This window comes from Methylacidiphilum infernorum V4 (genome assembly GCF_000019665.1).
Classification (GTDB): domain Bacteria; phylum Verrucomicrobiota; class Verrucomicrobiia; order Methylacidiphilales; family Methylacidiphilaceae; genus Methylacidiphilum; species Methylacidiphilum infernorum.
The window spans coordinates 1,492,337-1,607,679 of sequence record NC_010794.1; the positions used below are offsets into that span (position 1 = coordinate 1,492,337).

98 protein-coding genes, 2 tRNA genes and 1 other RNA gene (2 of these 101 running past the window's edge) are annotated in these 115,343 nt (G+C 45.5%); 52 read left to right on the top strand and 49 right to left on the bottom strand.

All coding sequences use genetic code 11. The annotated features are described in order from the left end of the window. The 5 genes from MINF_RS07070 to MINF_RS07090 form a co-directional block, all read left to right on the top strand. Nucleotides 1-444, top strand: the 3' portion of a protein-coding gene (locus tag MINF_RS07070; protein WP_012463930.1) for a hypothetical protein. The gene continues 138 nt to the left of window position 1, outside the view; only the last 444 of its 582 coding nucleotides appear in the window; its start codon lies off the left edge, out of view; its stop codon occupies nucleotides 442-444. A 30-nt stretch (nucleotides 445-474) separates the two neighbouring features. Next, nucleotides 475-2,052, top strand: coding sequence for a GMC family oxidoreductase (locus MINF_RS07075; RefSeq protein ID WP_012463931.1), 1,578 nt, complete (start codon nucleotides 475-477; stop codon nucleotides 2,050-2,052). Nucleotides 2,053-2,077: 25 nt separating this feature from the next. Next, nucleotides 2,078-3,469 carry an FAD-binding oxidoreductase gene (locus MINF_RS07080; protein WP_012463932.1) on the top strand — a complete coding sequence of 464 codons (1,392 nt, stop codon included), beginning with the start codon at nucleotides 2,078-2,080 and terminating at the stop codon, nucleotides 3,467-3,469. A 6-nt stretch (nucleotides 3,470-3,475) separates the two neighbouring features. Next, on the top strand, nucleotides 3,476-4,819 hold the full coding sequence (locus MINF_RS07085) for a (Fe-S)-binding protein (protein ID WP_048810248.1): 1,344 nt from the start codon (nucleotides 3,476-3,478) through the stop codon (nucleotides 4,817-4,819). Nucleotides 4,820-5,224: 405 nt separating this feature from the next. Beyond that, on the top strand, nucleotides 5,225-7,621 hold the full coding sequence (locus tag MINF_RS07090) for a cytochrome c3 family protein (protein WP_012463936.1): 2,397 nt from the start codon (nucleotides 5,225-5,227) through the stop codon (nucleotides 7,619-7,621). A 21-nt stretch (nucleotides 7,622-7,642) separates the two neighbouring features. Here MINF_RS07090 and MINF_RS07095 read toward each other — a convergent pair. From MINF_RS07095 to MINF_RS07180, 16 genes are all read right to left on the bottom strand, one after another. Then, nucleotides 7,643-7,715: transfer RNA gene (locus tag MINF_RS07095), tRNA-Gln, on the bottom strand. Nucleotides 7,716-8,111: 396 nt separating this feature from the next. Further along, nucleotides 8,112-8,411 carry a GYD domain-containing protein gene (locus MINF_RS07100; RefSeq protein WP_012463937.1) on the bottom strand — a complete coding sequence of 100 codons (300 nt, stop codon included), beginning with the start codon at nucleotides 8,409-8,411 and terminating at the stop codon, nucleotides 8,112-8,114. Between the two features lie 85 nt (nucleotides 8,412-8,496). Further along, on the bottom strand, nucleotides 8,497-9,138 hold the full coding sequence (locus tag MINF_RS07105) for an endonuclease V (RefSeq protein WP_048810504.1): 642 nt from the start codon (nucleotides 9,136-9,138) through the stop codon (nucleotides 8,497-8,499). Between the two features lie 198 nt (nucleotides 9,139-9,336). After that, nucleotides 9,337-9,627, bottom strand: coding sequence for a hypothetical protein (locus MINF_RS11465; RefSeq protein ID WP_187146927.1), 291 nt, complete (start codon nucleotides 9,625-9,627; stop codon nucleotides 9,337-9,339). A gap of 933 nt (nucleotides 9,628-10,560) precedes the next feature. Then, the gene (locus MINF_RS07125) at nucleotides 10,561-11,838 is read right to left on the bottom strand and encodes an NAD(P)/FAD-dependent oxidoreductase (RefSeq protein WP_012463944.1); all 1,278 of its coding nucleotides are present in this window, start codon (nucleotides 11,836-11,838) and stop codon (nucleotides 10,561-10,563) included. 95 nt (nucleotides 11,839-11,933) lie between these two features. After that, nucleotides 11,934-12,632 (bottom strand): endonuclease V, encoded by a 699-nt coding sequence (locus tag MINF_RS07130; protein WP_012463945.1) that lies wholly within the window; start codon nucleotides 12,630-12,632, stop codon nucleotides 11,934-11,936. Next, complete coding sequence (gene hypA, locus MINF_RS07135) at nucleotides 12,629-12,970, bottom strand: hydrogenase maturation nickel metallochaperone HypA (protein WP_012463946.1); 342 nt, start codon at nucleotides 12,968-12,970, stop codon at nucleotides 12,629-12,631. Before hypA ends, MINF_RS07130 begins: the two co-directional genes overlap by 4 nt. A gap of 3 nt (nucleotides 12,971-12,973) precedes the next feature. Continuing rightward, nucleotides 12,974-13,459 (bottom strand): hydrogenase maturation protease, encoded by a 486-nt coding sequence (locus tag MINF_RS07140; RefSeq protein WP_048810505.1) that lies wholly within the window; start codon nucleotides 13,457-13,459, stop codon nucleotides 12,974-12,976. Nucleotides 13,460-13,469: 10 nt separating this feature from the next. Beyond that, nucleotides 13,470-15,581 carry a glucans biosynthesis glucosyltransferase MdoH gene (mdoH, locus tag MINF_RS07145; RefSeq protein ID WP_048810251.1) on the bottom strand — a complete coding sequence of 704 codons (2,112 nt, stop codon included), beginning with the start codon at nucleotides 15,579-15,581 and terminating at the stop codon, nucleotides 13,470-13,472. Nucleotides 15,582-15,595: 14 nt separating this feature from the next. Continuing rightward, entirely contained in the window at nucleotides 15,596-16,003 is a 408-nt protein-coding gene (locus tag MINF_RS07150) for a hypothetical protein (RefSeq protein ID WP_012463950.1), read from the bottom strand. Nucleotide 16,004: 1 nt separating this feature from the next. Continuing rightward, nucleotides 16,005-17,513 (bottom strand): glucan biosynthesis protein D, encoded by a 1,509-nt coding sequence (locus MINF_RS07155; protein ID WP_148205189.1) that lies wholly within the window; start codon nucleotides 17,511-17,513, stop codon nucleotides 16,005-16,007. A 2-nt stretch (nucleotides 17,514-17,515) separates the two neighbouring features. Continuing rightward, nucleotides 17,516-19,054 carry a glucan biosynthesis protein D gene (locus MINF_RS07160; RefSeq protein WP_148205190.1) on the bottom strand — a complete coding sequence of 513 codons (1,539 nt, stop codon included), beginning with the start codon at nucleotides 19,052-19,054 and terminating at the stop codon, nucleotides 17,516-17,518. A gap of 167 nt (nucleotides 19,055-19,221) precedes the next feature. Further along, the gene (locus MINF_RS07165) at nucleotides 19,222-20,031 is read right to left on the bottom strand and encodes a hydrogenase expression/formation C-terminal domain-containing protein (RefSeq protein WP_012463953.1); all 810 of its coding nucleotides are present in this window, start codon (nucleotides 20,029-20,031) and stop codon (nucleotides 19,222-19,224) included. A gap of 227 nt (nucleotides 20,032-20,258) precedes the next feature. Beyond that, nucleotides 20,259-21,047 (bottom strand): Mut7-C RNAse domain-containing protein, encoded by a 789-nt coding sequence (locus tag MINF_RS07170; RefSeq protein ID WP_048810252.1) that lies wholly within the window; start codon nucleotides 21,045-21,047, stop codon nucleotides 20,259-20,261. Beyond that, nucleotides 21,044-22,189: a DsbA family protein gene (locus MINF_RS07175; protein WP_012463955.1), complete on the bottom strand. Its 1,146-nt coding sequence runs from the start codon at nucleotides 22,187-22,189 to the stop codon at nucleotides 21,044-21,046. The genes MINF_RS07170 and MINF_RS07175 overlap by 4 nt, the downstream gene beginning before the upstream one ends. Before the next feature lie 27 nt (nucleotides 22,190-22,216). Further along, the gene (locus MINF_RS07180; protein ID WP_187146928.1) at nucleotides 22,217-22,831 is read right to left on the bottom strand and encodes a hypothetical protein; all 615 of its coding nucleotides are present in this window, start codon (nucleotides 22,829-22,831) and stop codon (nucleotides 22,217-22,219) included. Between the two features lie 170 nt (nucleotides 22,832-23,001). On the opposite strand from MINF_RS07180, the gene MINF_RS07185 reads away from it, so the two are divergent. Then, nucleotides 23,002-24,291: a M48 family metallopeptidase gene (locus MINF_RS07185; protein ID WP_012463957.1), complete on the top strand. Its 1,290-nt coding sequence runs from the start codon at nucleotides 23,002-23,004 to the stop codon at nucleotides 24,289-24,291. Here MINF_RS07185 and MINF_RS07190 read toward each other — a convergent pair. After that, a complete protein-coding gene (locus MINF_RS07190) occupies nucleotides 24,288-26,123 on the bottom strand; it encodes a bifunctional homocysteine S-methyltransferase/methylenetetrahydrofolate reductase (protein ID WP_048810253.1) in 1,836 nt (611 codons plus the stop codon). The genes MINF_RS07185 and MINF_RS07190 overlap by 4 nt on opposite strands. A gap of 28 nt (nucleotides 26,124-26,151) precedes the next feature. Between MINF_RS07190 and MINF_RS07195 the strand changes: the two genes are divergently transcribed. Then, nucleotides 26,152-27,195 (top strand): LOG family protein, encoded by a 1,044-nt coding sequence (locus tag MINF_RS07195; protein ID WP_048810506.1) that lies wholly within the window; start codon nucleotides 26,152-26,154, stop codon nucleotides 27,193-27,195. 36 nt (nucleotides 27,196-27,231) lie between these two features. Beyond that, nucleotides 27,232-27,873 (top strand): HAD family hydrolase, encoded by a 642-nt coding sequence (locus MINF_RS07200; protein ID WP_012463960.1) that lies wholly within the window; start codon nucleotides 27,232-27,234, stop codon nucleotides 27,871-27,873. 13 nt (nucleotides 27,874-27,886) lie between these two features. Here MINF_RS07200 and MINF_RS07205 read toward each other — a convergent pair whose 3' ends face one another. The 8 genes from MINF_RS07205 to MINF_RS07235 all read right to left on the bottom strand — a co-directional run bounded on the left by MINF_RS07205 (nucleotide 27,887) and on the right by MINF_RS07235 (nucleotide 35,249). After that, a complete protein-coding gene (locus tag MINF_RS07205) occupies nucleotides 27,887-28,732 on the bottom strand; it encodes a metal ABC transporter permease (RefSeq protein ID WP_079200435.1) in 846 nt (281 codons plus the stop codon). 17 nt (nucleotides 28,733-28,749) lie between these two features. Continuing rightward, nucleotides 28,750-29,514, bottom strand: a complete 765-nt coding sequence (locus MINF_RS07210; RefSeq protein ID WP_012463962.1) for a metal ABC transporter ATP-binding protein — start codon at nucleotides 29,512-29,514, stop codon at nucleotides 28,750-28,752. Nucleotides 29,515-29,533: 19 nt separating this feature from the next. Next, nucleotides 29,534-30,487, bottom strand: coding sequence for a metal ABC transporter substrate-binding protein (locus tag MINF_RS07215; protein ID WP_012463963.1), 954 nt, complete (start codon nucleotides 30,485-30,487; stop codon nucleotides 29,534-29,536). Between the two features lie 105 nt (nucleotides 30,488-30,592). Beyond that, the gene (locus MINF_RS07220) at nucleotides 30,593-31,033 is read right to left on the bottom strand and encodes a hypothetical protein (RefSeq protein WP_012463964.1); all 441 of its coding nucleotides are present in this window, start codon (nucleotides 31,031-31,033) and stop codon (nucleotides 30,593-30,595) included. A gap of 96 nt (nucleotides 31,034-31,129) precedes the next feature. Beyond that, complete coding sequence (locus MINF_RS07225) at nucleotides 31,130-31,945, bottom strand: MBL fold metallo-hydrolase (protein ID WP_012463965.1); 816 nt, start codon at nucleotides 31,943-31,945, stop codon at nucleotides 31,130-31,132. Nucleotides 31,946-32,040: 95 nt separating this feature from the next. Continuing rightward, nucleotides 32,041-32,217 (bottom strand): hypothetical protein, encoded by a 177-nt coding sequence (locus tag MINF_RS11470; RefSeq protein ID WP_012463966.1) that lies wholly within the window; start codon nucleotides 32,215-32,217, stop codon nucleotides 32,041-32,043. 86 nt (nucleotides 32,218-32,303) lie between these two features. Beyond that, nucleotides 32,304-33,305 (bottom strand): biotin--[acetyl-CoA-carboxylase] ligase, encoded by a 1,002-nt coding sequence (locus MINF_RS07230; RefSeq protein ID WP_012463967.1) that lies wholly within the window; start codon nucleotides 33,303-33,305, stop codon nucleotides 32,304-32,306. Nucleotides 33,306-33,311: 6 nt separating this feature from the next. After that, on the bottom strand, nucleotides 33,312-35,249 hold the full coding sequence (locus tag MINF_RS07235) for an MGDG synthase family glycosyltransferase (protein WP_012463968.1): 1,938 nt from the start codon (nucleotides 35,247-35,249) through the stop codon (nucleotides 33,312-33,314). A 408-nt stretch (nucleotides 35,250-35,657) separates the two neighbouring features. Between MINF_RS07235 and MINF_RS07240 the strand changes: the two genes are divergently transcribed. From MINF_RS07240 to accB, 7 genes are all read left to right on the top strand, one after another. Further along, on the top strand, nucleotides 35,658-36,443 hold the full coding sequence (locus tag MINF_RS07240) for an enoyl-ACP reductase FabI (RefSeq protein WP_048810254.1): 786 nt from the start codon (nucleotides 35,658-35,660) through the stop codon (nucleotides 36,441-36,443). A gap of 38 nt (nucleotides 36,444-36,481) precedes the next feature. Further along, nucleotides 36,482-37,198 carry an HAD family hydrolase gene (locus tag MINF_RS07245; protein WP_148205191.1) on the top strand — a complete coding sequence of 239 codons (717 nt, stop codon included), beginning with the start codon at nucleotides 36,482-36,484 and terminating at the stop codon, nucleotides 37,196-37,198. Between the two features lie 42 nt (nucleotides 37,199-37,240). Next, on the top strand, nucleotides 37,241-38,668 hold the full coding sequence (locus MINF_RS07250; RefSeq protein ID WP_012463971.1) for a dihydrolipoyl dehydrogenase family protein: 1,428 nt from the start codon (nucleotides 37,241-37,243) through the stop codon (nucleotides 38,666-38,668). A 49-nt stretch (nucleotides 38,669-38,717) separates the two neighbouring features. After that, nucleotides 38,718-40,127, top strand: a complete 1,410-nt coding sequence (gene cysS / locus MINF_RS07255) for a cysteine--tRNA ligase (protein WP_012463972.1) — start codon at nucleotides 38,718-38,720, stop codon at nucleotides 40,125-40,127. Next, nucleotides 40,115-40,756 carry a dTMP kinase gene (gene tmk / locus MINF_RS07260; protein WP_148205192.1) on the top strand — a complete coding sequence of 214 codons (642 nt, stop codon included), beginning with the start codon at nucleotides 40,115-40,117 and terminating at the stop codon, nucleotides 40,754-40,756. Before cysS ends, tmk begins: the two co-directional genes overlap by 13 nt. Then, the gene (locus tag MINF_RS07265; RefSeq protein WP_012463974.1) at nucleotides 40,740-41,624 is read left to right on the top strand and encodes a DNA replication protein; all 885 of its coding nucleotides are present in this window, start codon (nucleotides 40,740-40,742) and stop codon (nucleotides 41,622-41,624) included. The genes tmk and MINF_RS07265 overlap by 17 nt, the downstream gene beginning before the upstream one ends. Nucleotides 41,625-41,955: 331 nt before the next feature. Continuing rightward, the gene (gene accB / locus MINF_RS07270; RefSeq protein WP_012463976.1) at nucleotides 41,956-42,408 is read left to right on the top strand and encodes an acetyl-CoA carboxylase biotin carboxyl carrier protein; all 453 of its coding nucleotides are present in this window, start codon (nucleotides 41,956-41,958) and stop codon (nucleotides 42,406-42,408) included. On the opposite strand, the gene MINF_RS07275 is transcribed toward accB, so the two are convergent. Then, entirely contained in the window at nucleotides 42,395-43,009 is a 615-nt protein-coding gene (locus tag MINF_RS07275; RefSeq protein ID WP_012463977.1) for a D-sedoheptulose-7-phosphate isomerase, read from the bottom strand. The genes accB and MINF_RS07275 overlap by 14 nt on opposite strands. Nucleotides 43,010-43,053: 44 nt before the next feature. Between MINF_RS07275 and MINF_RS07280 the strand changes: the two genes are divergently transcribed. Beyond that, a complete protein-coding gene (locus MINF_RS07280) occupies nucleotides 43,054-44,166 on the top strand; it encodes an LptF/LptG family permease (RefSeq protein ID WP_048810255.1) in 1,113 nt (370 codons plus the stop codon). Between the two features lie 4 nt (nucleotides 44,167-44,170). On the opposite strand, the gene MINF_RS07285 is transcribed toward MINF_RS07280, so the two are convergent. Continuing rightward, on the bottom strand, nucleotides 44,171-45,694 hold the full coding sequence (locus tag MINF_RS07285) for a peptidylprolyl isomerase (RefSeq protein ID WP_012463979.1): 1,524 nt from the start codon (nucleotides 45,692-45,694) through the stop codon (nucleotides 44,171-44,173). A gap of 123 nt (nucleotides 45,695-45,817) precedes the next feature. Here MINF_RS07285 and lnt point away from each other — a divergent pair, with 123 nt between their 5' ends. The 4 genes from lnt to MINF_RS07315 all read left to right on the top strand — a co-directional run bounded on the left by lnt (nucleotide 45,818) and on the right by MINF_RS07315 (nucleotide 53,587). Next, entirely contained in the window at nucleotides 45,818-47,449 is a 1,632-nt protein-coding gene (lnt, locus tag MINF_RS07290; protein WP_048810256.1) for an apolipoprotein N-acyltransferase, read from the top strand. 225 nt (nucleotides 47,450-47,674) lie between these two features. Further along, a complete protein-coding gene (locus tag MINF_RS07295; protein ID WP_012463981.1) occupies nucleotides 47,675-48,145 on the top strand; it encodes a phosphate-starvation-inducible PsiE family protein in 471 nt (156 codons plus the stop codon). A 351-nt stretch (nucleotides 48,146-48,496) separates the two neighbouring features. Next, complete coding sequence (locus tag MINF_RS07305; protein ID WP_012463983.1) at nucleotides 48,497-48,841, top strand: pyrimidine dimer DNA glycosylase/endonuclease V; 345 nt, start codon at nucleotides 48,497-48,499, stop codon at nucleotides 48,839-48,841. Between the two features lie 870 nt (nucleotides 48,842-49,711). Beyond that, a complete protein-coding gene (locus MINF_RS07315; RefSeq protein ID WP_012463985.1) occupies nucleotides 49,712-53,587 on the top strand; it encodes a hypothetical protein in 3,876 nt (1,291 codons plus the stop codon). A gap of 534 nt (nucleotides 53,588-54,121) precedes the next feature. On the opposite strand, the gene MINF_RS07320 is transcribed toward MINF_RS07315, so the two are convergent. The 10 genes from MINF_RS07320 to ribH all read right to left on the bottom strand — a co-directional run bounded on the left by MINF_RS07320 (nucleotide 54,122) and on the right by ribH (nucleotide 63,606). After that, a complete protein-coding gene (locus MINF_RS07320; RefSeq protein WP_048810259.1) occupies nucleotides 54,122-54,841 on the bottom strand; it encodes a hypothetical protein in 720 nt (239 codons plus the stop codon). Nucleotides 54,842-54,972: 131 nt separating this feature from the next. Beyond that, entirely contained in the window at nucleotides 54,973-55,548 is a 576-nt protein-coding gene (locus MINF_RS07325; RefSeq protein WP_012463989.1) for a hypothetical protein, read from the bottom strand. 641 nt (nucleotides 55,549-56,189) lie between these two features. Continuing rightward, a complete protein-coding gene (locus tag MINF_RS07330; protein ID WP_012463990.1) occupies nucleotides 56,190-56,528 on the bottom strand; it encodes a hypothetical protein in 339 nt (112 codons plus the stop codon). A gap of 494 nt (nucleotides 56,529-57,022) precedes the next feature. Then, nucleotides 57,023-58,603, bottom strand: coding sequence for an SEL1-like repeat protein (locus MINF_RS07340; RefSeq protein ID WP_012463992.1), 1,581 nt, complete (start codon nucleotides 58,601-58,603; stop codon nucleotides 57,023-57,025). 174 nt (nucleotides 58,604-58,777) lie between these two features. Continuing rightward, on the bottom strand, nucleotides 58,778-59,074 hold the full coding sequence (locus MINF_RS07345; protein ID WP_148205193.1) for a hypothetical protein: 297 nt from the start codon (nucleotides 59,072-59,074) through the stop codon (nucleotides 58,778-58,780). 877 nt (nucleotides 59,075-59,951) lie between these two features. After that, nucleotides 59,952-60,551: a hypoxanthine phosphoribosyltransferase gene (gene hpt, locus MINF_RS07360; protein ID WP_048810507.1), complete on the bottom strand. Its 600-nt coding sequence runs from the start codon at nucleotides 60,549-60,551 to the stop codon at nucleotides 59,952-59,954. 11 nt (nucleotides 60,552-60,562) lie between these two features. Beyond that, complete coding sequence (ribD, locus tag MINF_RS07365) at nucleotides 60,563-61,687, bottom strand: bifunctional diaminohydroxyphosphoribosylaminopyrimidine deaminase/5-amino-6-(5-phosphoribosylamino)uracil reductase RibD (protein WP_238523465.1); 1,125 nt, start codon at nucleotides 61,685-61,687, stop codon at nucleotides 60,563-60,565. Continuing rightward, on the bottom strand, nucleotides 61,620-62,465 hold the full coding sequence (gene ftsY / locus MINF_RS07370) for a signal recognition particle-docking protein FtsY (protein ID WP_012463997.1): 846 nt from the start codon (nucleotides 62,463-62,465) through the stop codon (nucleotides 61,620-61,622). Before ftsY ends, ribD begins: the two co-directional genes overlap by 68 nt. Nucleotides 62,466-62,478: 13 nt before the next feature. Next, nucleotides 62,479-62,910: a transcription antitermination factor NusB gene (gene nusB, locus MINF_RS07375; RefSeq protein WP_012463998.1), complete on the bottom strand. Its 432-nt coding sequence runs from the start codon at nucleotides 62,908-62,910 to the stop codon at nucleotides 62,479-62,481. A gap of 273 nt (nucleotides 62,911-63,183) precedes the next feature. Beyond that, a complete protein-coding gene (ribH, locus tag MINF_RS07380) occupies nucleotides 63,184-63,606 on the bottom strand; it encodes a 6,7-dimethyl-8-ribityllumazine synthase (protein ID WP_012464000.1) in 423 nt (140 codons plus the stop codon). A gap of 103 nt (nucleotides 63,607-63,709) precedes the next feature. On the opposite strand from ribH, the gene MINF_RS07385 reads away from it, so the two are divergent. The 10 genes from MINF_RS07385 to recR all read left to right on the top strand — a co-directional run bounded on the left by MINF_RS07385 (nucleotide 63,710) and on the right by recR (nucleotide 72,982). Next, on the top strand, nucleotides 63,710-64,672 hold the full coding sequence (locus MINF_RS07385; protein ID WP_012464001.1) for an acetyl-CoA carboxylase carboxyltransferase subunit alpha: 963 nt from the start codon (nucleotides 63,710-63,712) through the stop codon (nucleotides 64,670-64,672). 67 nt (nucleotides 64,673-64,739) lie between these two features. Further along, nucleotides 64,740-65,585 (top strand): CPBP family intramembrane glutamic endopeptidase, encoded by an 846-nt coding sequence (locus MINF_RS07390; protein WP_012464002.1) that lies wholly within the window; start codon nucleotides 64,740-64,742, stop codon nucleotides 65,583-65,585. Beyond that, complete coding sequence (locus MINF_RS07395; protein ID WP_012464003.1) at nucleotides 65,522-66,220, top strand: ComF family protein; 699 nt, start codon at nucleotides 65,522-65,524, stop codon at nucleotides 66,218-66,220. Before MINF_RS07390 ends, MINF_RS07395 begins: the two co-directional genes overlap by 64 nt. Before the next feature lie 31 nt (nucleotides 66,221-66,251). Beyond that, on the top strand, nucleotides 66,252-67,085 hold the full coding sequence (accD, locus tag MINF_RS07400) for an acetyl-CoA carboxylase, carboxyltransferase subunit beta (RefSeq protein ID WP_012464004.1): 834 nt from the start codon (nucleotides 66,252-66,254) through the stop codon (nucleotides 67,083-67,085). Nucleotides 67,086-67,317: 232 nt separating this feature from the next. Next, nucleotides 67,318-69,528, top strand: coding sequence for a serine hydroxymethyltransferase (locus MINF_RS11905; protein ID WP_012464005.1), 2,211 nt, complete (start codon nucleotides 67,318-67,320; stop codon nucleotides 69,526-69,528). A 94-nt stretch (nucleotides 69,529-69,622) separates the two neighbouring features. Beyond that, the gene (locus tag MINF_RS07410) at nucleotides 69,623-70,060 is read left to right on the top strand and encodes a hypothetical protein (protein WP_012464006.1); all 438 of its coding nucleotides are present in this window, start codon (nucleotides 69,623-69,625) and stop codon (nucleotides 70,058-70,060) included. Nucleotides 70,061-70,135: 75 nt separating this feature from the next. Then, an RNA gene (ffs, locus tag MINF_RS11000) (signal recognition particle sRNA small type) lies at nucleotides 70,136-70,230 on the top strand. A gap of 11 nt (nucleotides 70,231-70,241) precedes the next feature. Continuing rightward, nucleotides 70,242-72,056, top strand: coding sequence for a DNA polymerase III subunit gamma/tau (dnaX, locus tag MINF_RS07415; RefSeq protein ID WP_048810509.1), 1,815 nt, complete (start codon nucleotides 70,242-70,244; stop codon nucleotides 72,054-72,056). Further along, nucleotides 72,053-72,361: a YbaB/EbfC family nucleoid-associated protein gene (locus MINF_RS07420; RefSeq protein ID WP_012464008.1), complete on the top strand. Its 309-nt coding sequence runs from the start codon at nucleotides 72,053-72,055 to the stop codon at nucleotides 72,359-72,361. The genes dnaX and MINF_RS07420 overlap by 4 nt, the downstream gene beginning before the upstream one ends. Nucleotides 72,362-72,382: 21 nt before the next feature. Continuing rightward, entirely contained in the window at nucleotides 72,383-72,982 is a 600-nt protein-coding gene (gene recR / locus MINF_RS07425; RefSeq protein WP_012464009.1) for a recombination mediator RecR, read from the top strand. Nucleotides 72,983-73,432: 450 nt separating this feature from the next. Here recR and MINF_RS07435 read toward each other — a convergent pair whose 3' ends face one another. After that, complete coding sequence (locus MINF_RS07435) at nucleotides 73,433-74,014, bottom strand: thioredoxin family protein (RefSeq protein ID WP_012464011.1); 582 nt, start codon at nucleotides 74,012-74,014, stop codon at nucleotides 73,433-73,435. 72 nt (nucleotides 74,015-74,086) lie between these two features. Here MINF_RS07435 and MINF_RS07440 point away from each other — a divergent pair, with 72 nt between their 5' ends. Both MINF_RS07440 and MINF_RS07445 read left to right on the top strand, forming a co-directional pair. Next, a complete protein-coding gene (locus tag MINF_RS07440; RefSeq protein WP_012464012.1) occupies nucleotides 74,087-74,533 on the top strand; it encodes a universal stress protein in 447 nt (148 codons plus the stop codon). A 357-nt stretch (nucleotides 74,534-74,890) separates the two neighbouring features. Then, on the top strand, nucleotides 74,891-76,618 hold the full coding sequence (locus tag MINF_RS07445; protein WP_012464015.1) for an NADPH-dependent assimilatory sulfite reductase hemoprotein subunit: 1,728 nt from the start codon (nucleotides 74,891-74,893) through the stop codon (nucleotides 76,616-76,618). Nucleotides 76,619-76,666: 48 nt separating this feature from the next. On the opposite strand, the gene MINF_RS07450 is transcribed toward MINF_RS07445, so the two are convergent. After that, the gene (locus tag MINF_RS07450; RefSeq protein WP_012464016.1) at nucleotides 76,667-77,500 is read right to left on the bottom strand and encodes a GntR family transcriptional regulator; all 834 of its coding nucleotides are present in this window, start codon (nucleotides 77,498-77,500) and stop codon (nucleotides 76,667-76,669) included. Between the two features lie 157 nt (nucleotides 77,501-77,657). On the opposite strand from MINF_RS07450, the gene queA reads away from it, so the two are divergent. Together queA and MINF_RS07460 are read left to right on the top strand one after the other, a co-directional pair. Beyond that, nucleotides 77,658-78,671, top strand: coding sequence for a tRNA preQ1(34) S-adenosylmethionine ribosyltransferase-isomerase QueA (gene queA, locus MINF_RS07455; protein WP_012464018.1), 1,014 nt, complete (start codon nucleotides 77,658-77,660; stop codon nucleotides 78,669-78,671). Between the two features lie 141 nt (nucleotides 78,672-78,812). Continuing rightward, nucleotides 78,813-78,889, top strand: a tRNA-Arg gene (locus MINF_RS07460). Between the two features lie 66 nt (nucleotides 78,890-78,955). Here MINF_RS07460 and MINF_RS07465 read toward each other — a convergent pair. Further along, nucleotides 78,956-79,831, bottom strand: coding sequence for a phosphoribulokinase (locus MINF_RS07465; protein ID WP_012464019.1), 876 nt, complete (start codon nucleotides 79,829-79,831; stop codon nucleotides 78,956-78,958). 18 nt (nucleotides 79,832-79,849) lie between these two features. Then, entirely contained in the window at nucleotides 79,850-80,920 is a 1,071-nt protein-coding gene (locus MINF_RS07470) for a class 1 fructose-bisphosphatase (protein ID WP_012464020.1), read from the bottom strand. Nucleotides 80,921-81,246: 326 nt separating this feature from the next. On the opposite strand from MINF_RS07470, the gene MINF_RS07475 reads away from it, so the two are divergent. The 3 genes from MINF_RS07475 (at nucleotide 81,247) to MINF_RS07485 (ending at nucleotide 86,407) form a co-directional block, all read left to right on the top strand. After that, the gene (locus MINF_RS07475) at nucleotides 81,247-82,836 is read left to right on the top strand and encodes a TolC family protein (RefSeq protein WP_148205194.1); all 1,590 of its coding nucleotides are present in this window, start codon (nucleotides 81,247-81,249) and stop codon (nucleotides 82,834-82,836) included. Between the two features lie 2 nt (nucleotides 82,837-82,838). Then, nucleotides 82,839-86,090, top strand: a complete 3,252-nt coding sequence (locus MINF_RS07480) for an efflux RND transporter permease subunit (protein ID WP_012464024.1) — start codon at nucleotides 82,839-82,841, stop codon at nucleotides 86,088-86,090. 98 nt (nucleotides 86,091-86,188) lie between these two features. Then, entirely contained in the window at nucleotides 86,189-86,407 is a 219-nt protein-coding gene (locus MINF_RS07485; RefSeq protein ID WP_012464025.1) for a YgaP family membrane protein, read from the top strand. A gap of 82 nt (nucleotides 86,408-86,489) precedes the next feature. Here MINF_RS07485 and proS read toward each other — a convergent pair whose 3' ends face one another. After that, a complete protein-coding gene (gene proS / locus MINF_RS07490) occupies nucleotides 86,490-88,019 on the bottom strand; it encodes a proline--tRNA ligase (RefSeq protein WP_048810265.1) in 1,530 nt (509 codons plus the stop codon). A gap of 214 nt (nucleotides 88,020-88,233) precedes the next feature. Here proS and gatC point away from each other — a divergent pair, with 214 nt between their 5' ends. The 3 genes from gatC to gatB are packed head-to-tail and all read left to right on the top strand — an operon-like array spanning nucleotide 88,234 to nucleotide 91,473. Further along, nucleotides 88,234-88,506, top strand: coding sequence for an Asp-tRNA(Asn)/Glu-tRNA(Gln) amidotransferase subunit GatC (gatC, locus tag MINF_RS07495; protein WP_238523466.1), 273 nt, complete (start codon nucleotides 88,234-88,236; stop codon nucleotides 88,504-88,506). Continuing rightward, on the top strand, nucleotides 88,503-89,987 hold the full coding sequence (gatA, locus tag MINF_RS07500; protein WP_012464029.1) for an Asp-tRNA(Asn)/Glu-tRNA(Gln) amidotransferase subunit GatA: 1,485 nt from the start codon (nucleotides 88,503-88,505) through the stop codon (nucleotides 89,985-89,987). The genes gatC and gatA overlap by 4 nt, the downstream gene beginning before the upstream one ends. A 28-nt stretch (nucleotides 89,988-90,015) precedes the next feature. Next, nucleotides 90,016-91,473: an Asp-tRNA(Asn)/Glu-tRNA(Gln) amidotransferase subunit GatB gene (gene gatB, locus MINF_RS07505; protein WP_012464030.1), complete on the top strand. Its 1,458-nt coding sequence runs from the start codon at nucleotides 90,016-90,018 to the stop codon at nucleotides 91,471-91,473. 63 nt (nucleotides 91,474-91,536) lie between these two features. On the opposite strand, the gene MINF_RS10860 is transcribed toward gatB, so the two are convergent. The 3 genes from MINF_RS10860 to MINF_RS11865 all read right to left on the bottom strand — a co-directional run bounded on the left by MINF_RS10860 (nucleotide 91,537) and on the right by MINF_RS11865 (nucleotide 94,924). Continuing rightward, entirely contained in the window at nucleotides 91,537-93,312 is a 1,776-nt protein-coding gene (locus tag MINF_RS10860; RefSeq protein WP_012464031.1) for an N-acetylmuramic acid 6-phosphate etherase, read from the bottom strand. Nucleotides 93,313-93,891: 579 nt separating this feature from the next. Further along, entirely contained in the window at nucleotides 93,892-94,707 is an 816-nt protein-coding gene (locus tag MINF_RS07520; protein ID WP_012464033.1) for a tetratricopeptide repeat protein, read from the bottom strand. 91 nt (nucleotides 94,708-94,798) lie between these two features. Beyond that, nucleotides 94,799-94,924 (bottom strand): hypothetical protein, encoded by a 126-nt coding sequence (locus MINF_RS11865; protein WP_012464034.1) that lies wholly within the window; start codon nucleotides 94,922-94,924, stop codon nucleotides 94,799-94,801. 1,346 nt (nucleotides 94,925-96,270) lie between these two features. On the opposite strand from MINF_RS11865, the gene ligA reads away from it, so the two are divergent. Next, complete coding sequence (gene ligA, locus MINF_RS07530) at nucleotides 96,271-98,301, top strand: NAD-dependent DNA ligase LigA (RefSeq protein WP_238523467.1); 2,031 nt, start codon at nucleotides 96,271-96,273, stop codon at nucleotides 98,299-98,301. Nucleotides 98,302-98,306: 5 nt separating this feature from the next. Then, nucleotides 98,307-98,918, top strand: coding sequence for a LysM peptidoglycan-binding domain-containing protein (locus tag MINF_RS07535; RefSeq protein ID WP_012464038.1), 612 nt, complete (start codon nucleotides 98,307-98,309; stop codon nucleotides 98,916-98,918). A gap of 124 nt (nucleotides 98,919-99,042) precedes the next feature. On the opposite strand, the gene glpK is transcribed toward MINF_RS07535, so the two are convergent. The 3 genes from glpK to MINF_RS07550 form a co-directional block, all read right to left on the bottom strand. Further along, nucleotides 99,043-100,590: a glycerol kinase GlpK gene (gene glpK, locus MINF_RS07540; protein WP_012464039.1), complete on the bottom strand. Its 1,548-nt coding sequence runs from the start codon at nucleotides 100,588-100,590 to the stop codon at nucleotides 99,043-99,045. Further along, entirely contained in the window at nucleotides 100,550-101,365 is an 816-nt protein-coding gene (locus tag MINF_RS07545) for a type III pantothenate kinase (protein ID WP_012464040.1), read from the bottom strand. Before MINF_RS07545 ends, glpK begins: the two co-directional genes overlap by 41 nt. A gap of 122 nt (nucleotides 101,366-101,487) precedes the next feature. Beyond that, entirely contained in the window at nucleotides 101,488-102,948 is a 1,461-nt protein-coding gene (locus MINF_RS07550) for a DegQ family serine endoprotease (RefSeq protein WP_012464041.1), read from the bottom strand. Between the two features lie 483 nt (nucleotides 102,949-103,431). Between MINF_RS07550 and MINF_RS07560 the strand changes: the two genes are divergently transcribed. The 4 genes from MINF_RS07560 to MINF_RS07575 are packed head-to-tail and all read left to right on the top strand — an operon-like array spanning nucleotide 103,432 to nucleotide 107,308. Further along, the gene (locus MINF_RS07560) at nucleotides 103,432-103,896 is read left to right on the top strand and encodes an NYN domain-containing protein (protein WP_148205196.1); all 465 of its coding nucleotides are present in this window, start codon (nucleotides 103,432-103,434) and stop codon (nucleotides 103,894-103,896) included. Nucleotides 103,897-103,949: 53 nt separating this feature from the next. Next, on the top strand, nucleotides 103,950-104,921 hold the full coding sequence (gene trpS / locus MINF_RS07565) for a tryptophan--tRNA ligase (protein ID WP_012464046.1): 972 nt from the start codon (nucleotides 103,950-103,952) through the stop codon (nucleotides 104,919-104,921). Between the two features lie 13 nt (nucleotides 104,922-104,934). Further along, on the top strand, nucleotides 104,935-105,753 hold the full coding sequence (locus MINF_RS07570; RefSeq protein ID WP_012464047.1) for a chorismate mutase: 819 nt from the start codon (nucleotides 104,935-104,937) through the stop codon (nucleotides 105,751-105,753). A 25-nt stretch (nucleotides 105,754-105,778) separates the two neighbouring features. Next, the gene (locus MINF_RS07575) at nucleotides 105,779-107,308 is read left to right on the top strand and encodes a coiled-coil domain-containing protein (protein ID WP_012464048.1); all 1,530 of its coding nucleotides are present in this window, start codon (nucleotides 105,779-105,781) and stop codon (nucleotides 107,306-107,308) included. 15 nt (nucleotides 107,309-107,323) lie between these two features. Here MINF_RS07575 and MINF_RS07580 read toward each other — a convergent pair whose 3' ends face one another. Next, the gene (locus tag MINF_RS07580; protein ID WP_012464049.1) at nucleotides 107,324-108,037 is read right to left on the bottom strand and encodes a type I 3-dehydroquinate dehydratase; all 714 of its coding nucleotides are present in this window, start codon (nucleotides 108,035-108,037) and stop codon (nucleotides 107,324-107,326) included. Nucleotides 108,038-108,214: 177 nt separating this feature from the next. Between MINF_RS07580 and MINF_RS07585 the strand changes: the two genes are divergently transcribed. From MINF_RS07585 to MINF_RS07610, 6 genes are all read left to right on the top strand, one after another. Then, nucleotides 108,215-109,351: a rod shape-determining protein gene (locus tag MINF_RS07585; protein ID WP_012464051.1), complete on the top strand. Its 1,137-nt coding sequence runs from the start codon at nucleotides 108,215-108,217 to the stop codon at nucleotides 109,349-109,351. 34 nt (nucleotides 109,352-109,385) lie between these two features. Continuing rightward, nucleotides 109,386-110,297 (top strand): rod shape-determining protein MreC, encoded by a 912-nt coding sequence (gene mreC, locus MINF_RS07590; protein WP_048810268.1) that lies wholly within the window; start codon nucleotides 109,386-109,388, stop codon nucleotides 110,295-110,297. A gap of 12 nt (nucleotides 110,298-110,309) precedes the next feature. Continuing rightward, a complete protein-coding gene (locus tag MINF_RS07595; RefSeq protein ID WP_012464053.1) occupies nucleotides 110,310-110,858 on the top strand; it encodes a hypothetical protein in 549 nt (182 codons plus the stop codon). Between the two features lie 25 nt (nucleotides 110,859-110,883). Then, complete coding sequence (gene mrdA, locus MINF_RS07600) at nucleotides 110,884-112,911, top strand: penicillin-binding protein 2 (protein WP_012464054.1); 2,028 nt, start codon at nucleotides 110,884-110,886, stop codon at nucleotides 112,909-112,911. A 2-nt stretch (nucleotides 112,912-112,913) separates the two neighbouring features. Then, on the top strand, nucleotides 112,914-114,092 hold the full coding sequence (locus MINF_RS07605; RefSeq protein ID WP_012464055.1) for an FtsW/RodA/SpoVE family cell cycle protein: 1,179 nt from the start codon (nucleotides 112,914-112,916) through the stop codon (nucleotides 114,090-114,092). 120 nt (nucleotides 114,093-114,212) lie between these two features. Next, nucleotides 114,213-115,343, top strand: the 5' portion of a protein-coding gene (locus MINF_RS07610) for an Rne/Rng family ribonuclease (RefSeq protein ID WP_048810516.1). 441 nt of this gene lie beyond the right edge of the window; 1,131 of the gene's 1,572 nt are visible here — the first part of the coding sequence; its start codon is at nucleotides 114,213-114,215; its stop codon lies off the right edge, out of view.

Sequence of the window (115,343 nt, forward strand, 5' to 3'; positions counted from 1 at the left end):
TCAAATAATCAAAAGGCTGATTTCCTCAATCCTATTCAACAAAAAAATCTTGAAATGTTTATTCGTGTCGTTGTCCCCCATCAAGGAGAAGCCTTTGATCGAGCAAAAAAAATAACATTTGATCGAATCGTTCAATCCTTTTCACAGGGTCCTCCTCCATTTGAACAAAACAAGTTGAAATCCTATCTTGATCATCTTCAAAACTCAGCCCAGGACCTATTTAAAAGAGATTTTTACCAACTTTCTCTTTCAGAAAGCACCCTTTTAGTCAAGAAAACCGAACAGCAGCAAGTTTTCCAAGATCTTCTTAACCAAGTTCTTGCCTATTTTTATAATGACCGAGGCGTCTGGACCGCCCTTGGTTATCCTGGGCCATCAATGAACGAAAACGGCAAATACCTTGGGGGTTACGTTAACAAGGGGTTTGATGAACTTGGTTGGTAAATCAAAAAAGAAACGAAAAGCGATCTCTTTATGGCTACTATTTCAAATGATACTTTTGATGTATGTGTGATAGGAACGGGAGCGGGCGGAGGAAATTTAATCCGAGAACTGTGTCTTCAAGGGGTAAAGGTTGTCGCACTTGAAGCAGGCCCTCGACTCGATCCTGAAAAAGATTTTGAAAATGATGAATGGGCAATGTTCTTGAAAACAGCTTGGTTGGATCCTCGTGAAACCCGCGGAAAAGACATAACCGGTCTTCCCGCTTGGACGTGTAAAACGGTAGGAGGAACAACTCTACATTGGGCCGGAGCTTCATTGCGCATTCAACCCTGGGAATTTCAAGTCAAATCCATCTATGGAAAGCTTCCAAAAGCGAATCTTGCTGATTGGCCTATTAGCTATGAGGAACTTCTTCCCTATTATGAAAAAGCGGAAAAGCTTCTTGGTGTCTCAGGCCGTGTTATGCCATTGCAACCGGGGAATACCAATTTTTTAGTGATGAAAAAAGGGGCTGATAAACTTGGCATTAAGGCTAAAGCGGGTTTTATGGCCATTAATAGTATTCCCTATGATGGGAGACCCCCTTGTGATCAATGTGGTTTTTGCTTTCAAGGATGTACCATTAAAGCCAAATGGAATGTCTTATATGAAGCCATCCCCAAAGCAGAGCAAACAGGAAACTTGGATTTAAGACCCCAATGTCAAGCTCTTCGGATAGAAACAAATACGCAGAAAAAAGCCCACCGTGTTGTCTATGCTGATGCCACAGGTAATCTTCATTCCGTAAAGGCAAAAGTTATTTGTGTAGCTTGTAACAGTATTGAAACGGCAAGACTTTTGTTAAACTCCGAATCTTCACAATTTCCCCACGGTTTAGCTAATGGCAGTGGAATGGTAGGCAAAAATTACATGCGCCATCTCACCGCCTCCTCTTATGCTATTTTTCCTAATCCTGTTCATGCCTACAAAGGGATAACAATGATGGGGCTTATTGAAGATTTTGCCAATAATGAGCCCAAAAGAGGTTTTGTAGGAGGATTTCATCTTGAAACCATTATGCTTGGGCCAGCCTTTTTATCCGTTTTTATTAGACCAGGTCCAAAGACTTCCTCCCCTGATGCTCTTGCATTATGGGGAGATCCTCTTAAGAACCTTATGGAGAATTACACCCATGTTGCGGGCATGTGGATCGTGGGTGAAGATATCCCCCAAGAAACGAATGGGGTTAGTCTTCATAAAGAAAAAAAAGATCGCTTTGGGATGCCTATACCCGTCGTTACCTTTAACGATCATCCCAATGACATAAAAATGAGAGAGTTTGCATGGCAAAAAGCCAAAGAAATTTATGAGGCTGCCGGAGCCATAAAAGTATTCAATACACCTCCCTATCCAGCCACCCACAACTTAGGAACATGTCGGATGGGAACCAATCCCGATACTTCGGTCACCAACGGTTATGGGCAATGCCACGAGGTAAAAAATCTCTTTATTTCAGATGGAAGCTTATTTCCTACCGGAGCCTGCGAAAACCCGACTCTTACCATTTCCGCTTTGGCCATTCGTCAAGCTGAATACATTATTAAGGAGATGAAAGCCAACAGACTTTAGTCCTTATTGGGTTCTTTTTATCATTATGAATCGTCTTGTTCATCGAGATAGAGCTCTAAAGAGCTTGACGGAATATTTTCCTAAAGACTGTCTTTTGTTGCAAAAAGAAGATCTGATTCCTTATAGCTTTGATGCTACGGCCATTTTTCAGCGCTTGCCTTTAGCCGTCGTTTTCCCTCGCCATGTTGAAGACATTCTTTGGCTCCTTCAATGGTCTAAATCAAACCACGTTTCTATCATTCCCCGCGGATCAGGAACGAGTTTATGCGGTGGAGCGGTTCCTGCAGAAAACTCGATAGTGCTTTCCATGGCTAAATGGACAAAAATCCTTGAAATTGATCCGGCTAACCTTACCCTTTTGGTAGAACCGGGCGTTACGACCCAGGCTATCCAACAGGAAGCGGAAAAATACTCGCTTTTCTACCCTCCAGATCCAGGCTCTTACAAAATTTCCACCATAGGCGGCAATATCGGGCATAATTCTGGAGGCATTAGAGGATTAAAATACGGTGTCACTCGAAACTACGTGATGGGTATGGAGGTAGTCATCCCTAGGGGTCAAGTTTTATGGCTAGGGAATAAGTGCATGAAAGACTCTGCGGGATACTCTTTGAAAGATCTTTTTATCGGTTCTGAAGGAACCCTAGGTATTGTGACAAAAATATTGCTTCGACTCCTCCCAAAGCCCAAGGCCAGGCGGCTTATCGTTGCTTCCTTTCGTTCCCTAGAGAAAGCATCCGAAGCTTCCTCAGCGATTATCGCTTCAGCATTGATCCCAAGCGCAATGGAATTCCTCGATCAAAAAACCATCCATTGTATTGAAGAATACTCTGCTGCAGGCTTCCCCAAGGAAAGCGAAGCGGTTTTGCTTATTGAATCCGACGGACACCCCGAAGCAGTACAGGAAGAAATTATACAAATCTCCAACGTCATCAAAAAGCATGAGCCCTTAGAGATTAAGATCGCCGAAGATTCAACTCAGCAAGAAAAACTCTGGAGTGCAAGAAAAGTTGCCTTTTCTGCTCTTGCAAGAAAAGCCCCCACCGTCCTTTTAGAAGACATCACTGTTCCAAGAAATGTTTTAGCTCAAATGATTCGCCAAATTCAAAAAATTTCTCGAGAAAATGGAGTCGAAATAGCGGTTTATGCACACATGGGAGATGGGAATCTTCATCCGGTATTCTTAGCCAATGAAAAAGACAGCCAGTTAATGACAAAAATTAACAAGGCCATGAAAGAGGTTTTCCTTTATGCTATTGAACTCAATGGGACGATTACGGGTGAACATGGAGTAGGGTTAGCAAAGAAAGAGTTTCTTCCTTTCCAATATTCAAAAGAGAGCCTTGAACTCCTTAAAGAAATAAAAAACGTTCTCGATCCTGACCGTCTCTTAAATCCTGGAAAAATCTTCGATTAACTTTGAATGAACAACATCAGTTCCAACTCTTCTCTTTCAACCTTGGATCGGTCTATTCTGCAAAAATGCATCCACTGTGGAATGTGCCTGCCTAGCTGTCCCACCTACCAAGAAACAAAAATTGAACGCAACAGTCCACGGGGCAGAATTTCTTTAATGAAAGCTATCGCGGAAAACGCCATGGAACTCACACCCGAATTCGCCCATGAGCTTTATTTTTGTCTTGGTTGCCTTGCCTGCCAGTCAGCCTGTCCCGTGGGCGTGGATTATAAAACCCTTTTTGAAGCCTCAAGACAGGATATAGAAAAGTCTAAAGTATTGAATAACTTCTTTAGGCTGACGGCGAGAACTTTACTGATTAAATTTTTGTTCCTTTCTCCGACTAGGCTCAGAACCTTTGGTAAGCTGCTTCGGCTGTTCCAGAAAACGGGATTGGACAAATGGATAAACGGTTTTCCCTTCCTGCCCCAAAAACTCAGAGAAATGGCGCTTGAACTTCCTCCCATTGCTCCCCGCTTTTCTTTTGAACTTATTTCTTCCCATGAAATCCCCTCCGGCAATAAAAGCCTATATAAAGTCGGTTTGTTGACGGGTTGTGTGCAAGATTTAGTCTTTCCAAACATTAACAGGGACACTGCTGATGTCCTTCTCCATAATGGCTGCGAAGTCTTCTGTCCACCCAGGCAGGGATGTTGCGGTTCTCTTCATGCCCATAATGGAGAAATTGAAACGGCCCAACAGTTAGCCAAGGCATTGATCTCCGCCTTTCCCGTGGAACGACTCGACGGGATCATCACCAACTCCGCGGGTTGCGGCTCTCATCTCAAGCACTTTGCAGAGCTTTTCCCTAAAGGTTCGGAGTGGAGAAAAAAGGCGGAAAAGTGGGACCAAAAAGTCTACGACATTCATGAATGGTTGGTAAAGATTGGTTACAGCATTCCAAAGCCGACCTCTTTAACTATCCACTCCATCCGGGTCACCTACCATGATGCCTGCCATCTTTGTCATGGCCAAAAGATTAAAAATGAGCCTAGAAAAATACTCAAGTCTTTACCTAACGTGGAGTTTGTTGAACTCAAAGATGCAGACAACTGTTGCGGGAGTGCGGGGATATATAATATTCTACAGCCAGCAATGGCTAAAAAGCTCCTTTTAAAAAAAATAGAACGAATCAAGGAAACAACAGCTTCGGTCGTATGTACGGCAAATCCAGGTTGCCTTCTTTTCATACAAAAAGGATTAAGAGAACAAGCATTAAATCAACAACCCGTTCATCCCATATCCCTCTTGGCCCATTACTACCGGTTGACTAATCAAGATTCTCTTGAAGTTCCCCAATCTAAAGTTTAAAATGAATACCAAGAAGCTTTTCAACAACTTCAAGCTCCAGGTTGCCTACCTTTCTAGTCTTGGACCGAGATCAGCTGGCATTGATTTTTTTAAAGGATATCGGGGAACATGGAATCCCCTCTCAAATTGTTCATGGCTTCGATAATGGATTGTCCCTTCCCTAAGGCTTGTTAACCGGTTGAAAGGCTATTTCTACTCTTGGGGAAGCCCACAGAAAACGTATTTTTAAGCCAGGTTAATCTTAAGGGAAAATCCTAAATCTATTTCCCGATATTTGCCCTATTTTTCCGCATTTTTTTCTTTAAAAATCACTCAAAAATCATATCCTGACATGTACGTTATTATATGTGCTAACATTATTGACTCTCTTTAGAAGGATAGACCGCCTATAAAAGGAATAGGAAAATGAAAAAAACAACAAATAGTCTGCTTGCCCTGTTAATTTTTCCCTCTTTTATTGCCGCCGCCGCTTCAGTTACGGATTACAACCCCAGTCCCCCTTTTGAACTAAGCCAACTAAAACCGGTAGAACTTAAAGACGAAATCAACAAAAAGACCATACAAGCTTATCAGCCAAAAAATCCCTACAACATTTTCATCAACTATGAGCTTGGAATGCATTGCGTAGGTTTTGACATTTCCTATTGCTGTGTCATTCCCCCTTATAACTCTATCCAGGCTCAAGCGGTAGAATCGGGGATGGATGGGAAAAAACCCAAGCTTCTTACTCCAGAAGATAAAATCAAGCTCTACTACTATTTGAAAGACAACAGCTATTCGGAAGGGAACAAGATGAGGTATTGGTCTGTCCTTAAAGATGTCAACGGGAATGGGAGCATGTCCGATCCCGGTGATAACATGGCCAATTACGTATGGAAGCACCTTTTCATTTACAAGGACCTGGAGGGAACCCTTCCCAAGGACTGGTCGATAAAGAAAAGAATCTTTATCGGCAAAGATATCATGGTTCCCGTTGATGCCGGGCCTTCTGGTAAACCTTTAGCCGGCGGCTACCTTGATTACGCGGGGGACAATGGAGGAAACATCGTCTTTACCGATTCGATGATCCCGGAGGTCAAAAATATCGCCATTAAATTAACCGCGTCCAATATTTGGGATGCCTTGGGACTTCCTTTAACCGCTTTTTATGACTCGACGAGGAAAGGGACGATAAGGACAATTACCGATAGAGACTTTCAACCTTACCAATATTCCACCGTCCAACTCCACGACGCTTCGGGAAATCCAATCCTTGTCGAAGGGAAAAAAGTTGAATTTTTTGGTACCAACCCGGTAGATATTCCCAATTGTGTCATGTGCCATTCCGGCGAGGGTAAGGCAGCCAAGCTCTCAAGGGCCTCTGGCTTAACCCTCTTCGAAAAAGAATACGCGTATTGGAAAAAAAATTATCCCGATGAATCCGATTACATGGCCAGGCTTTCCTCTTCCTCGATCAATCTTCTTGAACTTCACGATAAGATGTTCAAAACGACTTTTCTCAAAGACTATAATCCGGATGCTTCCTCAAACAGGCTTGGCATAGTGGGATCCGTAAATTGTGCAGACTGTCATGGAGATAATGTTTCAGGGAACCTCCAAGAACCAAGGCCGGGAACAACAGGCTATAAAGCCATAAAAGGGAGGCCGCTAACCGAGGCCATACACGCCATTCATGCCAATTTCCTTTCCGACATGAATGATAAGGCGGGTAGGACGGTAAGTTGTCAAGCTTGCCATCCCACCCACTGGCAAAATCCATCCATGAATAATTTCGAAACCAACCCTTATCAAATTATAGATTCAAGCGGTAACAACAAGTATGCCAACTCCGACCAAAGAAAAGCCGGAGGGGGATGCTACCTCCGGAGAGATGCGCACACCAATCCGGCAGTCAAACCTCCCTTCTTTTTGAACGACCTAGGAAAGTGGTATTTATACAACGTGAGTATGAAGGATGAAAATGACCAACCCATTACGGAAATAAGGGGACTTACCTGCACAAATTGCCATAACCAGCTTTCCAACGAACTTTACAACTACGATGACTTGGACAACGTCGTTACCCAAGATGGAAAGACCTTGAGGAACAAACCCGTAGAAGAAATCGTCAAGACCCTTGCCGGCAACGATCTCCAAAGGTTCCAGGACATGGCCGATCCAAGAATCAAAAACGGGAACAATCCTCTCTATGAATTTTACAACAACCATAAGGGAGCAGTCCTCGTTAAAGCTACAAAAGCGGCCAATGGCAAACTCAAACTCCTTGCATGGAATGCCAAGGAAGGTAATCCTGTTCCTTACGATAGTGCTTCCGGAGGGAGCGATTGGTGGCTTGCCGCGGCTGAACCTAAATGTGCCAGCTGTCATGCCGCTCCCTTTGTTGAGAGTGAGGGAGGAAAGTATTTTCCCGTCGATCAACCCCGCAAATATGCCCTATACCGATTTTCAAAGGCTCATGGAAAGATCGCTTGCCAATCCTGCCACGAGTCGATTCATGGACTTTATCCCGTTAGAGCGGATGGCGAAGACAAATCCATAGACCTGACCACCTACCAGCAAGCCCTGCAATATTCCGCTGATGGCCGCTATGCAGGACCCGTTAGCTGTTCCGCTTGCCATACCGTTAATGGGAAAGGGGTACCTGTACAACTTTTAGGAACGGAATACGAAAACGATTACTGGGCTTCGGTCGTCCTCCTCCATTTCATGAGGGAAGGAGATGAAAAATTATCCATAAAAGACCTGGTTCAGAAATATCCCTATAGTAAGTCGAGGCAAATCGTTTCCGAAAGTTGGAAGTAAAGGAAGGCTATTATTCCCTTGCTGCCGCGCTAGGATTCGAACCTAGAACACTCAGATCCAGAGTCTGATGTGCTACCAATTGCACCACGCGGCATTATCTCTCCATTGTTTCAATACCCAGCTTTCCAAGAATTGCAAGATTTCCTTTTAATCTTTTTGTATTATGGCGGCTTAACCGGGCTTGCCCATTGCCGTTTAAACAGAAACAAAGCTGGCTTCCTCCTTCACCGAGGCTGGATGCAGCCGGCAGTTGCATCCCACAACTGGGCTCTTCTCTCTACAGGTTAACACCGAAGAACTAGGGGGCCCTATCCTTTAAATTGACCACGCAGGACTTGAAGGGCCAAATGGCTTCAATCTACCGCCGAACTTGACGCTCCCTCGTTTTCTTTGCTGCATCTAGGGCAATTGTACCGGGGTGGGCGCAATGGGCAACGAGAGGTCACTCATTCTTTAGCAGTTAAGCTTAAGAAAAAAATGACCGTCAATCCTATGTCTTATGCGCAATCGAAGAAACAAACTCATCCCAGGGGACGGCAGACATCGTTTCTGTGATTTCTTTCCCATAACCCCTAAGAATCATTGCCGCCTTTTCTACTTCTGCCATATCATTGGCTTCCACGATATCCACGATGTCATATTCTCCCAGCGTTGCATAGCTTTCTTTCCACTTAATGCCCGGACATTCTTCTTTAATTTTACTTGAAACAACTTGAGATAAGTTCTTGATTTCTGAAGGTTCTTTCATGCTTTCAGGGGTAAGCTTGCTTAAGATGATGAATGTGGCCATTGTCTTTCTCCTTTGTAATAAGGTTATTGTAATTTATTTTCTTACCTTTAACAATTCCCTCTCTTCTCATCACAGTCATTATCCTTCAAACCGAAGGCCGAATCATCCCCGCACGCAAAAGCCTAGACAGTTGCCGGGCAAGCCTGAGGGGCTGGGGCGTCCTATACTTTTCTGTATAAAAAAGGGCGATCTCTTTGGCCTTCTCGAAATCGATCCTGTAGCCGGGATGCACGACCAGCGGAGCCTTGTTGTCCTGGGTGCGCAGCCAAAAGCCGACCGCTTGATTCCCTATCCTCAGTTCGGATGTTTCTCCCCTCTTGTTCCCGGGTAAAGTCCCCTCGGCCAAAAGCGGTTTTCTTGTTATGCCAATGGAAGGAATGTCGAGCTTAAAACCAAGATGCAAGGCTAAACCCGCTCTATAAGGATGATCCCTTGCCGTAGCGTTAACAAAAAGCAGATCGGGCAGGCTGCCCAGGCCAAGCAGGGCTTCTTCAAGTAAAGGACCCTCCCGCAGGGCCAGGCATCCGGGAACGTAATCAAAAGGAGTCCTCCCTTCCACGCAAAAGCTTTGGGTTTTCCCATCAGGGAAAATCAGGACGGAAGCAGCCCATCCCCGGTCCCCCCTCTTTCCTGCTTCCCTTTTCCCCCTCTCATAACAGATAAATACCCCACCGCACCGGATCGAACCAAGAGAGCCTTCCCACGGAGGAAAAACAAGGGAAGCCATTCTCTTTTGTTCCAGGATTAACTGCTCTATGCTAGTGGGCCAGTCTATCACCGTTATTTTCTCTTTATGTTATAGCTTCAACTCTTTGTCCTCTCGATCAAGGACCATCACTTGCCCACGATGAGGACAACTCCCCTCTATCCCATCCGCTAAATTCTCTTTCTGAAAGCCCAAGCCATGCCCTTTAACGGCATCCCGTTAGACGGGCGGTTCGGTCCATTCAACAATCGTGCCTTCCAAGGTCTGTTCAAAACCAAGCCGTATTACTTTTTCTCCAGCCAAAGCCAAGGGCACTACCTGGAAGACCACTTTTTTAACCCCAATGCATCCTAGCTTTTGCACCCCCTCTTCAAGGAAAGAGATGAACAATCCAGAAAAAAAGTTCATGCATAGAGAGAAAAACACTTTGATTTTCTTTCCTTTTCCCTCTCCAGCTATCCTCCCTCCGAAGAGAATGATACTTGAGGATATGTTCCTCCTTTCTTTCAAAATCAATCCTATCTGTTATCACTGTCGAGATCCAAAAAGGTTCTACCCAAATTAAAAATACTCCTTACCCTGTTTAGAAAGTACATCCAAATTCGGGGTTAGGGACTTATTGTTTGCAAAAAAAAAGATGGCAAAAAAAAAGCAACCCCTTTTGGTCCTCCTTCCTCCAATCACTCTAGAACACACAAAAGAAAACGTATTTAACCACGGGGAAGGGGGCATAGCATCAAGGGAAACCATGGTAGGAATCTTGAACCCATACACAGAGGATCGGAGAAGGAGGAGCAAGGTTCTTGGTTGGCTAAAACCATGATCCCGGCCAAAGGAAAGGAAATTTCTCCACTCAAGGTGGCCTTTCCACAAGAAAAATTTTTATCCAAATCTCCTCGGAAATTTATTCCCCATGCAGGGAAGCTGCTGTACTTTTCGCTCAAGCAGATACTCTTTAGTCTTTTATCATTGCCTGCCAGAAAGGAGGATGAGCGGGGAGTGGAGTTACAAGGAAAAAAGAGAGGAGTTCCTCGAAGAGTTTCTTCTAATAGCTGATGATTTCGAGAAAAAAAACAATCGTTATTTTAGAACAGCAGAACGGGGGATGGAAGATTGCGCAAAAGAGAAGAAACTCACCCATTCTTTCTATTCACCGCTTGAGAATAATCTTGTGATAAGGGGATTTTGTAGTATTGCACCTCTATAAAAAAGGCGAGGGAATACCGGGACACGGGTCAAAACACGACCCCGCCAATTCAATGATCTCCGCCCGCTTAGGCGGCTTTTTTAAACCCTCAATCCCAAGCTAGATACCTATGCAAGCATGGGTGAAAATCTCCTGCATTGTTCTCTAAGCCTTAGGAACTGATCTAACCCAAGGTAATATCGACAAAGCAGGCGTCCTTGGACACTTTCTATAGAGGAGATCGTTTAGAGATTGCATCAAAGAGGGGTTTTGTGCTCCTCGGTTCGTAGGAGAATGCGGGCCCCCGGCCGGTAAGTAAGGTAAGCCCAAATCCACTGTAAGAGGACGCTTACCTTATTACGAAACCCGATCAAATAGAACAGGTGGATGAAAAGCCAAGCAAACCAGGCGATTGGACCGTTAAAGGCCACTCTTCTCATTCTCGCCACGGCGGCTGCACGTCCAATCGTTGCCAGCATACCCTTATCCTTGTAACGGAAGGGAGCTCGATTATCCAGCCGACCCTGACCGGAAACAATCTCCTGGATAATCAAGTTTGCCACATGACGGCCCATCTGCATCGCTGCCGGGGCCGTACCGGGCACACAAGCTACCGAAACCAGATCTCCAATGGCAAAAACGTTACGATAATCGGGCAGACTCAGGTCGGGGAGCACAAGCAGCCGACCCGACCGATCCTTGGGAACGGGAAGGGTTGCAGCCAAAGGATGCGGCCGGATTCCTGCCGCCCAAATAATGGTCGCGGCACGGATCGTCTCTTTGGGGAGAACCACCGAACGTCGGCAAAGGTCTTGTACAGGAGCAGAAAGTCGAACCTCCACTCCAAGACTCCGTAGTTTTTCTTCTGCGATGCGACCGAGCCTTTCGGGAAATTCACCCAGGAGTCGTGGACCGGCTTCAATAAGCAAAATGCGGGCTTTGGTAGGATCGATACGTCGGAAGTCTAGGCGCAGCACTCGGCGAGCCAGCTCGGCTATCGCCCCTGCCAACTCCACCCCGGTAGGTCCTCCTCCAACCACGACTACCGTAAGAAGCTCTTCTTGATCCTGGAAGTTTTCGGTGTTTTCCGCTTCCTCGAAAGCGCGAAGCAGCTGGCTACGGATGCGATGGGCGTCATAGAGAGTCTTGAGTCCGACGGCGTATTCGCTCCAGGAAGAATGCCCGAAGTAGCTGGTCACCGCGCCAAGGGCAAGGATGAGATAATCGTATTGCACCGTTCCGCCGGCAAGGAAAACAGCCTGTTTTTCAAGATCGACTCCTTGAATTTCATCCATCCGGACGTTGATTTGAGGAAAGCGGCGTAGGATCGATCGGATGGGTACGGCGATGTCCGGACCGGAAAGCCCCGCTGTAGCCACTTGATAAAGCAACGGTTGGAAAAGATGGTAGTTTTCCTTATCGATTAAGAGAAGGTTTCCACTCCGACCTGATCGAGAAAACCATTTACCCAAGGTTTTGGCTGCACTAAGGCCCCCAAAACCGGCTCCACAGATGACTATCCGAGGGGCAATCACTGTAAAGGATAACCTCTTTTCTTTCTCACCAAGTTACCATAGGCGATTTTCTTACCCTTAACAATTCCCTCTCTTCTCATCACAGTCATTATCCTTCAAACCGAAGGCCGAATCATCCCCGCACGCAAAAGCCTAGACAGTTGCCGGGCAAGCCTGAGGGGCTGGGGCGTCCTATATCTTTCTGTATAAAAAAGGGCAATCTCTTTGGCCTTCTCGAAATCGATCCTGTAGCCGGGATGCACGACCAGCGGAGCCTTGTTGTCCTGGGTGCGCAGCCAAAAGCCGACCGCTTGATTCCCTATCCTCAGTTCGGATGTCTCTCCCCTCTTGTTCCCAGGTAAAGTCCCCTCGGCCAAAAGCGGTTTTCTTGTTATGCCAATGGAAGGAATGTCGAGCTTAAAACCAAGATGCAAGGCTAAACCCGCTCTATAAGGATGATCCCTTGCCGTAGCGTTGACAAAAAGCAGATCGGGCAGGCTGCCCAGGCCAAGCAGGGCTTCTTCAAGTAAAGGACCCTCCCGCAGGGCCAGGCATCCGGGAACGTAATCAAAAGGAGTCCTCCCTTCCACGCAAAAGCTTTGGGTTTTCCCATCAGGGAAAATCAGGACGAAAGCAGCCCATCCCCGGTCCCCCCTCTTTCCTGCTTCCCTTTTCCCCCTCTCATAACAGATAAATACCCCACCGCAGCGGATCGAACCAAGAGAGCCTTCCCACGGAGGAAAAACAAGGGAAGCCATTCTCTTTTGTTCCAGGATTAACTGCTCTATGCCGGTAGGCCATCCCCCTGCCCTCATTCCACCTCTATGCTTGCAACCTTCAAATCCTTGCCCTCTTCCGAGAGAATCATGACTCCCCCACAACAAGGACAACTCTCCCCTATTTTATACACTAAAGCCTCTTTTTGACAGTCCAAGCAATATCCCCTAACGGCTATCCACTCGATGAATAATTCAGCCCCTTCCACTACCGTGCCTTTCGAAGCGACTTCAAATGCAAAACGCATCGCTCCCTCTTCAATTAATGCCAAGGGACCAACCTGCAATACGACCTTTTTAAGCGCACCACACCCCAATTTTTGCATCTCCTCTTCAAGGAGTGAAACAAGCGATTCACAAAGAGAAAGTTCATGCATAAATTAAAGGGCATCTCGAGGGCCCTTTTCAGAGAATTCCTTTTTAAATAGGGCCACTAACCTCTCAACGGCTTCTTTTACCGGCTCAGAAAGCCCTATTCCATAGCCGGTTTCCTTGACTTCGACCAAGTAAACTCTGACATTTCGGGGAAAGTTTCCCTTTAAAAACCACCTTCCCCATCTTAAGGCATCATTCCACCGAAATGTATGAAGGTTGGGATATTCTTCCCTCTCTTTTAAAACCAGTTCGAGCCGCTCTTTTTCTAGCACGAAAAGGCTGCCCGGAGCCGAACCGCTGCTTACCGCATCAATTATGATCAGCCTATTTTCGGTTTCAAGCTCGTTAAGGAAAGAAAAACCCGCCGTTCCATAATCTATGAGTTTTACGGGAAGAGGAGGATTTAAAGCCATGAGCCTTCGAATCAACTCAGGTCCTAATCCGTCATCCTTCCTCAGCATGTTACCGAAGCCGATAATCGTCGTTGACATCAAAAGCAATCTAGCACTGTTTTTTTATCCTTTCAGCTTCCTGTTCAAAATCTATTCCCCAGGGCTCGGTTAAACGGCGATCCGCCGTCCATATTTTTTTATGAAGGCATTCCATGGAATAAGGATCCCAAAGAACGGCTTTTTTTTCAAAAAGAGATAGACAGTCGGGGCCCTTCAAAATCGCTTCCTGGATGAGTTTTTCTTTCCACTCGGTCAATTCTCTTGATTGTTTTTTACACCTGGAAAGTCCTAGAATGGCCAAGTGCAGGGCATGAACAAAGGGATCGACAACGGCAGACCTAAACCCGAAAAGGGGCAGGGGCCTTTTGAGGTAGCTTTGAGACCCAGCGAGCGCTTTTTCAAACAAAACTGTTATAGGGAGCTGCGTGGTTTCGGGTGGAGTGAGAAAAAGCCGCATTTCTTTTGCTTTTTCTCCCCACAAAACCCGGCTTGATATCACGGAGAGGGGAATAGAAAGGGAGAGTGAAAATACTAGGGGGATAAGCCACCAAAAACTAGAGGGGCTTAAGAGATAAGAGCCGACTCCAAGTCCAACGCCTGTAACCGTTGCAGGGAAAAAATGATAAAATCCTTCCTTCCAAGATATCTCAGCCCCTTGACGCAGCTGCTTGCCCCAACTGACCTTTTTTCCAAGGAAGGCGGCTGTAATGAAAAGACCGTGAAAATGAGCTTTGATGGGGGCGGTGACCGTCGAAAAAAGAATCTCTAAAAAGACACTGCTCAAAAGGGCTTTGAGTCCGCCAAATTGGTTAAGCTCTTTTCTCAGGCAGATGAGGATTACTCCCAATAACTTAGGCAAAAATAAAATCAAAAGGGTGACAGAAAAAAGCAAAACCGCCCATTGGAAATGAAAAACCGGCCAACGGGGAAACAGGCTAAGACCATAGGGGAAATAGTTAGGGACAATCAAGCGGTTGATGAGCATTTCCAGCGTAGTCAACACAAGAAAACTTCCCCAGAGAAACGCCGACCCATAAGCCATGACCCCATTGAGAAAAAGAAACCGGTTAAAAACAAATAGGCCCTTAGAAAAAATAAGCCGCAAATGTTGCAGATTTCCTTGGCACCATCTTCGATCTCTTTTCAAGGAATCGATAAGGGTCGGAGGGATCTCTTCGTAACTTTCTTCTAGATCATAGGCAAGCCATACCGAATAGCCGGACTTTCTCAGGAGGGCGGATTCAACAAAATCATGACTGAGGATCTCCCCTCCCCACGGTAAAACCGTGGAAAGCTTGGGCAGCCCACAATACTTCATGAAGGGTTCAACCCGTATAATGGCATTATGCCCCCAATACTGCCCATCTCCAAGTTGCCAATAGTAGATTCCCGCCGCAAATAGAGATCCTAGAAGATGGCTGGAAAATTGTTCTATCCTTGCATAAAGGGAGCGGGAAGATATCGCCTTGGGTACTGTCTGGATAAGCCCCACTTCGGGATGGGATTCCATGATTTCCACAAGTCTAACCAGTGTTTTGCCACCCATGAGACTATCCGCATCGAGCACGATCATGTATTTGTAATAAGAACCCCAGCGTCGGCAAAACTCGGCAATGTTCCCGCTTTTTTTCTTTAACCTGACTTTTCTTATCCTGTAAAAAATCTTCCCTACCCCGCCCAATTTTCGACAAAGATTCGCCCAGCTTATTTCTTCTTCCACCTGGGAATCCGGGTTGTCAGAATCACTCAGGATGAAAAAATCGAAAAACTCTATTTTTCCCCTCTCCTCTATCGATCTGTACATAGCTTCGATACCCGAACAAAACCGCCTGGGCTCCTCACAATAAACGGGCATCACCACAGCCACCTTCATCCCGGCTGAAAAGGGACAAACTTTTGTATCCAACAAAGTTTCTGAAAAGCTGGGCCTAGTTCTGATAAGGACCATAAAACCAGCAATAGCCGTCCATAAACCCACAGAAATCCACCCAAAAAGAATGCCAAAAACAACAATAATGGCTTGCTCAAGCAATTGACTTCCCTTATAAGGCAAAATTTCGGCCATAAATTCGCTGGCTATAACCGTAGGAACGACCACAAGCAGAAAAAGCAAGAACCTTCTTCTCAAGGCGGTGCTTTCCCAAGATCCTAACTTTCTCATGAAAATCCACGCTTTTAGGAAAATTCCTCACGGTTATTTTTTTTCCTTCTTAAAAAACCCAGCCGTTTAAAGAATCTTTCATGCTCTAGCCGGAGAGAAGAAACCATCGATTTTCTTTTAATCGGCAGCAAGGCCTCTAAAAGAGGTTTCTCAAAAGAATAGTTGAAAAGGGAAACGGGAAGCTTTTGATCAAAGAAAAGAGCCAATTGCCTTCTTACCCAGTGGGAGAGAAAAGAGCGTTGGTCGGTTAACTTTAAATAGAAAAACCTAAATTGATCAAAAATCTCTTCGGCATTTTTTACAGGCGGGCTCGCAATAGCTTCTCCAAAAGACTTGATAGCCCTATTTTCCTCCATACAAGAGAGTCGAGCATACAAAAGGACTCTTTTGTAAAGTTCATTCCCATCACCGGGGTTTCCCATTTTAAAACTCCTGGTACCACCTTTCCGTCACCTTTTTACCCTTGCTTTCCAACCATCCTTCCAACCGTAGGGGCTCTTTTCCGTTCTCCCGGACGGCTATCTCCATCATAGCGATCTTTTCCTGCGCATTCCAACCCGATTGTGTATAAAGGAGTTCCCCTCCCGAAAGAACATGAACCACCGGGATAATATCCTTGGCTTTCTCCTCTATTTCTTCTCCCTTAAAGCTAAGGAGAAAAGTACTATCCGGTGAGCCTCCTTTTAAACGATCCATCCTTTCGGATACGACCTTTCCCAATCGACCTTCCGCCGGTAAATCTCCCTTAAGCCAACTGATCATATAATTGAATGCAAGGGTTTGTCCCGCATAAGGCGTTTTTTTAGGTGTCCAATAAAGAAGGATATTTTTGTTCAGATCATCCTTGAGGGGAATTTCAAGAAGTTCGATTTTTCCCTCCTCAATGCTACCCACCTCCAACTGCACCCACGCCGAGGGCATGTCCTGAAAATGCCTATGAAGATCAAGGTAATGATCGTATAGCCTATGGCGCTGGACAAGGCCAAAGCCAAGGACTTTTTCGGCAGAAATTTCCCTGATGATCAACCGTGAAGGGTTTTCCAAAGGACTCCACGTCCAATCGGAGGGGGAAGATTGAAAAAGGAGCCCATCGGCTTCATGGACCTGATTTCTAAAATCGGAAGGCCATCGAGGTCCGTTCTCCCCGTGTTCAAACATGGCCGAAAGGGGAGCCAAGGCGATTTTCCTTGGGGAAGAACGGAAAAAAAGCTGGGTGCTTACCTTACACAAAGTGGAGTCTGCTGTAGTCAGAATCTGAAACAAGCAAGCCTGGACCACGCTTGGAGAATCAACAATCGCATAAAGCTCAATTCGAGAATCTTCTTTCTTGGGTTTTAGTATCCAAAATTCCCTGAAAAAAGGGAACTCCTCACCCTCGGCCATAGCCGTGTTGATGGATAAAGTCCTGGCCGTAATTCCAGGGACCTGGCCACAACAAAGGCCTTGAAAAAAACAAGCCCCAAGGAATTTCGCGATCAAACAGTAGGTGTTTCGAAGCCGGTCTGAAAAATAAATCGAAAAACCGGCAAAATCGATGTCCTTGTCTATCGGTTTTTTGGGAACGGTGGGACCGTAAAAAAAGGATCTTTCCGAAAATTCCACTTTTTTTTCTTGGCCACGGTCGACTTCAAAAATGGACAGGGGAATTTTATACAGGGATCCCAAATGATAGAACTGGATCTCAAAAGGCAGATTTTCTCCCCTCCATAGACTTTCATTAGAATTAAAATGGATCTCTTCCCATTGAGTATAAGAGAGCTTCTCTAACCAACTGGGCAGGTGGTTGCGTGGCTCTCGAAAGGGGAGATTGGAAAGAGCCCTGGCCTTGGCTTTAATATCTTCCCAAAGGGAACCTTGGGAATAACAGCCCAAGGGAAAAATAAAATAAAAGGTTAAAAATAAAGTAAAAACACAAAAGAGAACTTTAAGCATAATCAAGGAAAATCGACATAATCCCAGGTTTCTGTAAGGGGAACATCCTTTGTCTGCAGGTAGGCCCTCAAGGGGATGAGGTTTAGCCCCTGCCTTTCTATCTTAAAAGAAAGGCGCAGGCCACTCACAAAAGGATTTCTTTCTACCCCACTCTCGACTAGCCGACCCCCCTCCCCCACATAGATCATGGGTTGAGGAAGAAGGTCCCCGGAATAACCGGGAATAGAAAAATCGATCACGTATAGACTTATCGTTTTATCGATTCGGGCGCAGCGCGTAGAAACGATAAAACCCAATTCGGATCGGGGTTGGGGATCCCTCCCCCAAAAAATAGTATAAGAATAGTGAAATTGTTTTTGCGAAAGAGCCGGAGCCTCCGCAACCCAATAGGCTACGATGTTATCCTTGGTTTCCGTGGTCGTGGGGAGTTCGACAAGTTCAAGATGGCCTCCTTCCCATCCTTCTAAAGGCTTAATCCAAGCGCTAGGCCTAGATTCATAGCGAAGAAGCAAGGACTTGTAATGGTCAAAACTCCTATCCCGTTGTAGCAAGCCAAAACCGAGGAGCTTTCCCTTCACCGGAAAGCGGAAAGAAGAAAAATAGGGGGGGTTCTGCAAGGGCCGCCATATCCATTCACCCGTGTCCATTTGCATTAAAAGGCCATCGGAGTCATGTTCTTCGGGATGTAAGAGGTTATAAAAAGTCGTGCTGTTTTCTCCCTGTAGAAACATGCTGGTTAAGGGAGCTATCCCTAAACTTTCAACCGTTTTCCTTAAAAAAATAAAATTTTCGATCTCTATTTTACTTTCTAACCCAGGGGTAAACAAAAAATGCAACGCTGCCGTTAAACTTTCCCCATCCAGGAGAGCGTAAAAGGAAAGGGAACTGTCTTCTTTTTTAGGCTCCTCTATCCAAAATTCGCGGTAAAAAGGAAATTCTTCCCTGCTGCTTCCGGTCGTATTAACGGTCAGGGCGCGAGCCGAAAGCCCCCAAGTTTCTCCTAACCCTAGGCTTCGAAAATAACTGGCTCCGATAATAGAAAGAACTTCAGCCCAACTCTTTTTCTCGGCCTCGTCAAAAAAAACCCGGAATCCTGCAAACCCTAAATCTTTGGGCCAATCGCGGCTGTCTAGATTCTTATAATCGAAAAGGGAAGGATCGAAGGGGTAGTTTTTTTCCTCTCCTTTCGAAGTTATCAAATGAATGGTCAGGGGTTGACTAAAAAGATATCCCAAGGGGAACGGTTTGATAATAAACCGACTCCCCGTAGAAAATATTCCCTTAGGATCTCTAAAGCTAATCCCAAACCATTGATCGTAGGAAAGCTGACCGAGAACATAGGGAAGCTTGGGAGGAGGTTGGTAGGGCAAAAAGGAAAGGTTTCTTGCTCTTTTCAGAAGTTTTGAATAAAAGAAAGCCAAGGGATTGGTTGGAGGAGCTTTTTCTTTTTTAGCCTGCGATTTAAAGCCGCAATAAAGAAAAAAGAGAAAATAAAGGCCGAGGTAAAAAAAATAAACATGGAAATTACTATTCCTTTTCATGGGATGGACCACAGCCATTTTCCTAGATAGTTTCCTTGCTTTCTTAGGAAAGAAAAATTGTCTTGGGGATAGACCCGGCACCCTCTTTAAATCCTTTTCCTGAAAGGGCTTCCATAGGATAGAAAAGAAAAAAACTAAGAACAAGATAAAAAAGAAGAGCTTTCTTCTTAAGCAACCATTTTCTCTAGCCTTCGTGCACTGATGCTGAGATCCAGCGTGCCTGGAAACAAAGAATAGGGAAAAGGACAAACCAGAAGACCTAGGCTCTTTTGGTTGATCTCCGGATCGGTGGCCTCTTCAATCCACCAGATGTTTTTCCAAGGGGTGCCAAAAACCCACGCTTTTTGTTTCTGGGAATAAAGGGTAAAATCCGTTTTGGGTAACAGCCAAAAAAGGGTTTTGATATCCTGTATGGACAAAGGAAGAAGACTTAAATAAATCTTTTTTTCCTCCCTATCTGCCCCCTCCCCACAAGCGTAGCTCACCAATGAGCTAACGAAAGCTTGTAAACTTATCCCTGAAGATCCCAAGGAACAAAGAAGAGCTTTCAAATCGGGCTTTTCAACCCGTTCTTCCCTCTCCGACAATACAAAGTGGGGGATCCTTCCCACTTCGATATGAAGAGAAGAACCCTCTTTTTTTCTTTCCTTTTTCTCTACCCACCAAACCCCGGGAAAAGAGGTTTGTTGGGCGGCATATACAGTCAAGACCTTAGGATGGAAGATACAGAGTTCACCTAGCCCTAGAACCCGGAAATAATGTTCAACTTGGATTTGCGCTACCTTGCTCAGATCAAACAGTAGGTTTTTTTCACCCCTAATGACCAAGCGCAGCGCACCGGCTATCTCCTTCAGTAAGTCTAGAAGAACTAGGGGCTCCTTGCCCCGGCGAAAAGAATAAAGAGAAGACAAAAACTTTTTTATCTGGGAAAAAATTCTCAGCTCCAAGGAATCGGAATCAGCATTGTTGTCTTTCACTTTCTCTTCTAAGTATTATAGTCTTAAAAAAGGAAATCTATTCCCAAACATTTTTCTCGGGTTCCCATCCCTTCTTTTTTTATATAAAAATTATCTCTTTTTTTTTCATTATAAATTGCTTAAACAAAAAAAAGATACCAGATAAAACCTAGAGTTATAAAAAAATAATCCCTTTTTGTTGATAGGAATTTACCCCTATATATTTGGATAGCTCCAAGTTCAAGCGCTCAATAGGCTTGTGCAATGATCCAATTAACCAAGATGGTCATTTTACGGTAGTGAGAACCCATCCAGTATATTTTGCCGCAGTTTTGACATTGGAAAAAAGCCGAATGCCGCTGCTTGAATTGAGGAGGAATCTCCGTATTCATTTTTTCCTTGGGAATAGGCTGAATGAGGCCGTTACAGCTTATACACCTTCCAAAAGGCATAATTTTTTCTTTTAGTTGAAACTCCCTGATAACCTCAACAGCTTGAAAGCGGGGTTCCGTAGCCCGGACAAAGTAGCCCCTGGTTACTTTTTTTCTTTTCAAAAGACCGGGATCTCTCGTCAACAAGACCCTCTGTTCTAAAAAGCTCATCTCGGCCAGTTTTTCATCAGTCCAATCGTTGCTGTAGAGCGCATCAAAACCAAGCATGCGCAGGTAGCGGGCCAGGGTTCCAAGATGAACATCAAGAACAAATTGAAAAAGGACAGTTCCTTTCCCGCTTTGAAGGGAAAGTTCGCCGATATCGATCGACTTAAAGGAAGGATAGACGCTCAGCCGAGCTCCCTCAACCACCTTATGTTCGAACCCTGCAGGAAAGCCGTTTAATAAAACAAGAGCGATCTCGGTATGGGGAATTCCTAAAGATTCGATGGCGTCTTTCAAGCTGGTATGGGAACCGAATTTCTTTCTTATTTCCTTTTGCCTTTGCCAAGGAGGAAGAAAATCATTCAGGGTAGAATAAAACCGGAAGGTGACTTCGACCCGCTCATCGCTCTGTCTTGTTGGAGAATCGCCCCTTTTCATCATTGGCAATCCGAACCGAGTTGACCTACGCATTCCTCGTCTGGAGGTTTTCCCCTTTGCGGGCACTTTAGCGAATAAATGCAAGCTTCATCACTTACGCTTGAGATTTCCTTAGCAATAAGTTTATCTACAAAAGGACCATAATAAATAAGAATTCTATCCAGGTCCCTGGGCTCATAGGCATCCAATGAAGGTTCCAACTTGCCGTTGACAAAAAGAAGAAGAACCTTCCCATTACGAACTTCAAACTTTTCTCCCGTATCCAGGACAAAACGGTCCTTGCTTAATTCCATTCCCAGGGTTTTGAAAAAATAACCCAAGGTTATCCCCCTTTTATGCTTATGGATCACCCTTCCATTGCCGTGATGCAAGTGAACGTAAGGATCGATTTCTTGGCCGAATCGCGATTGGTATTTGGGTGCACTAAAATCGATCGGTTTACCGTCTAGGACTACCCTGAAGTCGGCATGCTCATGCACAAGCTCTCTTTTTTTCGATTTTATGAGTGCGGCTTCGACCAATATCTTAAAATCCTCGTAGGACTGGGGATTGGGAATTCTTTCTCCGCCTAAAATAAAAGAAGGGACCCGGGTCATTCCCAGGATGAAGGAGCTTTGGAGGTCTTTAAAAATTTTGTCGCGAAGTTCCGGTTTTCTTAAATTTTGCATGAATTTTTCTTCCGGAATGTTTAAAGCCAGGGCGTATTCTTTAAAGAGTTTTATAGGATCAGCTACACCAGCCCACCTTTCCTGATTTTCAAAAAGCAGATCGACCATGGGCCAAAAACGACCTTCCAGTCCGGCCGCTTCTGCGCTCAAGGCAGCAATAAAAGCGTAGGGATGGGTTTGAGAGGGTTTGTGCCTGTAGATGACCGAAAGGTTGCCCTGGTAATCTTTTAACAGTTTATTGACCGTTTCGTTATATCTTTTACATACAGGACACTGAAAATCCACGTATTCGATTAAAAAAACGGGAGCTCGAACCTGTCCCTTGATCCAATCTCCTAACAGGGGAAAAAGATACTTTTGCGCTCCTCCATCGAAAGAACCATCCCTAGCAGATCGATTTTCAGCGGGATGCCCGTAGAGAAGGGCTAAAAAGGTTAAAAAACAAAAGAGAAAAAAAAAGGCTTTTTTAAACACCATCTTGTAAAAATATAAAAACCTAGAGATTTACTTTTTCCTTTGATGGAACTCTAAGGGGCTGCCCCCGCCCGCCCCGGGGCCAAAATTGCCGCCCCTGTTAAAGAGGCGCGAAGCACTCTCCAGGTCATCGTTTAGCCCTTCGTATTGAGGTGGCCACCAGCAACAAAAGAACTTCCAGAAACCCGACCCCAGCTGCTCTTGAAGATCCTTTGAAGGCGGATCCAAAACCGCCATTTTCATCAACGCTTCTCTCAGGCACCTCTCAATCAAATCAGCCATATCCCCGGAATCAAGGAAAAATACTTTTTCTGTAATCACGCCCAAGGGACTGACATAAAAACCCATGGCCACAAAACCGTGAAGGGGAGTAAAAGTAAAAGGCAAAAGGCTTATCTTTTTTTTTGCAGCCGATCTTTGGACGTAATACTCAAACAATTGGGAGACCCTTTCCATGTAGCGATCAACATTGTTTTGGAGATTTTCAGGGGGAAGTTTTGGCCCATATTCGGCAAGGACAAAAACCTTTTCGACGCGACCGGGCAGGACGTCCCCCCTCTTTTCTTGGTCCGCCAGTACGATGGGGGATAAAAAAAAGGGCCAAAACAAGAATAGGAAAAGGCCACAACCCCTACTTTTTATCATTTTCTTTTTCTTTCTTAAGGGCATAACCGATGCAGCAGCCCTTTTTAACAAATAAAATCTCTTTTTATAAATAAGGAATAATTCTCTTTTTTTTAAATTTTTAATCAATCTTCGATATATTTATCATAATAAGTGGTAAGGAAATTGCTTAATAGGCTTTAATAAAAGAAATGGTTATCACACAACAAGGTATCATCGGACTGATCATTCTCTTGGCAAGTGCAGAATTTCTCTGGGATTACTGGTTGAGCTCAAGGCAGCTCAAGTTCCTGCTTAAAAAAAACTTTCCTTCCTTGGCATCCCCTTCGGATCATGGCTCCTTTCCGGATTCCGCGGACTCCTATCTTTACTCCAGCCAGAAAATCAAGCTCGGCCAACTCCGCTCCTTATTTTCCTATCTCTTGTTCCTCTTTTGGGTTCCTTGGGGAGGATTAAAAATGTTCGAGGAATTTTGGAAAACTACCGCTCTTCCCGAAATTTGGTCTGGTTGCTGCTTTATCCTTTCCATCCTCTGGGTAGATGATCTCTTAAGGGTGATTTTCAGTGCATGGAGAACTTTTGGTATAGAGTCCCGCTTTGGGTTTAACCGGACAAGCCCCATGCTGTTTCTTTTCGATCAGCTCAGTCATTGGATTCTCTCTGTTGTCCTTCTCTTTCCTCTTCTTCTTTCGTTTTTATGGGTGAAAGAAAATTTCCTTTTCTGGTGGCTTTATTGCTGGGGAATTTGGATTGCAACATTATTCTTGGTGGAATGGATTCTGCCTGTTTGGATAATTCCTCTTTTTTACCGATTGAAGCCCTTGGAAGATAAAGAGTTACAGTCCCAGATCGATAATATCTTCAAGAAAAATGGGTTCCCCATTCACCAGATTTATATCATGGAAGGAAGCAAGCGTTCCCTTCACAGTAATGCCTTTTTGACGGGTTTCGGACGGCACAGGCGCATTATTCTTTATGATACCTTGATTTCCCAGCTCAAAAAAGAAGAGCTGATTGCCGTTCTTTTCCATGAACTGGCCCATTACCGGCTCGGTCACCTTTGGAAAAGCCGTCTTTTTGCCATCCTGGGCGGACTTTCACTGTTTTGTATCCTGGCTATAGTGGATAGCCATAAAAATTGGATCAGCGGCTTTCATCTTGACCCAAGAGAGCCGGCATCGACGCTGGCTGTGGCGATCGTTCTCTTTCCCCTCCTTGCCTATCCGTTTGAACCTTTAAAAAATTGGATGCTTAGAAAAGCTGAAAAAGAATCGGATGCCTTTGCCGCTATAAAATGGGCTGCAGAACCCCTGATCGAGGCTTTAAAAAAGATTGTGACCACCAACTACTTAACTTATGATTCCGATCCCCTCTATTCTCTCTTTTATGAAAGCCATCCTTCGGTTTTCGAACGCATCCGGTGGATCGAGCACATTTCCGTTCACGGAGGTGGATCCCAAACTCTCTCTTCCCAGCATTAAGCTGTCTTTTTACTTTGCAGGGATTCGAGCAGTCTTACCGAAATATCATATCTTAAAAACGGGGTGATGAGATAGATAGCTCTAAAATGGGATAGAATTTCTTCTCCGAGTTCCCTTGCAAATTCCACTCCTGCTTCCGTAGCCTTTTCTCCCTCCAGGTCCTTCATCCTACTCCGTATTTTTTCGGGTATAGATATTCCGGGAACTTCATTGTGAAGGAACTCCGCGTTCCTGTAATTCAAAATGGGCATTATACCTACGAAAACGGGAACTCCCAGGGGTTTGAGGTAATTAAAAATCTTTTTAATCAGTTCAAAATCAAAGACCGGTTGAGTCATCACAAACCGAGCTCCGGCAGCCAACTTCGCTTCGAGCTTTCTTACCTGGGCATCAAATTGAACCGTATTGGGATTAAAGGCACAACCGATAATAAAATCCGTTTTCCCTTTTAAATCCTTTCCGGCGGCATTAACCCCCCTGTTCAAACCGGCAAGCAACCTTATCAAACCAACGGAATTAAGGTCGTAGACCGATGTGGCTCCAGGGTGATCGCCGGACTTTGCCGGGTCTCCGGTAAGGGCTAAAATATGCCTGAATCCCAGGGTTCCCAACCCCATCAATTCGGACTGCAAACCCAAGAGATTCCTATCCCGACAGGCAACATGAAGGACAGGAATCAATTTTGAAACTCTCCGGACATGAATGGCGGCTGCAAAATTGCTTACCCTCAATATCGCAAGCGAGTTGTCGGCTAAAGTTAACGCATCGGCACCAGCCTTTTCTATAGCCTTGACACCTTCGAGGAACTTCCCCATCGAAAGCGTTTTTGGAGAATCGTATTCCACCATAAAAACCGGTTTTATGTTTAACCGATCGAGAAGGGAGGGCTCCACCTGCGGTAAAGTCTCTTTTTCTCCAACTTCATAACGCAGCCTTATCTTGGCCAATTTTCTCTTGATGGGCTTTACTCCCACCGCGGCTTGAGCCATTGCCGCTACATGCACCGGTTCAGTCCCATAATCGCCACCAAGCAAATTCAGTCCTTCTTCAACAAATTTCAAAACGTTCTGTCCGAAATAGGAAGGGCTTGCCGAGTAAGTCAGTTTGCCCTCGTAAAACTCCGGTTTGCCCGCATTGGGATAGGCCCCAAGAAGATCGGTTTCCTTTTTTTCAATTTCTTCGAGCAAGTGGAGGGAAGCTTGAACCCCACTGGCTCCATTAATCCCTACAAGCAATGCCCCAGCCTCCCTGAGTTTCGAAAAGGCTTCTTTAAGAGACTGCCCGCTTGACAATTTCCCTTCCTCAAAGGAAGCGACAAAAGCAAAAAGGAATTGTGCTCCTTTATTACGTGCCAGCTCCAAGCCAAGAAGCAAATCGGAAAGATCGGTAAAAGTTTCAAAAAAAAGGAGATCACACCCCTCTTCTAATAACAGGGAAATCTGCTCTTCATAGAGAGTGCGCCTCGTGGATAGATCGATCGGTGGATCGGCTGGCCTGACCCAAATCGGGTTAATCGTTCCGGCTATCCAGCCTTCTTTGAACCCCAAGGCTTTCTTTGCCAATCCAATCGATGAACTGACAATTTCCTTGAGTTTTTTTTCCAGTTTAAAAAAGGATAAATGATAGGCGTTGGCTTCAGCGGTATTGGCCCTTATAATCTTAGCTCCCGCCTCGATGTAATCTTTATGCACTTTTTCTATCAGATAGGGTTGGGAAAGGCTTAACTCCTCGATACAATAGTTTCGGGGCACGCCAAGAGAATAAAGATAAGTGCCTAAAGCTCCATCCCCGATAAGCAAAGATTCATTCAACCGATCTATTAAAGTTGCCATTCTTTTTTCCCAAGGCATTATAGATAAAGTGACAGAAAAAAAAAGTTTTACATACAGTACCGGTAAGCCTGAAATTGACAAGAAGATAGAAGAACTTCTGCAAACCGCCGGGATAGAAGAAAACCACCGGGAATATTTTGAAATGATCGCTACGGTTATCCGTTTCGCCTCCTTGAATACTCCTTATGCGGATGTAAGGCTCATCAACCAATCCCTGAAAGAAATCCGCTATGCCCAATCCATTTTTCAGCCTTATCGATCTTTCAAAAAAGTGACCATTTTTGGCTCTGCCCGTATCCGGCCCCAAAGTCCTGAATGGCTTATCGCTAAAGATTTTGCAAGACTCATGGTCGAAAGTGGGTTCATGGTCATCACCGGCGGAGGAGAAGGGATCATGGAGGCCGCTCAATTCGGAGCCGGAAAGGACAAGAGTTTCGGCCTGAACATCCGTTTGCCTTTTGAACAAAAACCCAATGAAGTGATCGACGGGGATCCCAAGTTGATTAATTTTCGGTATTTTTTTAACCGCAAGCTCCACTTTGTCAAAGAGTCCCATGCGATAGCTCTCTTCCCGGGAGGATTCGGCACAATGGATGAGTGTTTTGAAACTTTAACCCTTCTTCAGACAGGGAAAGCCAATCTTGTTCCTTTTGTTTTCATCGATGTGGCCGGGGGCAATTATTGGCGCAACTTTGTTGAATTTCTCTCCGATAACCTTTTAAAAAGAGGGCTCATTTCAGCGGAAGATTTTCATCTTTTTCTCGTTACCGAAAATCTTTACGAAGCTAAAAAAGAGATCCTTTCTTTTTATCACAACTTTCATTCCTACCGGTTCGTCGGTGAAAACCTGGTCATTCGGATCTATCGGGTCCCAGCAGAAGAAGAAATGAAATCTCTACGCGATGATTTTTCCGATATCCTGATAAAACCCGATTCTTTCTACATTTCTAGTGCACTGCCCCAGGAATCGAATGAACCTGAAATAGCCCATCTGCCCAGAATTGTATTGAGCTTTAATAAACGCTCCTATGGAAGATTAAGATTGTTGATCAACCGCATCAATCTCTTTTGAATAGCTTGATATTTTCTTAAAACAGCGTAGGTAAAAATGAAAAAAATCGAAACGATATTCCTGGATTGGTCGGGAACCCTTGCCGATGATCTTCCTTTTGTGCTTAAAGCCTCTAATTTTGTCTTTACTCTTTACGGCAAGCCCAGGCTTTCCCTGGAGGAATTTAAAGAAACTTTTTTTTTGCCTCTCAAGGAATTCTACAAAACCTATTTACCCGAAGTTTCTTTCCTGGAAATGGATGCCCATTACCATTCTCTTTTTCGCTTTTTGCAGGTCAACATTCCCTTGTTGCCTTATGCCCTAGATTTTCTCCTTTTTTGTAAACAAAACCACTATAAGGTGATCCTCTTAAGTACGATTCACAAGGGCCATTTCCTCAGCCAGGCCAGGCGTCTAGATATAGAAAGATATTTCGATCGCATTTATACAGAAATTGACGATAAAAGAGTGGCTATAAAACAGATCGTAGAAAAGGAAAAGATCGATCCCAAGAAAGCGATTTTTTTTGGCGACATGGTCCATGATATAGAGGCTGCCCATGCAGTGGGTATGTTTTCGGCCGGTGTTCTCACCGGCTACAATTCCAAAAAAAAACTTCTTTCCGCTCAACCTTCTTTTCTTTTCGAAAATCTCAAAGAAGCGATTGCAAAGTTAAAATCCCTAGAAAAAAGTCCCTAATCGGACCACTTTCTTATCTTTTTTTTACAAAAAGATTCTTTAATGAAAAAGAAAGCAACAGCAGGGCCATTTCAAATCCACCAATGGTAGGACCGGTCATGGCATCTATATAATAGGACAAAACCACCCCTCCTACGGCGCCTACACATCCATAGGCAAGAGACAAAGAAAGGAGGGAGCGAAAATTCCAAGCTAACAATTTGGCCGTTGCTGCTGGAATGACGATCATTGCGCTCACAAGGAGGGCTCCAAGCAGCTTAAGGCTCAGGGCGATAACTCCTCCAATGAGAATAACAGTCTGGTAATTGAGTTTTTTGACTTGCACTCCTTCGGAGACAGCCAAGTTTTCATCGATCATTACAAGCAAAAGTCCAGGCATGTTTTTAAAGAGAAAGAAAAATGAAACCAGGCTCACTATCCCAAGCATCCCGATATCGGTCCAAGAACTGGCATTGATATCTCCAAAGAGAAGAGATTCAAGCAAAGGATAATGGACCATCTTGGTCAAAATAAGAATCCCCCAAGAGACACTTCCCGTAAAAATAAGGGAAAGAAGAGTATCAGACTCTAACTTGGTTTTGTTTAAAAAAAAGAGAAAAACCAAGGAGATCCCAAGACAATAAAAAAACATAAAAGAGGAGATAAAGACGTTGGAGAAACTGGCTTCCCAAAAGCGACTAAAGAGAAGTTGAAGGAGAAGCCCAAATCCATAACCGGCAATTGTGGAATGGGCCAAGGAATCACTGAAAAATGCCTGTCCCCGGGATGTCGTTATTACTCCTAAAAGAGCACACGTAGGTCCTGCTAAAAGCGCGGCCAACAAGGAACGCCTGAAAAAATCAAATGAAAAGATATCCATGGCTTTTTTGTTATGGTTTATCCCTTTTTCCCTTGGGTGTGGATAAGGCTATAGACGGCAGCCAGTTTCTTTTCCTGGAGGACGTCTGCAGGTCTTCCTTGGGTAAGAATCCGGTGATTTAAAAAATAAACCCAATCGGCGATATGGGATACAAGCTGCAGATCATGACTGACTAATATGGTGCCAATCGCTTTTTTCTCTTTAAGTTCATGAAGCAACTGGTCAAATTCTATCCCTCCGACCGCGTCTATCCCCGAGAGAGGTTCATCCAGCAACAACAAAGCGGGATTTTTAGCGAGGGTGGATGCCACCATGACCTTTTGCAGCTCTCCTCCAGAAAGCTCATTGAGCCTTCTCTGTCTTAGTCCTTCCGCATGGAAGGATTTTAAAATTTCGACAACCTTTTCCTCGCTTTTCCTCTTTCCCAACAGGCCGTCAAAAAAACGAAAATAACCGAGTCTTAAAGCTACGAATTCTTCAACGGTTACGGGAAGGTAACGGGGAATGGACGGCCTTTGAGGCAAATAGCCTATAATCAGTCCCTCCCTGCGCCAGATTTCACCTTTATTAGGCTTGATTATACCTGCAAAGCATTTCAAAAGAGTCGTTTTTCCCGCTCCATTGGGACCAATAAGTGCAATGATTTTCCCTTGTTCAATCTCCATGGAAATGCCCTCTAGAGCAGATTCTTCGTTATAAGAAACGGATAGATTTTCCGCCTTCAAAAGCAGTTTTTGATCCCTCTGCAGCAATGGGATGGGTTTAATCGTTTTGATTTCCATCTTCTTTAGAGATCCGTTGTTAAAAACCTCTCTTCAAAGAAAGGATAATTCCTCCAAAGACGTCCAAAAAAACGGCGAGGTTTTTCTTTGAAATATTTTCATACATCAAGGGATGCAGTTCAGAACTTTCCATGCCATCTATTTCTCCAGAGCGGGTTTGACTCTCTCTCTGGATTTCCCTAACCAGGGCGATGTTAGAAAAAGGGGTGTAGAAAAAGGGGATTCTTTCCTTTTTCATCGCACTCAAAATTGAGGCAAGTCTCCTCGGAGAAGGACCACCCTTCTCCCCGCACTCTTCAACGATCCCGGCGACGACTATCCCGTAGCGTTTTGCCAGGTACATAAAAGCATCATTGTAAAAAAATGCCTTTTTGGAAGGGACGGCTCCCAACTTCTGTTGATACAACCGATCGATTTCCTTTAGTTTTGAAAGATAAAGCCGGGTATTCCTTTCAAATATCTCTTTATGAAGAGGATCTTTTTGGCCCAAGGCCTTGGAGATGTTCAAAAGCTGAACGCCGGCAAGATTGGGATCCAACCACACGTGAGGATTGAAAGCATATTCCCCTTTGGCTAGACCGACTCCCGGCTGATACCCGCTCGCAGGCAGAGGAGAAATACCCGCAGTCGAAACCACAAGCTTACTTGCTTTTTCTCCTGGACTTAAGACACGATCAACCCAGCTTTCCATTCCCAACCCATTGACAACAATAAGATCGCTATCTTGAATCTGCTGAAGCTGTTTAGCCGTCAGCGCATTTTCATGAGGGTCTGCACCCATGACAAATAGATTTTTTACGGACACATATTCTCCTCCAACATTGATACAAAAGCAATAAAGGGGAGCAATAGAAGTCAGCACCTTCAGTTGAGCCAAGCCGGAGCTAAGAGATAGAAATAAAACAAGAGAAAAGCATAGAGCGGCCTTTCCCCAAAAAGGAATTTTAAAGACTCCATTTCTATTCAAGGACATGGAAAGCTACTCAATTGATAATGAATTATTGGTATAAAGAATAAAACATAAAATAAAAAAGGCTAAGAGAAAAAATCTCTTAGCCTTCTCAAGCGGTCCTTCCGTTTACAAGGACTTCAACCACTTATAAAAACAGGTGTAGTCGTCTATGGCATTTAAACTCACCGCATCGGGCATAGACCCGTCGTCTTTCAAGCCCGCATCGGAGAGAATGGATTTCTTGGTTTCTTCGTCATGATGGTACTGTAAAACAGCCCTGTTGTGAGCTGCCACTTTGGCCCCATCTATTTTACCTCCGTTCTTCTGAACGATCCAGTTTTCAAACTCAGTATAACTGGGCAGATGGGTTCTAATGTAATTCCTGGTTTCTTCCTCGGTGAGATTCAATGCTGCCATAGTCATAGCATCGAACCCTTTTCCAAGGTCAGGATAACCATCGGCAAGCATACCCTTAGCTGCCAAAATGCATTTTAGCCACATCCTGGGCAAATGCAGGACACCTAGGGGACCCGCTACACCGGAACCAATCAAGGGAACAAGTTTCATTTTACCTCCTTTGTTTTTGTTTTAGTTATTTCTTTTCCTTATCTTGATTAAGGAAAAAACCCGAAGTACTGCATGCATCATTCCATAAGTTCATCCTCAACTAAAAGCAAAAAATGGATTATGGATCTTTTCTTCTCCCACCGTTGTGAGAGGCCCATGACCGGGACAAACTATGGTATCTTCAGGTAAAGCCAAAATTTTCTCCTTGTTGTTTTTTAAAGCTTCAGCATAGGAATAATTTCCTCCTCCCATGGATCCTGCAAAAAGCGAATCTCCCACGATGACAAACTTACGCTCCGCCCCCGTTATATAGTAAGAAACCCCTCCCGGTGAATGACCGTTGGTAAGAAAGGAACGAATGGAAAGGCCGGAGAGTTGGAATTCCCTCCCCGGATGAAAAGGTTCCGTTCCCGGAATCATCTCCAACTCACAACAATAAGCAGGCGCACCTGTCGCGCGCTTCAGTCTTCCCAGCTCAGCAATGTGATCAGCATGGGTATGGGTAAGAAAGATATATTTGATATTCAAGCCGTGGACTTTTATCGTATCGAGCATTTCGGTGCAATTGCCCCCTGTATCAAAAACAGCGGCTTCTTTTGTCTTCTTATCCCAGACAAGATAACTATTAACCGTCATGTCTTCCCATCTTGTATTAAAATGGAATAAACCGGGGATCACCCCTTGGTCCTTTGGATAATATATCCCCTTGGCCAGGTCCAGAAGAGCCCTTTTCCCCAGTCCAAGAACCGGAGCAATTCTTTCCAAGACTTCTTCAATCACTTCTCCTTCCTTGACCCTTCTGAGCTCTTCAACAGACACCCCCGCTTTTGCCGCAAGTACACTATCGGTGAGATTAAGCCCCCTTTGTGCTTTAGCTATGACATCGGTATAGTTGTCTTCCAGTGGAATCATACGTATTGTTCTCCTTAAGATTTTTAGTTTAGAAAAACCCTGGAAGGGTTTTAAGCAAAAGCTCTTTCCATCTCCAATTCGATTACCTTAGCTGTCTACCAACCGAATGCTCTCCATATTCGGTAAAACAAAGCCGCCATGTAAAGACCAAACAAAAATAAAAAAACAAAGATTATGGTTTTATTTTCCTTGTCCCACCTACCTCCAGGATCTCCACCGCCGGAACCCGGCCATCTCTTGGGATTGGCGACCATGATTTTATTGTAACTCATTCTTAAAATTAAAAAAGAGCATTTTTCCCTTTTTTAGCAATGTCTCTTTCACCCCGCTTTCTTAAGCTTCACCGGGATCCTATTGTTCAGCATCCCAACGAAAAAAATTTCTGGATCGATCCATTTTCTTTTTCAACAACAAGCCACCCCATTTCGTCAATTCCCCTTATTATTCCCTTGATCCTCTGGCCATCCTCCTCAAATTCCACTTCCCGGTCCCGGTTAACCATCTTTTTCATCCATTTCTCTTTAATTTCAAAAAAAGACAATCCATAATTGCGGTCGATCCTTTTTAAAACTTCCGCCATGAGCTCTACCCTCCTCATGGGCTGGCCTCTTTCCATGTAAATCGATGTCGCCTTATTTTGCAATGGGCCTGAAAAATGGATTTCCGCCTGATTCACGTTGATGCCAATGCCTATGGCGATAAACCTTTTAGAATTTATCCCCCGGTCTGTTTCAATGAGAATTCCTCCGAGCTTCCTTGAATCCACAACAATGTCGTTGGGCCATTTTATGCCTACGTTTTCTAACCCCAGGTTATTCAGAGCTTCCACCACGGCAACAGAACTCATCAGAGCAAACTGTTGAGGAAGGAGAGGCTGGAAGGAAGGCTCTAAAAGCAAGGTCATGTAAAGGCCAAGAGCTAAAGAAGATTCCCATGATCTTCCCTGTCTTCCTCTTCCCCGCAACTGCCTTTCTGCGATCACGACAAGTCCTTCTTTCTCTCCCCTTCTGCCCCTTCGCAGAACCTCATCACTCGTTGAATCGATAACTTGAAAGATTTTCACTCTCCAGGGGATGCGACAGTTCAATTTTTCAAGGATGAGCTCAACTTCAGCGGGATGAATCAAATCGGGCAAAGGAGGGCTCACTTCAAAACCCATGAGAGGAGAATAGCTGATTATAAATCCTTTCTCTTCCAACGCACAAAGAGCGCCCCAAATTTCTTTTTCATTCAAGCTCAAAGAACTCAAGAGATTGCGAAAAGAAAACTTGCCCTCCTTCCTAGAGAGCAAGAACCTTAGAAGCTGGAATTCTACAGGACTACAACAGAGCTCTCCAAAGATAATTTCAGGACCATTCATCCCGCTTCAGGCTATTTCCAGCTCAGCTATGTTCTTTTGGAGGATCACACCAAACTTGTGATCTCGGTAAAGGGTAATAGCCACGTTTCTATTGGAACGGATACATTCTTTGATCTCTTCGGGGTCCTTGCCGCAATACAATATCGTTTTCCAAGAATAGATATGCTTGGGCTTATGAAAATCGCTGTTGGCGATAAAAGGCAGTTTTTTAAGCCCTACGGGAGAAAAAAGATCGTTTCGATTGGCTACCTCCCAAGCGTCGAGAAGCGGAATATATTCTTGCTGGTTTTCCCATAGAAAAAGCGTGTTGGGTCCCCAAACACTCTGAAAAACATGAGGGTGAGAAGCGACAGCCAAAGCCTTTTGTTTATGGATTTCAGCTATGATCTCTTTTAACGATAAACAGGGATCTATCGGGTTCTTCAAATCAATACCCAAAAGATGGGCTGATGTTTTAGGACTATACCCATCCTTGTTAAACTCTATTCCACAAAAAAGAATCATCCCGTATTTTTTCCATGCCCTTTTCTTTTCCTTTTCGATGGTTTCAAAATATTCAGCCACTTTGGTCGGCGTAAGGACAAGCCCGGTAAGCTCGCAAAATTTGCCGATCAGCCTTTTCCTATCCACGAGATGATCTGTCAGGCAGATGCAATCAAATCCCCGTTGTCCATAAAAATCGACAATTTCACTAATGGTTAGCCTCCCATCAGAATAGGTCGAATGGATATGAAAATCACACAGCAGGGGTTGAGAGGAGGTGGATTTTACCAGGGAAAAATTCAGCTCGGTCAGCTTATTTGCAAAAGAAGGAAAGATTCTCGAAGGGGTAGTCTCTAAAAGCGACTGTTCCAAGACAAAACGAGCGATTCTGATCGAGCTATCCGGTTTGCTGATTTTTTTGAGGTTATTTTTTAACTGTTTCCACTTTTCCCCCTCGTTTTCGAAAAGATATTCAAGGGCTGATCCGATATCCGAAGGTTTCTCGGCAAAACAGGCCACTCCATATCTGCGCAAAAGTTCATAATTACCCTCTTCTTGTCCGGGAACAACTTGGGGAATAATCATGGGGCAACATGCCGCAATTGCCTCTTGTACAGTAGCTCCTCCCGCTTTGCTTATAACGACATGATGGTTGAGCAACAGTTCAGGAATCTTGTCTGTCCATCCCAAAACCTCGATGCGTTCTTCAAAACCCTTGACGTGATCGGATATATTATAGAAAAGCTTTTCATCTTTACCCACCACGATCGTCGCCTTCCAATGTTTCCTTTGGATGAGCTCGTCAATGATCTTAGCTGCCTTTTTTCTCCCTGAATTGATGATATACAAAATTTTTGGCCGCTGTATTGCATCCAGCTCGACTCCCTGTTTTGCCCTCTCCAGAAATTCGAGCTGAACAGGAAAACCAAATTCCAGGATCCGGCATTCATCAATACCCACCGATTTCAAAATGGAGGCCGTATCCGCATTGGGGACAACATAGTAATCGCTCCAGCTTCTATACCAAAAGGAGTTTACGGTGATCGAATCAGTAATGACTGTAACTTGAACAAAATTTTTTTCCTTCCCCTCTTTAAATATTTCTTCGATCAAAAAATTATAAAAAGGATAGGTAGAGATCACCACGTCGGGCTGGGTTTCCCTTAACAGCCAATCGAGAGCTTGCTTCATCTTGGCAAAAGCAACAAGGACATCTTCAATAAAAGTCGTTCGATCGAAAATAGAATAGATGCCCCTCCAAATTAACGGAACCCGATTTATGGCGGTCAGATACCCTTGACGCAACAGATCGCTGAATTTTCCATAACAAGAATCAAACAGATCGATACGATCAACAAGGGCTTCATCAGACTCGAGGTGCTCGATGGCTTCCTGGATATTGCGGGCCGCCGTATTATGGCCTTCGCCAAAACCGGCGGTAAGAATAAGTATGCGCTTCATTGTTTAAAATTTTAGCCGGCCCACCCTTAAGCTCCCCCCCTGTAGCCTCCCTCAGACCTTTTTTTTAGGAAAAAATTGAATCATTGACAATTATAAAGTTTTTTTATGATCTATCATCTAAAAGTTATTACTATATTTAACACAATAAAAGATTCCCTTTTATTCTATAAAAAAACTTGATAACTTCTATAGACCAGCTTCAAATCCTGCCTTTTTTCTCCAATAGGCATTTGCTTAATTGACAACCATTTTGTTTATGAAGAAGAAAATCTGCAATTAAAAAGAGGAGCAAACTCCTGTTGTTATAACACTTACAGTTTTTTATTAACTAGAAATAAGATACTCATTTTTGCGTCCAATTAAAATTTGCTCTTTATATTTTATTCTGCTTTCTTCAATAAAAAGAATATGACCACCGATAAGCCTTTGTTAGGAAAGAATGCCCTCGTCTTTGGCGTCGCCAACAAGTGGAGCATTGCTTGGGCTATCGCCAAAGCTTGGCATAAAGCAGGAGCTCATTTAGTCATCGGATACCAAGGAGAAAGGCTCAAAAAATCAGTTGAGGAGCTCCTTGCTGAGCTTCCCGGGGAAGATACTCCGCTTGCTTTTCCCTGTGACGTCACCGACGAAGAGCAGGTTAGCCAATTCTTTTCAAAAACTAAAGCCCACTTTCCCAAAATCCATGTTTTACTCCATTCCATCGCCTTTGCTCCCAAAGAAGCCCTAGAAAAAAATTTTTACGAAACCTCGCGGCAAGATTTTTTAAGAACTTTCGAAACCAGTGTTTATTCTCTTATAGCCCTTGCCAGGGAAGCCAAGGCCTTGTTCTCAGAGGGAGGGAGTATTCTAACCTTGAGCTATTACGGTTCTGAAAAAGTCATCTCCAACTACAAGATCATGGGACCGGCAAAAGCTGCCCTCGAATCCACCGTAAGATACCTAGCCTATGAACTGGGAAAGGATGGGATACGGGTAAACGCCCTCAGCCCAGGCCCCATCAATACCCTTGCAGCCCGGGGAATAAGTGGTTTTACAAAATTTCTAAAAGAATGCGCCTCGAAATCCCCCCTGGGCAGAAATACGGAGACGACGGACGTAGCTTCAGCCGCATTATTTCTTGCCACCGATGAATCAAGAGCCATTACGGGACAAACCCTCTACATCGATTGCGGTTATTCCATAATGGGCTTCTAAAGCTGATCGGTGTTTATCCACTGGAATTGCCCCTTTCCATGAAGAAAACAAAATACATATTTTTGTGGGATATCGATGGAACGCTCATACAGTCTGGAGGAGCAGGAGTCAAAGCCATTTTCCGCACCATAAAAGAGCTCTACAAGTTGGAATTAACTCCTGAAGAAATAGACTATAGGGGGAGAACAGATCTTATGATCGCCAAGCAAATCTTAAGTCGATGCGCCGTCCCTTTTACCTCGAAGAATCTTTCCCTCTATAGCAACTATTACTTTAGAGTTCTTCGAGAAGAAATGCTCCAAAGTCCCAATGGAAATCTGTGTCCTGGAATCCTGGATATTGTAAAAACATTGGATCAAATCCCTACAGTAAAGATGGGGCTTTTGACGGGAAATTTCAAAAAAGCTGCCCAGATCAAGCTTTCCCATTTCGGGCTGTGGACCTATTTTTCATTTGGCATTTTTGGGGATCTCCATGAATCCAGGGATTATCTTGCCCAGACAGCCTCGGAACTGGTTAAAGGAATGATGGGACCTGTAATCGAACCGAAAAATATCTGGGTAATAGGAGACACTCCCCATGATGTTCTCTGTGCTAAATCCGCCGGTTTTTCTTCGGTTGCCGTCTCCACGGGGGGATTTAGCCAAGAGCAACTAGGGAAAGTCTATCCCGATCATCTTTTTCCAAGCTTTTCTAGACCCTCCGATTTCTTTTCCCTTTTCCCTTTTATCGACCTTCCCGATAAAAGCAGATGATCCGGTAGAGAAGAAAAACGGTAAAAAGAAAAGAACGGTAAAATGAAAGAGCCTTACGAGCTAGCGATCCTTGGTGCGGGATCGGCAGGCTTTGCTGCAGCCTCGGTAGCTTCAAAAGCGGCAATACGCGTCGCCCTGATCGACGAAGCTGAAAAATTAGGGGGACTTTGTATTCTCAAAGGATGCATGCCTTCAAAAACTTTTATCGAATCGAGTAACCGTTTCTGGGAAATCCAGCAGGCCAAAAACTATGGACTAAACGTAGAAAACCTTTCTGCGGACATGCTTCGCATACAAAAGAGGAAAAGGACACTGGTAGAGGAATTTGCCCAAGGCAGGGAAGAAGAAATGCTTTCTCTGCCGATCGATTTCATCCGCGGGCGGGCTTCCTTTATCAGTCCTCATGAGCTGGTCATAAAGCAAAAAGGGGGTAAAGAACGGCTCATTTCTTCAAAAACTTTTATCATAGCTACCGGATCTGTGATCGATCCTTTGCCCATTCCAGGCTTAGCCCAAACGGGATTCTTGACCAGCGACTCGGCATTGGAGCTTGAACGGCTTCCTGGAAGCCTGACTATTTTAGGAGGGGGAGCTGTGGGTTGTGAATTTGCCCAGTTTTTTTCCAGGCTCGGCTGCAAAACGACGATCATTCAACGAAGTCCCAGGCTCGTCAAGTCATTCGATCCTGAAGTTTCCGAATGTCTCAGGGAGGCTTTTCTATCTGAAGGCATCGGTGTTTTCAGCGATACTCAAATCGAAGCGGTAACAAAAGAAAACGGCTATAAAAAAGTTTCTTTTCTTTACAAGGGAAAAAAAACGGAGGTCTTTTCTGAAGAAATATTGTATGCCCTGGGAAGAAAACCCAACGTCGAAAAGCTTGGATTAGAAAAAATCGGAATCGATATCCAGGTTCAACCCCTATCTCTCAATGACAAAATGCAAACGGCCATTCCCCACATTTTTGTAGCGGGAGATGCCTCCGGAAATTACGGTATAGTCCATATCGCAAGGGAAGAGGGAGAAATTGCGGCGAAAAACGCCCTTGAAATCCTTGCCGGCAAACCCCCATCCAACGTGGTATGCAGGCGTTTAACCATGGAGGTAGTTTTTACGGATCCCCAAGTCGCCATGGTCGGCTTATGGCCTTCAAACAGAAAAGCGCTTTGCGCAAAGTATTTTTTCAAAGATCACGGCAAAGCGATCATCGAAGGTAAAGAAAAAGGCTTTGTTAAAATTTGTGCCGATCCCTCTTCGGCAGAAATTCTTTTTGGAACGATCATCGGCCCCCATGCTTCAGAGTTGATTCATCAACTTTCCACCTGCATATATTATAGGGGCACTGTTGAAGACCTATTAAAAATGCCTTTTTATCATCCTACCCTTTCTGAAATCCTAAGCTATCCGGCCGAAGAAATTTTCTCCCGGCTTAAGGAAAAAAAAGAAAAAACTCATCCAGCCACCACCCGATGATTTTCATTGAAACCAAAAATTTCTAACCACAAAAATTAAACATCTAGCCATGGTGAAATTCTCATTTGCCCTTCCTCCATTCCAGCTTTTTAATACCCTTTCTCGCCGAGTCGAGCCGATCAATCCCATCAACCCCCCGCAGGTTACGATCTATGCCTGTGGGCCGACGGTTTATAACCTTGCCCACATCGGTAATTTCAGAACCTTTCTCTGCGTGGACCTCTTGCGGAGAGCTCTTGAGCTTTTTGGTTACAAGGTCGTTCATGCGATGAACTATACCGATGTTGACGATAAGACCATTGCCGCTTCCCGAGCAGCGGGAGTGGCTTTAAGCGCCTACACCCAGCGCTATATCGATGAGTTTGAAAAGGATATGCGCTCTCTGCACATGCTTAAACCCCACTTCCAACCCCGGGCAACCGAACATATAGAAAAAATGATCGAATTTATCCGCCAGCTCTTGGAAAAAGATCATGCCTACATCGGCGTCGATGGGTCAGTCTATTTCAGGATCAACTCTTTTCCCGAATACGGGAAGCTTTCCCACCTGGAAAAGGATAAATTAAAGCTGGGAACACAGGTATTCTCCGATGAATATGTCAAGGAAAATTACGGCGATTTTGCTCTCTGGAAAGCGAGAAAGACAGAAGATGGGGAAATCGGTTGGATTTCCCCGTGGGAAATAGGCAGGCCGGGATGGCACATTGAATGTTCAACCATGAGCATGTGTTACTTAGGAGAAGAGATCGACATTCATTGTGGAGGAGTAGATCTGATTTTTCCCCATCACGAAAACGAAATAGCCCAGAGCGAATCCGTGACAGGGAAGAACTTTGTCCGTCACTGGTTCCACGTCTCTCACGTTCTTGTGGAAGGAGAAAAGATGTCCAAGTCCCTGGGAAATATTTATACTTTGCGGGACATCATAAATAAGGGGTTTAGTCCAAGAGTTCTGCGCTACCATCTTTTGACTTCTTCCCACTACCGGCAGACCCTTAATTTTACATGGCAGGGCATGGAGTCGTCACGGGAAGCCCTCAAAAGGATAGACCAGTGGTTAAGCAGGCTGCAAAACATTCCCCCTTCTCAGTTTCAACAGCAGGAAGGGCCTGAACAGCAGTTGTTTGTCCGCCGCTTCATCGAAGCTCTCGCCGATGACTTGAACATAACTGAAGCTGTTGGTCATCTCTTTGAATGGATTAGGCTAACCAATCGGCTGATGGATAAAGGAGAAGCTCTTCCCCAAATCGATAAAGCCTGGCAACTGGTCGATGCCGTTTTAGGTGTAGGAGAATTAAATGTTCAAGTCCCACCTGAAATCCAATCTCTGCTGGCGATCAGGGCTGAAGCCCGGAAACACAAGGATTGGCAGAAAAGCGATAACATCAGGCAAAAGCTCCAGGAAATGGGATGGATAGTTCAAGACACCCCCGAAGGACAGAAAGTATGGAAGGAATAAAAGCCCGTTTCATAAGCTTCGAAGGCAGCGAAGGATGTGGGAAAACTACCCAGATTCGCCTACTCAAAAAAAGGTTGGAAGATCATGGCCAGAAGGTTGTTATCGTGAGGGAGCCCGGGACGACAAAGCTTGGAGAAAAGCTTCGCCGGATCCTTAAGCATTCTTCCTTAAGCCTCTATCCTCTAACCGAACTCTTTTTGTTTGAAGCGAGCCGAGTAGAGCTAACCAAGAGAGTCATCGAGCCCGAAATGGCTAAAAATTCCTGGATTCTGGCCGACCGTTTCGTCGATTCCACCCTCGTCTACCAGGGCATAATCCGAGGTATCCCCTTAAAAACGATCGAAGAATTAAACGAGCTGGCTTCATCGGGCATAAAACCCACGCTGACCATTCTCTTGGACATTCCGCATCAGTGCTCACGGTCTAGGATCAAAAAAAGAGACCATAAAAAGACGATAACCGACAGGCTGCAGGATGAATTTGAAAAATCCCTTGAACAAATAAGGCAGGCCTATCTTGAGCTGGCTCAAAGGGAGCCTCACCGCTTTTATATTGTCAAAGGGACGGATAGCCCTCAATTTATTTCAGCTCTTATATGGGAGAAAGTGGAAAATGTCTTTAAGTTATGAAACTTGTCTGCGTCTTTTCAAAAAAGCCATTTTAAACCGAAGGTTGCCATCGGCTATCCTGTTGAGCAGTTCCAGTTCTTCCCTATTGGTGAACCTAGGAAGGGAACTTTCCAGAGAGCTACTTGGAACAGATCCCACAAAGCATCCCGATTTCTATGTCGTTAAGCCCCAATCAAAATTAAAACGGATCAGCGTTCAGCAAGTCAAGGATGTTTGCAGGGATCTTTATTTAAGACCCTATAGAGAGTCAAGAAAGGTATGTCTCTTATTGGAAGCCGAGAGCATGTGCTTGGGAGGAGGCGAAGCGGCGAACGCTTTTTTAAAAACTCTCGAAGAACCTCCTTTAAATACGACAATTATTTTGACTTCAACCCGGCCCATGGCCCTTTTCCCTACCCTCTTATCCCGATGCTTACGCGTTTCTGTAAGGAATCGACCTTTTGAAATTTCTCCCGAAGAGCGGGAGCTTTGGCCCGAGGTTCAAAAATGGCTTGAACCCGACAGCGATCCAGAAAGGGAGAAGCTCAAAAAAATCGCCCTTCTCCATGATTTTCTTTTAAGAGCAAAAACGCCTCTTGAACCTGGAAAAGAAGAAAAGGGCCCGGGAGAAAAAGAAAGCCAGGAAGCCCTATCGGCAGAAACACATGAAAAAAGAGAAAAGTTTTTGCGGCTTGTCGAATTGGCTTATTGGCATAAAATCCAGGAAGAATTGGAAAAAGGTTCCCCGCCAAAAAGTTGCTTAAGCTTTATAGATGAAATTCGGACTATCGAAAGACTAAACCAGGATCTCAGCTATGGAATGGATGAAAACCTGGCCATAGAGGCCGCCTTTCTCTGCCCACAAAGGATAAAAAGCAATAACTCTTAAACCATGGATTGATGAAAAGAGCTTAGGGCAGAAGGGCCGGAGACGGAATGCCGGATTAAATGAAAAATGAAAGCTCTCCCCCCTTTTTTAGACGTCTTGAGGCCCAAGTTATTTCGCCGGGAGCTGTGGCAGAACTCCTTCGGCTGTTATCCGAGAGTATATCAAGAGTCAGAAAACACCGGAATGAGGCGGCTTATCCGCTTCCTGAAGGAAGAGGGTAGAGGTGGGTTTTTTTTAAGATCAAATTGGTAGATGATCGATGGAAATACATTGATTGTAAAAAGATTTTCTTCAAAATGGAAGATATTGAGGAAGATAGAAAAAGAAATCTATGGACATAGCTAAAATTGCAGAACTTATCGAGCTGATGATCAAAAACAATCTTAATGAAATTGAGATTGAAGAAGAAAATTCCAAGATCAAGCTTAGGAAGGATTTTCCTCCTCAACCCCCCCCTATCCCTACTCCTCCTCATTTTTTCGGAAGTAGCCAGCATGTCGTAGAAATCAAAGATAAAGAACCGTCTCTTTTAACCCCTTCCCGGACGGCCGAGATTCGATCCCCCATGGTAGGCATATTTTATAGGGCTCCTTCTCCTAACGCTCAACCCTATGTCGAGGTGGGCCAGGAAGTCTACGAAGATACGGTCGTATGCATTATCGAAGCCATGAAGGTGATGAACGAAATCAAGGCAGAAGTCCACGGGATTATTACCGAGGTGTTGGCCGAAAACGGCAAGCCGGTAGATTTTAACAAGCCCTTGTTTAGAGTTAAACTGCTTTGATCTCTTTCCTGGAAGATTCCCATTCTTCAACGATCTCAAGCAAAACGTGTGCAGCCCAGCAATGCATCTCCTGGATTCTCGAGGTATTATCGCTGGGAACAATCCAAGCCAAATCGACCAGATCCGCCAGCTTCCCTCCTCCTTTGCCCAGAAAAGCGATGGAGAATATTTTCAGACTCTTGGCTGCTTGGGCCGCCCGAAGAAGATTGCGGGAATTCCCACTTGTGGAAAACAAAATTAAAAGATCTCCAGCCTTTCCCATGGCTTCTATTTGCCTTGAAAAAACCTCTTCAAAGCCAAAATCGTTGGCAATGCAGCTCAGAGTCGTGCTATCCGAAACAAGCGATAGGGCACCAAGAGGCCTTCTTTTTTCTTTAAATTTTCCGAGCAACTCTTCGACAAAGTGCATGGCTTGAGCTGCGCTTCCTCCGTTTCCAGCACAAAGAACCTTTTTGTTTTGCTCAAAACAGTAGAGCAGCCGGTTTGCCGCTTTGGAAAGGATGCTTGTTGTTTTTTCCACTTTTGCGGCTAAATCACGAAGCTCTCTCAATTCCGTTTCAATGATTTGATTTGATCTTACCAGTGTGTTATCCATATTCATTAAGAACTACGGCCGAATATACAGCGATATCGGGCTTCTGGATAATGAAAAAGATTCTCTTCCGTTACCTTTTTAAAGGCTTCTTATTCCCCCTTCTTTTTACGATCGTTGCTTTCTGTTCTTTGGTCATTATTGCCGATCTGTTTGGATCACTTGAAGATTTCATTCAAAACAAAGCTACGCCCGGTCAAATTTTCCACTATTACCTCGCTTACCTGCCCGCTGTCATCATCATGATCGTTCCTCCTGCTTCTCTTTTTTCTTCCCTTTACTTCCTCATGCAACTGCACAGGCACGGGGAACTGATAGCCATGCAAGCCTGCGGTGTTCCCCTGCAAAAAATATTCACCCCTTTTTTGATCATTGGAGTGCTCGTCACTCTTTTTCTTGCAGCCCTTCAACTGGGTCCAGGCGGCAATTCCCAGGCTAAAAGAGATCAGATTCTTGAGGATATCAAAGGAAACAAAACCGCGGTGCATGCCCTCCGGGGAATAATCTATAAAGAAGAAGCCGAAAAACGAATTTGGTATTTCCGCCAACTTGATTTCATTAAAAATCAAGGAGAAGATGTAGAGGTCGTTGTTCAAGAAAATTCAGGGAAAGATTTAAAAAAATATTTCGCCCGCAAAGCTGCCTGGAAAGACAATCATTGGATTTTCTACGAAGTGAACCGGATCGACTATGACTCTGCAAACAATTTTTTGCAAAGTACTTATTTTGAAACCCTTCCCTTGGTTTCCTGGAATACCCCTCCAAGGCAAATGGTTGCCCTTGAAAAAAAGCCCCGTGATCTCAATGCTTCCGAACTTTGGAAGTTGATCAATAAACCACGGAGCATCCAAAAAACTCTCCTTGCTCCTTACCAAGTGCAGTTCTATACCCTTGTTGCTGAACCTCTAACCATACTGGTTCTTCTGCTTATCGGCCTTGCCGAAGGGGGAAGACTCAGCAGCAGGCATCCGACGGCAGGAGTTTTTAATGCGCTCTTTATTCTCATCGCCTTCTATTTGATTTTTCATTTCTTTCAAATTTTAGGCCAAGGCTCACGAATCCCTCCCGCCGTTGCCATTTTCAGCCCCCTTGTCGCCTTTACCCTCTTTTCCCTGTTCAGGATCGCCCCCCTTTTCGGTATACGTTTCCCAGGCAAGCATTCCTAACCGGTTAGTTATCTTGAAGCGCGGGCCTTTGCAACAGGGAAGAAGGAGGCATATAGCCGGGAAGCTTGCTTCTAGTTATCACCCACTCCTCCAAAAACGCTTGTCTTCTGCTCATGAGCAAATCCTTTTCGAGCCTGTCCTTTATTTCCAGTTCATTAGGCATTTCCGGAGCAGAACGATTCTCTAAATAAATAAACACTCCTCCATTCATGGTGGGTAAAAAATGGCTTAACCGCATTGGTTCCAACAGTTGACAGAGAAAACCGATTTCATTGCCCGCTTCCAAATCCTTGGGAGGATCAATTGGAACAAAGGCAGGAGGCTTCTCAACGCTGAGCCCTTCGGCCTTAGCCAGCTGTTCAATATCTTTACCCTCTTTAAGGGCCCTGTTTAAGTCTTTCTCGATTTGTGCCGATTTCTGAAACAAGGCTTCAAAAGCTTTCTTTCTTTTTAGTTTTTCTTCAACAGTGGATTTTATCTCATCGAAAGGACGCAGTGAGCCTTTTTCTACATTTAACAGCACAACCACGTAATAACCTTTTGAGGTTTCAACCGGTTCACTCACCGCTTTATCAAGGGATAGCCCAAAAACGGTTTTAGAAAACTTTTCAGGCTCCACGATGGCTGAAGGGGGTTTGTCGGCAGGGAACGGTTCGGTTAGTTGGTAAGATAAATTTTTTTCTTTGGCGAGCTGCTCGAAATTCGCTGCCGAATTTTCCACCTGTCGAGAAGCTTCTATGGCGAAATCTTCGGCTTGTTCCAAAATTTTCCTCTTGGCCTCTTCAAGCTCTTTTCCCTTCAAGTTTTGCAATTCAGCAGGAAAGGGGAAAAAAACAAACCCGGCTTTCCGTTTTTCGGGGGTATAATAATCTGGATCTTTGGGATGGCTTTTGTATTCTTTTTCTATTTCCTCAGGCTGGATTTGGATATTTTTTTTGAAATCCTCGAGGTTCATCCTCAGCAACACAACTCGAACTTGGCCGAAAGTCATGGCATAAATCTCGTCGACTTCCTTGGGAATAACTTCAATAGGAGCAACCAAGGCCTTTTTTACCTTTCCAATAACAAGTTCTTCATGCATGACCTGTAAAAACCTTTCCTCGGATATTCCCTGGGGAGTTAAAAAAGAAGAAACAAAACGCTTATACAGGGATGCATCATACTTCCCTTCTTTTTGTAAGAAAGGGAGTTGTTGAATGAACCGTACAACTTCTTCTTCGGGGACGATGCAGTGGAACTCCTTTGCCGCTTGAAGAAAAATGAGCCTAGTCCAAGCCATTTGATCAAGGATGAGCTGGAGATTTTCTCCGTAGGACTGCCTTGAGCCGCTCAAAGCCATCTCGATGGAACTGGCTTGCCTTGCTAGCCTGAAGGTTTCCAAGGAAATATTTTTCCCCGCGATTTTGGCAACAGAAGGATTTTTCAATCCACTCAAAGCGGGTATGTTAAAAAACAAGAGGAAAGATATGCCGATTGCGGCAAGCACGATAATGAGTAACCAGGAGTGGGTTCGTAAAATTTTTAACATAGCTTATCTTGTTTTTATCCCGTTTCCCCTCGTCATGGAGAGATACCCTAAAAAGGGAAAACTAAAGAGTTCAATACTATTTTCATTTCCTTTTTTTTATGGTCTTAAGTGATTAATCGACCCATGGACAATCTAAAAATAAAAGAAAAAAAAACAAAACGCATCTTCATTCCTTCTTCCCTCCTTTTTTTTGCCTTCCCCTTGCTTTCAGCCATCCTGCTGGGTGTTTGCTTTAACCCCAAGACTCCTTTTTCTCTTGGCTGGATAAGCCTCATCCCCCTCCTTGCTTCCGCCGATCTCTATCAACAGGATCCGTGGAAAAGGATGGGGTGCGGTTATCTTTTTGGAATTTTCTTTTTCAGTCTTTCATTTTGGTGGATCGGACTGGTGACCGTGGCCGGAACGGCTCTGCTGATCGCTTACCTTGCCCTTTATCCTGCACTTTGGCTTTTAGCCTTGAGTCGTCCCCTCGTCAATTTTTCATCCCCCTCTTCTTCCCCGAGCAACATGCTCAATGCCCTTGCCGTGGCCAATCTATGGATCATTCTCGAATGGGTAAGAAGCTGGCTCTTTAGCGGATTTTCTTGGAATGCACTCGCAGCGAGCGCCTACAAGAACATTACTCTTATTCAAATCTGTAGCCTGGGCGGGGTGTTTTTTCTTTCTTGGTTAATCGCCTTTACCAACGGCCTTCTTTATTTTTCGATCCGCGCGCTCCTCAAACATGATGCTTCGCAGCTGCCCTACTTCCCCAAAATGGAAGCGGCAACTCTCACTCTACTTTTTGGACTCTGTTTTTTTTATGGAGCCCACCGGTTAAACAACTTGCCCGGTGAAAAAGCCTTAAAACTGCGCTACGCAGCCATTCAACCCAATATTCCCCAAGATTTAAATATTCCCGTTGACCCTGAAGAAGCTTTCCTAGAAGAAATTCGCTTAAGCCGACAATCCCTATCATTCAAGCCCGACCTGGTTTGTTGGCCAGAAAGCCCTTTTGGCCTTGATTTCTTTTCTTCACCCAACCTCCTTGAACCTATCCGCAAGCTCCAAGCCGTTCACCCTTTTTCTTTCCTCTCCGGCTCCTTTAAAGCCACATCCAACGAACTTTTCAATGTCGCCGTTCTATTTAAATATCCCGGGGAAGATCCAGAAGTTTACGCCAAAAACCGCCTTGTTCCTTTTGGGGAATTCATTCCCTTGGCCCACGTTTTTCCTTTTTTACGCAAGCTGGTTCCTTTTCAAATCGATCTCTCTGCCGGTAGAGAACCCACACTGTTTTCTCTTGAAAACCCGCGGCTCAAAATCGCCCCTTTAATCTGTTTTGAAGACACGATCGCCAGCTACGTTCGAAAAATGACGGCCCAAAAACCCGATCTTATGATCGACCTTACCAACGACGGATGGTTCAAAGACTCCCCGGGAGCCTTTCTCCATATGATCAACGCCCTCTTCCGCACGGTCGAATTAGACATTCCCCTGCTTCGGTGCACAAACACGGGCGTTTCGGTATGGATAGACCAGAGAGGAAGGATCACGAACATCCTTACCCAAAATGGGGCTAAGGCGGTAGATTGCAAGGGGATCTTGCTTGGAGAAGCCTACTGGCATCATCCGGTAGAGACCCCATATCAAAAATTCGGGGATTGGATCATTCTATTGGCTTTTATAAGCTTGGTATTCCGTTTCTTCATAAAAGAAAATAAAGAACAAAATCAGCTCCAAGCTACTTCCTTAAAGCCCAGCTCAAAAACATGAAAAGCAAACTTTAAACTTTATCGCTTGTTAAGCAAGGAGAAAAAACCCGAATTCCAAGCCGGTTTCCCCATTGATTTGGCTATTAGCCCAACCTCCATGGGCATACCCCATTGTCCATCAAGGAAATTGGTGTCCAAGGGTTGACGATGCTCTTTATTCAGATAGATTACCCAAATCTTGTAAATCTCAATAGAACTTTGTACTTCCTTCCTATTCCAGCTGACTATGCAAAAAGTCCTTCTCTTTTTCTTCCGAGTCGCTGTTAACGTGGCTTTTAACCTGATTATCCTCCTGCTTCTCATTGGCTTGGGAGTGGAGATCGTGCGCAGCGTGTGGGAACTTACCCCAGGATTAACTAAAAATGTCTCTGCTTGGAGCTTTAGGGATCTTGTCGGCCGGATCCTTTCACTTGTGGTGATACTCGAGCTTTTGCGAGCCTTCGTAGAGTATTTCCAATTCGATCGCATTCGACTCCATGTCCTATTAGAAGCAGGAGCAGCGTTTGTCTTAAGAGAACTGATGCTTTCTTTGCTCGATGAAAAGATCTCCGGCCTAAACGTCTTGATATGGAGCCTTGCGGTCATCATCCTCGTGCTCGGCCGAACGATTGCCCTGCTTTATCCCCCCTTGCTCTTCTCCCCCTCCAAGCACCTTCAAGTTGAAGCCCATCAAAAAGAAAAGGAAAAAAAAGAGTAGCCCAAATGGATGTTCCCTTGCAGGGAATAAAAGGAAAACTATAGCGTATAAGAAAACCAGCGTAAGAACCAACAAAAGTCCCTTTTTTTCCGCAATCCTATTATCAAAAAGGGCCTTTGCTTGTTTTTTTCTTTTCCCAAAAGGGAAAAGAGCTGAGAGGGCAAAACGGGAAGTTTCTTTCTGAAAGTGAATCGACAAGGGATAGAAAATTTGAAAAAGCGATTGTTCAAAAAGGTTACAACCAAGCCAAGCACCGCCTAGAAAACCAAAAATATTCACTTCAGCATTCAATCCATAAAGAAAGAACAGATATTTTCTTAATAAAAGGGATCCAAGCAATAGAATATACGAATGAGAATATGGGATATTGAACCTCAAAAACTCTGCAATAAACACCTGCTTGGTGAACATAGGGAACTTCATGCCCTATGGACAATACTAGTTCAATCTAAAAAGGGATACGCAAACCATCCTGAAACTAAAAGATGGAGGGGAAAATTAAAAGCACTATTTTTAAGACATGAACAATTGGTCAAAGAAATGGTTCGAAGAGGATACAAACACAAAAGCCCTCTTGATCAAAATCTGGCTTTGGGCTCTGGCATCCAAGACCAATTCGTTGATTCTATTGAAAAACAAAAAGAAATTTTAAAAAGAAAAAACTGTCCGTGCCTCTTGGATGAAAAGAACTCTTAATTCATCGATCTTAATAATATAAAAATAACTGACAACAGCTCACTGCTCTTTTTCAAAAAACCCTTTAACTTGCCTAAAGCGAAAAATGAACTGATTGTGGTTCACCCGAGCATGAAATCAGAATCCTCTGGCTTGAATTTAATAAGAAGAAAATCTTTTGTATATAACCCAAATCCAATTATTCTATTTCTATCGATGTACCTATTTTCCTAATATCCGTAGTGGAGGTCATGCCAGGGGGATTAACCTTGAGCTTGCCTCACATCGGGATAACGCAATAGCAAGGAGGTCGCCAAGGAAAACCGGCTTTGCTATTTGTCCTAACAGCTCCGATGAAGCTTTTTACACCAAGGTGTTAAGAAAACCGGGGATGGGTTGGTTCGGCTCGGACAATGAACCAAAGCTTGGAAGAAATTTCTAGCAATGAAAACTGGGCATGGGTATGCTAGGGGAAAAAAGAGAGAGGTATAAAAAATAAGCGGGATACTGTCATGGATAACTTGGAAAGAGGATTAAATTCTAAAATTAATCTGTGCATTTAGAGTTTATTTATAGACTGTTATCGTAAGTACCCATTCATGCTCCAAGGACTTAAGAATTATAGAATTGATTTAAAACAGTCAATTATTCTGGATAGTAGTCGATAGCCAGTTGCCTATTAAAAATTTTTCAATTGAACTCCATAGCCTCTTCCACACTACCCTCAAAGCTAAAACCAAGGATGAAGTTACTGCCTTTCTTTCAGTTCCAGGCAATCCCAAGAGTATTTTTTTTCCGGTTTAAGTGATAATATTTCCAGTTGTCAATCGAAAAGAAAAGCGTATGGTAATGGAGTCAATGGTGATTAATATACTATAACGTGTTATATATATGAATGTATTACCCTCGACCTTCAACTCACCTCATAGTGGAAGTGGCGAACCTTTTAGATTCATAGATGAAAAGGACTTGGACCAATGGGCCGCTACCATTGAGTGTCGAGGCAAGCTGGCAGAGCTAATAACACGCCTCATCTATGCCGAAAAGGGACCGGAAGCAGAACTACGCTTTCCAAGCGGTGAAGCGAGTGAACTCAAAGGCTTGGACGGATTATGTAAAGTTCAGGTCGGAACAATATACGTTCCTGGTGGTGTATCTGTCTGGGAGCTCTCGACTCAAAAAACAATCAGGGATAAGGCCAACGAGGATTTTGAAAAACGAACAAGACAACCAGGAAGCATTAACCCGCAGGAGTCAACTTTTGTTTTCGTGACTCCATGTCTTTGGTCCAAAAAAGAAGATTGGGTTGCGGAGAAAAAGGCGGGAAGAACCTGGGCTGATGTTCGTGCCTACGATGCCGTCGATTTAGTTCACTGGATCGAGAGATATCCTGGAGTTGGTCTTTGGCTTGCTGAGAGCCTAGGTAAACCTTTCAGTGGTCTTCGGCTGATTGAAGAAGAATGGAAAAAATGGTCGAGTTCAACGAAGTGGTCGATAAGTACGGATCTTGTCTTAGCCGGCCGCGCCGACGAGGCTATTCAAATTCGCAAGTGGCTTCAGGGTCCACCCGGTGACATAGCCCTGAAGGCCGAATCGGTTGAAGAAGGGATCGCATTCTTATACGCAGTCATCGATCAGCTCCCCGTTGAATACAAGATGAAACATCTTGGACGCTGCTTGATTGCGGCCGAGCCCGACCAAGCAAGAAAACTTGAAAAGAGCCTTTCACCCTTGATCATCGTCATCGAGAAAAGCACCGATCCTGGTCTTACCGATATGCTCGTTATGGGAGGACATCACGTTTGCATCTTGAGATCGATGGTAGGCCCGATACAAAATGAAAGTAAAGAAATCTCTCTTCCCAATGCTCTTCAACACGAAATGAAACTAGCCCTTTTAGGGATGGGGTTGAGCGAGGAAGAAACAGAAAAAGTAGCCCGGGATACGGCCGGTAGTCTTTCAGTCTTCAGAAGGCTCTACCCATCCCGCACCGGAAGCATCGAACCTGATTGGGCTAAACCAGAAAATGCCCGAAAAATTATCCCGGCATTTCTTGCCGGAGGCTGGAACGCTGACAAAGAAAGGTACGAAGATTACAAGCAACTGGAACGTCTCACAAGAAAGAACTACCATGAGCTAGAAGGGGAGCTGACGGTAATGCTTGCAAAAAGCGACTTTCCCCTAGAGAAATTGAACAGCACCTGGAAGATTGCTTCACCCCGCGATGCTTTTTCCTGGTTGGCTCCTTACATTACAAATGAAGATCTCAAGGTATTCGAGGAAGTCGTCGTTACTGTTCTTGGGGAACCGGACCCTCGATACGACATGGAGGCTGACCGCCGTTTGGTAGCTCCATTCACGAGCCGGATGCCTCGCTACTCGGAGGACCTTCGGCAGGGCCTAGGCGAAATGATTCTTTTGCTTTCCATATTTAGTAAGGAAACTGGGCTTCGCGACGCAGAGCTGGTGGTAGGCAGGATAGTGAAAAGACTTCTTCACGGTGCCGACACGTGCCGATGGTGGTCGATGCACTCCCAGCTTCCCCTGCTAGCGGAAGCCGATCCATATGCTTTTTTATCGGCCATCGAAGAGAGTCTTAAGGGCGAAAATCCACCGGTACTCGAGCTTTTTAAGGATGCGTCCATTCATTTACCTATCCCTAGTCAAGTGGTCCACTTCTTGGTTTCGAGCCTGGAACTTTTGAGCTGGAGCCCTGAATATTTAGCACATGCATCCCTTCTTCTGGCTCGCCTCGCCAAGCTAACCCAGTCCCAGCCCTTTAACGGCCTTGATAACAACAGCCCCTTCAAAAGCCTTTACTCCATCTTTTTACCCTTTTACCCGCAGACCTATGCGACATTGCAACAAAGGCTAGAGGACCTCGACCGATTAAGGGAAAAAGAACCTCAGGTCGCCTGGGAGCTGATGTGCTGTCTTCTAGTTCTAGTCGGGAGGTATGCACAAAACCAAGCATATCGACCCCGGTGGCGGGATTTTTCCAAAAAACGATCCGAAGAACGCCTCACAGTGCTAATGTTCCACGATGAAATCACCAAGCGGCTGTTAGAAGAAGACATGCAAAAGGAACCCCGGCTTTGGATTTTACTGTTTAATACCGACTCAGACTTCGGCTCTTTTTCTTGGCTGACTCCTGAGCGGCGTCGGAAAGCAGTTGATCTGCTCTCAGGTTCAATCCCTCGGCTGGATGATAATGTAAAGGAAGAGTTGTGGGCAACGATCAGGAATTTCCTTCATTATCACAGGTTATGTGCCGGGGCAGACTGGGCCCTTCCAGAAAGCGAATTGGTTCAGCTAGAAGAGATCTATAACCGGCTGACGCCAAGCGATCCCCTCAAGCAGTTCTCTTGGCTTTTCACAAGAGAGCCGCAGGTCATAAATCCATCTTCATACGATCTTCAGTCTAACGAGGAATCAGTAGAAACAGCTAGAAGGGAAGCCGTAGAAAAGCTGGTAGAGTATAGGGGAATTGACGGCCTGTTGGATTTTGCACAGAAGGTGGAATATCCCCATGGCGTTGGAACCGCAGCTGCCGCCTCCAATATAGAGGAAAGCCAGCTTCTTTCTCTCCTTTCCAAGACCCTTGGTAAAGGCGATAAAGTTGCTTGTTTTGGCCGTGGAATCGTTTGGTTTTACGCAAGGAAGAATGGAATCGAATGGATAGAGAGACTGATCGATCATGCAAAGGAGAAAGGTTGGGATAAAGAAGCAGTTCTTGATGTTTTTTTGGCTGCACCGCCCAACATTGTTCTTTGGAACCGCCTCAAAGCTTTAGGCAGGGATCTTGAGGAAAAGTATTGGAAACGGGTAGGGCTTTTGAATCCCGAAGAGATTGATAATGAGTGTTTCGTAATTGAAAGCCTTCTTTCCGTTGGTAAAGGACTTAATGCGGCTTGGATTGCAGGGCATTGTATGCGCGAGCTTCCAACGGATACTCTCGCCAGGATTATTGACCAGTCGCTGATTGAGCTGAATACTCCTAACCCAAGAATAAGCTTCAGAGGATTATCACAGTATATTCTTTTTATTCTTGGAAGATTCCTACAAGAACTCTCCCGGAGATCGGATGCCAATCCCAAGGAAGTAAACCAACTCGCTTGGTCGTACTGTTTTTTTCTCAGTGATCCCTATGTCTCTGCTAGTCCGTTTCCGATCCTTCACGAGCGGTTGAATGAAGATCCTGAATTTTTTGCTGAACTAATCAAGCTAGGGTATTCAACTAGTAAAACTTGCGGGGCTCAAGAAACGGAAGAGGAAGCAAAAGCACGGAAGGCCAAGGTTCAATGTGCTATTTCTCTTCTTAATTCCTGGAAGGGCATTCCTGGGACTGAGAACGGAAAGATCAATGAAGAGAAGGTTTTTCAATGGATCAGGAAAGCAAGAGAGCTGTGCAAAGAAGACAAACGGATCGCCTTCTTTTGCGACCTTCACATCGGGATCATGCTTGCACGTTCGCCAGAGGAAGCAGATGGGGAGTGGCCAACCGTCGCCGTTCGTGACGCTATCGAGGAATTCTTGAACGATGCCATTGAAGGAGGACTTATCTCTGGCAAGCTCGGACCCAGTTGGCGCTCTCCATTTGAAGGGGGTGAGCAAGAACGAAAGCAAGCCTCTCAATACCGAAAGTTTGCCGATGCCCTCCGGACAAGCTGGCCTAAAACTTCAAAGGTCCTCCGCCGTTTGGCAGAGTTCTACGAGAAAATGGGAGAGAGCGAAGACATTGAAGTAAGGCGCCGAGACTTGATATAACCGGCTTAAGCCGCTGCCAGGCAACAGATTGGTATTTTTTGACCATGCCTGCGTCACCCAGTCTTGATTGATCAAGCCCTCTGCCGATCCGCAATCAACAGGCATTGACATGTCTTGAGAGAATGCCCCAAGATGTTTTGCCGAAAGGGCAACTGCAAGCCAGAACAAACCGATTTCGCTTTCTTTCTCAAAAGCCCACTTCTATAGTTTTTTTAGGATGATCAATGCTACTTATAGAATATCATTTGTCGCCATCCTGTTTTTATAACCATATGCAAGACTATTTTTGCCGGCTTTGTGGCTTTGTGGTGAAAAAAAACCTGATCTTTTGAATCCTTTGATTACCACTGGACTTGCTCTACATCCATTTTCAAGATTCAAAAAACAATCCAGCCCTTTCCCATCATAACCTCATCCACAAAATAAATAGTGTGAAAAGATTGCCGATGTGTCAGCAATTAGACCATTTTTATATCTTTTCGATTATCTGGAAATAGGCACTTGAGAGGAAAAAAAATAAGAATGAGAAAGGGATTATTGGACATTCCAACCTGTGGTTTTAAACACGGCATTTGACCTGATCTTTGCAAGCCCAAACATGCTTAGGTAAAGATTATCCGCTATATTCTTAAAAACGTAATCTTTATGAAAAACGAAGAATACCTTGCTTGTGTAAAGATAATAGATCTCTCCACTAGGACACCTAGGGTGGGCATAATGTGGCATGCCAAGAACATAGATTGGATGCTCTTTGGCTGTTTTTTCGCCTAATGTTTGGGGATCAATACTTACAATCCTCGGCCTTTCCGTTGCGTATATCAGCATTAAAGGATTCATCACCGCAAGATCCGGCTTTTCGAGGGTTTGAGCAACTTTTAAGATCTTTAAGATCTTTTTTACTATCTCGGATGGTTTTGAATTGGCATTGCTTTGAAATGTCAAATCCACTTCTCCGGGGAGAAGTTCGCTGAATAGAACCATAGAGAGAGGTCTTCCAGCATGGTCCACAGGTTCATCAGTAGGAAATGGAATGTGAGAGCCGGATTGTCCTTCCTGGACAACCGTAAAGAACTTCCTGAATTGCCAGCTCCGTACATGTGGAACTATTTTATATTGGAAACATTCCCCATTCCGATCTAATTCAAACACACCTTCTCCAGCTTTGCGTGCGTTTTTCAAAAGACCCTTGATTACCGGATCACTTTTCCAGATGTTCACTAAGTCTTTTGGTGATGTGACGGAAAGAGAAGGCATTTAAAGTATACTACACACCGGTTCTTACACTACCAAAAGAAAAAAACCGATAAAATGGATGCAAAGACTCTTCTATCCTGGTAGGCTCAGGCTCAATTCCAGCAAGAATCGATCCAAACTTTTCGGACCATCTAGTGTAGTTCGGATTGGACGGGTATTGCCCGCTTCACATGGCTACTATCCCTATTATTGAAAGCTTCGTCCGGAACCGAAGTACGCGAAGGGTCAACCCACCGAATAGCGGCATACTTATCAATAACCGCGTAGTATAGACTGGAATTTCCCCAGGAATAGTTGTACCCGGTCGAACCAGAGCCGTTTCCTAAAGCTTGCTGTTGGTTGTTTCCAACCCAATTTCCCGATGCTCCAACGACGGACTTTTCTTTATCGAGAAGGAGCAGGGCATCGGCCCCAACTTTCTTTGCTATGGTTACTGCACGAGTAATTGGAAAACCAAAGAGGCCGTTTGCAGCGGTAATGAACCCGAAAATTATGTATGGTCTGGCGGGAGGAGTTGTGTAGACTTTCATCCCCTTAACAACGGTATGGGCACCGGAACCCTCTTGGCCGGCCACCGGTTGTTCAAACGGCTCCCACTTTGCTCTTATGGCCAAGGCCGTTTTTGTTTCAACGGCAAAAGTCCCAAGGATAATCAATGACACTAACAGGATCGTTTTAACATCCCAAAAACTTTTCTTTGTTGGCATTTTCCTAGCAGTCGACGAGGGTTAATCGGTGAAGAGACTGGTCCGAATTTTCCTATGCCATTCTGTCACTTAAGGTAAGGAGCAAAGCAGTCTTCCAGGAAAATTGCCGCTACTGCAAAATTTTCACCGCAGCATTGACTTGGTTTGCTGGTTTTACCGGGTTTAAGATTGAACTTTTCAAAAAAAGAATAGAGTTTCATGTTTTTTTCCTCTTGGGACGACAAAAACTATTTTATTTCGTAACAATCAGCACATCAAGGATGATTACATCTCATAGTCCTGGAATTTTTTTACCACCCTGCTTTCTTAATCTTCCATCAACTAGCTTTCTCTCCAACGAGCAGGCTAGCCATTAGACTTCCTCCCCCAGGGAATGGAAAAGCTTTCCGCTTCATTGGGGACAAATGGTCCTCGAAGTGAGATGATTTCAGGCCGGACCAACCTTAAGCCTCTTCCTCGGGCACATTCTTACGGCATACGCTTTATTTTTTTCGGAAGAAAATCGATGACCATCAGAGAGTTATAAAGGCAGGGGGTGGGTGACATCTCTTTCCATTTTTCTTTATCTTCTTTTTAAAAACTGCATTTAGGACCAAAACCTCTTTTAGAAATATTTGACAAGGAGTTTTCTTTCTTGCTGGTCATTCCAACTTGATATCGTTCCATAACACGGTGATCTTCCGTGGAATCCTGTTTCCTTTCCAATCGTCGTAGTTAAGCTTCAGCATATTCCCCTCATTCTGCAGCTTCAGGATATCCGGAACAAGCCATGTATTGGCAATGTACCCGGGTTCATAGCAGACTTCTCCATCAGGTTCTCCAATAGGCTTGCCTCTATCAATGTAAGCTTTGCCTTCCCTGGCATCCAGGTAATAGGTAAGCTCTTCCTTCCCGCTTTTGTCTCGAAGAGGATAAACAATTGGAAAGTCATGGAACATAAAATGCGATTCGAATCCCGGGGATCTTTTCAATATGGGCATTGCGGTTTCTAGCTTTTTGGCTATGCCTCTTTCGTCATACTCCGCAAAAAAGGTTTTTGCACCGTTCTCTCGGAGTTCTTTTTGCTTTTTAGTGGTCTATGATAAAAAAGCCGAAATTCCTTGGAAAACTCCTCCGTTTTCAAAACCTAAATTTTCCGCTCTTTATTGTTCAGCACGGTGGTTACCCGCATAGACTGTGTCGTAATTCCCATTTGAAAGTCGTTTCCAGTATTGACAGGAGGATGTAAATGGTTGTTTATGAGAAAAATATTTCCGTGGACCAAGGGATTTGGTTTTCTCAAGACGATGAGAGTATTAAGACAACCTTGTATGTTTCATGAATCGTTAAAAAAAGCAAACGGCAATCCATTTCCTATGCATTAATTAGAGCTTAATTATTAAGTTACTTGGCAGTGCACCCACCTATTCTCAGTGCGTGATCAATAATAAAGATTTCTCAGGTAATTTTCCCAACACAGCCATTCCTTTTCAAACTACCTACTGTCATTTTCAAGATCAGATTTTTTCACCGCGACATCATTATTTTCAGCTGCTCTACGAAACCAATGGACCGCCTCGATTGAATTTTGTGTGATACCCAACCCCTCAAAATAGGCAAGGCCTAGATTAAACTGAGCCATGGCATTCCCCTGCTCAGCCGCTTTCTGATACCAATAGACCGCTTGGGCATGGTCTTGTGGTACTCCTTGACCATAATCGTAAGCATACCCAAGGTTCAATTGTGCTATAGGATATCCCTGCTCGGCAGCTTTTTTAAACCAATATACAGCCTGAATATAGTCTTGGCGGACTCCTAATCCTTTGTAATAGGCAACGCCTAGATTAGACTGAGCCATGGCATTACCTTGCTCAGCCGCTTTCTGATACCAATAGACCGCTTGGGCATGGTCTTGTGGTACTCCTTGACCATAATCGTAAGCATACCCAAGGTTCAATTGGGAACCGGCATCACCCTTTTCAGCTGCCTGCCTCCACCAGTACACCGCTTGGGCATAATCTTGAGATACCCCTCGACCTTTGTCATATAGAAGGCCAAGGTTGAATTGCGCTACAATATCTCCTTGTTTGGCAGCTTTCTGATACCAATAGATCGCTTGGACATAATTCTGTGGCACTCCTTTGCCATCCAAATAGGCAGTACCAAGTTCACACTGCGCCTGGGCATTCCCCTGCTCAGCTGCCTTCTCATACCAGTAAACCGCCTGGATGTAGTCTTGAGGCACCCCTCTACCTTCATAATAGGCAAGACCCAGCTCGAATTGTGCTTCAACAAGACCTTGCTCGGCAGCTTTTCTAAACCAATATACAGCCTGAATAGAGTCTTGGTGGACTCCTAATCCTTTGTAATAGGCAACGCCTAGACAAAACTGAGCCTTGGCATTATCTTGCTCAGCCGCTTTCTGATACCAATAGACCGCTTGGACGTAATCTTGTGGTACTCCTTGACCATAATCGTAAGCATACCCAAGGTTCAATTGTGCTCTAGGATCTCCTTGCTCGGCAGCTTTCCTATACCAATTGGCCGCTTGCGATAAATCCTTTGGAACACCTACCCCAACCGTATAGGCACGTCCCATAACAAATTGGGATAGGGAATGCCCCTGCTCAGCTGCTTTTCTAAACCAATAAACCGCCTTGTCAAAATCCTTTGGAACCCCCCCCACACCCCAATAATAGGCAAAGCCTAGTTTGTATTGTGCTTGGACATTCCCCTGCTCCGCTGCCTTCCGGTACCAATATACCGCTTGGGCCAAATCCTTAGTGACGCCTTGACCACGGGAGTAGGCATCACCCAAATCCAATTGGGCCTGGGCATTCCCGCCTCGGGCGCGTTGTTCTAATTGAGTTATGCTAATAGACTCTGCCCGAATTTCCACCGTCATTAGGACAGAAGCGGCCAGAACGAGAAGAAATGGTCTGTTCACGATCCTCCCTATACTATGGAAACCCATCTGGAATGATTTTTTAGTCAAAAAAATCTGGATGTCAAGGTTGATCATGGTCCAAAACCAGGGAATTCCTCCTAGAAATTGACCTAGTTGTACTTTCCCCATTTTCCTTACTTACATTGGTCTAAATTTCCAAGAGTCTTAAAACAAGATAGTAGCTAGCTTCCTTCCCAAGGTTTATACCATTGGATAATTGGACAAAGCCTCTGAATATTGGGCACCAGTAAAGGGAATGCCTCTTCTCTGTTTCATGCAATTCCGCTAGATCATATTTCCTGCTTACCTCACTGCTAAGGGTTGGCAGGGATGTGAGGCAATTATGTATGGAATTCCATTCAACCCATCATCCCTTAGCTTGTATTTGCAGTGCAACCCCAATCCAAGAAAAGAATCAAGCCAGCTTGCCTGTCCTTGCTTCACTCTCTTCTCAACCTTCGTGGAACTTGTTAAATAGCCCTCCTCAGTTTTACGTTTCCCGTAAGCTTTAGCCGTCGTCTCCCTGGCAACCATAATGTTGAAAGCTCTGGAATATTCGTCAAGGAACACATGACACCACGGGCATGGATCCCAGTTCACCGGAAAACGCGCAGCACTATGGGAAATCTTAGAACGATCATACGATCGCTCCACATCCGTCTCGTTGACGGTTGCCAAAACTTCGAGGGCTATACAGGGGAGACCCTCGTTTTGGCATTAAGGCCGACCGTAAGCTTGTCGGCATAGACAACTCTGTCGGCCTCCTCCTTAGAAATGACATCGGCCTTGATGGCCGTGTCGATCAAGCTATTTCCTCCTTCCTATAACCACGGTGATGGGATGAACCTAAAGGCTAGGTAGTTATTCAGCTTGGCAACGTCGCAATACCGATGCTCAAGCCCTCGTTAAGTATAACCTTTTTTTCCAATGCGTTTAACTCTCCTGTTAAACGCAATAAAAAAAATTGTTTCCCCTTTGGTCTTCTTCCGGGCAAAAGTCTGTTCTTTTATCCTTTGCTCGGTCTATCCTGAAAGCTTTAGCAACTTGGTTAACCTCTTCTCTGTCCTTCCTCTGGCAGAGACAAGTTTGAGGAGCCTTTACTCAGTGTTCTTTCATGCCTATGGCAAGCTGATCGAGTCGGACTGCTAGTTGATTTATCCTAACTGTGTGCTCGGTTATCTATTCTTCGGGATTCCCCTGCATCTTGGCCCGTTGAATGAGCCTGGTTGTCATCCTTTCCTGTGCCGAAGCTAGGGCTTTAGTCACGGCGGAAAGCCTTTCCATGATCAGTTCCCCTGCTTAAAAGAAGCCAAAACCCCTTTTACTCGCCCAGGTTCGAACAAGAAATCACCCCTTTTTTTTTGTGCAAGACCAAGATCCATAAAGGATGGCTCGGAGGAAAAAACCTTTTGGAGGTCACGGCAAAAAATCGTCCTTTTGGATCCGTTTCTTGAGAAGATCGGAAAGCCCACAGGTCTTAGGGTAAAGGTCCCTCTTCTTTTTTTTCATCCTCTTCCCCAAGAGTCGAAAAGCTGTGGATGGATTTCAAGCCCCTGAACATCCCCTCAAAGTCCAATCCGTAACCCACGACAAATTCATCGGGAATTTCAAATCCTACCCACCTGGGTTCTATCGGTAGCTGCTCTTTTTTCTTTTTCTTTAGGAGCACGCAAAATTCAACGGCGCTTGCTCCCGCTTTGTAGAGGGCTTCCTTGACCGCAGACAAGGTTAAGCCCGAATCGAGGATGTCGTCGATGACCAGGATATTTTTAGAGGCTATCTTCTTTTTATCTATCAACTCCAAGCCCTGGATATACCCCCTGGAAGAAGTACCGGAATAGCTTTTAAGCTGCAAGAACTCTACTTCGGTTCTTAAAGGCAAGTTCCTGAGCAGGTCGGCAACGAAAAAAAGGGAGCCGTTTAAAAGTCCTAAAACAAGGAAAGGTTTTTTCCTGTATGCTTTTCGAATTTCAACGGAAAGTTCGACAATCCTCTTCTGGATCACTTCGCGGCTAAGCAACACTTTACCCAACTTGTAATGTCGCCCCATTTTAGGGTAGCCTTTAAAACCACTCATCCCCTCCTCCCTCACCGGGCATATTCAACCCGAACCCGTTCGAGAAATCGGGCTCCCTTCTCCAAGAGCCCATGGCAATACATATCCTCGTCGAACTTTTGCCACGAAGGATTGACCAACTCCAAGGGCACCGAAAGAAAAGAAGCATCGGTTGAACTGTCCTCTAAAGGTTGCTTGCCGATAATGAGCGGAGAAAGGAAAAAAGAAACCTCCTGTATCCACCCCTCCTTAATCAGTTGATGCAATACTTCCGCCCCTCCTTCAACAAGCAAAATACCTACATCTCTTGAGCCTAATTCACCAAGAACCCTTTCCCAAGGCATTTTCACAAACAACAACGTTCTTTCTTTGAAAGCATCGGTAAAGAGAAAAAGATCCCCGGGAAGATTGCCTGAACGGCTAACAATGACCCTCCAGGGTTGGATTTTACCCTTCGGATCGACGAGTCGTATCGTTAACCGGGGGTTATCCGTTCTTGCCGTTTGTGCGCCAATGAGGATAGCGTCGGCAATCATTCTCAACCGGTGGGCCACAGTACGAGCAGCAATGCCTGAAATCCATCTTTCCTCTCCCACTCCCGCCGAAAGACTCCCATCAATCGCCATCGCTATTTTGCCGATTACCCAAGGTTTTCCCGTTAAAATCCTATGGTAAAAACCTCGGTTAAGAAAAAGCGCTTCCTCTAGGATTTCCCATGAAAAATCGACTCCCAGGGAAGGCAACAGCTCCACGGCCCTCGGCTTATTTCTCGGGTTGGGATCAGGAGAGCTGGCTACCACCCGGCTAATTTTTTCCTTGACGATACGTTCCGTGCAAGGCGGGGTTTTGCCCCAACTGGAGCAGGGTTCCAAGGTAACGTAAAGGGTTGAACCGGCAACCGACTCCCCCCTTTTTTTTGCGTCTTCGATCGCCTCGATCTCCGCATGTGCTTGGCCCGCCTTCCTATGGTAACCCCGGCCGATAAGGGTTCCCTCTTTAACGAGCACAGCCCCCACCGCGGGATTAGGACTGGTCAAACCTTCTCCCAAAAGAGCCCATTTCAAGGCTTCTTTCATCCAGTAGCGATCTTCAGGAGAAAAATTCTTCAACAAACTTCTCTGGGTTAAATTCTTCCAAGGAATCGAGGGTTTCACCACGGCCAAGAAAATAGGTTGGGATCCCAACTTCGTATTTAACCGCTGCCACCATTCCCCCTTTAGCGCTGCTATCCAGCTTGGTCACGATCATCCCGGCAAGCCCCAAGGCTTCATTAAACTCCCTGGCCTGGACCAGCACGTTACTCCCCGATGTTCCATCTACAACGAGTAAAATAAACAGGGGAATTTGACCCGAAACTTTTTCAAGCGTTCTCTTGATTTTTCCCAGTTCCATCATCAAGTTTTTTTTATTCGCTTGCCTGCCGGCGGTGTCGACAATCAAGTAATCTGCCTGGGCATCCAGGGCTTGGCCAAAAGATCTGAATGCGACACTGGCCGCATCCGCTCCTTCCTTCCCCAAAACCACGGGGACTTCCAGTTTATCCGCCCAGATTTTAAGCTGCTCGATAGCCGCCGCCCTGAACGTGTCACAGGCAGCCAAAAAAACTTTTTTTCCTTCTCCTTTGAACCTGTAGGCCAGTTTGGCGGCCGAAGTCGTCTTTCCTCCCCCATTGACTCCCACAAGGAGAATGACCCCGGGTTTGCCCACGGGCAAAGGTAGTTTTCTATCCTGGAGGATGTTCAGCAGTTCTTTTTTAATTCTTTTTTCTGCCAGTTCCGTTTTTCCAAGTAATTTTTCTTTATCCAAAAGAGCATACAGTTTCTGGGAAAGATTTATTCCCAGGTCTGATTCAACCAGGAGGGCTTCCCAGTCCAGCTGCTCTTTGGGACCAACAATATTGGCAAATTTTCCAACTAAATTTCTCCAAAAGGACATAATTTTTTACCTTTCATGGGCAGGACATCCAAGCCTTCCTTCCCGAATCTTTGAGGACAGAATCCAGAATCCCATTGACAAACTTCCCCGATTCCTCCGTGCTATACTTCTTTGCGATTTCAACCGATTCGTTGATACTCACCGCCGGAGGAATATCCTTTCTATACAAGATTTCGTAGATCCCCAAGATAAGAATACATTTATCCACCGGGGCAAGTCGATCAAGGCTCCAGTTCTTCACATAACTGTTGATCTTTTCTTCAATAGCCTCCTTGTGCTCGGCAATTTCCTTTAGCCATTGTTCTACCGCTTCTTTATCTTTTTGATCGAGCGGGGAAAAATCCCAAAAGTCCAAAAGCATGTTGTCCAAGCCAACCCCTTTGTTCATTTCCCACTGGTATAGAAACTGAACAATCAGTTCTCGAATTTTTCGCCGGCTGATCATAACTTTTTAACCTTTTTAATGATAACAAAAGAGCATCAAAAAAAGAGAATGTAAAATATCCACGGATCGATCTTTTTTTGCCGCTTCTCTTGGACTTTGTGGCCTTTTTTTCTCACAAAGGAAGTAGGGATTCAGGCCAAGGCAAACTTCCCGTGACCGTCTAAAGTCAAACCCCTTCCCCCTCCTTTAACAATCAACTCAAAAAAAAAGCCCTTCCTTTTGTTCATGTCTGCCTCTTCTTGCCCAGGCTTTTAAGGACCCTCCTTTCAGGACTTAGTCCATTTTCATAGAGGCTACTTCCAGCGCTGCCCTTGCCCCTTCTTTTCCTCGATCCAGCCTGCCGGCAGTTCGTGCCTTGGCTTGGGATTCATTGCTGACGGAAAGGATTTCGTGAATGACGGGAATGTCGTTTTCCAAGCCAATTCTCATTAAGGCGTCGGTACAGGCCCGGAGTATCTCGGAAGCATGGGCGGTCTTTCCTTGCCATACGATCCCAAAACAGAGCAGGCAATCGTATATTCTTTTTCTAGCCAGTCTTTGGGCTTGGAGGGGGATTTCAAAAGAACCGGGAACCCAAACCACATCGACGATATTTCCCTGGAGGACCTCAAGGGCCGATTCCACCATCCGGCTTGTATATTCTTTATTGTAAGAGCTGGCTATGATCCCAAAGCGAAACGGTCCTTTTCGTTCCATAGATTTTTGTTTTCAATATTAACTTTTTGATAGAGTTTTTTCTGTAAAATGCGAACTTTTTATTTTCTTCATTCTTTAAAAAAGCGCTACACTTTAACTTTCTATGTCTAACGGTTATTTGGACTTCGAAAAACCCATCGTCGATCTTCTCCAGCGTCTTGAGCTTTTAAAAACCGATAAGTCCCTTTCAGCCCAAGAGCTAAAAAAAAGAGAGACCGTCCTTGAAGAAGAACTTCTGCAAACCCGAAAAGCGATCTATTCCAAGCTTTCTCCTTGGCAAAAAGTCCAGATCGCCCGACATCCCAAAAGACCCTATTTCCTGGACTACATACAGAGGATAGGCTCCGATTTTTTTGAGCTCAATGGAGATCGGCTTTTCAGAAATGACCTTTCGATTGTAGGAGGGTTCGTTACCATTGGCGACATTAAACTCATGGCCATAGGCCATATGAAAGGAAGAACATTAAAAGAAAACCTGCTGAGGAATTTTGGATGCCCCATGCCGGAAGGCTACCGCAAGGCCATGAGACTGATGAAACTAGCCGAAAAGTTCCGCCTGCCTGTCGTCACTTTCATCGATACAGCCGGGGCCTATCCAGGAATCGGTTCAGAAGAAAGGCATGTTGGGGCGGCGATCGCCAACAATCTCATGGAAATGTCCGGCTTGAAAGTCCCCATCGTTTCGATAGTTATCGGCGAAGGAGGCAGTGGAGGAGCTTTGGGGATAGGAGTTGCAGATAAAGTTCTAATGATGGAAAATGCCTACTACTCGGTCATCTCTCCTGAAGGGTGTGCCGCCATTTTGTGGAAAGATAAAAAACATGCCCCCCAAGCTGCTGCCCTCCTCAAGCTCACCGCTCAAGAACTTCTTGAGTTGAAGATCATCGACCAGGTTATTCCCGAACCCCTAGGAGGGGCGCACTGGGACTGGGATAAAGCGGCCCACATTCTTAAAGAACATCTTCTTTCAACCTTGGTTCCCCTGCTGGCCTTGGACCCCCAACAGCTGTTGGAAAACCGATACCTTCGCTACAGAAGAATCGGGCAATGGCTTGAAAAAGGTTAATAGGGAAAGAACTTAGGGTTCCTACTTTTTGCTTTAATCCTTTTTTTTTCCTTTTACCCTATCCTTTGTGTTTGTTCTTTTTGCGCTGATCTTTTTTTCTTTTTTTCTTTCGGCACTGCTTAGCCCTGTTATTTACTCCCTGCTCAGTCCCTTGATCGAACACCTTTCTTTTCTCCGTCTTTACCATCGCCTTGTCGAAATTTTTCTACTTCTATTCCTTTTGTTTTTTAGAAAACAACTCGGTCTTTTTCACTGGTCCGACGTCGGGTTTAAAAAACCCCTCTTCAAACCCCTTTTTCAGGGGATAGCCCTATCCCTGCTTATCATCGTCTCCTCGCTGGCCGCCCAACCTTCCCTTTTTGGAAGCCAAGGCCCATGGAGAATGCCCGGCGGCAATGACCTTTTCAAAATTTTCATTAAGGCAGCATCGGTAGCTATAATTGAAGAGCTCATCATGAGAGGAATCCTCCTTGGGGTTATATCGAGGTCGGCGGGAGAGCTTTGGGCCCTTTTCTGCAGCTCGGCCCTCTATTCTTTCTCCCATTTTTTAAACGCTCAACCCTCTTTTTCTTCATCTACCCGACCTCATTTAAGCAGCGGCTTTCTTTTGTTAGGGAAGATGTTTCAACCTCTCCTAGGGCTGGAATGGCTTTCCATAAAAGGATTGGTTCTATTTTTGCTTGGCATTATCCTGGGGCTGGTTTATAGGAAAGAAAAAAACTTGTGGCGACCCATCGGGGTCCATGGAGGAATCGTTTTTTTTGCCCATATCCAAAACTGGATCGACCCCGAGCGGTGGTTGAATGATTTTAAAGAAGCTTTGCTCCTTTCTTTTTTTTGCACCATCCTATGGATATTTTGTACACGGCCCTATGGGAAGCGGCGAAGGGAACCCAAAATTTTCTTTCTTTAATCTATCCTCCCCCAGAACTACCCGATCTTCCCCTCCTGCCTCTCAACCCCCCTTTTTGTTTTTGCTGTTCTCGTCCCTTTCCCCAAGGATTGGCACACTGCCGCTACTGCAACCAGTGCATGGCTTATCCTCGGTCTTTTCTCTTTGCCCGATCAGGATACGTTTTTTGTGGCCTGGTCCGGGAGGTGATTCATTGGGTAAAATACAATCAAAAATACCATTTAATGCCTTTTCTGGAAGAATGGCTGGAAAAAGGTTATAGGAAATACCTTGGCGGATGGAATTGCCAAGGTGTCGTTCCGGTCCCTTTGCATCCCAGAAAGTTTAGACAAAGAGGCTTCAATCTTGCCGAGGAGTTAGCCCTCTGGCTTTGCCGCCGCCAAAATCTGCCCTATTTTCCGGCCCTTGAAAGGATCAAGCCCACACAGCAACAAGCAGCTCTTGCGTTCCCCGAAAGGACCGCGAATGTTCGGGGAGCCTTTAGACTGAAAAGGGGTTTTGACTTGAAAGACAAAAACCTGTTAATTATAGACGACGTCATGACGACAACCGCAACCGCTCAAGCATGCGCCGAGATTCTGAAAGATAGAGGTGGGGCAAAAAAAGTAGCGGTTTTAACCATCGCCAGGAGCTAGCGGGGAGAATTCATTCGAAAAGCTACTGCCAATGATGAGCAAGGATAAGCCTCAAATTCCATCGGGAGAAAAAATGTTGGATATACCCGAGGGACTCTGGACTAAATGTCCCGGTTGCAACCGCTTTCTCTATACCAAGGAGCTGGAACTCAATCAATCGGTATGCCATTACTGCCAACACCATTTTCCCCTTAAAGCTCCCGAACGCATTGCCTGCATAACCGATCCGGGAAGTTTTATCGAATGTGAAAAGCATTTGCATTCCGTCGATATTCTCGGCTTCAATGGGGAAAAGAGCTATCAAGAAAGACTGGATTACTACCGCAATAAAACCGCCCTGGATGAAGCGGTGGTATGCGGAAGCTGTACGATAGGCTCTATACCGGTCTTTCTCTGTGTCATGGATTTTGGCTTTCTTGGGGGAAGCATGGGGAGTGTCGTTGGAGAAAAAATAACGCGGATGATCGAAAAATCGCTCTCTGCAAAAACTCCCCTTCTCATTATCTCTGCTTCGGGGGGAGCGCGGATGTATGAAGGGATGTTTAGTCTCATGCAGATGGCTAAAACCGCTGCAGCCTTACAACGACTCTCCCAAGCCCACGTCCCCTACATTTCCCTCTTGACCAATCCAACAATGGCAGGGGTCATCGCCAGCTTTGCTTCACTGGGCGATGTCATTCTTGCTGAACCCAAGGCGATGATCGGTTTTGCCGGCAGTCGAGTAATCAAAGAAACAACGCAACAGGAGCTTCCCCCCGGGTTTCAAACGGCAGAGTTTTTGTTAGAAAAAGGGCTTATCGATAAGATCGTCCATAGAAAAGAATTGAGATCCACTCTCAAGCAGCTCCTCTATTTTTTGACCTGATTTCTTTTCCTTCATAAAGAAAGTTGCTTGAATTTTTTTGCTATCAGTGTTTCTTTGATTGAAAGTGAATTTTTGCTTTTAAGTAATTAAAGGGAGATTCTTTTGTCTATTAGCCATTTCTAAAAAAGTTCTATTCTTTCATTGCGCTTTTCTTATGCTTGAGAGCGATGAACATTCTTTGTGATAACTAACGAATTAAAAATAAAGAAAGAGGTAGAGATAAAGCTCAGGGATGAAAAATGTCTTGTTTGTGTGTACCGGTAATATCTGTAGAAGTCCAATGGCCAAAGGGCTTTTCGAATCTCTGATCCCTGCAAACAAGGATATTCAAGTTGATTCTGCAGGCATTGGTGCTGTCGCCGGTCTCCCTCCAAGTCCCCATGCCATAGAGGTGATGGCCGAAATAGGCATTGACATTTCCCATATACGGAGCAAACCCGTCAGTTCAGAATTAATCAGAAAAGCCGATTTTATCTTTTGCATGAGCTATTCTCATCTCGACTCTCTTCTGCTCCTCTACCCCGATGCCGGTGATAAAATATTCCTTCTTCTTGAGTTTGCCCATGATTTGCCCATTATGGCAAGAGAAATTCCCGATCCCATCGGGGGGTCCATCGAACTCTACAAGCTCTGCCGGGATCAGATGAGAGAGGTAATGCCTAAAATTTTATCTTTTGTCCTCAATGCCCCTTCTCCAGTAGCCGAATCCTCCCTTTCTGAATGCAAAAGCCGGGAAAAAAACAAGCTTTGTGTATTTCTTGGTTCCGATCGCAATGGAGATACCCTCAAAAACCTTTGCAAAGAAATCCTTCACCACTGGCAGATTCCTGCTGAAGATATCCAAGCCGAAGATCCCATGGATATCCCTGCTATGATCGAAAGGATGGCCCTCGAACTTTACGAAACCCCTTTTTCTACCGGTATCCTTTTCTCAAAAAATGGGCTGGACATGGAGATCGCCGCTAATAAGATTCCTCAAATCCGGGCTGTGCGCGCCTCCTCCCTGCAGGATATCCATACCGCCAGGAAGGAATTAAACTGCAATGTGTTATGCCTGGGTAGCCAGTATGTCAGAGCAGAGGATTTAGCCCAAATTTTAGAAGCCTGGCTTGCTCCTTTATTTGAAAAATCACCAAGCAAGGAAAATTTTGTTCAAACAGAACCCTTAACTCAGACTCCTATGCACATTTCTCATCAATCTACTTCAGCTTTATCCCGAGTTGATCCCAAAATATTTTTCCTGATAAAAAAAGAGGCTCAAAGACAAAATCAGAACCTCGAGCTCATCGCTTCTGAAAACTTCGCCAGCCCCGCAGTCATGGAAGCTCAGGGGAGCTGTCTAACGAACAAATACGCCGAAGGATACCCGGGACGCCGATGGTATGGAGGGTGCGAAAACGTTGATGAAATCGAATCCCTTGCCATAGAAAGGGCAAAGGAGCTTTTCAAAGCCGAACACGTCAATGTTCAGCCCCATTCCGGCTCACAGGCCAACATGGCGGTGTATTTCGCCATGCTTAAGCCCTTCGAAACGATAATGAGCATGGATCTCAGCCATGGGGGACACTTGACACACGGCTTTAAAATGAATTTTTCGGGCAGGTTCTACAATGTTGTTCATTATGGGGTTAGCCCCAAAGACGAAAGAATTGATTACGACAGCCTTGAAGCAGCCGTAAAAGAACATAAACCAAGGATGTTGGTTGCCGGGGCTTCAGCTTACCCCGTTATCATCGATTTCCAAAGGCTAAAAACGATTGCCGACTCCGTCGGTGCCTACCTCATGGTTGACATGGCTCACATAGCCGGGCTTGTTGCCGCGGGCCTCCATCCTTCACCGATACCTTATGCGGATTTCGTCACGACAACGACACACAAGACCTTACGGGGCCCAAGGGGGGGGATTATTTTTTGCAAGGCGAGGTATAGCAAAGAAATAGACAGCCAAATCTTTCCCGGTATTCAAGGGGGTCCTCTTGTCCATGTCATCGCCGCTAAAGCGGTCTGTTTCCATGAAGCCTTGCAAGATTCTTTTGTCGAGTACCAAAGACAGGTGATCAAAAACGCCAAGGCCCTTGCCGAAGGGTTGAAGAAAAACGGGTACCGTCTCATATCCGGGGGAACGGAAAATCATCTTATCCTTGTTGACCTCAGACCCTTGGGGATCACGGGAAAAGAAGCGCAGGATATCCTTGATCGAGTAGGGATTACCGTCAATAAAAATACCCTGCCTTTTGACACCATCCCACCTTACCAGGGAGGCGGGATCCGTATCGGCTCCCCGGCCGTGACTACCCGCGGAATGAAGGAAAATGAAATGTTTGATATTGCTGAATGGATTCATAGGGCTTTGACAGGCCGTAATGATCCTCATACCCTTGAAAAAATAAGGCAATCGGTCTTGGAGCTAACGAGCAGATTCCCACTCCCCTTTGACAAATAACAAGCCTGTATGCTATGCAAAGCTCTAGAGTTGACATCTTCATGCTGACTCTTATTAAATGAAAACCAAAATTAACCCCTAAAAAGAAAGTCCCATGCATAAATTAAAAAAATATTTAAAATTAAGCGATTATTATCGACACGGAAAAAAGCTATTCTCGGCCCTGTTGTTCCTTTCTCTTTTAGCTGGTTGCAACCCCTCATCGAAGAGCGGAGATGGAGCGGATAAGAAAAAAGAAGAAGCCCCTTCCCTGGAATCCTCTTCTCCTGAGCCGGCTTCCCCTTCGCCAGAGTTTGCAGCACCAAAGCAAAAAGAAGAAAGTCAACCCGCTTCCAGCTCTAAGCCCGAAGAACAAGCTCAATCCCAGGAAGCTGCTGCCAATCCAACCCAAGCTCCCCTGCAAGAGGAGAAAAAAGAGGCTGCCGATACAGGCAAAGAAGCGACTAACATAGAAAAAGAGGCAAAACAGAAGGCCGAAGGTGTTCAGCCCCAGGCTCCTTCTCCGGTTCCTCCCGAGCCTCAAAATCCCTAGAAACGGTTTATTCAACCGGCCAACATTGTTTGTTTTCTTTCTTTGCAGGGAAAGAAAATCCGAATAATATTTAATCACCAAGGGCAGTAAAGGCTCAGGCAAGCTAACCCCGCCAGGTCCGAAAGGAAGCAACGGTAACTTGACCTTGCCTGTTACTGTCCTTGGCCTGATCCCTTCATTCATGTACCAGGTTTTTAGCAGGAAATATCGTCCAAGGGTTTTCTCCGAAGTCGTAGGGCAAGAGCATGTGGTACGAACATTAAAAAACGCTATTCGGTTAGGCAGGGTCGCCCATGCTTACCTTTTCTCCGGGCCCAGGGGAACCGGGAAGACCACTCTGGCCCGAATCTTGGCAAAATCCCTTAACTGTGCCGATGGACCCAATGCCGATTTTGATCCCGACGATCCCATTTGCCTGGATATTGATGCGGGAAGATCGCTTGATTGCATCGAAATTGATGGAGCATCGAACAACGGCGTCGATCAAGTGCGTGAGCTCAGGGAAGCGGCCAAATCACTCCCTGTCCAATCCCGCTATAAAATTTACATCATCGATGAAGTCCACATGCTTACGCAGGCAGCATTCAATGCCCTATTGAAAATTCTTGAAGAGCCTCCAGCTCATGTGAAATTCATTTTTGCCACGACAGAACCCTACAAAATCCCCCCCACCGTCAGTTCCCGCTGCCAGAGATTTCATTTCAAACGCATTCCCCGCAGGCTCATTGCCGATCATCTTCAAAAAATCTGCATCCAAGAAAAGATCGATGCGGAGCGCAAAGCCCTGGAAATGATTGCCGACATCAGCGAAGGAGCCCTTCGCGATGCCGAGGTCGCCCTAGACCAATTAATCAGTTTTTATGGGGAGAAGATCGATCAATCTTCCGTTCAGGAAATGTTCGGTTTAGTAGGTATTGAACCCTTGTGTCGGCTGCTTACCGACCTCGCCCAAGGAGATGGTCGGGGGGCATTAAAAGAAGCCCACCAGCTTCTTGAATCGGGAAAAGATCCTCTCTCTCTTCTTCGGAGCTTCCGCAACCTTCTTCATGACATCGCCCTTTACATGGCTTCTGTCGAATCACTAGGACTGGAGCTTGACCCTGAAGAATTGGATCAGGTGCGGTCAATGTCCAGCCGGCTTTCCCTATCCTTTGTCATAAACCTGCTAGAAGCCATAGACCAGTGGGAAAACAAGCTCCGTTATGCCCTTCATAAAGAAGTGCTTTTTGAAATCGCGATTCTTGAACTTTCCCAACTTAAAGAAAAAGTGGCCATAGAAGAGCTTTTAGCCCAATGGAGGGTACAGGGAGAAGAAAGCAGTGAAAATTTAAAAGGGGAAAAAACGGCCCTTTCTACTCCTCCTTTGCCGGAAGAGCAGGGAAAGAAAGAGGAAGAAACAACTCTACCCCAAGCCCTATTTCCTTCGGTCCAAGCAGGCAATCCTCCCTCCGGCACCAAAGAACAACCTCAAGGAGGCTCTCTAACCCCCGTTGGAACCCAAAAAAAAGAGCAAACAGCCGCAGAGCTCTTTTCCCATTCTCCTCCCCCGTTATCACCCCAAGAACAGTGGGCTAAGCTCGTTGAATCTTTTGCCGCCGATAAAGCTGACTTCAGGTCTCTTGCCGATAAGCTCTACTTTTATGAATGTCGCAGTGAAGAACTGATCATTCAACATGCCCTTACAGAGGAGGATTTTTCCAGGCGGCTTTCTCCCTTTATCCCCTTGCTGGCAAAAGAAGTAAAAAAAGTCTTCAACAAAAAGCTCTCCTTCTACCCCCTCCATTTAAAGCCATCCGGCTTGACGGCGGCGGAAAGCCCTACAAAAAACAAAAGAAAAAGTTATTCCCCGACCCCGGAAAAAAATAATCCTCCCCAGGAGCATTTCCTCGTTGACGAAGCGAGCCTTAAAAATGATCCTTTAATAAAAGAAGCCCTTGAGCTTTTCAAGGGTAAAATATTAAGAATAGAAAACCCAAAAGTCGAAGGTAGTCCGTGAACATCAACAAACTGCTTAAACAAGCCCAAAAATTACAGGAAGAAGCAAAAAAAATCCAGGAGCAGATGGCTTCGCTTTCCTTCGAAGGAGAGAGCGGTGGAGGCAAAGTGAAGGCGACCGTCAATGGAGAAGGGTTCCTTTTGAAAATGCATGTTGATCCCACCCTTCTGGAAGCCAAGGATAACGAAATGATCGAAGATCTCATCGTTGTTGCCGTCCAAGCGGCACAAGAAAAAGCCAAGGAAGCTTCCCAAAGCCAATTCCAAAAGCTCGGTGGAAACTTAGGCATTCCCGGCATGTTTTAGTCTCCCGGCAAGTAAAAGAAAATGATCGATTTTCCTCCCGCCATCCAAAACCTTATTCATAGCTTGAAAGAACTGCCGGGTATCGGCCCTCGGTCAGCCGAAAGGATAACCCTATATCTATTGGAAGAAACCAAGGGGACAAAACAGAAACTGGCGCAGTCCATAAACGAAATAGGGGCGAAAATTAAGCCCTGCTCGCGCTGTGGTTTTTATACCGAAGAGACCCTCTGTTCGATCTGCCTGGATCATTCCCGGGACAAGCAATGCTTCTGCTTAGTCATCCATCCTATAGACGTCATAAAAATTGAAAGGACAGGCGCTTTTCGAGGCGTGTATCATGTCCTCGGGAAAAAAATCTCCCCTCTTGAAGGCCACGTTCCAGAAGATCTTCCTCTTTCTCCGCTGCTCCAGAGGATAGACGAAGAAAAACCCAGAGAAATCATTTTAGCCTTTGGGACCGATGCGGAAGCCGAAGCCACAGCCTTGTACATTGGGCAGATTCTCAAAAAAAGGGCCATCAGGGTTTCTTCGCTGGCCATGGGACTTCCTGCTGGAAGTGGGCTTGAATATGCCGACAGCGTTACGCTCAGCTATGCTTTGTCAGGAAGGAGAGAACTCTAAGCCTTTTCTCATTTATTTTATTCATTGCTTTCAGAAAATCGTTTTTGTAAAAGTGAGCCTATAGGATGAGAGGATTAAAAATAACATTTCTTTTCTTTTTTTTGCTCCTTCCCATCTCCGGCCATGCCCTTTTGGTAGAGACTTCCAAAGGCCACAGGCTTACTATTCTTCAACCCCACGCAGCCAAAAGTGGTGAAAAAAACAACTCAAAGGATATCCCAAAAGGGAAGGTCTATGTTCAGCCCCTTATTGCAGGCTCTCCTTCTCCTAACAAAGCTAATCTTACAAAGACGAAATTGCTCGCCAAAAAAGCTAAATCTTCCCTCTTACCAAAAAACAGGGGAAAAAATCCATCGAACAAGGGCAATAAACTCTAAAACCGCTTCAAACAACCCATTTATCCAACGACAAAGCCCCTGGCAGGGGACTCAGCCACCAAGCAGGCTTTCTTCAAAAGTTCCACCATGAAGGTTCATTTCCCGGTTTCCATTTTAGGCTACAACCAATACTCGGTTTCTGGTCGGTATCGACTTTTTCACCCCTAAGGACCGCTTCAATGGCACGGGAAAGATCGGCCCCTGTGACCTCCAGGGGACTGTTCGGCCTGCTTTCGTCATACCGGCCCCTATAAACGAGCTTTCTGTCCTTGTCAAAAAGAAAGAAATCGGGAGTGCAAGCTGCTCTATAAGCTTTTGCCGTTTCCTGGGTTTCGTCAAAAAGGTAGGGAAAAGTGTAGCCGTATTGAAGAGCTTCTTCTTTCATTTTTTCAGGACTGTCATCAGGATACCTCTGGATATCGTTGGAGTTAATGGCTACCGCAGCAAGCCCCTCTTTTTGATATTTTGCGATCATCTGGACTAAATGGCCCCTGATATGTTTCACATAAGGACAGTGGTTGCAAATAAACATCACGAGCAAAGCCGGGGAAGCCTTGAAATCATCAAGGGTATAAATTTTCCCGCTTATTGCATCGGGCAACGCAAAGGCAGGGGCTTGTGTCCCCAAGGGAAGCATAACCGAAGCAACGGCCATAAGATTTTCCTTCTTTGATTTTTTAAAACTATTATGAAATAAAAAATAAAAGTAAACAAAGAGTTATATCCAATGTACTCAAAAATCCTTGTTGCCTATGATCGATCCAAGGGAGGCAAGTTAGCCGTAGAGGAAGCTTTCTGCCTGGCTAAAACACTCCACTGCCAACTCGGTGTCATCTGGGTTGTTCCTCCCATTCCCTACTATGCGATAACGCTTGTCATCGAACATGAAGAAGAAGAAGAGGGAGAAAAGACCTTCCTTGGAGAAATAAAAAAAGACATAGAAGAAGCTGAAAAGAGATGGGGGCTAAAAGTATTAGAATTTCACAAGAGATACGGGCATCCCGCCTTGGAGATAGTCTATTGTGCAAACGAAAATGGGTATGACCTCATCGTTCTCGGCCATAGCGGGTATTCGGGAGCTCTGGGCAGGGCGCTGGGGAGTACGGCCGCTCGGGTAAGTGAAGAAGCAAGATGCTCGGTTCTCATCGCCCGCCATCCTCCCCCTGAACATTAAAAAAAAATGCCAAGAGAGTTGCTTCCATGGCCTTCTAAGGAAAGCTAAAAGAGAGAAAAAAAAGACCTCTTAAGAAGAGGGAAGTCTAGCTGCTTGAGATTATTTTTTTTAGCCCCTCCTTACCTTGTGGAAGGAAAAGCCGGCAAGCCAGCTATTTACTTTATCTTCAAGCGTAACCCCCCCTTTTTTTCGGTGCTAGGCCCGGGATAACTTGCCCTTGGGGAATTCTTCTAAAAGATAAACCTTTTTTTATGGGGTTACACAAGCCGCAAGAGAAGATTTCACAAATTCCAATTTTTTTCTTTTATTTTTTTAAATTTATCTTATTTTCCTATTATATCTATAGAGAATATTGCTATGCCATCCCCTGTTGAACTGATTAAGGCGAAGAGCCGGGCCCTGCGCGGAGCCCTTTTAGAAACTCTAAAAAAGGCATCCGAAACCCATTTTTCAGAAGAGGATGCCCAAGTCCTTAAATTTCATGGCTGCTACCAGCAGGATAACCGCGATTTAAGAAATGAAAGAAAAAAGCTCGGTTTAGACAAGGCATGGATCTTCATGGTTCGCACCAAATGCCCGGGTGGAGCCATGACGGCTTCCCAGTATCTTTCGTTGGATAGGTTGAGCGATGCCGTAGGTAATGGAACCCTTAGGATTACAACCCGACAAGGAATCCAGCTACACGGGGTGATTTTTGGAGGACTGCGCCGGTGCATTTCTTCGATCGTCGCTTCGGGAATCCATACATGGGGGGCTTGTGGGGATGTAGTCAGGAATGTCGTGGCTCCTCCTTCCCCTATAAAAGATGGCGTGCATGACCAGGTCCAGCAACTGGCGCTCTCGATCAGCAACCTTTTCCTTTCAAAAAGCAAGGCTTACTCCGAAATATGGATCAACAACATCCCTGTTGAATATGAACAGGATACAGCCGATCAGGCCGAAGAAGAACCGATCTACGGAAAGGTTTACCTTCCGAGGAAATTTAAAATCGGCTTTGTCATTCCTCCCAGTAATGACGTGGATATTTATTCTCAAGACCTTGGATTTGTGGCCCACGTTTCGAGCAACAAAATCGAAGGCTTTACGGTTCTAGTGGGAGGCAGCCACGGGATGACCCATGGACTGGTCAAAACCTATCCAAAGCTAGCCGTTCCCCTCTTTTATATCCCCCTAGAAAAGACGGCTGAAACGGCTATCGCCATAGTTCAAACCCAGAGAGATTTCGGCAATAGGGAAGATCGGAAACGGGCAAGGCTTAAATACCTTATCGACGAAAGGGGCATCGATTGGTTTCGTTCCGAAGTCGGCAGCAGGCTTTCTTTTTCCCCGGAACCTCCCAAGCCCTTTTCTTTCTCCAGTGTTTCTGACAGGTTGGGATGGCATTCCCAGGGGGATGGAAAATACTTCCTGGGTATAAGAATCGAAAACGGCCGCATCGCTGACTTTCCTTCGTTGCCTCTAAGAACCGTTCTCCGCCATATCGTCGAAGATTACCAGCCAGGCATTCGGCTTACTCCCAACGCCAATATCCTTTTGTGTGACCTCGGCGAGGATAAAAAAGAACAAATAACGAAAGTTCTGAGCCAAAACCGCATTTTTCCCGTAGCTTTGAAAACCGTTTCACGCAACTTTGCTCATGCTTGCGTGGCCTTACCGACCTGCGGTCTTGCCCTTGCCGAAAGCGAAAGGGTCTTTCCCCAAATCATGGACAAAATAGAAGAAATTCTCGTAGAACTGGGTTTAAGCAAAGAGGAAATCCTCATCCGAATGAGCGGCTGTCCCAATGGATGTTCACGGCCTTACAATGCGGATATCGCCTTTGTGGGGAGAGCACCCAATCGCTATGCCCTTTATATCGGGGGTTCCATAGCGGGAGACAGGTTGGCCAGCTTACAAAAAAGGGTCGTGGAACTGGACGAAATTCCTTCCGTGGTCCGCGAGTACTTGGAAGACTTTGTCCGCAACCGAAGGCATGAAGAATCATTCAGCCATTATTGGCACCGGATGAATCCCGGTTGTGAGCAGCCAACCCCCGGTCAATTTCACCAGGAACAGCTTTCTTTTCAGGCAAAAAACTCCACTTAAGTTGTTTTCCATTCTCAAGGACTGGATAGAAAAGGGGAAAACGCGGGGCTACTTTTTGAAGCCCTGGCCGTTTTTGGGAACTTGGACAAAGAGAGGAGAAAATTGCCGCAAAGGCAAAGCCGAAGGGATAGAGGGGTTTTTGGAAGGATCTCTTTCCAACTCCAGTTCGTAAATTACCCGATCACACCTGTAAAATCGCTTCTGAAAGTATATAGGCTGATCGGATACCGTAAAGGAAGTCCGGTAAATGGCAAGCACGGCCTGGTTTTCCTTGATCTCCAAATAACCCGCCAGCTCTTTGTCCGCATTCACAGCCTCGATCAAATAGCGTCCACGAACAACAGGAATCTTATATTCGCGTTGTAAAATTTGATAAATCGTTTCCTTGCTGAGATCCCGGCCATCAAGAAGCCTTGCATAATAAAGAGGCAGCCAGGTTCTGTCGAAGGCTATGGGTCTTCCATTTCCAAGCCTTAACCTATCCAACCGCGCACAAACGCTGTGGGGTTCAATGCCCAAGGTGAGAGCAACCTCCTCGGAAGCATTTTCCTGGGCATAAAAGAGGACTTTTGAAGAAGGCTCTATGCCCGCACCAGAAATATCTTCAGAAAAGTCGGTCAACCGGACCAACCCGTGTCTTACCCTATAATCGGCAACAAAAGACCCCAGCCCCTGTTTCCGGTAAATCAGCCCCTCGGATTCCAGGGTCTGAAGGGCTCTTCGGACGGTAATCCGGCTGATGTTAAAAGTCTTTTGGAGTTCTTTTTCAGAAGGCAACTGTGCACCGATTCCAAGCCTTCCGGAATCGATTTCGCTTCTTATCCATTGGCTTACCACTTCGTGACGGGGAAGCCGTTGATGACGGGATGAACTATATTGCATTTGTTTTTTCTCTATAGATATACTCTATTTTAAATTTAATCAAAATTTTTTTTCTCATCTAGAGTATTTGATTATACCTCTAATTACATTTAGGAATAATCTTTTTTAGCGTTTGTTCCTTCCGCCTTTCGTTTATTTTTAGGAACAGGGGTAAAAGATGAATTTCATCGACCATTACAGTTTTGATTTACCTTCGGAATTGATCGCGCTTGATCCGCTTCCCTCAAGAGATGGCTGTAAATTGATGGTCGTGGATAGGAAAACGCAACGTTTTTATCACCACCGCTTTTACGAATTGGCCCTTTTTCTTTCCAAGGAAGACCTTCTAGTCCTTAACAATTCCAAGGTTATTCCCGCCTTCTTTCAATCAGCCGATGAAAAAACGACTTTCCTTTTCGTTCAATCCCTCGATCCCCTTCATTGGAAGGTGATGGCTTCCCCCGGAAAGCATCTCAAGATGGGTTCTATTATCCCTATCAAATGTCCAACGCAAAATCCGAATTCTCCCATCACCGCACGCCTCAGCTCCAAGCTGCAAAGCGCTTACTATGTCCTTGAATTCGACGAGGAACCCAAGCTTGAATGGCTTGGCCTTCCTCCCTTACCTCCCTACATCAGGAAGCTGAGGAAAAAGAAAAACCGGGTTGAGATCGAACAAAAGGACAGAGAATATTACCAGACGGTCTTTGCGCAACATCCAGGATCCATTGCCGCTCCTACGGCTGGATTGCACTTTTCAAAAGAAATGCTGGAACAGTTTTCAACCGCTTTCATTACCCTACACGTGGGTCCGGGTACGTTTCGGCCCCTTTCTACCGAACAGCTTGCAACGGGAAGGCTGGAAGCCGAATACTATTCCATCGATTCCAGCCTCAAAGAAAAGTATAAGCCCGGAAGACGCATCGTCGCCGTAGGGACGACCGTCGTCCGCGTCTTAGAAACTATCAAAAACCTAGAGCCCCAACAAGGCTGGACCGATCTCTTTATCTTTCCTCCCTTTACCTTTAAAAGGACCAATGCCTTGATCACGAACTTCCATCTGCCTAGATCAAGCTTGTTCCTGTTAACCTGCGCCTTTGCCGGGACCGAGCTGCTTAAAAAAGCCTACGCAGAAGCCATCCAAAAATCCTACCGCTTCTACAGTTATGGAGATGCGATGCTTATCATTTAAAACGAAGGCCAACAAGCTAAAACTCCCGACTCGATGAACGAGGGCAAAAGGCTTCTAAAAAACATGGCCGACAAGCAAGAAATGATTTACTGTTTTTACAAATTCCCCTATTCACACATATAATATACAAATGAGCAAAAAGGTCCCGTAGCTCAGAAGGATAGAGCAGCGCTTTCCTAAAGCGCGGGTCGGCGGTTCGAATCCGCCCGGGACTACCAAGAAAACCCAGGACTTGATTCCTTGTCCATTTAAAGAGGCTCACAAAAAGAACATCCCTTCAACGGTTAGGAACTCAGCCTTTTTCTATGCATCAGCTGCCAGATCATCGGGGTAAAAATCAGTTCGATGGCTAGGGGCATTTTCGATCCCGGGCAGACGATCGTATTGGGCCTAGACATAAAGGAATCCTTGAGCATCGACAAAAGATAAGGAAAATCGATCCCCTTGGGATTACGGAACCGGATCACAAGCATGCTTTCATCCGGAGAAGGAATATCCCGGGCGATAAAAGGATTCGATGTATCCACAATGGGAACCCTTTGGAAGTTTACCGCGGTGTGGGAAAACTGAGGGCAGATATAGTTCACGTAATCAGGCATTCTCCGCAAAATGGTATGAACGACATCTTCATGAGCATATCCCCTTTCCTTTTTATCCCGATGGAGCTTTTGTATCCATTCCAAGTTTATTATGGGGACAATACCGATCGGCAGATCGGTATACTGCACCACGTTAACTTTATCCGTAACCAGGGCTCCATGCAGACCTTCATAAAAAAGCAAGTCCGTCCCCTCGGGAATTTCCTGCCAGGGAGTAAATGTACCCGGCTTTTGCCCGTAGGGAGCCGCTTCTTCTTCATTATGCAAATACTTGCGGTATTTTCCCCTTCCGGTTTCTCCGTATTCTTTAAAAAGGGCTTCGAGTTCTTCAAAAAGGTTGGCTTCCGGTCCAAAATGGCTGAAATGGGGATTGCCTTTCTTTTCCATTTCTTCCATTTTCGCCCGCATCTCTTGGCGGTCGTACCGATGAAAGGCATCGCCTTCGATAATAAAAGCATTAATTTTTTCCCGGCGAAAAATATGTTGAAAAGCTACCTTGACGGTAGTCGTTCCTGCACCGGAAGAACCCGTGATGGAAATGATGGGATGTTTAGCAGACATAAGCCTTTTTGTTCTCAGTTAGGGGTTTCTAAAAAGGGATCGGGTGGAAAAAAGGGGAGATTCAAATTCCTCTTGTTTGCCGCTGTCGTAATCATTGTGGTAGCGGTTGAGCAGTTCAACCTCTTCCTTGGATCCTAGGATAACGGCTATACGCTGGTGAAGACTCCTTGGAACGATGTCTAGGATCGATTCCCTGCCCGTAGAAATCATGCCCCCGGCTTGCTCGACAATGAAGCCCATGGGATTGGCCTCGTAAAGCAATCGCAGCCTTCCCGGTTTTGAAAGATCCTTGGTATCCCTGGGATACATGAAGAGCCCACCTCGAATAAGGATGCGATAAACTTCAGCGACCATAGAGGCTATCCAACGCATGTTGAAATCTTTTCCCCTCGGGCCAGTTTTCCCTTTTATGCATTCTTCGACGTAACGACGGACGGGGGGCTCCCAAAATCTCTCATTGGAAGCATTGATCGCAAACTCCTTGGTCGATGGAGTTATACGCATGTCGGGATGGGTAAGAGTAAAGATGCCTACTTCCCGGTCCAGGGTAAAGCCGTGTACCCCGTTGCCCAAGGTTAAAATAAACATCACGCTGGGCCCGTAGAGGGTAAAACCCGCCGCCAGCTGTTCTCTGCCCGGCCTCAAAAAATGCTTTTCTTCCAACGGCTCCCCGGATTCCGGGGCCTTCAAAACCGAGAAAATTGACCCCACGGTAAGATTCACGTCCAAATTAGAAGAACCATCCAAAGGATCATAAATCAGCAAGTATTTTCCCCGCCTATGCTCGGGAGGAATGATGTAGGGACTTTCCATTTCTTCAGACACCATGCCCTGCAACTGGTCTCCCTGTTCGCAAATCTTCAGGAAAATTTCATTGGCGATAACATCTAAAGGTTTCTGTTCCTCTCCCTGGACATTAATCGTTACGTTGACTTCTTGGGAGATGAGCTTCCCCTTAGAGACGGCTGCAGCCACGTACTTGCAGGCACTTTCAATATCGTTGATCAACGAACCAAGATCAGGATCAATAACCCCTTTCTTGCGCTGTTCCAATAAAAACTTGCTTAAGGTCATTCGGTGATAACTCATAGCTATAAAATAATCCTTTTTTTCTCTATTTTAAGATCTTTCCCACAAGCAATGCTAAAAATTAAAAAACTTTTTTTCAATAAAACTAAGCTTAAAATCACCCCTTCTTAATCATCCCGAGAAAAAAATTGAATCGCCGAAAATTTTCCCTATTATTTCTTGTCATTACATACTTCCTCCTGTATGACCAAAATCGATCGTTTCCTTTTATGTCATAATAAAAAATCTGTACATAATTGTCGCCTACTTCTTATAAAAACTTTAAAAATAACTTCAAAGAGTTCATCAAGGATAATGCGATAAAACTTTGAAGCGCGGATCGGGTCATGGCCAAAAAACTTTTCTTAATATTCCCTATCCTCTTGGGCTTTTACGGTTTGAATGTCCTCCAGCTTCGATCCGAACCGGCTGATCCCCCAAATGAGCAACCTGCCGGCATGGAAAGTCCTACAGGGACCCCTCCGGCTTCTCCTCCCGTTGCTCCCGCCCTCTTACCCTCGGAAGGGAAGGACCAGCCTATGGCCGGTTATTCATCTGCCCAAGCAGAACAGGTGGAACTGGCCTTTAAAAGAAATCAAGCATCCCGCAGTCTCGATGGATTTCGAGGCAAAGGAGGGAAGGCGGTATTCATAGCGGTTTGGAAAAAAATTCTTGCCCATTACCCTGAGCTCAAGAAGAAGCACGCCAAGCTTTCCGAGGCGATCGCCCAGAAAGCCCTAGCCGAATCCGGTTACTACCCAAGGCTTTATGGATGGGCCGATACGATCACTTCGGACAATCCGATCCTAGGCTTTATGATGCACCTGACCGAGCGCAATTTCACGGCTCAAGATTTCAATGTCAATACCATCAACCATCCCGGGACGGTTTCTAATCAAAATGCAGGACTACTTGCGATTTTCCCGATATTTGACGCCATGCAGACCATCGACTCGGTCAAGGCAGCCAAGGATGCGATTAAAGCCCGGGAAGAAGAAGAAAAGTACACTCGGATGGAAGCTTCCTTTTTAACGATAGACGCCTGGGTAAGCCTGCTATTTGCCGATGCCGAACTCTATAAGGCACTCTCCCAACTGGAATCCTCGAAGACGGATCTTAACGAGGCTTTACAGCTTATGGAACAAGGGCTTGTACTTGGTGCTGATTTCTACATGGGCAGATCCTTGGCCGCATCCATAGAACAATCCAAAAATGGGTATCAATCGAGAAAAAAAGTGGCCCTTGTGACTTTAAATACCTTGGCCGGTACTCCGGCGGAAGCTGAAATTGCCATTCCAAAAAACCTTCCCAAGCCGAAAAAAGTTTCAAAACCGCTCAATGCCTGGGTCCAGGAGGCTATCCTTTATCGAGGCGATCTGGCCGCTTTAAGACACCAGATTCAAGTTCAGCATACGGAAGTAAAAAAAGAAAAAGATTCCATTATGCCCAACGTCAACGGGTTTGCCTCAGGCATGTTGGACAGTGACAACTTTACCACGGGGGGAAGAAGCTACACCGTGGGAGTCCTAGGGACCATGGCCCTATTCGATCCTTCCCGAGATCCAAGAATTAAAAGGGCAAAAGCCGCTGAAGAACAACTCAGGCATGAAGAAAACGTTTTAAAAGACACCATACAAACCAAGCTGGCTGAAGCGGTAACCGACTTGGAAAGCGCCTACAGGGATTCAGAAATCCTCTACCGATCCCTCATGGATGCCACCCAATCCATCCTGATGACCAGGGACCTTTACAGGGAAGGACGCAAAACCATTGCCGATCTCATCCAAGCTCGAGTGTATGGATTGCAGGTAGAAGTGAGTTACCTCGAAAGCGTTGCCCGCTACGAGTCCTCGAAAGCAAAGCTTTATTTTCTTTCCGGTCAACTAGACGATTATCAAGTGGAAAAATTAGCAAGTGAGCTGGGAGGTGAAGAATAACCATGGACGAAGCTGAAACAAAAATTCATGGAGGGCGGTGGGCCGGCAAATTTATCGGGTTCTTTTCCCAATCGAAGATCACCCCCCTTTTGGTTTTAGCTTCTATCCTTTTGGGGAGCTTTGCCCTCTACCAGCTTCCTCGAGAAGAAGAACCCCAAATTATCGTCCCCCTGTTCGATGTTTTTGTTTCCATGCCGGGAGCCAGTCCCCAGGAAGTGGAAAAAAGAATTGTCACCAACGGCGAAAGGGTTTTCTGGCAGATCTCCGGCGTTGAATATGTTTATTCGACCGCGGCTCCCAACGGTGCCCTTTTTATTGTCCGATTCAAGGTTGGAGAAGATATGGAGAAAAGCTTGATCAAGCTTTATACCAAGATTTATTCCAACCTGGATTTCCTTCCACCGGGAGCATCCACGCCCTTGATAAAAACAAGATCCATAGACGACGTTCCCATTCTTGCCCTTACTTTTTATAGCCTCAAGCGTTCGCCCTTGGAATTAAGAAGGATCGTAGCCACGCTCAGGGATAGCATCAATCATCTGCCCGATGTGTCTGAAACAACGATCATAGGGGGAAGAAAAAGGCAATTCCAGATATTTTTCGATCCCTCGAAAATCGCCAAAAGACTCCTTTCTCCCCAAGAAATCTATAAACTTATTCTCCAAACCAATGTAAGAATGCCGGCAGGACATATTGAGACAGAGCCAAGACTGATCGATGTCGAGCCAAATTCTTTTATCCAGAAAAAAGAAGACCTGGAAAATCTTGTTGTCGGGGTTAGTCAAGGACAGGTTGTTTACTTGAAGGACGTAGCCCAAATTGTCGATGGCCCGGATCAAGAAGAAAGAGAGGTAAGCCTCATAGCCGGTCCTTCATGGGATGAAAAAGAAAAGCTTTCAGGAAAAGTCTCCGCGGTCACCCTTTCCCTGGCAAAAAGAAAAGGATCAAATGCCACCTTTTTGGCTAACAAAATCCTGGGCACAATCAAAGAATTAGAAGGGAAGATACTCCCTAGCGATGTCCAATATATCATTACAAGAAATTATGGAGAAACGGCGGCGGATAAATCGAACGAACTGCTGAAACATATGGGTATAGCCATCGTCGGGGTGAGCCTACTCATCTGGTTTGCCCTAGGAATCAGAGCGGCCATCGTCGTGATTATCGCCATTCCCACAACCCTGGCATTAACCTTGCTTACCTTTTACATTTTCGGTTTTACGATCAACAGGGTGACTCTTTTCGCCCTTATTTTTACCATCGGTATTCTCGTTGATGACCCTATAGTCGGCATTGAAAACATAGTCAGGCACATCCACTTAGCCGTCAACAAGGGTAAAAGCCTGCTCACAATCACCATCGGGGCCATGGAAGAGATTGTCAGCCCCCTTGTCTTGGCCACCATGGCGGTCATCGCAGCCATTTTGCCCATGGCTTTCGTCGGAGGTCTCATGGGACCCTACATGCGCCCCATACCTATAGGAGCCAGTGCAGCCATGATCTTTTCGATGCTGGTTTCTTTATCGGTCACTCCATGGGCAGCCGATCTCTTTCTCAAGGGGATCAAAGAAACAAAAGACAAAGGAGAGGATCTGCTCACCCGTATCTATAGATTTGTCATGACTCCCCTTATCTATAATCCTTTCATACGCATTCTTTTCCTTTTGCTCCTCACCGTTCTTTTGCTCGGCGCGGTTGCCTTGATCCCTTTAAAAGTCGTCCGGGCCAAGATGTTGCCCTTCGACAACAAAAACGAATTCCAGGTCATCCTCAACATGCCGGAGGGCACTCCTGTTGAAAAAACCGAAGCGGTGCTGGACAAAATGGCTAAGGTCGCCCTGAGCCTCAAGGAAGTTAAAAATATTGAAATCCAGGCCGGAACCCACTCTCCCTATAATTTTAACGGGCTCATCCGGCATTATTTTCTCCGGGAAAATCCCTACCAAGGCGACCTCCAGGTTAACCTGGTGGATAAGCATAAAAGAAAAAGACAAAGCCACGACATTGCCGAAAGCATCCGCAAAGAGATTAATGCCATCGCCCATGCTGAAGGGGCTCACGCCCAAGTAGCCGAAGTTCCTCCAGGCCCCCCCGTCCTCTCCACGCTTGTTCTTGAAGTCTACGGCCCTGATTTCATCGAGAGAAGAAATTTAGCTCTTAAACTGGAGCAACTCTTGAAAGATACTCCCGGGATTACCGACATTGCCACCTACGAAGAAGCCGATTTTCCCTTGGAAAGGCTTGATGTTGACATCGTCAAATCTTCTTTAAACGGCCTTTCTTCGGAGCTTATCGCCCAATCCATCGCGATCGCTTTACATGGGAAAAGTCCCGGCCTGGCCCATCTCAAGGATGAGCCGGAGCCGGTAGACATCCTTGTCCGGTTGCCCAAGGAAGACAGGTCCAAGGATAGCCCCGCCCTTTCTATATCTTTACTTTCACGGTTCATGAGGCTTATACCGATTGATACCCTTGTGAGCAAGATTATGGGCTATCAGCACCATTCCTTGTATCATAAAAACCTCATGCCCGTCTCTTATGTTCTTGCCGATGTGACAAACGAGGTCGGCAGTCCCGTTTATGCGATCATCGATTTTCAGAAAAAATTAAGTCAAATTCGGGGACCTGACGGGAAACCCCTAGAAATTCTTTTCACCCACCAGCCTATCAACCCCCTTTCTTGGGCCGTAAAGTGGGATGGAGAATGGCAGGTCACCTACGAAGTGTTTAGAGACTTGGGGACGGCTTTCGGAATCGTTTTAGTGCTCATTTTCATCCTTGTCGTAGGCTGGTTCCAATCCTTTAAAACTCCCTGGGCGGTCATGCTTCCCATCCCCTTGTCTCTTGTGGGTATATTGCCCGCCCACTGGCTTACGGGAATGTTTTTCACCGCTACGTCCATGATCGGCATGATCGCCGGGGCGGGAATCGTTGTCAGAAATGCGATTATATTGGTTGACTTCATAGAATTGCGTTTAGCCCATGGGGATAAACTTGAAGAAGCCGTGATAGAAGCCGGAGCCGTTAGATTTAGGCCCATGCTTCTCACCGCCTCTTCAGTCATTGTCGGCAGCTCGGTCATCCTCTTTGACCCGATATTCCAGGGTATGGCTTTATCCTTGATGGCCGGGGAAATCGCCTCAACCCTATTGTCCAGAACGGCCGTGCCCGTCTTTTATTACCTTCTTATGAAAAAAAAGAAAGGGGGACAAAAAGAAAGCCCTCTTTCCAGGCCTGCCTCCGTCCAGGCATAAGGGCGGAGAAGGATTGATCCTTGAACTGTAAGTTCATGTAATATCCAGTTGATTTTATCCTTTACCCTGTTTATTCTATTATTAGAAAGGAGGCAAAGATGAGCATCGAAAGGAAAATTAGAGCTTTAGCGGGCAGTTTAGTGTTAATCAGCTTGGGGCTTTCTTTTCTAAGCAAGTGGTGGCTTTTGCTCACCGCTTTTGTAGGGTTGAACTTGTTTCAATCCGCTTTTAGCGGGTTTTGTCCCGCAGAAATCGTGTTGAAAAAATTAGAAGAAAAAAAACATTCCCCAGCTCCTCAAAAAGAAGCCCATTCTTAAAACCAAGCTTAAAAAGCAGGAAGATCTCTTTCTTCCTGCCTTTAAGTCTTGGTTTAAAGTCTAAAGTAAACAGAAAGCTTCTTTAATAGGCTTTAGCAAAAACGACTCTTTGTTGACTGGGATTGCCCGAAAAAGGACAGGTTCCCTGTTTGTCTTCTTTATCCTGTTCAAAAGGAATACAGCGAATAGTAATCTTTAGATCCTCTTTCAGTTTTTCTTCCGTTTCCCTGGATCCATCCCAGTGGGTATAGGCAAAGCCGCCCGTGGTTTCTTTACCCTGCTGATCCTGGGAGGAGAAAAACGCATAAAATTCTTCTTTAGAATCTATAAACCGGCTGTTATCTTGGAGGAAGTTTTCGGCCCGGGCATAAATCTCCTTCTGTATATCCGCAAGCAAGGCGGGCAGTCTCTCCAGAAACCCTTCAAAAGTGAACTGCTCCCTCTCTTTTAATTCTTTGTCTCTTCTTTTTACGGTCAGCAACCTTGAAGAGACTTCTTGGGGACCAATTTCCACCCGCAAAGGAACGCCCTTTTTTATCCACTCCCAAGACTTGACCCCACCCCCCATTTCTCTTTTATCTACTTCTACCCTGAGCTTTTCTCCGGCAAAATCGATCTTTTCTATTTCCCCTGCTATTTGATGGGCAAAATCCAAAATTTTCGTTTTGTCTTCCTCTTTTTTCACCAAGGGAAGGATAACGACCTGGAGTGGAGCAACCGTTGGGGGAAGTACCAAGCCGTTATCATCCCCGTGAGCCATGATCAGTGTCCCAATAAGCCTTGTACTTACTCCCCAGCTAGAGGTCCAGGCAAATTGCATCTTCCCTTCCTTGTCGAGAAACCGGATGTTATTCGCTTTTGAAAAGTTTTGACCGAGGAAATGAGAAGTTCCTACCTGTACAGCCTTTCTATCCTGGACCATCGCTTCAAGAGTATAGGTGTTATCCGCCCCGGGGAACCTTTCACTTTCGGGCTTCTCCCCGACAATTACCGGCAAGGCTAAATAGCCGCGCATAAATTCTTCATAGAGTTTGACAATAGAAAGAGCTTCTTGCCGGGCTTCCTCGGGGCTGGCATGGACCGTGTGGCCTTCTTGCCAAAGAAACTCGGTGGTTCTCAAAAAAAGCCTCGGTCTCATCTCCCACCTTACCACGTTGGCCCACTGGTTAATCAGTAGGGGTAAGTCACGGTAAGATTGAATCCACCTCGAAAAGGCTGCTCCTATTATGGTTTCAGAGGTCGGCCTGATAACCAGCGGTTCAGTAAGAGGCGAGGCGGGATGAAGCTTGCCGTCAACTCCTTTTTCAAGCCTATGATGGGTAACCACGGCGCATTCCTTGGCAAAACCCTCCACGTGTTCAGCTTCCTTTTGGAGATACTCCAGAGGAATAAAAAGGGGAAAATACACGTTCTTATGGCCCGTTTTTTTAATGCGCAGATCGAGTTCTTTTTGGATCCGTTCCCACAAGGCATAACCCCAGGGTTTGATGATCATGCAACCCCTCACCTCGGAATTTTCCGCAAGGTCTGCCGCCGCAATCACCTGCTGGTACCATTCGGGGAAATCCTCGCTGCGTCTAGGACTTATGGCATACTCTCTTTTGGGATTCATGCTCGACATAGATCTATAACCTCTTCTTTTGGCTTGGCTTCCCTACCCCTTGGTAGAGTTGTCACAAAAGCAATAACCGCAAGCTCCACGGTAAAAAACATGATGGAAAATTATTGTAAAGGCCGATGAGGATCAAGAACAGTGTATATTTATTTTTTCCTACTTGAATCTCCGCTTTTTATCTTTTACTCCTTATAGAATGGAAAAGCTTTCGATGGATATAGAATATGTTGCCGATCTGGCAAGGATATCTCTAAGCCCTGATGAAAAAAAAATTTTCGGTGAGCAGTTTTCCTCGATTCTCGACTATATTGAGAAACTCAAGGAAGTGAAAATTGACGATGTCGTTCTAAAAGGAGAAGAAGAGGGCTTTGAAAACAACCTGCGCGAAGACATTCCCTTAAAGAGCTTCACCGTGGAAGAAGCCCTTCGTAATGCTCCGAGTGAATTTAATAACCTATTTATCGTACCGAAGATCATAGAGTGAAATTGTTTGAACTTTCAGTCAAAGAGCTTCGGAGGCTTCTTGTTCAAAAAGAAGTCAGTCCGTTGGAAGTTGTTGAAAACCTCCTTTGCAGAATAGCGGAAGTCGACCCCAAGATTTTCGCTTACATCTATCTCAACCATGAAAGAGCCCTTGAAGCTTCCAAGAAAGCAGACATTTCTCTTCCCCTGGGAGGTGTGCCCGTAGCCATAAAAGACAACATTAACGTGCTTGGCGAGCCTTGCCGGTGCGCTTCCCGTATCCTGGAGGGTTACCTCGCTCCTTACGATAGCACCGTCATCGAGAAGTTAAAAAAAGCGGGAGCCATTTTGCTGGGAAGAACAAACATGGATGAATTCGCCATGGGATCTTCCACGGAAAATTCTTCGGTGGGGATAACCCGCAACCCCTGGAATACCGAGAGAGTCCCTGGAGGAAGTAGTGGAGGTTCTGCTGCGGCGGTCGCCGCCCATGAAGCCTTCTGTGCCCTTGGAAGCGATACGGGAGGCTCCATTCGCCAGCCTGCTGCTTTTTGTGGTTGCGTTGGACTCAAGCCCACCTACGGGAGAGTCTCTCGATATGGCCTGACGGCTTTTGCTTCCAGTTTAGACCAGATCGGACCGATAACGAAGACCGTCGAAGATGCCGCCTTACTCCTCGAGGTCATCTCGGGCTTCGATCCCTTTGACAACACTTCTGAAAAGCTACCCGTCCCCCGTTTTTCGGAGCTGCTCGAGAACCGTCCTCTTAAAGACTTTGTGCTGGGAATACCCAAGGAGTATTTCATCGAGGGCATTGACGGGGAAGTACGCCAAGCCCTCAGCCAAGTCATCGGCCATTATGAAAAGCTAGGGGTAAAAATTGAAGAAGTTTCCTTACCCCATACTCCTTATGCGGTCGCCACTTATTATATTCTTGCCACTGCCGAAGCCTCCGCCAATCTGGCCAGGTTCGATGGTATCCGCTACGGGAAACGGGCCAAAAATTACAACGATCTCATCGATTATTACGGCAAAACAAGGGATGAAGGTTTTGGCTCCGAAGTCAAAAGGAGAATTCTGCTTGGAACTTATGTCCTGAGCTCGGGCTATTACGATGCCTATTACCTGCGTGCTTTAAAGGTCAAGGAAAAGATTAAGCAGGACTTTTCCTTGGCTTTTCAAAAATGCCAAGCCCTCTTAACCCCCACCTCGCCCTTTTGTGCTTTTCGCATTGGTGAAAAAACAAGCGATCCCTTGCAGATGTACTTAGCCGATATATTTACGATCGCCGTTAATCTTGCGGGGATTTGTGCCCTCTCTATTCCCTGTGGACGATCCACCGAAGGATTGCCCATCGGGTTCCAGCTCATCGGACCGGCATGGAAAGAAGAAACTATTTTGGCTTTAGGTTATATTTATCAGAAAACCACGGGTTGGGTTCCACCCCTACCCCCTCTAGGAGGACCAACGGGTGGAGGGGGTGCCGATGGCCTACCCCTGTAGAGCTTTAACCGCATAACCGTTTGCTATTATGGACTATGAAGCGATAATTGGCTTAGAAGTTCACGTTCAGCTAAAAACTCAAACCAAGCTTTTTTGCGGCTGCGCCGTTGAATATGGAGCAACACCCAACAGCCGGGTTTGCCCCGTCTGCTTGGGGTTACCCGGTGCACTGCCCTCGCCCAATAAAGAGGCCATTATCCTGACAATCCAAACGGGGTTAATGCTTGGATCTGAAATCGCCCGCAGAGGAAAATTCGATAGGAAAAATTACTTCTATCCGGACATGCCCAAGAATTACCAGATTTCACAGTACGATCAACCCCTTTGCAAAGGCGGTTCTGTCCAACTCTACCCTTTAGCTTTTCCCAAGGATGCTCAAAAGGATCCCCAAGCCCAGGAGAGGAAAAAAATCCGGATCGTCAGGGTCCATCTTGAAGAAGACGTGGGAAAATCCTTTCATTTCGATGAAAATAGCGGGATAGATTTTAACCGTGCCGGCACACCCTTAATGGAAATCGTCTCGGAGGCGGATATCCGGAGTCCTGAAGAGGCTTTTGCTTACCTTTCCGCTCTCCGTCAAATACTCAGGTACGGAAATGTAAGCGATTGTGACATGGAAAAAGGCCAGCTTCGATGCGATGTCAACGTGAGTGTTAAACCCGCTGGAGAAAAAAAATGGGGAACGAAGTGCGAGATAAAGAATCTCAACAGCATTAGTGCGGTGCGCAAGGCTTTAAAATATGAAATTCAAAGACAAATTCATGTTTTATCCACGGGGAGCAAGATATCCCAGGAAACCCTCCGATGGGATGATTTAAGAGGTCAAACGGTTCCCATGAGGACCAAGGAATACGCCCACGACTACAGGTATTTTCCCGATCCTGATCTGCTTACCGTCGTTACCGAAGGAGAACTGGTTGCCGAGGCCAAGAAAAGGATCCCTGAACTGCCCGAACAAAAAAAACAAAGGCTCTGCGAAGTCTACCGGTTGAACGAATATCAATCCAGCGTTTTAGCCTCGGATCCGCAACTGGCCGACTATTTCGAAAAGGCCGCTTCCACGGCATCGAATAAAGTGGCCGTAGCCAATTTCCTTATTAATGATTACCTAGCCGTGGCTTCGGATCTTGAAACGGCCGTTCCCATCCCTGCGGAATATTTTTCAGAGCTTTCCAACCTCGTTGAACAGGGAAAGCTCCACATGAAGCAAGCCAAGGAGATCGTCAAGGTGATGGTCGCCGAAAAGAAAAGCCCTGCGGCAATCGTCCAAGAACAAGGAATAGGACAGATTACCAGTGTCGAGGTGCTCCAAGGGCTATGCCGGGAAGCCATCGAGGCCAACCCCAAGAGCGTGTCCGATTACAGGTCCGGGAAGTTAGCCGCTCTCAACGCCTTGAAGGGCTACGTCATGAAAAAAACAAAAGGGCAAGCCAACCCCCAGATCGTGCACGATCTTTTAGAAAAAACACTAAAAGAAACGGGCTAAATAAACCTTTGAATCCTTGAATATTGCAGTCCTTCTTGTAATCAAGGCTCCAAGCACTATAGCCTATAGCCTTTCCTTTGATTCCATTTCAGAAATGACCGCAGAAAGGAGCCAATCCTTTTTTTCCAACAAAGCGGTGGCGGTTTTTTCATCCAGACCGTAAAGGGTCATGAGTATACGGAGCGAACGGTAACGCAGCTTCATGCTCTTCGGTTGAAGGTTAATCATGAGATTGTCTTTGACCTTGCCCGTGCGGATCATCGCTATGGTGCTGAACATGTTTAAAACAACCTTGGTGGCCGTTCCCGCCTTAAGCCTGGTCGATCCCGCCACGATTTCCGGTCCCGTGGGAAGATCGATCCCGATGTCGGCGTAAGGACAAGGAGGTCTTTGGGGATTACAACTTAATAGTATCGTTCGGGCTCCCTTGTGTTTAGCCGCTTCAAGGGCGGCAACCACAAAAGGAGTTCGCCCACTGGCCGTGATTCCACACACGATATCCTTTTCGGTTACTCCCCTACTTGAAATGCTTTTGTAACCTTCCCCGCTATCGTCTTCAATCCCTTCCATGCTTCGCAAGACCGCTTCTGCTCCCCCGGCCATGATTGCCTGGACAACCTCCGGGGAAACGTTAAAAGTAGGGGGCATTTCACTGGCATCGAGCACACCCAGCCTCCCGCTAGTCCCCGCTCCCACATAAAAGAGCCTCCCTCCCTTGGCCAACGTATCGCTGACGGCCAAGGCTGCCGATTCGATTTCTTTCTTGCATTTTTCCAAGGCGGACTGGACGTAGGATTCTTCGGAGATAAACAAATCCACCAGTTCGGCCACCGTTTTCTTTTCAAGGGAGCAACTGCGGGGATTCCTTTCCTCGGTCAGGGCCCTATCAAGTACCTTTCTTTGCTCCTCGGTAGGGAGCCCGTTTTCCTTCTTCAACAATGAGGGACTATAAGAAGTTCTAAGCAGGCGCAAAGCCCCCAAAGGGCCTGGAGTCCTGCACACAAAGTACTCGGAAAAGGGCAGAAGCCTTTTTAATTCCTTTCCAAAAAGCTGGGTATAAAAGGGGGAGTTTTCAAAGAGCCCGCCTACCAAGGCTACCCGGGGATGGGTCAATCCCAACCTTTCAGCCACGATCTGGACGCGCAAGGCCAACGCCGAAGCCTCCTTTTTTACGATTTCAAGGGAACTTGCATCTCCCTTTTCAGCCATTTCCAAAACGAGGGGAGCAAAAGAGGCGACAAAATCCTTCCTTCCAAACTGCGCAAGAACGTAGCCCAACAACTCGGCCAGGTTATTGACACAGCAGTGACGAAGAAAAGCCAAGCCAAGGGCTGAATTCTTTTTGGTAAGATCCCAGTCCAAGTAGATCCTTTCCAACCCCTCCCTGCCTATCCTATAACCGCTGCCGGGATCACCGAGTTGGCCCCACCCCCCCGCTTTTTCCCACACCCCTCCCTTATAGCCGATCACGTTGGATCCCGTGCCCCCTATAACCAATAGGCCTTCTTGGCCTGGATCAAAGGCCCCTGCATAAGCCGACCGGCTGTCTTCGGCCACCACGATTCTTTTGGCCCCGGGCCAAATTTCCCGGATCAGGGTTTCAAGCACCTCTTTTTCTTTTTCCGTTTGGCATCCCGCAAACCCAACGCCTATTTCTGCGATGTCTTCCCCGGCTCTTTCCCGGATGGACCTAAAAAGGGAAAACAGTTCGTCCCGGGATAAAAGATGAAAATTGCCCGCTCCTTCTTTTCCTTCAGAGAGAACCTTGCCGTCCCTTTCCTCGACGACCATCCAGCGGGTATGGGTCGCCCCGCCTTCTATGCCTAGTAATTTGCCCATGACTTGATTTCCTACCCGATAATCCCGACCATGGCAATTCCAAACAACCGGAGACTTACAGTTCTTTCATCTAGACCGCTTCGGCCGCTTGTGATGGCGGAGTCGTTCACTCCGCCATTTCCCTTCCCCCACTTGACCTTTGTTTTCCCTTCCTTTCGGGAATACTTTTTTAGCTTATTGGACTTTGGCTTCTCATTCCGGTTTGGCCTAGTTCTCGTTCTTGACCCTCCGGGAAATTCCTCCTTTTCCCTCCCTATTTGGAATCGGTCTTCCCCTCCACGAAGAAAGGATTGCTTCCCTTAATTATTCATCCCTATTTCCTCCCACCTCCCTACCTCCGCCGCCAATGAGAGGAAAAGGATGGTTTTCCCCGGGTTCCCTCTCCAGCCTAGGAGTTAATCAGGGAATACCCGGATCCCTTCCCGATCGCATTGAGAGTCAACCTGCGAAAAAGCAAATCAGCCGGTGAGGCAAACGCCTAGGGCTCCAAATGCCTACAGGGACCTTTATTAAAACATACATAACTCAATGGAAGTAAAGAAGGATGGTGAAACTTAAAACAAAACCAGTCTATTCCAGTTATTGTCCTTTCCCTACCACGGTTTCAAGTGCTTTAAGCCAATGTTTCGCATCGGCATTCCCCTGCTCAGCCGCTTTCCGCCACCAATACTCTGCCTGCACGTAGTCCTGCGGCACTCCTTGGCCATGCCAGTAGGCACCGCCCAGACCGGATTGTGCTGGGGCAAATCCCTGCTCAGCTGCTTTCCTATACCAATACACCGCCTGTGCGTAGTCCTGCGGCACTCCTTGGCCATGCCAGTAGGCATAGCCCAGAGACCATTGTGCTGGGGCATTCCCCTGTTCAGCCGCTTTCCGCCACCAATACACCGCCTGTGAGTAGTCCTGCGGCACTCCTTGGCCATCCCTGTAGGCATCGCCCAGAGACCATTGCGCTAGGTCATACCCCTGCTCAGCCGCTTTCCGCCACCAATACACCGCCTGCACGTAGTCCTGCGGCACTCCTTGGCCATCCCTGTAGGCATCGCCCAGAGACCATTGCGCTGCATCATACCCCTGCTCAGCCGCTTTCCGCCACCAATACACCGCCTGCATGTAGTCCTGCGACACTCCTTGGCCATCCCTGTATGCATTGCCCAGAGACCATTGCGCTAGGTCATCCCCCTGTTCAGCCGCTTTCCGCCACCAATACACCCCCTGCGTGTAGTCCTGCGGCACTCCCTTGCCATACCAGTAGGCAATGCCCAGACCGCATTGTGCCTGGACATCTCCTTTCTCGGCCAGTTTTTTCAATTGAGCTATGCTAATGGAATCAGCCCGAACGATGACGATCGCTAGAATCAAGTAAGTAAGGGCAAGAAAATAGTATTTTCTCACATAACCTCCTAAGAGGTTACAATGAATACCCTTTTATTTTAAAACCAACTAGTCATCAAGGATAATTTTATTTTATTCGGAGGTCCAATCCTCACCCTATGGAAATGAGATCATAAGGACAACCACCTGCAACCTCGGCCGGGTAATCCCCGATGTAATGTTGACCATATGTTCCCCAATTCTCCGGCTTTTCAAGACTGCAATGGGAATAGGGCATAAGGATTGAGTCGGTGTCTCGATCACTTTTTCTCTTGGGAGAGAGAAAACCTAGGACAATGTCCTTGTTGCCGGAGGGGATCTACCTTTGGCTCTCTGGACCTCGGGGATCGGGTCTTAAGGAAAGCTAGATAAAGATCCGGTCCTTCCCGTAAGTAACGCCACAGCCGCTAAATGTCCAAAAATAAAGGAGCGGTTGCCTGGTCCCCGGCCTAAGCGTGGCCGAAGAAACCTAGTCGATGTCCAAATAGAGGGATAGACCGGGATGCGAAATAGACAAAAGAATGGGTTTTAGAACTCTTCCTCTCCGATGGGCGCAGGGCAAAACCGGTTGATAAAGGGCTTTTTTTTCAGGTTCAAACACGATCCATTCGCTCCGAAACCCAACCCCTCCCTTCGAGCCCGAACCGGGAGCATAAAGGTCTTCCCCAGGCTAAAACCACTACCTGTCGGCACAAGCTACGGGGAAAACCAAAAGAGAGGGATTAGGCCAATATCGCCACCGAAAGCCAAAGTTCAAGATTTTAGGCCAAAAACTATAGCCTTCCCTTTTCCCCGTGAAGCCCACCGGCCTCGGAATCAGTTGCCCAGAAAAGGGATGGGTATAAGACCGGCGAATAAGCTTAAGATCCCTTTAGCTTACCAACCTTTCCTTAACTTTTAACCCGAGATGGCAAGCTTGATTTGTCATTTGAGCTTCCTGAAATGTTCCCCAAAACTAAGGCTATCTTTTAAGCACTAAAATCCAAGGGAGTAATCCAGACCAAAGACGTAACCAGAACGGATCCGATTCTCATGCCCTAAAGCCTTTCCAAAGTTTCTTTCCCCTTTCATCCCGGGACCTCTCTGCCTTAGCCTTATCGAAGCCGGACAACCCTAAAGCTGCCCTCATTCCTTAAGACCAACCGGATAGTTGAGCAAGGGCATGGCCGGTTCTGGGATGGAGAGATCTGCCCTGAAAACACCTTCCCCCGAGCGGATTTTCCTTGGATGATCTGACCTGGGTTTCGGCCCTCCATGATTTCTACCTTTATCCGCGATCTTCTTTTGTCGGATAGGTGGACAAGCCCTACATTTCGCTACGACGAACTTTCCCCTTTTTCCTACCGCCCAACATCATTGGAAAAGAACTCCCTAACCGGTTGTGCATTGGTGGTGCCTTTTGCTTCAGTGCCGGCCGAGACCCTCAAAATATTTACTATCCGGTTCTCATTCAAACTGAAAAAATCTGCCGGTTAAAAGAAACAGCCCTTGCAAGGTCTTTCGCCTATGCCCTTGTCCTTTCCCTTTTAGGATAAAAGAGAAATATTGATTGAATCCTATTTGGCGTTTATTTTTTTGAATAAAGTGAACAAAAAAAAGGCTCCTTCTTTGGACTCCCTCGGTTACGAGGAAATCAAAAAGAGGCATGATGAGCTCGTCAAGCTCATTCGAAAATACGACTACGCCTATTATGTCGAAGCCCATCCCCTGGTTTCCGACCAAGAATACGATAATCTTTACCACGAGCTAGAAACCCTTGAAAAACTCCATCCCGAGCTGATCACTCCCGACTCCCCCACCCAGAGGATAGGTGAGACTCCCCTGAGCGGTTTCTCTCAAGTCACCCACGAGATTCCCATGCTCAGTTTAGAAAACACCTATTCCAAGGAAGAACTCTTTGCTTTTCTAGAAAGAATAAAAAGGGCCCTTCCCGGGAAAAAAATCAGCTTTACCGTTGAACCCAAGATCGACGGCGTATCCATTAGCGCCGTCTACAAAAACGGGTTGTTCAGTCTTGGGGCTACCCGGGGCAACGGGACCGTGGGGGACGATATTACCCAAAACTTAAAAACCATCCGCAGCCTTCCTTTGAGGCTCGAAACGCCCGATCCTCCCGAATACTTAGAAGTAAGAGGAGAAGCCTACATGTCCCCTAAAGATTTTGAACGGCTCAATGCCCAGAGGGAAAAAGAGGGCAAAGTCCTCTTTGCCAATCCAAGGAATGCGACGGCCGGTTCTCTCAAGCAGCTCGATCCACGAGTAGTGGCCGAAAGACCCTTAGCCGTTGTCTTCTACGGAGCGGGAAAACTCGTGGGCATGAAATGCAAAACCCAAGAAGAATGGTTAAATTTTCTTAAAAAAATAGGCCTTCCCATCCCCATCGTGTTCTGGGTTTGTAGCAACGAAAACGAGGTCTACGAAGCGATAGGCAAACTCAACGAGTGTCGAAACCAGCTTCCTTATCCTACCGATGGAGCAGCCGTAAAAGTCAACGAGTGGGAGTATTATTCTCTTCTTGGATACACGGCGAAAGCCCCCCGGTGGGCATTTGCGTACAAGTACGGGGCTGAAAGGGCAAAAACACGGCTAAACAACGTTATTTTCCAGGTAGGTCGGAGTGGAACCATCACACCCGTGGCCGAAATGGATCCCGTTTTCCTTTCGGGAACAACGGTTAGCCGGGCAACGCTCCATAATTTCGACCAGGTTAAAAGACTCGACGTCAAGATCGGCGATGTCGTCTACCTGGAAAAGGCCGGGGAAGTTATCCCCGAAGTGGTCGGGGTCGATCTGAACCAGCGTCGCGGGACCGAAAAGGAGATCGTTCCCCCCGAGTTTTGTCCCAGTTGTGGGGAAAAACTTTCCTGGGAAGGGATATTCCTTCGGTGTGAGAATGAGAATTGTCCTGCCCAATTGAAGGAAAGAATTTTACATTTTGCCCAACGCAACGCGATGGATATCCAAGGACTGGGAGAGTCCCTGGTTGACCAACTGGTTGACAAGGGAATAGTCAAAGACGTTGCCGATATCTATGACCTGGACGAAGAAACCCTTGTCAACTTGGATCGAATGGGGAAGAAATCAGCCCAGAATCTTCTCAAAGCGATCGAAGAAAGCAAGAAGAAAGATCTCTCTCGATTAATCTTTGGCCTGGGGATACCCCACATAGGTCAAAAAGCCTCCGAGGATCTGGCCCGTTATTTTGGGACAATGGACAAACTGTCCCATGCCACCGAAGAAGAACTACTCAACCTCCCTTTTATTGGCGAGATCATGGCCAGGTCCATAGTCAACTACTTTCGGAAAGAAGCAAACCGCAGGCGGCTCGAAAAACTGCGCAAAAAAGGGCTAAACTTTGTCTCAACCCTCTCCCAAGCCTCTTCGGGCACTCTCTCCGGCAAAACCTTTGTCATTACGGGGACTCTTTCTGAACCCCGCGAATCCATAGCCCAAAAAATCATCTCCAAAGGAGGAAGGGTAAGCAACTCTCTTTCAAGAAAAACAAGCTATCTTGTTGTCGGTTCAGATCCCGGATCAAAATTACAGGAAGCCAAGAAACTGGGCATCCCCCTTATCAATGAACAGGAACTTTTAGAGATGTTGCATGGAGGATAAAACTTATGCCTTTTTCCCTTTATGCCTTTCAAAGAAGGATTTTAAAAAAATTTTTCCGACCCCTTTTTCACCTTTTTACCCTATCCTTCTTTTTCTTTTTCCTTCCTTTCTTTTCTCATCCTCTTTTCTGCCAAGAAAGCGCGGATTCAGAGACCCCGGAGATTGCAAAAAAGCTCGACGGAGAAGAAGAGAAGAAAAAACTTCTCAGGGCTGCAGACATCCTTGATCAACTCCAGCAAAATGTAGAAACCGATTCACTCAATATCCTATCTATCAAGGAGGAAATCAAAAAGCTGAAGGAGCAGGTTTCAACGCTCCAAAAAGATGTCGATAAAATAAAAGCAGCCGTATCCCCTGGCAACCCTTCCTTAAGCAATTCAAAAAAAGAAAAAGGAGAATCTCTTGGAAGGGCCCATAAAAAGTTTAACGGGCAGAAGATCGAAAAAGGATACTATTATGTCATCCAAAAAAACGATACCCTGGAGAGCATAGCGGAGGCTTATAGAAAAAGCGGGGTAAATGTAAGCGTCGAAGACATATGTAAGGCAAACAATCTATCGCCTAACTCTACCCTGGAAGCAGGGAAAAAGTTATTTATCCCTAAAAAAAACGGCTAAGTCCTGCAAACCTCTTTTCTTACCATGGCTCAAGAAGAATAAGCCCGCTGCCTGGATCCAGGGATACTTCAACGGAACAAGTTTCTCGGCAAGTTTTTCCCAAGATAGAGAACTTTTCGTTTTGTTACTCGATCCATCGGGAGGCTTTCTGAACCGCTTTTTTCCAATAACGAAGCAGTCTTTCTCTCTGTGCCGGTCCCATTGTCGGCACCCATTCCCTGGTTGTCTTCCTCCATGAGTCGATTTCCTCTATCCCACTCAATAATCCCACGGCCAAGCCCGCAACAAAAGCAGCTCCCAAAGATGTAGCCTCGATATCGGCTGCCCGCAGTTTCCTATTGAGTATATCCGCCTGGAACTGCATGAGCTGATCATTTTTAATCATTCCCCCATCGACCTTAAGTTCAAGGATCTCCATGCCACATTCCTTTTGGATCAGCTCGAAAAGCTCACCCACTTGAAAAGCGGTGGCTTCCAATACCGCCCTGGCCAAGTGACTTCCTTGGGTATCCCAACTTAAACCCAGGATCGTAGCCCTAGCCTGGGGATCCCAATAAGGCGAAAACAATCCATTAAAAGCGGGAACAAAATATATTCCCCCGTTGTCCTTGGCTTGTGCGGCAAGCTTTTCGACTTCCTTCTCATCCTTAAGTTTCAGTAATTCCTTCAGCCACCGCACGGCAGAACCCGCCGCAACCGTGCTCCCTTCAAGGGCATAACACACTTTGCCATCATTCAACATATAGGCCAAGGTGGTAATAAGTCCCCTACGCGAAAAAATGGGCTTATCGGCCGTGTTGAATAAAAGAAAAGCTCCCGTGCCATAGGTACACTTTCCTTCCCCGAAACTTATACAACCCTGTCCTATGAGAGCGGCTTGCTGGTCGCCGATAAGACCGGCTAAGGGCACCCCCTTTAAAATACCCACCTTTGCTTCGGACAAAAAAGAAGCCGATGGGACTACTTCGGGTAACAAAAGGGGCGGTATGTCCAGTTCTTCCAAGATTTCCTGATCCCACTTGAGGCTATTGATGTTAAAAAGTTGAGTCCGAGAGGCATTGGTCACATCGGTGCTGTGTTTTCCCCCTTGGGGGCCTCCCGACAATTTCCAAGCTAAAAAAGAATCGACCGTTCCAAAAAGCAGCTCTCCAGAAGCAGCTTTTTGCCTTGCTCCAGGCAGATTCTGAAGTAGCCATAACAGTTTTAGCCCGCTAAAATAAGTCGATAAGGGCAATCCCGTTTTATGGTGGTAACGGTAAATACCCTCTTTTGTTTGAGAGAATTCGCGGACAAGGTCGGATGTGCGGCTGTCCTGCCACACTATTGCCCTGGAAAGGGGAATTCCCGTCTTTTTATCCCAAAGGAGGGTTGTTTCCCTTTGGTTGGTAATGCCCAGGGCCGCCAAGTCTTTTTTTCTCAATGGCTTTTCAGTGAGGGCCTCTTCAACAAGGGCAAGGACATGATGGAAGATTTCCAATCCATCCTGTTCAATCCAACCTTTTTCCGGGCAATACCAACGGTGTTCTTTGAAAGAAGAATAAACAACACGACCTTGGCGGTCAAAGATAAGGAACTTGGTGCTCGTCGTTCCTTGATCGATTACCCCGATAAACTCAGCCATGGTAGCCACGCTACTGATTATGAGTAAAAAGAGAAAAGGGGAAGGACTCACCCTTCATCGGAGGATAGCCTTCAGGAAAAGGGAGGTCTTTTCTTTTCCTCTTTATCAAAATTTCTCCAATGAGCCGAATTCCTTTTAAGGTCAGCATTTCGTCGATAACATCGACGCTTTTGAGCTGAGAGCAGACCAGCCGACTCCCCCCTCCGGTAGCCACAACGATGAATTTTTGAAGCAGGCCAAGCTCTTCCTTGATTTTTTCTATAAGATACTGAACCATTCCCCTGTAGCCATGAACGGCTCCCACCCGCAGGGCTTCTTCCGTGGATTGGGCAATTACCTTCGAAGGTTCTTTTATTTCAACCAAGGGTAAAAGGGCGGTCTTTTCATGCAGGTAAGAGGTCATCATGCTTAATCCCGGAGCAATGATTCCTCCACAGAAAGCCCCCTTTTGATCGACAATATCAAAAGTCGTCGCCGTCCCAAAATCGATGGCTACAGCGGGATAACCGTATAAAAGCGACAAGGCCACGGCGTTAGCAAGCCTATCGGCTCCGATTTCCCTGGGGTTAGGGTAATGGATTGGGATTCCCAAAGGAACAGTGGGATCAATTTGATATAACCTGCCTAGGAAAGGTTTCTCGAAAAAAAGATTTTTCTGGGGCACCACGCTACATAGGATTAAATCCTCCAAGGGATACATCTGCGCGATTCTCTCCGTCTGCTCAAAGCTTATTTGAGCGGTAGGAATTTTCTCCAAGAGACGGAGTTCCCCCTCCTTAAAGAGCCCTATTTTTGTCACCGAATTGCTGATATCGACAAGGATCATACAAGGCTTTTGCGCCCTCTAACCAGCCCTTTTAAAGTAAAGAATGCACAAGGCTCGGAGCTTCCCTTCTTGCCCTATACCTTTTCAAAGAACTGCTCCTCATTAGCCTTTCCAGCAAAAAACTACTTGTTTGTTCGAGGAACAACCACAAAATGGGTAATTCCCTTGGACCAAACCCTGAGCAGCACATTACCACCGGTTCCTTTAACAGCTTGCAAGGCTTCTTGGACCGTCCGAACGGGGCGGCGTTGGACTTCAAGAATGACATCTCCCGGTTGCAAGGAATTTCTCCCGGGCCTGGCTGCCGGGGATTCGGGATCAACGGATACGATCACCACCCCTTGAATATCGGCTGGAATCTCAAACTGCTGCCTGGTCATCCTATTCAAATCGGCAATCTCCACTCCGGGCAAAAAAGAAGAGTTCTCTTCCTGCTGTTTGGGAACGTTTGCAGACACTTCCTCTGGGGTCCTTTCCTTGAGTACGGCCTGGATAACCTTCTCCTTTCCATCGCGCCAAATTTTCAAATTGACCTTGGAACCGGGAGGAGTCTGGGAAACAGCCAGCCTTAAAGATCTTGGATCGGTCACTTTTTGCCCATTGTACTCAAGGATAACATCGCCAGCTTTCATTCCCGCTTGATCTGCAGGAGTTCCAGGGCTGACCTGCTCGACTAGCGCCCCCGTTGCTTCTGGAAGCTTAAAAGCTTGAGCCAGATCAGGGGTAACCTCGGATATGGTCACTCCAAGAAAACCACGAATGACCCGCCCGTTCTTTAAGATCTGTTCTACCACATACCGAGCCATATTCGAAGGCACGGCAAAACCGATACCGAGGTTGCCCACCCTGCCAGGACTAACGATAGCCGTGTTTATTCCAACCAGCCGCCCCTGGATGTCGACCAAGGCCCCCCCAGAATTACCCGGGTTTATAGCCGCATCGGTCTGGATAAAATCCTCGTATTCTTCAATACCGATATCCTTTCTTCCTTTACCGCTGACAATACCCATGGTGACGGTTTGGGTGAGAGCAAAAGGATTTCCAATGGCCAAAACGACATCCCCCACTTCTACTTGATCACTATCGGTAAACACGATGGAGGGCAGTCCTGAAGCATCAATTTTTACCAAGGCTATATCGGATAAGGGATCTTTCCCAATCACTTTGCCTGCAAATTCCTTTTTCTGTTCTCCGACAAGCACCTTGATTTCTTCAGCCACATCCACCACGTGATTATTCGTAACAATGTAGCCATCGGAGGAGACGATGACGCCTGAACCGAGACCTGTCTGTTTCCTGGGCTTAGGCATGGGGAATATCCGAGGATTATTTTGATCCTCTCCCCCATCCGGAGGACCAAAAAACTTTCTGAAAAAAGGATCGTTAAAAAAAGGGAAGATCCAGCCTTCCGGAGCTTTTACTTTTTGGGTGGTAAAGATCTCCACTACGCTCGGGGCCACTTTTTTAACAATAGGGGCAAAACTTGTAACCAACCCCGTGTTCTGTCTTTGAATTTGGGCATTATCTATCTGAAACTGGAAAGGAACAGGCTTCAGTTCTTTGTTTTGGGAAAACCAGTTCAAGGCATGAACCGAGCCATTGAATGGAAATAAAAAAAAGAAAAAGCTGGTTATTAAAACAAAAAAGGCGAAAGGCTTGGGGAAATTATTCATAAGAAGAGGTATATTAAAAACTTATCGAAAAACCCATAAAAATAGTTCTTTTTACTTTCTAGGCATCAATAAAAAAGATACAAAATAGGAAATTTTTATTTTGCTCTTTTTAATATTATTCTATCTCTGTTGGCCTATTTTAAAATGGTATGTTATAAACAATTAATAAAATGCATTAATAAATCCAAAAAAGGTTTCCTTGTCCAAGGGAACTTAACTGGATAGAATAAATTAAAATAGAATTAAAGGAAAAGAAAAAACTTTTTGACTTCAAAAAGATGAGCAAACAATGGAATAAAATTGAAAAAAGGAAAAGAAGGAAACGTTATTATAAAAGAAAAAAAGAGAAAATGAGACTTTTGGGTCAACAACTCTCCGCCAAGGGCTCGACGAATGGATAAAAAATTGTCATCTACTCCCCTTTTAGTCATAGACGGCTACAGCGTGATCTATGCCTGGGATGAACTTAGGCTTGCCAAAAGAAGGTCTTTAAGTAAGGCTAGGGAGTTGTTAATCGAAAAACTTTTTGTTTTGCATGACCTCGATATTTACCAGGTCGTAGTCATTTTTGACGGCAGCAACCCGGAGCCGGTGAGCATTCCTAAAGTTCCAGAGGATTTTACCGTCATTTTCTCCCCCAGGGGAACAACGGCCGATGGGCTCATAGAAAGATACGTGAGCTCTTCGGTGCCCCAAAGGACTGTAACAGTGATTACCGCCGATCTCGAAGAAAAACGCCAGGTGGAATCCTTGGGGGCTTTCTGTATGAGTCCTGAATGGTTAATGCGGGAAATAGAGTATAGAGAAGCTGATTTCAGGGGAGTTTTAGAAAAAGTTCACCTTCAGAGTCGTTTTTAAGTTCTTTTTTTTTTGAACTTATCCTTTTTTAAATCTTAAAAGACAAATCGTTTATGTTAAAACGGGTTCTTTCTGGAATTCAACCTTCGGGTCATCTCCATATCGGAAATTATTTCGGGATGATCAAGAGGGCGATCGAATGGCAAGACAAGGCTCAAACCCTTTATTTCATAGCCGATTATCATGCTTTAACCTCTATAAAAGACCCTCAAAACCTCAGGCAATACGTACGAAAAATTGCCATGGCCTTTTTGGCCTGTGGCCTTGACCCGGCTAAATCCATATTTTTTAGACAAAGTTCCATTCCCGAGGTCCATGAACTAGCCTGGATTCTCTCGTCTATAACCCCTTTTGGTTTGCTGGAAAGATCTCATAGTTTCAAGGACAAAATCGCCAAGGGGTTATCACCCACCTTGGCCCTCTTTTCTTACCCGGTGCTCATGGCCTCGGATATCCTCCTTTATCAGTCCGAGATCATCCCCGTAGGGCAGGATCAAAAACAGCATCTTGAAATTGCAAGGGATATCGCCCATAAATTTAACCATACCTATGGGGAGGTATTTCGCATTCCCGAGCCGGACATACAGGAAGAAGTAGCGGTGATACCGGGCATAGACGGCCAGAAAATGTCTAAGTCTTACAACAATACCCTGGAAATCTTTGGCGATCCCGAAGAATTCAAGCGAAGGGTAATGAGCATAAAGACGGATTCCACTCCAGTTGCTTCCCCCAAGCCCATCCAGGGATCCATATTGGTCAATTTATATAAACTGGTCGCCAGCCCAGCCGAATATGAAGAGTTTGTCGAAAGCATGAAAAAAGGAGGTCAAGGCTACGCCTATTACAAAAAACTTCTCCTTGAAAAACTCAATGCTTATTTCAAACCCATTCGAGAAAGATACCTAGAACTGGAACGTAATCCTAGCTATGTGGATGAAGTCCTTGCCGATGGAGCTTACAAAGCGAGGATGATATCCCAGGAAACCTTAAGAAAAGTAAGGCAGGCTGTCGGCCTGCTCGATTGAAAAAGGTTATCTCATGGGCATAGAAGCTTTCCGTAACCAATTGGAAAAGATAGATCGCCAGATTTTGAAATTTCTCAACTTGAGAATGAGGCTGGCCCAGGAAATAGGCGAAAAAAAAAAGCTTTACGGCTATCCCGTCCTGGACACCCAGAGAGAAGACCGGTACCTGAAAAATCTCAAAGCGATCAATCCCGGGCCGTTGCAAGAGAAGAACCTTGAAGGGATATTCCGAGAAATATTTTCCTCTTCCCGTTGCCAGCAAGGAGGTTTAAGGATCGGATGCCCGCAAAACCATTTTCTGTCCTGTTTTCTTGCTTCCCTTATCCGGTTTGGCTCAAGCAGTACCTTTATCCCTATTTCTCTTGATGAAGGCAGCCAAGTCCAAGAAGATAAGGAACCGGAAGTCGATACTCTTGTGGTTTCCACCCCTTACCTGCTGAAAAGGATTAAAGCAAATCGGTCCACTCTCCTCTCCCTTTTGCCCTCTTTTTCTCTCGGAGGGGAAATTGATCTTTCCCAGTTTATTTCTCATCAAGAGATAGAAAAACACTTTTTCTTTTTTCAAAAAAAATCGATTCCCAAGGAAAATGCGGTTTACAAAATGGTCTTTGTCGCCGGGGGCTCGGTTTCTTATCCTTCGGTTGAGAAATGGGTAGAAAATCAAGGACTAAAAGTAATTTTTTTTGAGGGCGATCCTCAAAATCCCCAAGATAATGTTTATCTTTTAGAAAAAACAACAAAAGAGCCTAAAAAAGAAGACATCGAATATTCCTGGAAAAAGTTTACAGAAGGCTTAGGTTGGGTAATTTTGATAGGCAGTTATCCCTTTTGATTTTCAACCCTGCAAACTTAAGATTATGGATTTTGAAGGAATATCCCAAAACCCACCTGGATATCCTTTCCGTTTTCCTCCCCAAGGAAATCCAATCGACGGTTCTATCCCCAAAAGATCATTCCCCCAAAAAATAGGACCAAGAAATACTCTTCCTCCCCATCTCTTAGCCCAAAACAAAAAACATCCTCCTCCCCGAAAACTGGGCTCTCTACCCAAAGATGGTCTTTTCAAAGAGCCCTTTGCTCCTTCCCCTTCCACGGCAAAGCCCTATTTTCCCAATGGACATTCTCCATTATCCCGAAAAGAACATAAAAGCCCTAGAGAAAAAGCCAACCCAAAACCTTCTCCTTTAATTTTGGAGCGGACCACAAGAAAAAACCATCCCCCTCCAAAGAATACCTCTTCGGTTTCTTTAACCCCTAAAGAAGCAAAAAAGGCCTCCGGATTTTCCTCCCGGAGGAAATGGGTGGGACTTCTTTTGCGCCTCTTTCTTTATGTAGGAACATTGGCCGCCGGATTTGGCGCATATTACTCTTTTAGGGAAACTCGGATCAGCGGTTGGATAGCGGTTAAAGGTATTTCCATGCCCAAAGAGATTTATCTCGTTCATGATTTCTCGGGGGACGTAAAAGCACTAAGGGAAAATTACCTCAATGAAATAGGACCTTGTTTGGAAGAAATCCAGAATAAAAGGGAGAACCTCAAAAAAGCAAGGACGGATATTACAGCGCTCAATGAAAGGCTTAGACTGCTCAAACAGCAGGAACATGTTGCTGAAACCGAGATTCAAATTGTAGCTAAAGAATACCAGGAAAAAGCCGATCATCTCTGGAAAAATGAGGGTGTACTGCTTGATCAAGAATACGATAAAAGGCTTGAGGAACTCAAAGAACGTTTTCAACAAAAGGCTCAACAGTTAGGCATAGATTTTAATATCTCGTCGGCCGAAGCCAATTCTCCTGAAGCATGGGTCAATGCTTATAACCTTGCCTTGTACAACCCTCCACCCGAAATAGATCCTGTCAAAGAACGACAATGGGCTGAAGAAGAACTAAAAAAGTGGCATAGCTTTGAAACAGAAAATGAAAAAAAAAGGACGGAACTTAAATTAAAAACCAAGGAAATTCAATCTGAACTCGGTCCAAAAGTCCAAGCTTTACGAGAACAAATCCTACGCATCCAATCTCGCATCCAGGACAGCGAACTTGAGATCGCTCCGCTAGAACAAGAATATGCTAATAACGAAAGAGAGCTGGCTCAAGCGGAAGAAACCGAACGGAAAATTAAAGAGCGTTTTTTAAACGATCTCGAAAAGATTCCGCAAAACAGCGTTAGGGAAAAAATACCGCTGGATCCGGATGGCCATTTTGAATGGCGGAGGCTCGATCAAAATCCTAAGTTTACTCCCGGCCAGTATTTTTTGTGGGTAGTTATAAAAAAGGAGGGAAAAGAATGGTGGTCGCTTTTTCCTTTTCCTATTCATGCCTATGCGTTAACAGAAATCGTCGTTCTGCCCGAAAGCTTTGTTCCCATAGACGCCCTGTTAAATTGAAGGCCGCTTTTATTTTTACCTCTCTTTCCCAATAATCCCCAGTCTTTGGAAGCTTTCTTTTAAATCGAATACTGAAGGTTGTCCAAGAGCTGCAGGCCTGTCCACGTAGCCGTAAACAAGCCGGGAACCCAAAGCGGATAAAACAATCCGAGACAGGGTGGAATACTTCCCTATACCCATTAAAGCCCAGGGAATATCCGGATAAGAAAAGAAAAGATTCGTCAAGGTTTTTAGTTGAGAGAGCTCCTCTATTCTAACGGCAAGTTTGACAAAGTCAGCTTCAAGCCGTTTTATCTCGGGAAGCGAAGAAAGAAGAGTTTCAAGATTTAAAAAACGATCTAAAGAATGGATAGAAAGAATAATTTTTTTCCCCCCTTTTTTATAAAGGGAATAAACTTGAAAAACCTTGGGAAATTCCTGCCATTCCAAGTCTACGCTATCCACGAAAGGATACAATCTTTCAAAAAGCTCTATCCTCTGGCCATCCGACAACTGAAGCATGCCCCCTTCTTTTTTTGATCTAATGGTAAGCAATGCCGGGAGGGTGCGGCAGCCTAGAGTACTTTGCAATTCCTCCAGGGCCTCTTTTACATTCATATCCAAAAGGATGGAGTCCAGCCGATACTCCAATAGATCTACAGCAAGATGGTTGTCGAAAGCGGTTTTTACTCCATATCGAGTTGAAATGGAACCCACTATGATCAAGGATTTTTCAATAGGAAGATTCATCGGTAGCCGTTTGCAAAATGAAACAAATTTACTTTCTTTTTGGCCTTTTTAAAATCATTATATAGAAAAGTGAACCCTTTTTTTTCTCCAATTGCTTTCCCTTTTCCCCTTTCTTCACAACTCAATAGCATATTTTTTCTTTATGGTTTCATTCAAAAACATTAATTTTAAGCAGAGATGAATTTAAACCAGAATACCGTTCAACCATCCCCTGATGTTCTATCTAAAAATTATCCTCGGTTATTGGAAGGAGGAAAACAGGTTCAGCAAAAGACTTTTTCCATCCTTCGGTCCTTGAGTTCCCTTTTTGGCAATGACATCGGCATCGATTTAGGAACGGCCAACACGTTGGTTTACATCCGGGGTAAAGGCATTGTCATGAGAGAGCCAACCGTTGTTGCTGTATATCAAGGGACAAAAAATGTCCTTGCCGTGGGGGAAGAAGCCAAGAGGATGCTGGGCAGAACACCTGGAAATATCGTGGCTGTAAGACCCTTAAAGGATGGAGTAATTACCGATTTCTATTTGACCGAATCCATGCTGAAAGCCTTTATTCATAAGGTCCAAACCCATTTCCGACTCCGTAGACCCAGGGTTGTTGTTGCTGTCCCCAGCGGGATAACCGAGGTGGAAAGAAGGGCTGTTCAAGAATCGGCAAAACATGCAGGGGCTAGAGAGGTTTTCCTGGTCGAAGAGCCCATGGCTGCAGCTATTGGAGTAGGATTACCTGTACATGAAGCTTCGGGTAACATGATCATCGACATAGGGGGAGGGACGACAGAAGTAGCCATCATTTCTCTCTCCGGAATTGTTTACAGCCGCAGCGTAAGGGTGGCCGGAGATGAAATGGATGAAGCCATAGTCAATTACTTGAGAAGAGCTTATAATTTAATGATTGGAGAAAGAACGGCAGAAGAAATTAAAATCAAAATCGGATCAGCCTATCCCTTGGAGAAAGAGACGGTCATGGAGGTCAGGGGAAGGGATCTGGTGGCAGGCCTACCCAAGACATTAACGATCACTTCTCAAGAGGTCAGAGAGGCGATGATGGATCCCATTTCGGTCATCGTGGACTCCGTACGCGTGACCCTGGAACGGTGTCCTCCTGAACTTTCCGCTGACCTGGTAGAGCGGGGAATAGTCCTTGCTGGAGGGGGAGCTCTTTTGCGAGGGATTGATAGGCTTTTGGCGGAGGAAACCGCTTTGCCCGTATATATTGCCGAGGATCCTTTGAGCGCCGTTGCGGAAGGCACTGGAAAAATACTTGAAGAATACCAGTATCTCAATAAAATTGCCAAATCGGCGATGCATTAAGCGATAGTTCCCCTTGAAACTGCCTTTTTTTCACATGCGGAAATCACCTGTAGAAAAGGAGACTTCTACCCTGTTCGAGGAAAAAGAAGAAAGTCCGTTTTCGAAGATCGCCTACTATAGAGCGGCCATTTTCATTTTTTTGGGTGCCCTTTTCCTGGTTTTCATCGGACTTTTTCTGCCTAAATCCTGGCAAAATTCCATTCATAAGCTGGGATTGGAAGTCTTTTCTCCCGTTATTTGGGTTTGGGACAAAACGGTAAAAACCATTGACGAGTATACTTCCAGTCTAAAGACACTGGATCAAGTGCAAGTGGAACTCAAAGAACTGAAAGCAAAAAATGCCCAACTGGCCATGGAAAATAGCTATCTAGCCCATCTGCGCGAGGAAAACGAAAGGTTGAAAGAGATGCTTTCTTTTCGCCATTCATCCCGGTATAGGCTATTGGCCTGCAGGGTCATAAGCAGGGACCCCACGAATTGGTGGAACGATATATTGATTGACGTGGGTTGGGCTGACGAAAGTGAACTTTACTCTGATTTGCCGGTGGTCACCCCAAGAGGAGTAGTGGGGAAAACCGGCATAGTAGCAAGACATACAACCGAAGTCATTCTCTTGACCAACGAAAATTGTAAAATTTCGGCAATGACTGAAGTCTCAAAGGATCAGGGACTCGTTATCGGTGCAGGGACTAACGGTGAAAACAAACCGTATTCGCGCCTGGTTTACCTCCCAAGAAATAGCCAGGTAGGTGTAGGAGAAAGGGTGTTAACCAGCGGGCTGGGAGGCGTATTTCCTCCGGGTTTATATATCGGCAGCGTGGTTCAGGTAGAACCCTTGGATGCCTCTCACAATTTTGGGCTTTACCGGGAGGCGATTCTGGACACGGGGGTTGATCTATCCCAGCTCAATGAAATGTTTGTTATTTTGATCGGGAAACGGCAGTAGGCCCTTTAAACCATGTCTGCTCTCATCGTTTTATTTTTGGTTATTGGATTTCTATCCGTTTTTGGCCAAATGATTATCCCCGAGCTAGCCTTCTTTAATGCCAAGCCTGAACTGAGCAGCCTTTTTGTCATTTATTTTACCCTGAAATTGCCTTTTTTTTATGCCTTTAGTTTTTCCCTGTATGCAGGCATTCTTTCCGATATAGTCATACCCGGAACTTTTGGCACCACTTCCCTTTGCCTCACTTCTCTTTTTCTCTTTATCAGTATTCTTAAACCCTACCTGGAAAAGATCGGGAATCGTTGGATGGTTTTTCCTTGCGCAGCGGTAGGGGTTTTTTTCTACTCCCTTATGAACTATTTCCTTTACGAATTTGAAAGCCACCAGTGGCATTGGACCATGGAATTTTGGACGAAATTGGTATCGATCGCTTTTTTATCCACGCTGTTAGCCCTTCCCCTGTATTTCGTTATGGATCTTTTATTTTTTCTTCTCCACATTCCAACCGCTAAGGAGGAACTTTTTCCCTCTTTCCCTCAAAAAAAGGATAATTTATCTTAGAATGATTGCAGGCTGAATTTTTGTTATGACTACCCCTCCCTCTGGATTACGCCATTCGGTGAGATTTAGAATCATCCTCCTATCCATAGGTGTAGTTTTCAGCATGGGAATCCTTTTATCTCGGCTCTGGGTGATCCAGGTTTACGAAGGTAAATCTTATGCTTCGAAATTGAGAAACCAGACGACCATATCCCTTCGCCTACCGGGGGCCCGGGGACCAATCCTGGATAAAAATGGCATAGGGCTAGCCGAAAATAGGGCGATGTTTGAAATTGATCTTTATCTTGACGAGCTCGTTAGAGATTTTCCCCGAAGACATAAAGGCAAAATACCTCGGATCGAAGTGCAAAGGGTAATGGGAGGCAATGTCGTTTTGAGGAAAGAACCAGACATTTATAAAATAGTCATGACCGATCTTGCCCCTATTCTCAAAGCTCTCCAATTAGCCGTAAAAATTGATCCCAAGGAGCTCCAAAGACACTACTTTGTAAGCCCCTCCGTTCCCTATTCCCTTAGGACCGATCTTGATTATGCGACCGTAGCCCGGTTCGAAGAACAAAACCTGGGTGTTCCTGGAATAGACATCTCTGTTAGACCTATACGATATTACAACTATGGAGCATTGGCCTCTCATATCCTTGGCTATGTAGCCCCACCTGATGATAAAGAAAGGGTTTCGGCCGACGGTAATTCCCTGGATATGGTGGGCAAATGGGGTATTGAAAAATACATGGATGGGCAGCTTCAAGGCAAACCCGGGGGAAGGATGCTTCGGGTTAATTACCGGGGCTATGTCGTCAATGAAGAAAGTTATATTGCTCCGCAATTGGGTGATTGCGTCTATTTAAGCATTGATACAAGGATACAATACATTGTTGAAACAGCCCTGAGATCGGTAGGAAGGGGTGCTGCCGTCATCATTGATCCCAATACGGGTGACATTCTGGCCATGTGTTCTGTCCCCAACTTCGATCCCAATGACTTTATTCCTAAAATTTCTCAAGAAAACTGGCAAAAACTCATTACCGATCCTACAAATCCCTTGGTCAACAGGGCCATTTCTTCCTATCCCCCCGGATCGACTTTTAAACTCTTGATCGCTTTAGCGGCCTTGAAATCCGGCGCTATTACTCCTAAAACGGTCATTAACTCCCCTGCGGCCATTTACATCGGCGATCACCTCTTTCATGACTGGACAAAATCGGGTCGTGGAGATATTACCCTCTATGACGGTATTCGCTACTCCTGCAATACCTTTTTCTACCAAGTAGGGATAAAAACAGGAATACAAAACATCGATCAGATGGCGGCCTTGGCGGGATTTGGGCAACCAACAGGCATTCCTTTGCCCGGTGAATCCCCTGGAATCCTTCCCGGCCCCGAATGGATGAAACAAAAATATCCTTTAGAAAGATGGTCGACAGCCCATACGGCCAATATTTCCATTGGACAAGGTTTTTTGCAGGTGACACCTCTTCAAATGGCTCTTTTTGTTGCGGCCATAGCTAACGGGGGAACCCTTTATTATCCTCGCCTGGTTCAAGGAGTTTCTAATAACAAGGGCGAAATCAAAATTTCTGTACCTCCAAGAGTACACTCCCAGCTCGACGTGAGTCCCCAGGACCTGGAATCGGTAAAAGCGGCCATGCTGGGTGTAGTGGAAGATGGAACGGGGGCCAATGCCAAGATTGAAGGGATAAAGATAGCGGGGAAAACGGGTTCTGCTCAAGCCACGAAGAAACTAGGGGGCAAACTGTATAACGATACCCGCGCCTGGTTTGTAGGGTTCGCTCCCTACGATTCTCCCCGCTATGCTTTCTGTATTCTTGTAGAAGGAGGAGTGAGCGGAGGAGCAACAGCCGCCCCGATCGCCAAAAAGATTCTTCAAGGCATTTTCGATATCGAAAAGGGCCACAATCCAGAATTGACCTACCTGAAACCGGCGATAGGCAATTTCAATGGTCTAACCGAGTATAAAAAACATGAAGCCGGGTCTTCTCAACCCGCTCCTTCATCCCATACCCAACCCGAAGAAGACGACTCCGACAACTGATTATGGACAAGCAATCTTATACCGAAGAAAACCCCATCAACAAAAAACAAAAACAGTTCAGCTTTTTCGACCAATTTTTCAAATTTGATTGGTTGCTTTTCTTGATTGTACTCGGTTTATCCTTGTTCGGCATCGCCGTCGTTTATAGCGCCACCTATTCCAGTCCCAGCGCAGAATTCCGCAACGCACCCTTTTCTCAATTTCTATGGCTGCTCATAGGGTTGGTTATTTTCTTTGTAGTTTCTTTTCTCGACTATCATGCTATCGTTAAATGGAGTTGGATTCTTTTTCTGGCCACCATTCCCCTTCTTATCCTCGTCCTACTCATAGGCCAGACTGTCAATGGAGCCAAAAGCTGGCTTCGCTTCGGCGGTATCGGGATCGAGCCGGCCGAACTATGCAAGCTTGCCTTTATCCTTTTTGGAAGCTTTTGGTTGGACCGGTTCAAACATAGGCAGATCGTCTCCTTTTTAACCCTATCCGTGGCTGCATTCATCCCCGTTATCCTTATATTGAAGCAACCTGCCTTGGGTTCAGCGGGCGTTTTTATTCCTATTCTTTTTGCCCAACTTTTCATCGGGGGTCTCAAGAAGAGATATTTACTGATCCCCATTCTTTTTATTTTGTTTATCTTGCTTTATGCTTACATCGGAGTCGCTCATCTGGGGTGGGATATTCCCGGCTTAAAACCCTACCAGATGAATCGTATCCGGACTTTCTTTGATCCCAATCTCGATCCATTGGGTTCGGGCTGGACGATCAACCAATCCTTGATCGCCATCGGTTCAGGAAATTTTTCGGGTAAAGGTTTCCTCAAAGGCACTCAGAATATGCTTGGGTTCTTACCGAAAAATATCGCTTATAACGATTTTATTTTCTCGGTCATCGGAGAAGAATGGGGATTTATTGGAGGCAGCAGTGTTATTTTAGCTGAAGGAATCGTCCTTTTGTTATGCCTAAGAGCTGCTTTTTTTGCGAAGGACCTGACGGGTTCCCTGGTTGCGGGGGGAGTAGCGGCAATGCTCTTTACCCATATATTTGTAAACATAGGTATGACAATAAAAGTCGTCCCGATTACGGGAATTCCCTTGCCTTTTATCAGTTATGGAGGAACTTTTTTAATTATTTGTTTAATCGGATTGGGACTTGTAGAAAGCATATGGATTCGACGACAAAAATAATCATATCTTATCCCCTTTTTCTTCTCTTTGCCTGTTTACAAGCAATCCTGGAATTTAATCAACCCACAATCGGCCTTGACTTCTCCTATTTTCCCGGTCAGGCAGATGGAGATTTTCGTTATGATTTTCGATCGCATCAAACAACTGGTTCGTCATCCCAAAAAAAGATCAAACAAAGAAATAGCGATTAGCTGTGAACCTCTGGAAAGGCGAGTTGCCCTACTCGATGAAGGACTTCTCGAAGAATTCGCGATCGAAAGAGGGAGCCAAAAAGAAATCGCACAGAACATCTATAAGGGCCGAGTCAATAATATCGATCAAGGTTTAAAGGCTCTTTTCGTGGATATCGGGATCGGCAAAAACGCTTTTCTGCATTTCTGGGATGCCATCCCTGCAGCCCTAGATGCAGGGATAGAACTCTTTGAGAGAAAAGGGACAAAATCAAAAGCCCGCCTTCCCAGGGCTGAAGATATCCCCAATATTTATCCTCCAGGTTCAGAAGTCGTTGTCCAGGTCACCAAGGGTCCTATCGGTACAAAAGGACCCCGGGTAACGACGAACATTACCCTGGCAGGGAGGTATCTCGTGTTAATGCCCTATAATGAGCAATTCGGCATATCCAGGAAAATTGAAGATCCCAAGGAACGGGCAAGACTAAGGAAAATTTTAAACGAACTCCGTATTCCCGAGGGAATGGGAGTAATCATAAGAACCGTCGGGGAAGGTCAAAAATCCAGGTATTTTGTGAGAGACCTAGCTATTCTCTTGCAAAAGTGGAACGCCATAGAACAGAAAATGAGGGAATGCCCCGCCCCGGTTTTACTCTACATGGAACCCGATCTCATTGAAAGAACCGTAAGGGATTTCCTCACCGATGACGTGGAAAAGATTTACATCGATGATGAAAACGAAGTGAAAAGAATAAAAGACCTTGTCGCCCAGATCTCCAAAAGATCTCAAAAAAAAATAATTTATTATAACGAACCCATCCCGCTCTTTGAAAAGCTCAATATCGAGAGGCAAATAGACACGGCCTTCATGCGCAAAGTCGAGTTGCCCAGCGGAGGCTACATTATCATTGATGAAACAGAAGCTCTTGTGGCCATAGATGTCAATACGGGGAAAGCTAAAGTGGGGAAAGACCAGGACAATATGATCCTTAAAACCAACATAGAAGCCGCTGCCGAGATATCCCGTCAACTCAGGCTAAGGAATATAGGAGGACTGGTCGTAATCGATTTTATCGACATG

Bases quoted from the DNA above. Each gene is read 5' to 3' on its own strand.
- MINF_RS07170 (WP_048810252.1), bottom strand. From the start codon at position 21,047: ATGATGAAAAGGGGCGATTCTCCAACAAGACAGAGCGATGAGCGGGTC.
- MINF_RS07560 (WP_148205196.1), top strand. From the start codon at position 103,432: ATGGATAAAAAATTGTCATCTACTCCCCTTTTAGTCATAGACGGCTAC.
- MINF_RS07235 (WP_012463968.1), bottom strand. From the start codon at position 35,249: ATGAAGCGCATACTTATTCTTACCGCCGGTTTTGGCGAAGGCCATAAT.
- MINF_RS07210 (WP_012463962.1), bottom strand. From the start codon at position 29,514: ATGGAAATCAAAACGATTAAACCCATCCCATTGCTGCAGAGGGATCAA.
- MINF_RS07575 (WP_012464048.1), top strand. From the start codon at position 105,779: ATGGATTTTGAAGGAATATCCCAAAACCCACCTGGATATCCTTTCCGT.
- nusB (WP_012463998.1), bottom strand. From the start codon at position 62,910: ATGATCAGCCGGCGAAAAATTCGAGAACTGATTGTTCAGTTTCTATAC.
- accB (WP_012463976.1), top strand. From the start codon at position 41,956: ATGGACATAGCTAAAATTGCAGAACTTATCGAGCTGATGATCAAAAAC.
- MINF_RS07175 (WP_012463955.1), bottom strand. From the start codon at position 22,189: ATGGTGTTTAAAAAAGCCTTTTTTTTTCTCTTTTGTTTTTTAACCTTT.
- MINF_RS07275 (WP_012463977.1), bottom strand. From the start codon at position 43,009: ATGAATATGGATAACACACTGGTAAGATCAAATCAAATCATTGAAACG.
- MINF_RS11905 (WP_012464005.1), top strand. From the start codon at position 67,318: ATGAAAAATGTCTTGTTTGTGTGTACCGGTAATATCTGTAGAAGTCCA.
- mreC (WP_048810268.1), top strand. From the start codon at position 109,386: ATGCGGAAATCACCTGTAGAAAAGGAGACTTCTACCCTGTTCGAGGAA.
- MINF_RS07440 (WP_012464012.1), top strand. From the start codon at position 74,087: ATGTACTCAAAAATCCTTGTTGCCTATGATCGATCCAAGGGAGGCAAG.
- MINF_RS07385 (WP_012464001.1), top strand. From the start codon at position 63,710: ATGTCTAACGGTTATTTGGACTTCGAAAAACCCATCGTCGATCTTCTC.
- MINF_RS10860 (WP_012464031.1), bottom strand. From the start codon at position 93,312: ATGGGCAAATTACTAGGCATAGAAGGCGGGGCGACCCATACCCGCTGG.
- MINF_RS07130 (WP_012463945.1), bottom strand. From the start codon at position 12,632: ATGAGGGCAGGGGGATGGCCTACCGGCATAGAGCAGTTAATCCTGGAA.
- MINF_RS07305 (WP_012463983.1), top strand. From the start codon at position 48,497: ATGAGAATATGGGATATTGAACCTCAAAAACTCTGCAATAAACACCTG.
- MINF_RS07545 (WP_012464040.1), bottom strand. From the start codon at position 101,365: ATGATCCTTGTCGATATCAGCAATTCGGTGACAAAAATAGGGCTCTTT.
- MINF_RS07475 (WP_148205194.1), top strand. From the start codon at position 81,247: ATGGCCAAAAAACTTTTCTTAATATTCCCTATCCTCTTGGGCTTTTAC.
- MINF_RS07595 (WP_012464053.1), top strand. From the start codon at position 110,310: ATGTCTGCTCTCATCGTTTTATTTTTGGTTATTGGATTTCTATCCGTT.
- MINF_RS07315 (WP_012463985.1), top strand. From the start codon at position 49,712: ATGAATGTATTACCCTCGACCTTCAACTCACCTCATAGTGGAAGTGGC.
- MINF_RS07225 (WP_012463965.1), bottom strand. From the start codon at position 31,945: ATGATTCCACTGGAAGACAACTATACCGATGTCATAGCTAAAGCACAA.
- queA (WP_012464018.1), top strand. From the start codon at position 77,658: ATGAATTTCATCGACCATTACAGTTTTGATTTACCTTCGGAATTGATC.
- MINF_RS07465 (WP_012464019.1), bottom strand. From the start codon at position 79,831: ATGTCTGCTAAACATCCCATCATTTCCATCACGGGTTCTTCCGGTGCA.
- MINF_RS07160 (WP_148205190.1), bottom strand. From the start codon at position 19,054: ATGAAAAGGAATAGTAATTTCCATGTTTATTTTTTTTACCTCGGCCTT.
- MINF_RS07435 (WP_012464011.1), bottom strand. From the start codon at position 74,014: ATGGCCGTTGCTTCGGTTATGCTTCCCTTGGGGACACAAGCCCCTGCC.
- MINF_RS07090 (WP_012463936.1), top strand. From the start codon at position 5,225: ATGAAAAAAACAACAAATAGTCTGCTTGCCCTGTTAATTTTTCCCTCT.
- MINF_RS07605 (WP_012464055.1), top strand. From the start codon at position 112,914: ATGGACAAGCAATCTTATACCGAAGAAAACCCCATCAACAAAAAACAA.
- MINF_RS07330 (WP_012463990.1), bottom strand. From the start codon at position 56,528: ATGCCCATATTGAAAAGATCCCCGGGATTCGAATCGCATTTTATGTTC.
- MINF_RS07250 (WP_012463971.1), top strand. From the start codon at position 37,241: ATGAAAGAGCCTTACGAGCTAGCGATCCTTGGTGCGGGATCGGCAGGC.
- trpS (WP_012464046.1), top strand. From the start codon at position 103,950: ATGTTAAAACGGGTTCTTTCTGGAATTCAACCTTCGGGTCATCTCCAT.
- ribH (WP_012464000.1), bottom strand. From the start codon at position 63,606: ATGGAACGAAAAGGACCGTTTCGCTTTGGGATCATAGCCAGCTCTTAC.
- MINF_RS07410 (WP_012464006.1), top strand. From the start codon at position 69,623: ATGCATAAATTAAAAAAATATTTAAAATTAAGCGATTATTATCGACAC.
- MINF_RS07395 (WP_012464003.1), top strand. From the start codon at position 65,522: ATGGATATTTTGTACACGGCCCTATGGGAAGCGGCGAAGGGAACCCAA.
- mdoH (WP_048810251.1), bottom strand. From the start codon at position 15,581: ATGAGAAAGTTAGGATCTTGGGAAAGCACCGCCTTGAGAAGAAGGTTC.
- MINF_RS07295 (WP_012463981.1), top strand. From the start codon at position 47,675: ATGCAAAAAGTCCTTCTCTTTTTCTTCCGAGTCGCTGTTAACGTGGCT.
- MINF_RS07220 (WP_012463964.1), bottom strand. From the start codon at position 31,033: ATGAAACTTGTTCCCTTGATTGGTTCCGGTGTAGCGGGTCCCCTAGGT.
- MINF_RS07325 (WP_012463989.1), bottom strand. From the start codon at position 55,548: ATGCCAACAAAGAAAAGTTTTTGGGATGTTAAAACGATCCTGTTAGTG.
- MINF_RS07085 (WP_048810248.1), top strand. From the start codon at position 3,476: ATGAACAACATCAGTTCCAACTCTTCTCTTTCAACCTTGGATCGGTCT.
- MINF_RS07485 (WP_012464025.1), top strand. From the start codon at position 86,189: ATGAGCATCGAAAGGAAAATTAGAGCTTTAGCGGGCAGTTTAGTGTTA.
- mrdA (WP_012464054.1), top strand. From the start codon at position 110,884: ATGACTACCCCTCCCTCTGGATTACGCCATTCGGTGAGATTTAGAATC.
- MINF_RS07280 (WP_048810255.1), top strand. From the start codon at position 43,054: ATGAAAAAGATTCTCTTCCGTTACCTTTTTAAAGGCTTCTTATTCCCC.
- gatB (WP_012464030.1), top strand. From the start codon at position 90,016: ATGGACTATGAAGCGATAATTGGCTTAGAAGTTCACGTTCAGCTAAAA.
- MINF_RS11865 (WP_012464034.1), bottom strand. From the start codon at position 94,924: ATGCCCTATTCCCATTGCAGTCTTGAAAAGCCGGAGAATTGGGGAACA.
- hpt (WP_048810507.1), bottom strand. From the start codon at position 60,551: ATGAGTGGTTTTAAAGGCTACCCTAAAATGGGGCGACATTACAAGTTG.
- MINF_RS07585 (WP_012464051.1), top strand. From the start codon at position 108,215: ATGAATTTAAACCAGAATACCGTTCAACCATCCCCTGATGTTCTATCT.
- MINF_RS07580 (WP_012464049.1), bottom strand. From the start codon at position 108,037: ATGAATCTTCCTATTGAAAAATCCTTGATCATAGTGGGTTCCATTTCA.
- accD (WP_012464004.1), top strand. From the start codon at position 66,252: ATGATGAGCAAGGATAAGCCTCAAATTCCATCGGGAGAAAAAATGTTG.
- recR (WP_012464009.1), top strand. From the start codon at position 72,383: ATGATCGATTTTCCTCCCGCCATCCAAAACCTTATTCATAGCTTGAAA.
- MINF_RS07080 (WP_012463932.1), top strand. From the start codon at position 2,078: ATGAATCGTCTTGTTCATCGAGATAGAGCTCTAAAGAGCTTGACGGAA.
- gatC (WP_238523466.1), top strand. From the start codon at position 88,234: ATGGATATAGAATATGTTGCCGATCTGGCAAGGATATCTCTAAGCCCT.
- MINF_RS07445 (WP_012464015.1), top strand. From the start codon at position 74,891: ATGCCATCCCCTGTTGAACTGATTAAGGCGAAGAGCCGGGCCCTGCGC.
- MINF_RS07075 (WP_012463931.1), top strand. From the start codon at position 475: ATGGCTACTATTTCAAATGATACTTTTGATGTATGTGTGATAGGAACG.
- MINF_RS11470 (WP_012463966.1), bottom strand. From the start codon at position 32,217: ATGAGTTACAATAAAATCATGGTCGCCAATCCCAAGAGATGGCCGGGT.
- MINF_RS07140 (WP_048810505.1), bottom strand. From the start codon at position 13,459: ATGTCAACGACGATTATCGGCTTCGGTAACATGCTGAGGAAGGATGAC.
- hypA (WP_012463946.1), bottom strand. From the start codon at position 12,970: ATGCATGAACTTTCTCTTTGTGAATCGCTTGTTTCACTCCTTGAAGAG.
- MINF_RS07100 (WP_012463937.1), bottom strand. From the start codon at position 8,411: ATGGCCACATTCATCATCTTAAGCAAGCTTACCCCTGAAAGCATGAAA.
- MINF_RS07185 (WP_012463957.1), top strand. From the start codon at position 23,002: ATGGTTATCACACAACAAGGTATCATCGGACTGATCATTCTCTTGGCA.
- cysS (WP_012463972.1), top strand. From the start codon at position 38,718: ATGGTGAAATTCTCATTTGCCCTTCCTCCATTCCAGCTTTTTAATACC.
- MINF_RS07535 (WP_012464038.1), top strand. From the start codon at position 98,307: ATGCCTTTTTCCCTTTATGCCTTTCAAAGAAGGATTTTAAAAAAATTT.
- MINF_RS07285 (WP_012463979.1), bottom strand. From the start codon at position 45,694: ATGTTAAAAATTTTACGAACCCACTCCTGGTTACTCATTATCGTGCTT.
- proS (WP_048810265.1), bottom strand. From the start codon at position 88,019: ATGAATCCCAAAAGAGAGTATGCCATAAGTCCTAGACGCAGCGAGGAT.
- MINF_RS07320 (WP_048810259.1), bottom strand. From the start codon at position 54,841: ATGCCTTCTCTTTCCGTCACATCACCAAAAGACTTAGTGAACATCTGG.
- MINF_RS07245 (WP_148205191.1), top strand. From the start codon at position 36,482: ATGAAGAAAACAAAATACATATTTTTGTGGGATATCGATGGAACGCTC.
- MINF_RS07470 (WP_012464020.1), bottom strand. From the start codon at position 80,920: ATGAGTTATCACCGAATGACCTTAAGCAAGTTTTTATTGGAACAGCGC.
- MINF_RS07215 (WP_012463963.1), bottom strand. From the start codon at position 30,487: ATGTCCTTGAATAGAAATGGAGTCTTTAAAATTCCTTTTTGGGGAAAG.
- MINF_RS07240 (WP_048810254.1), top strand. From the start codon at position 35,658: ATGACCACCGATAAGCCTTTGTTAGGAAAGAATGCCCTCGTCTTTGGC.
- MINF_RS07230 (WP_012463967.1), bottom strand. From the start codon at position 33,305: ATGAATGGTCCTGAAATTATCTTTGGAGAGCTCTGTTGTAGTCCTGTA.
- MINF_RS07105 (WP_048810504.1), bottom strand. From the start codon at position 9,138: ATGGCTTCCCTTGTTTTTCCTCCGTGGGAAGGCTCTCTTGGTTCGATC.
- tmk (WP_148205192.1), top strand. From the start codon at position 40,115: ATGGAAGGAATAAAAGCCCGTTTCATAAGCTTCGAAGGCAGCGAAGGA.
- MINF_RS07180 (WP_187146928.1), bottom strand. From the start codon at position 22,831: ATGATAAAAAGTAGGGGTTGTGGCCTTTTCCTATTCTTGTTTTGGCCC.
- MINF_RS07200 (WP_012463960.1), top strand. From the start codon at position 27,232: ATGAAAAAAATCGAAACGATATTCCTGGATTGGTCGGGAACCCTTGCC.
- MINF_RS07155 (WP_148205189.1), bottom strand. From the start codon at position 17,513: ATGCTTAAAGTTCTCTTTTGTGTTTTTACTTTATTTTTAACCTTTTAT.
- dnaX (WP_048810509.1), top strand. From the start codon at position 70,242: ATGTACCAGGTTTTTAGCAGGAAATATCGTCCAAGGGTTTTCTCCGAA.
- MINF_RS07340 (WP_012463992.1), bottom strand. From the start codon at position 58,603: ATGGGGAAAGTACAACTAGGTCAATTTCTAGGAGGAATTCCCTGGTTT.
- MINF_RS07205 (WP_079200435.1), bottom strand. From the start codon at position 28,732: ATGGATATCTTTTCATTTGATTTTTTCAGGCGTTCCTTGTTGGCCGCG.
- MINF_RS07150 (WP_012463950.1), bottom strand. From the start codon at position 16,003: ATGGGAAACCCCGGTGATGGGAATGAACTTTACAAAAGAGTCCTTTTG.
- MINF_RS07190 (WP_048810253.1), bottom strand. From the start codon at position 26,123: ATGGCAACTTTAATAGATCGGTTGAATGAATCTTTGCTTATCGGGGAT.
- MINF_RS07265 (WP_012463974.1), top strand. From the start codon at position 40,740: ATGTCTTTAAGTTATGAAACTTGTCTGCGTCTTTTCAAAAAAGCCATT.
- ftsY (WP_012463997.1), bottom strand. From the start codon at position 62,465: ATGTCCTTTTGGAGAAATTTAGTTGGAAAATTTGCCAATATTGTTGGT.
- lnt (WP_048810256.1), top strand. From the start codon at position 45,818: ATGGACAATCTAAAAATAAAAGAAAAAAAAACAAAACGCATCTTCATT.
- MINF_RS07570 (WP_012464047.1), top strand. From the start codon at position 104,935: ATGGGCATAGAAGCTTTCCGTAACCAATTGGAAAAGATAGATCGCCAG.
- MINF_RS07450 (WP_012464016.1), bottom strand. From the start codon at position 77,500: ATGCAATATAGTTCATCCCGTCATCAACGGCTTCCCCGTCACGAAGTG.
- MINF_RS07480 (WP_012464024.1), top strand. From the start codon at position 82,839: ATGGACGAAGCTGAAACAAAAATTCATGGAGGGCGGTGGGCCGGCAAA.